Genomic DNA, 114540 nt, shown 5'->3' on the forward strand with positions numbered 1-114540 from the left:
AGCACGTTCGCATCACCAGCCGCGCGGAAGCCGAGGATGAAACGCTGGCCGCGCGCATGGCGCAGGCGCGCGGCATCTTCATGACCGGCGGCGACCAGAAACGCCTGATGGCCTTCCTCGGCGGCACGCCGGTGGAGCGCGCGATGCGCCAGGCCTGGCGCGAACACGGCGCCTGCGTGGCCGGCACCAGCGCCGGCGCCTCCGGCCTGTGCACCCACATGCTGGCCGAGGGCAAGGCCGAGCTGGCGCCGGAAAAAGGCGCGGTGCGGCTGGGCGCGGGGCTGGGCTTCATCCGCAGCGTCATCATCGACCAGCACTTCTCGCAGCGCCACCGGCTCAACCGCCTGCTCAGCGTGCTGGCGCAAAGCCCGTTCCTGATAGGCGCGGGGATTGACGAGGACACCGCGCTGGTGGTGCGCGACAACGGCGTCGAGGTGGTCGGCGACGGCACCGTCACCGTGGTCGACTGCCGCCACGCCCGCACCAATATCGCCGACGTGCGCGCCGGCGCCGTCCCTGAAATGCTGGACGTGCGCCTGCACCTGCTGCCGTCCGGCTCCCGTTTCGCCAGCCCCGAAGAAGCGGGCGCGCTGGCAGACTTCATTCAATACATCACCAACAGGAATCAAGAGCATGATCATCGTTAAACAACACGTGTTACGTGGTCCGAATCTGTATTCGCAGCAGCCTTGCCTGCTGAGCGTTATCGATCTGGAAGACCTGCGCGACCACACCACCGACCGCATCGCGGGCTTCAACGCACGCCTCCTGGAACTGCTGCCGTCGCTGTACGACCACCGCTGCTCGGTGGGCCAGTACGGCGGTTTCGTGCAGGCGCTGAACAGCGGCGCCAACCTGGCCCACGTGGTCGAACACGTCACCATAGCGCTGCAGTGCCTGGCCGGCACGCCGACCTACACCGGCCGCACGCATGAAGTGGCGGACGCGCCGGGCCAGTACCGCGTGGTGTGCTCGTACGAGTCGGAACACGTCGCCATCGACGCCTGCGACCTGGCGCTGTCGCTGGTGCGCGGCCTGGCCAGCGGCGAGCCAGGACTGGCGCAGCAGCTGGAAAACGGCGTCGCCGCGCTGAAGGACACCGCCGAGCGCCACGCCATCGGCACCAGCACCGGCGCCATCCTGCGCGCCGCCATCCGCCAGGGCATCCCCTACCAGCGCCTCACCGAGGACGCCAATATGTTCCTGCTGGGCTGGGGAGCGCAGCAAAAACGCCTGCAGGCGACCATCACCGGCGACACCGGCCATATCGCCGTCGGCATCGCCTGCGACAAGCAGCTGACCAAGGCGCTGTTGCAGGAAGCCGGCGTGCCGGTGCCGGAAGGCGTCAGCGTGCGCTCGCTGGAACAGGCGCAGCGCGCCGCCCGCGAACTGGGCGGCCTGGTCACGGTCAAGCCGCTGGACGGCAACCATGGCCGAGGCGTCACCACCCGCTGCGGCAACCCGGACGAGGTGCAACTGGCGTTCGAGCGCGCGCGCGAGCATGGCCGCACCATCATCGTCGAACGCTATATTCCCGGCGACGACTACCGCATCCTGGTGGCCGGCGAGCGCGTGGTGGCGGCCGCCCTGCGCCGCCCGGCCGCCGTGGTGGGCGACGGCGCCTCGACCGTGCGCCAGCTGGTGGAACAGGAAAACCGCAACCCGGCGCGCGGCGAGGGCCACACCAACATCCTGACCCGCATTCCGCTCGACGGCCATGCCGAAACCACGCTGGCCGCGCAAGGCCTGGACTTCGACAGCGTGCCGGCAGCGGGCCGCCGGGTGCTGATGCGCGGCAACGCCAACCTCTCCAGCGGCGGCACGGCGGAAGACGTGACCGACCGCCTGCCGGCGGAAACGCTGGCCATGTGCGTGCGCGCCGTGCGCAAGATCGGCCTGGACGTGGCCGGCATCGACCTGGTATGCGAGGACATCGCCGTGCCGCTGGACGGCCGCAATGGCGCGGTTATCGAGATCAACGCCGCGCCGGGCATCCGGATGCATGAATACCCGAGCGCCGGCGTGCCGCGCGACGCCGGCGCGGCCATCGTCGAATCGATGTTCGGCCAGCAGGACGGCCGCATTCCGGTGGTCGCCGTCACCGGCACCAACGGCAAGACCACCACCACGCTGATGATCGAGCACGTGCTGCGCCAGGCCGGCATCGGCACCGGCTGCACCACCAGCGAGGGCGTGTACATCCACGGCCAGCAGGTCAAGCAGGGCGATTGCAGCGGCTACTGGTCGGCGCGCACCGTGCTGTCGGCGCCCGAGGTGGAATTCGCCGTATTGGAGACGGCGCGCGGCGGCATCCTGAAACGCGGCCTGGCGTTCGACCGCTGCGACGTCGCGGTGCTGCTCAACGTCAGCGAGGACCATCTGGGCCTGGACGGCGTGGAGACGCTGGACGACCTGTCGTCGGTCAAGGCGGTGGTGGCGCAAGCGGCCTCGCGCGCGGTGGTGCTGAACGCGGAGGACCCGCGCTGCGTCGCCATCGGCGCTACGCTGGATCAGCAGGTGGAGCGCATTTACTTCAGCTGCGACGCCCGCCATCCGGTGCTGGTGCAGCACCTGCAAGCCGGCGGCCGCGCCGCGTGGCTGGACAATGGCGCGCTGAAGATGACCGGCTTCGACGGCCAGCCGCAACACCTGCTCGACGCCGGCGACATGCCGTCCACGCTGGGCGGCTGCGCGCAGCACAATGTCGCCAACGGCCTGGCCGCCGCCGCCGCGCTGATGGCGGTGGAGCTGGGGCTGCATCCGATCGCGGCCGGACTGCGCAGCTTTGTGTCGGACGCGCGGCACAATCCGATGCGCGCCAACCTGTACGACGTCAACGGCGTGCGGGTGATCGTCGATTTCGCCCACAATCCGGCGGCCTTCCAGGCGCTGGCCGCGACCGCGCGCGCCATGACGCCGGGCCGCACGGTGGCGGTGGTGACGTCGCCGGGCGACCGCCGCGAGCGCGATTTCGAGCAGATCGGGCAGATTTGCGGCGGCGGCTTCGATACGGTGGTGTTTTATGAGTGGGACAGCGAGCATCGCGGCCGTGCGGCCGGCGAGCGTTCGGCCATGATGCAGGCGGCGGCGCTCGGTGCGCGCGGCGGCAAGGCGGGCGTGCTGCTGGAGGCCGATCCGGCGCAGGCGCTGCGTCTCGGCCTGGCGCAATGCCGCGAGGGGATGTGCTGGTGTATGCGTGCGGGTCGTCGGTGTCGGAGCTGGTCGATGCGCTGCGGCCGGTGGACCCGGTCAGCGCCGCCCGCATCGACGCCACCCTGGCCTGATCCGTCGTCGTTCCCGCGCAGGCGGGAATCCATGCTTCGCCTGCGTGCCGACGTCGCATGGGTTCCCGCCTGCGCGGGAACGACGGTCAGGCGGCGGGGGATGCCTGCCGCGCCAGCTTCTCAGCCGCTGGCGCGTCAACCGCCCGAATCGCCTCGATCAGCGTCGCCACCTCGGTGCCGCAGGCGAACACCAGCACATCGCCCGGCTGGCACGCCAGGTACGCCGCCTGCACCGCCTCGGCGTCGCCGCCATACATGCGCACCACCGCGCCGCCCACCGCCCGCGCCCCGGCGCCGATCAACTCCGCCGCCTCGCCATGCTTGCGGCTACGGCTCTGCGACTCATACACAAACAGTTCATCGAAATGCGCCGCGCAGGTAGCGCCGGTGCGCGTCAAATCCTCGTCGCGCCGGTCGCCCGGCGAGGTCACCACTGCCAGCACCCTGCCGGGCGCCTGGCCGGTGGCCTTGCTCTGCCCCTGCCCTTGCGCCAGCCCACGCGCCAGCGTCGCCAGCGCCGCATAGGCGGCCGCGTTATGCGCGTAATCGAGCACGATATGCATCGCCCCCAGCTCGAACACATTCGAGCGCAAGGGATTGGTGGCCGCATCCGACTCAAAGCTGGACAAGCCGGCGCTGATCTGCGCCACGGTAAAGCCGCACGCCATCAAGGCCGCCGTCGCCGCCATGCTGTTGGCGATGTTGTAGCGCGCCAGCCCGCCGCAGGTGGCCGGGATATGCGTGGCCGGCATCAGCCGCTGACGCACCTGGCGCTGGCTCAGCATGATAACGTCGTTGTCCAGCCAGACGGCGTCGCCGCCCTGCGCCAGGTGCGTCTGCAAGACCGGGCTGTCCGCCTTCATCGAGAAATACACCACGCGCGTGTCCGCCGCCAGCCGCGCGCGCGCGGCCACGCAATGGCCGTCGTCCGCGTTCAGCACCGCCACGGCGGCCGCCTGCACCACCAGCGACTTCACGCGCGCCAGCTGCTCCACCGTGTCCACCCCGTCCAGCCCCAGATGATCGTCCGAGACATTCAGCATGACGCCGACGCTGCAACGGTCATACGCCAGCCCGCGCTTGAGCAGGCCGCCGCGCGCCGTCTCCAGCACCGCGAACTCGGTGCGCGGCGACGCCAGCACGCTGCGGTGCGACCAGTAGCCGGTGCAATCGCCTTCGTCGAAATGCACGCCATCGACCACCACGCCCTGGGTGCTGGCGCAGCCGGTGCGGTAGCCGGCCAGCCGCACCGCATGGGCGATCATCAGCGTGGTGGTGGTCTTGCCATTGGTGCCGGTGATGCCGATGACCGGAATCCGCCCCTGCTGCGGCGCCGCGCGCAGTTGCTGCACCAGCATGCGCTGCTCGCCGCTGGGCGCCACCGCCGCCAGCACCGCATCGACGGCGTGGCCGCGCCGGCGCGGCAGCAGGTCGACCTGCGCGTGCGCCAGCCCGAGGGCGACGGCGGCGCGCTCGCACAGGTTGCGCACCTGCGCATCGTCATGCTGCGCCACGCCGTCCAGCACCTGCACGCGCAGGCGCTCGCCCGGCTGCCGCTGCGGGTTGCGGAAATCCTCCTTCGGCACCGGCAGCTGCGCCTCGATCAGCACGGAGCGCATCAGCTGGCGCTCGCGCAGCAAGGTGGCGCTCAGCAGCCGGTTGTCGTCGCCTGCGACGTCCAGGTAGCGCCACTGGCGGGCGCCCCAGCCCAGCCGCAGCAGGCCGCCATGCTCGCTGACGCGCTGCACCGGCATGCCCAGCGACTCGGCCTCGCGCACCACCGCCAGCGCGGCCGGCGACAGCTGCATCGATTCGGCCAGTGCGCGCAGCGCGCGCACGGCCGACGGCACGTCGGGCGCCTCGCCGCGCTCGGTGGCGGCGATCAGCCCGACGGCGGCCGCCAGCGCGGCCTGCCCCAGGTGCTCGACCTGGTACTGCACCACCACGCGCCACTGCGCCGGCGCGCCGGCCACGGTTTCCGCGTGCATGAACTGCACCGGTTCGCCGCAAGCCTGTTGCAGGAAGCGCGCGGTGTAGGCCAGCTGCGGCCCCGCTTCGGCCAGCGACGATTCAATCAACGCCACGATGCATGGCGAAGTGCTGTACAAATTTGCGCCTCTCAGCAGGCGTTGCTGCACAATGCGCATCGTTACACGTCCCTGCTGGCGACCAGCCACACCGCGGCGATCCGCTCGACGCCCGCATAGGCCGGTGTCTCCAGTTCCTCGCCAAAGACATCGGGATCGATTTCCTCGTAGGTCCAGCGCAGCCCCGCCTCGTCCAGCAGCGCGGTGGCCTGGCGCAGGAAGGCGTCGTCGCCGTCGACGATGGCAACGCCGGTGTACAGCCACAGCGCGCCGCCGCCGGCCAGGCGGTTGATGGCCGCCTGCACGATCTGCAGCGACAGGCCGGCGCCCAGCGCGCCGCCGCCGTGGCGGTAGGCGCGCTCGCCCGGGTCCAGCAGGTACGGCGGATTGGCGACGATCAGGTCGAACACGCCGTCGAGCTGGTTCAGCAGGTTGCTGCCGCGGCTGCACGCATTGCCCACGCCGGCCAGCCGGATATTGATGTCGGCCAGCGCCAGCGCGCTGGCGTTGACGTCCACCGCCAGCACCTCGGCCTGCGGGAAGCGGCGCGCCAGCGTGATGGCGCCGATGCCGCTGCCGCAGCCGATATCGACGATGCGCCGCAGCGGATCGCGCGCCGGCGCCGGCGTCTGCTCCATGGCGCGCACGAAGCGCGCCGTGTCCGGGCCGAAGAACACGGCGTCGGCCTCGGTGGTCGGATAGGCCGAGTGGAACAGCCACTCGCCGGCCAGCGTCGACACGCGCACGCTGCTGCGCAGCAGGCCGTCGCGCTCGGCGACGATGCCGGCGGCGTGCATGCAGGCCAGCAGCTCGGCGTCGACCGCGTCGGCGGTGAAGGGACGGCTCCAGCCGAAGATGTCGCGCAAGGTGGCGTTTTGCGGCGCCAGCGGCCGCGCCAGCACGCGGGCTTGCGTGGCCGGCGTGACGGTGGAGAACTGGTATTTGCGCGCGCGCAGGGCGGCGCCCAGCGCCAGCAATGCCTGTTGCTGCACTGGCGCCAGATGGGGAAAGTCGTTGGTGGTCACAAGCGCTCCTGATAAAGACCCATACTGCCGCATCGCCACGAAAAGGTAACGTGCGCTGGCGCACATAGCGCGATAAAAGTAGCCAGCGCCAGCCTGGACGGGCGCGCTCGACCACGCCGGGGATGGCGTCTTAAAGCGTCTTCAGTGTGCGGATCAGTTCGCTCAGGCGGTAGGGCTTGGCGATCAGCTCGAATTGCCCGATGTCCGGCATTTCCTCGCGCAGCGCGGTTTGCACAAAGCCGGACGCCAGCACCACTTTCAGCTGCGGGAATTCGGCGCGCGCCGCCTTGCCCAGGTCGACGCCACTCATGCCCGGCATGACCACGTCGCTGAACAGGATGGCAATGTCGGGATTGCGGCGCAGCGTGTCCAGCGCCTGCGCGCCGTTGTCGGCCGATAGCACCTCGTAGCCGAGGTGGTCGAACAGGCTGACGGCGGTTTCCAGCACGTCCGGCTGGTCGTCCACCAGCAACACCTTCTCGGCGCGCGCAATGGCGCCCTCCTCGCCCGCGCCGTCGCCGGCCACGGCCGGGAAGTAGAGCGACACGGTGCTGCCCTCGCCCACGCGCGATTCCAGCGTCAGCGTGCCGCCGCATTGCTGCATCAGGCCGTACACCTGGCTCAGTCCGAGGCCGGTGCCCTTGCCGATTTCCTTGGTGGTGAAGAACGGCTCGACCGCGCGCGCCATGGTCTCGGGCGTCATGCCCGTGCCGCTGTCGCGCACCAGCACCCGCAGGTAGCGGCCGGCGGCCAGGCGCTCGACCTCGCCGTCGGCCAGCGTGACGGCGGCCAGGTCGAGCAGCACTTCGCCGCGGCCATCCATGGCGTCGCGCGCGTTGACCACCAGGTTGAGCAGCGCCGACTCGAACTGGGTCGGATCGAGCATGGCCTGCGGCAGGTCCGCCTGCAGTTGCAACAGCAAACGCATATCGTCCGGCAGCGCCCGGCGCAGCACGGCCTCGAACGAGCGGATCACGCGGCCGGCGTCGTGCGGCTCCTGGCGCAGCGGCTGCTGGCGGGCGAAGGCCAGCAGTTGCTGCGTCAGCGAGGCGCCGCGCTGGGCCGCGCGCGACATGGTGTCGATGGCTTTGCTGACGGTGGCCGGATCGCGCGACAGGCGCATCAGCTCCAGGCCGTTCGTGATGACGTTGAGCAGGTTGTTGAAGTCGTGCGCGATGCCGCCGGTCAGCTTGCCGATGGCTTCCAGCTTTTGCGACTGGAACAGCTGCTCGCGCGCCTTTTCCAGCTGTTCGGCGGCGACGCGGCGCTCGGTGATGTCACGCGTGATCTTGGCGAACCCCAGCAGCTCGCCTTCCGGATTGAGGATCGGGTCGATCACCACGCTGGCCCAGAAGCGGCTGCCGTCCTTGCGCACGCGCCAGCCCTCGTCCTCGAACTTGCCGGTGCTGCGCGCCACGTCCAGCGCGTAGGCCGGACGGCCGCCGGCGCGGTCCTCTTCGGTGTAGAACATGGAAAAGTGCTGGCCGATGATCTCGTCCGGATGATAGCCCTTGAAGTGCTGGGCGCCGGCGTTCCAGGTGACCACCACGCCCTGCGGCGACAGCATGTAGATCGCGTAGTCGGTCACGCCCATGATGAACTGGCGGAACCGTTCTGCTTCAATCGCGTCTACACTTGGCTGCATGGTAATCCTTTTGGCTCTTTGGCATTAATTTTACTTGAGAGAAAAGGAAAACTGGTGAACCGTGCGCGCCTCGCATTTGTCCAGGACATATGCGCCGTCATTCCCGCGTACGCGGGAATCCATAGACCGCTGGCATTTCAGATTCAGCATGGATTCCCGCCTGCGCGGGAATGACGTGGAGGTTACTTGCCGATGACCTTGACCGCGGCCGAGCCGCCGCCGCTGAGCTTGCCAGCCGCGTCGTCCCATTTCAGCACGGTGACGGTCGACTTGCCCTTCTCGTAGTCGTAGCTGACGCCATCATCGTCGTACAGGCGGAACTCGCCGCTCTTGCCCGGATACACGTTGATGCTGGCGATGGCCTGCCTGGTCGCCGTCGACTGGATCTCCGCGCCGACCGGCACGATCGATCCGGCCCTGACAAACAGCGGCATCTGCTCGATCGGCGCAGCCACCTTGACCCATTGGCCGCCAGCCAGCTTCTCATTGGTCCAGAAGTTGTACCAGTCGGCGCCAGCCGGCAGGTAGACATCCTTCGTGGTCTGGCCCTGCTCGGTCACCGGCGCCACCAGGAAGGCTGGGCCGAACATGTATTGGGTGCCGATGTTGGCCACGTTCGGGTCGCTGGCGAAGTCCATCCACAGCGGACGCATGAACGGCGCGCCGGTGTCGTGGGTGTACTTGGCCTGCGAGTAGATGTACGGGATCAGCTCGTAGCGCAGCTTGTTGAAGCGCGCCATGACCGCCTCCGCCTGCTTGCCGAAGGACCAGATCTCGCCCTCCTTGCGGTCGCCGTGCAGGCGCAAGGTCGGCAGGAAGGTGCCGTACTGGAACCAGCGCGTCATCAGCTCCGGATAGTCGCGGTAGTTGCCGACCACGTTGACGGCGTCCGACGGGTCCAGCAGCGGGTTCTGCACGTCCGACTGCACCTGCGTCAGCTTCTGCCAGCCGCCGATGTCGTTGCCCCAGTAGGCGATGCCGGAGGCTGTCATGTTCAGGCCGGACGGCACCTGGCGCGCCAGCGCTTCCCAGGTCGGCTTGATGTCCGACGACCAGAACAGCGCGCCGCTGCGCTGCGACCCCAGGTAGGCGGCGCGCGACAGGATCAGCACGCGCTTGTTCGGCTTCCAGGCGCGCAGGTTCTCGGCCACGCCTTCGACGTGCAGCAGCGGGAACAGGTTGTGATAGCGGTCGCCCGAACCGATCGAGTAGAAGAAGCCGCTCGGCACCAGGTCCGGCTCGGTCTCGTCCAGCCACGGGTAGTCGAAGCCCTGCGACAGGATGTTGTCGCGCGCCTTTTCCCAGAACCACTTGCGGGCGGCCGGGTTGGTGGCGTCGATCAGGCCGCCGGTGCGGTCGGAGCGGAACGGCAGGCCGTCGACGGTCTTGCCGTCCTTGTCCTTGAGCAGATAGCCCTTGCTGTCGAGTTCATTGAAGTAACGGCCCGAAGTTTCGTAGCGCGGCCAGATCGAGATGATCGACTCCATGCCCATGTCGTGCAGCTGCTTGTTCATGCCTTTCGGGTCGGGGAACTGCGCCGGGTCGATGTCCATCTGGCCCATGCGGGTCCAGTAGAACCAGTCCAGCACCATGATATCCAGCGGATACTTCTTCTCGCGGTAGGTCCTGGCCACGCGCATCAGCTCCTGCTGGCTGTCGTAGCGGGCTTTCGACTGAATCAGGCCGAAGGCGGATTTCGGCGGAATCGGCGTCTTGCCGGTCACGCGCGCGTAGCCGGAGTAGATTTCTTCCGGCGTCGAACCGGTGATGATGAAGAAGCTGACACGCTCGCCCACATTCGACTGGAAACCGGTGCGGCCATTGATGCCGGCGACGAAGCGCGTGGCCGACGGGTTGTCCCAGACGATGCCATAGCCCTTGGACGACACCATGAACGGCACGCAGACGCTTTCGCCTGCCGGCGCGTCGTACCAGTGCTTGCAATCGAGCGTGCGGCCGCGCAGGTCCAGCGCGCCCAGCGACTCCTGGTTCTGGCCCATGCCGTAGTAGTGCTCGTCGCGCGCGACGGAGAACGAGGCGCCGACCTGGAAAGTCTTCTCGGTGTTGACGGTTTGCGGCGACATCTCCCAGCCGGTCATGCTGACCAGCTGCTCGCCCCTGGCGTTCAGCACCTGCAGGCCAACCGGCGCCAGCGACGGCGCGAAGTACTTCTGTCCCTGCGTCGGCACCGACGGCGGCGGCGCCGGGTTGACGCGCACGGTCATCGCGGACGAGGTGAACACGTCGCCGTCCTTGCCGGCGCTGTGGCGGAATGGCTTGTTGTCGGCGTTTTTCGGCAGGATGCCGTAGCCGGGGCCTTTCAGCACCTCTTCCTTGTCGACGGCGATGGTGACGTGGACCACGTTCGGGCCATAGGCCTCGACCGAGACGAAGGCGCCGTCGCGATCGAGCGTGGCGATCGGCGCGGCGAAGGCGGAAGCGGAAAGCGTGAAAATCGATGCGAGCGCGGTGAATACCGGCGTGTGTGCGAGCTGTCTCATAAGCCTCTCTTGAAATGGAGATGTGGCAGCATTTTGCGTCGTCATTTTCAACAAAGCAATTACGAAAATCACCAAATCGGACTACGTTTATGAGTTTTGCAACTCCTTGCGCGCCTGCCCGATCACCTGCCGCGCGGCGCTGACGGCCAGCGCGCCCATCACCAGCGCCACGGCCAGGTCGGGCCAGGCGCTGCCCGCGCCGAACACGCCCAGCGCCGCCAGCATCACCGCCACGTTGCCGATGGCGTCATTGCGGCTGCACAGCCACACCGAGCGCATATTGGCGTCGCCATCGCGGTAGGCGTACAGCAGCAGCGCCACGCCGCCGTTGACCAGCAGGGCCAGCAAGCCGATGGCGCCCATCACCAGCGGCTGCGGCGCGCTGCCGCTGGCCACGTCTCACGCCACCTTGGCCAGCACGAAGGCGCCGTAGATGGCCATGGTCCAGCCCTTGACCAGCGCCACGCGGGCGCGCGCCGCCGCGCCGGCGGCCAGCACCATCAGCGACAGGCCGTAGTTGCCGGCGTCGCCGAGGAAGTCGACGGCGTCTGCCAGCAGCGCGGCCGAGTCGCCGCCCACGCCGCCGGCCAGTTCGACGCAGAACATCAGCGCATTGAGAACCAGTGCGATCCACAATATGCGCCGGTAGCGGCGATCAACGGCCGGCTTGGGCGCGGCGCAGCAGCATCCAGACATGGCTTCTCCTTTCAGGTATAGTCGCCATTACAAACCCTGAAGTAACTACAAGGTCAAGCGATGAGAATCGGAGAACTGGCCGGCCGCACCGGCTACACCGTCGAGGCGATCCGCCATTACGAGCGCGCCGGCCTGCTGCCCAAGCCGGCGCGCACGGCCAGCAATTACCGGCACTACGGCCAGCCGCAGCTGGAGCGGCTGCAATTCATCCGCCGTTGCCGCTCGCTGGACATGGCGCTCGACGAAATCCGCGCCCTGCTCGCGGTACGCGACGCGCCGGACCAGCGCTGCGGCGCCGTCAACGCCATGCTGGACCAGCACATCACGCAGGTAGGCCGGCGCATCGCCGAACTGCGCGCGCTGGAACGGCAACTGAAAGACATCCGCGGCCTGTGCGGCCAGGACCGGGCGGCGCGCGACTGCGCCATCCTGCACTGCCTTGCGGGAATTTCCGACCAGAAAGCGTAATCCGGTAGCGGCGTGATGCACCGAACAGAGGGCGACGGCGCGGCGGCCTAGCATGGGGCACTCTCGGCATATTGAATAGGAGCCCGGTTTGCTTATCCAACGTTTTCTCGCGCAGTTCAACCAAGTGGATTTCGACGAGCTGCTGATCGCCGGCGCTGTCGCCGCCATCACTTTTCTCGCCATCTTCGGCTTGCTGCGGCTGCTGGGCAAGCGCCTGCACCGCGCCGACGCCGCCGGCCAGACCGAACGCCCGGTCGCGCAGCTGCTGAAGGAAACCCTGAACCGCACCAGCGTGCTGGCGATCGCCGCCGTCGCGCTGCTGGTCGGCCTGAAGACGCTGGAACTGCCGCCGCTGTGGGAGGAGCGCCTGGGCCACCTGTGGTTCATCGTGCTCGGTTTCCAGCTGGTGCTGTACTTCGACCGCGCGGCCACGCTGGGCGCGCGGCGTTATTTCCGCAATCACGCGGAGCATCCCGACTCGCCCACCACGGTCGCCAACACGCTGATGGAGTGGGCGCTGAAGACCACCATTTGGGTTATCTTCCTGCTGGCGGCGCTGTCCAATCTTGGCATCAACGTCACCGCGCTGGTGGCCAGCCTGGGCATCGGCGGTATCGCGGTGGCGCTGGCGGTGCAGAATGTACTGGGCGACCTGTTTGCCTCGCTGTCGATCGCGGTCGACAAGCCGTTCGAGGTGGGCGACGCGATCGCCATCACCAACGCTTCCGGCACGGTGGAGCATGTGGGGCTGAAGACCACCCGCATCCGCTCGGACAGCGGCGAGCAAATCATCATCGGCAATGCCGAGCTGCTGAAGAATACCGTCCGCAATTACAAGCGCATGCAGACGCGGCGTGTGCAGCTCTCGCTGAAGATCAATCCCGCCACGCCGGCGGCGCTGGCGGCCAGGGTGCCGGACGCGCTGATAGCCGTGATCGGGCGCCAGCCGGACGTGCGCGCGGACCGCGTGCATCTCAAATCGGTGACACAGGATGCGCTGGAGTTCGAGCTGGTGTTTTATGTGCTGGATTCGGCCTACCTTAAATACATGAATATCCAGCAGGCGGTGTTGCTGGGGGCTCTTGAGGTGTTCGCGGAACTGGGTGTGGACGCCAGCGCCCCTACCCGTCGCCTGCTGTTCGAGCAAGGCGCGGAAGCGGCCAATGAAGCGGCGCCACCCGCGCAACCACTCCCCCGTCATTCCCGCGCAGGCGGGAATCCATAGAACGCGTGCACCGGATACTCAGTATGAGTTCCCGCCTGCGCGGGAACGACGGGGTTAGGGTTTAAGCTTCTCGTCCTCGGCCTGCGCCTCCTGCATGGCTTCCGGCTCCAGTTCCTCGGCTGACCGGTTAAGATGAACGAAGACGCCCCAAGCCGCCAGCAGCACCCCAACGCTGGTAACCAGCGCCGCGACATACAGCAACTCGCTCAAATCATCGTGCACGGCATGGAAAGTAGCAACCAGGCCCTCGATCCCCAAGGCCACCACCACCACCACGAAAAAGCGCGACAAGAACCGGCGCACCCGCGTCGGCGCGCTGATATCGGCATCGCGCACCACCTCTTCCTCGACGATAGTTTCGGCGATCTGCAGCGCCACCACGGCGGCGGCCAGGATGCCGATGGCCTCAATCACCTCCTGCGCGGCGCCCAGGCCCGTGTCCGCATGGATCGCCTCCCAGCCCAGTTGCGCACCCAGGATAATCAGGAAGATCGCACCGGCCGTAAATAACAGGGCGATCGTCGCGTGCACCACGCCGAACGCCAGCATCACTTTTTTCATTATTGACTCCCTCTCATTGATGACGGCTGATTGTAGGACGCTCGCCAAAGGCTGATTGTGCGCTAGCGAACAATGCAGCGGCAACCGAGGGAATCGGCCTTAATCAACCCGGCTTGCCGTCGACCCGCGCGCTTGACAGATACGGCACGTAGACGACGGCATAGGCGATGAAGGCCGCCGTCCACAAGCCGGCGCTGGCCATCAGCACCGCACCCTGCGTCGTATCGAAGCCCAGCGCCGAGGCCACGCGGGTGAAGGCGCTCAACTGGATCAGGATGAACATCGCTCGCTCGGCCGGACCGGCCTTCAACGGCCGGCCGGTGTGGCCCAGAGTGGTGCGGGTAATCATGCCGAGTATCAGGCCGGCCATCGAGCCTACCGTCAGCGCGTGGAAGCCGGCGCTGGCGCTCACCAGGTTCCAGCGCAACAGCACCAGCAACACCAGGCCGGCGGCGATCCACGCGTACGACAGGTGCATGATCCACAGCAGCGGCACCGACAGCGTGCGCAAGGCCTGCCAGCGATACAGCCGCACCAGCACCAACGCCGCGGCGGCCAGCGCCACCGGCGCGAACAGCCAGCTGGGCGCCTGCGCCACCCAGCACAGCGCCGACAGCGCCAGCAGGCCGAGCGAGGCCTTGTCCACCTTGGGCTGCACCAGCGGCGTCGTGCCCGGCGCGCCGTTCCGCGTGAACATCGGGATGATGCGCGTGCCGATGGCCGCTTCCATCATCACAATCGCCAGGATCGCGGCCTGCACCGGCGCCGTTGGCGCCACCGCCAGCCAGCCCAGCGCGATCGCGTGGAACAGCGCATTGGCGATCGCCATCAGGCCAAGCAGGCCAACCAGGAAGTAGTTACGCTTATTGTTCGCCTTCTGCATCACACGGAACAGCGGCCAGGCGGCGCACGGCAGGAACAGCCAGTCGATGACGGCGGCCGCCAGCGGCGGCGCCACCAGCATCGCCACGCGCCCGGCCAGCCACAGCGCCACCAGCGCGGCCAGATGGCCGCGCACCGGCGTCCAGAATCCGGTCCAGTTGTAGCCTGCGGTGTACAGGAAGCCCACCACCACGGCCGCCGCCATGCCGAACACCATTTCGTGGATGTGCCACATGTAGCCGACGTTCAGGCCATGCGGCAGCCAGCCGTGGTACTGCGCCATCCACAACGGAATCGCCAGCGCGGCGAAGATGGCCGCCACCATGTAGAACGGACGGAAGCCCAGGCGCCACAAGGGATGGCCGGCTTTCGCGGCCGCTGGTTCGTCAATGCGTAGCAGTGTCATGATTCGTTTCCTCTCAATGTGCACCTTCATTTTGTGCGCTGTTCGCGCGCGGGTGAAGAGGCAGGCCCGATATTCATAACCTGGATCAAGAAACTCGCAATTAGCTGTCGTGGCGGCGCGCGTGCTGCGCTAGGCTAGCGCTGTTACGACACTATTTTGAAAGGACTGTCATGCAAACCGCTGTACTGAATATCGATGGCATGAACGGCGAAGCCTGCGCCGATAAAATCACTGAACTGCTGCGCAGCATGGACGGCGTCAGCGACGTCCGCGTCTCGCTGCTCGATGGCCTGGCCAGCGTGCAGCTGGACGAATCGCGCGTATCGCCGCGCATGCTGACCATGGGCCTGGCCGCCGCCGGCTACCCTGCCGCGCCGCGCGCGGAACAGGCGGGCGGCTGCTGCGGTGGCTGCTGCGGCGGCGCCAGCTAAACCCTGGGCGGCGGCGCTCAGCCGCCGTTTTGCCTGCGGTGTTCCACCGCATAGACAGCCGCTTGCACACGGCTGCTCAACTTCAGCTTTTTCAACACACTCTGCACGTGGATTTTCACCGTGCTTTCCGCCAGATCCAGAATGCGCGCGATGCCCTTGTTGCTCTCGCCGCGCGCCAGGCAGTCGAGGATTTCGCGCTCGCGCGGCGTCAGCTTGTCCAGCTCCGACGCCGCCGGCGGCGCCGAGCCGCTTTGCAGCTGCGCCACCAGCTTGGCCGTCATCGCCTCCGCCACCACGGTTTCGCCGGCGGCGGCGCGGCGGATGGCGCGCGTCAGGTAATCGGTGTCGATATTCTTCAGCAGGTAGCCGCTGGCGCCGGCCTTCAGCGCGGTGCTCAGGTCTTCCGCATCCTCGGACACGGTCAGCATCACGATGGCGCTTTCCGGGCTGTCCTGGCGCATCAGTTGCAGCGTCTCGACACCGGACATGCCCGGCATGTTCAGGTCCAGCAGGATCACCTGCGGTTTCAGTTGCTGCGCGCGTTTCACGCCTTCGAAGCCGTCGGCCGCCTCGCCCACCACGGAAAACTCCGGATTACGCTGCAACAGCGAGCGTATGCCGCTGCGGAACAGCGTGTGATCGTCGACCAGCAGGACGGTGATAGTGTCTTCCATGTCTTTCCTTTTCTAAGCGGCGCGGCGTTGCGCGCGCGGCAGGTGCAGCACCACTTCGGTGCCCTCGCCCGGCTGCGACTTCAGCTCCAGCTGCGCCTCGATGCGTTGCGCGCGCTCGCGCATGATGTTGATGCCGACGTGGGCTTCGCCCAGTGTTTGCAGCTTCTCCACGTCGAAGCCGTGGCCATTGTCCTTGATACTGAGCGTGAAATCCTGCTCGTCCGCCAGGCGTATCCGCACTTGCGACGCCGACGCGTGCTTGCGCACGTTCGACAGCGCCTCCTGCACGATGAACAGCAGTTGCAGCTGATGCTCGCGCGGGAACGGCGCGCCATCGCCATCGGCGTCGAAATCCACCGCGATGCCGCTCTGGCGGCGGAACTTGTCGACCACCGTTTCCAGCGACGACACCAGCGTGCCCTCCTGCAGGCGGGTGCGGAAATTGTGCAGCAGCTCGCGCACATCCTGATAGCTCTCGTCGACGCCGGCGCGCAGCATCGGAACGATACTCTCCACTTCGTCGATGCGCTGCTGCTTGAGCGACTGTTCCAGCATCTGCACTTGCAGGTTGAGGAAGTTGAGGCCCTGGGCAATGCTGTCGTGCAGGCCTTGCGCCACCAGGTTGCGTTCTTCCGAGATGGCCAGTTCGCGCTCGCGCACTTGCAGGCGCTGGTTCTCGATGGCGGTGCCGAGCAGTTGGCCCAGCGTTTCCAGCAACGCGGTCTGCGTTGGCGTGAACACCGTCGTCTGGCGGAAGTGCAGGTTGAAGAAGCCAAGGTATTGCCGCTGCGCGAAGATATGGAAGATCGAGATCGTCGAAAAGCCTTCGCGGTGGCATTTCAGGTTATGCGTATCGGCGCGGCGGCGCAGGTCGTGGATCACCGCCAGCTTGCTGACCACCGCCTCGCCGCACAGGCAATCGCCCACTTTCAGGCAGCGCTCGGACTCCACCAGTTCTTCCGATATGCCGCGATGCACCAGCATGTGGATGTTGTTGCGGTTCGGGTCCAGCACCCGCACCGAGCCGCCGTCGGCGCCGAAGTAGTCGCTGATTCGTTGCAGGAAGCCGTCGCACATCGCTTCCGCCGACTGTGGCTGTTGCAGGAAGGCGGCGCTGTCGTACAACAGCGCCAGTTCCCTGTTCTGCTGTTCCAGTTCCGAGGTCTTGGTCTGAACCCGCTGTTCGAGATTGGTATAGGAGTCCTGAAGCTTGTCGGCCATCTGATTGTAGCCGCGCGCCAGCATGCCGAATTCGTCGTTGCTGTTGACCGGCAGGCGCACGCTGAAGTCCTTTTCGCGCATGCGGTCCAGGCCATTTTGCAGCCGTGTCACCGGCACCACGATCATGTCGAACAGCAGGTAGATGATGCTGACCGTGCCCACCAGCGCAAGCCCGGACAAGGTCAGTTGCGAGGCGCGCAACCAGAAGGTGCGGTTCTCGCTGTCGCGCTCTATGCGCTGCACCAGATGGTCGACGCCCAGCACGAAGCGTTCGGCCAGCCGCTGCACGGTGTAGGACGCCGACACCGGCGTGTTGGCCGGCGTTTCCGGCGCCAGCAAGGCCTCGACCTGCGGCGCCAGCTGCACGCGCCATTCGCGCTGCACGTCCAGGAAAACATTGCGGATGGAGGAAGTGGGCGGCAAAAACAGCGGCCGTTGCGGATCGCCCTGTTGCAGCAGCCGCAGTGTGCCGTCGATGCGCTGCACCTGCGCGCGCACGCCCGCCACGGCCCCGGCCCGGTCCGAGCCGTCGGACAGGCGGCCGGCCAGCATCGCCAGCTTGTAACTCTCCATGCGCAGGCTGCCGGCCACGTTGATGGCGGCCGCACTGCCTTCCAGCTGCCATGACAGCAGCAGCGTCGAGCCGATGACCAGCAGCGCGATCGCCAGGAAGCCAAGCAGCAGCCCGACGATGCGGGTCGATAGCTTTTGCCAGCTCGCGAACAGGGTGGGCTTCAAAGACTCTCTCCGTGTGGGTACGTCACTAGTATACACGCAGGCTCACCCACCCGTTTGCGACATGAAGCGGATGATCTTCTCCGGCTGGCGGTTGAAATCGTGCTCCTGCGGCTTGAGTTCTATCGCCTCGCGGATCGCCTGCTCCAGCTCCGCATCGGTGGCGCCGCCGCGCAGCAATGGACGCAACGGATACTGCTGTTCCTGGCCGAGGCACAGGTAAAGCGTGCCGTCCACCGACAGGCGCACGCGATTGCAGGTGGCGCAGAAGTGCTGCGACAGCGGCGTGATATAGCCGATGCTGGCCGTGCCGTCCGCCGTCGACCAGTAGCGCGCCGGCCCGCCCCCCAGCTCCAGCGCCTGCGGCTTGAGCTTGAATTTCTCGGCCAGGCGCGCCTGTACCGGCGCCAGGTTCAGGTAGGACGTATTCTGGCCCGTCTCGCCCATCGGCATGACTTCGATCAGCCGCAGCATGAACTGCTGCTCGATGCAGAAGGCGGCCATGGCGTCGATCTCGGCGTCGTTCACGCCGCGCATCGCCACCATGTTGATCTTGACCGGCGCCAGGCCGGCTTGCTTGGCCGCCTGCAGTCCTTGCAGCACCACCGGCAGGCAGTCGCGCCCCGTGATGTTGGCCATGCAGTCGCGGTCCAGCGTATCCAGGCTGACGTTGACGCGGGTGACACCGGCCGCCTTCAGCGCCTCGGCATGGCGCGCCAGCCGCGTGCCGTTGGTCGACAGCGACAGGTCGCGGATGCCCGGCAGCGACGACAGGCGCGAGGCCAGTTGCGGCAGATTGCGGCGGGTCAGCGGCTCGCCGCCGGTAAGCCGCACGCGCGAGGTGCCCATGCGGGCGAAGGCGGCCACCACGCGTTCGATTTCGGCAAAGGTCAGCCAGTCCGGCGGGTCTTCGTAGCCCTTGAAGTCCTTGGGCATGCAGTAGGTGCAGCGCAGATCGCAGCGATCCGTCACTGACACCCTGAGATAGTCGATCGATCGACCAAAGCGGTCGCTTAACATCGTCGCTCTCCAGTCTTGAATGGTGTGCCACCATGTAAAGGCCGGCGCCTCGTCTGCCACTTGGCATGACGGAGGGGCCGGCCTAGTTCTTTATGACTATTGCGTTTATTGCACCAGCGGCGTGTCCGCGCCCTCCAGCTCCACGCCCTCGATGTCGGCGCGGCCGACCAGGATGTGCAGGTACTGGTGCAGTGCGCGCTGCCATGACTGGCGCTGCAATTCATCCGCGATCTGCGCGCGCACGGTGGCGAACGGGATCACCTCCCCCGCCACGCGGCGCTGCGCCTGGACGATGTGCAGGCCGAAGCGCGTCTCCAGCAGGCGGCCGGACAGTTCTCCCGGCTGGAGCCGGAACAGCAGCTCATCGAACTCCGGCACGCATTGGCCGCGCGCCAGTTGTCCCAGGCTGCCGCCGACAGCGCCGGAGGGGCAGTTGGAATACTGCGCCGCCAGCTCCGCGAAGCGTTGCGGATTGGCCTGGAGTTCGGCCAGGATCGCCTCCGCCGTTTGCCGCAGCAGGTCCAGCGGCGCAGATGGCGTCACCTGGAACAGGATGTGGCGCGCCTCCACCAGATCGCCGCTGCGGAAGCGGTCGGCCTGGCTCAGGTAGTAGCGCAGGCAGGCCTCTTCGTCCGCCTCCGGCACCGTCACCTCACGGGCAAACAGTGCTTCGATGCGGTCGTCGTCAGTCTCGCCTTCAACGCCCAGCCGCGCCGCCTCGTCCAGCAGCACGCGGCGCAGCACCACTTCATGCACCGCCTCGCGCAGCGGATTTTTAGCCTGCTGGTGATGCGCGATTTCCGCATCGATGGCGCTATCGTTGATATCCACGCCGTTGACTGCTATGCCCATGATGTTCTCCTTAGCGCGAACGCACCAGTTGATAAGCGCGGGCCAGGTAGGTCACCGCACCGAAGCCGCTCCAGATGTGCACCAGCCGGGTGAACGGGAAGATCACGAACAGCGACATGCCCATGAACAGGTGCAGCTTGAAGATCAGCGGCGCGGTTTCGATAAAGCCGGCGGCGTCGCCACGGAAGGTGACGATATGCTGGGCCCAGGTCATCAGCAACACCATCATGTGACCGTCCATGTGGCCGGCCGAGACGAAGATCGACGACAGGCCAAGCAGCAGCGTCGCCAGTATCCACAGCAGCACGATCTTGTCCTTGAAGGTGGTGCGGGCACGCACACGGTCATTGCTGAAGCGGCGCGCCAGCAGCATCAGGAGGCCCAGCAGGCACATGGAACCCATGATGCCGCCGGCAGTCATCGCCACCAGCTGCTTGACGGTGTGGCTGACGCCCAGCGTGTCCCATACCCACACTGGGGTCAGCAGGCCGGCCGCATGACCAAAGAACAGGCCCAGGATACCGACGTGGAACAGCGGGCTGCCGAGGCGCAGCATGCCGGTGTTGAGGGTCTGGCTGGACTCCGACTTCCAGGTGTACTGCTCGCGGTCGAAGCGGATCAGGCTACCGAGGAAGAAAATCGCCAGCGCGAGGTACGGGTAGATCCCGAACAGGAATTGATTCAGGTAGTTCATGGCTTCTCCTTCAGTGATGCTGCGGCGCTGCCGCCTTAGGGTAGAAATTGATTGGGTGCGCGCCGCCGGCCAGCGGGCCGGCGCCTGGCTTGAGCAGCGGCTCGATGCCGTCGGCGCCGGGGCCGAAGGTTTCCAGCGCTTCGTCCATGTCGCGCACCGGCGGACCGCTCAATTCCTCGGCCTGCACGGCGGTCCGCGTTTGCAGCAGCTCGAAGATGCAGGCGTACGGGCTGCCGCTGGTGCGCAGCTTGCGGCCGATGTGCGCCAGCACGTGGATGGCGTCGCCCAGCAGGCGTTCGGCTTGCTCCTCTTCCTGTTGCGACAGGAACTCCAGGAACAGCGGCACGTAGTCCGGCAGGTCGTCGCCGACCATTTGCAGGCCGTGACGGCGGTATTCCTCCATCAGGTCGACCATGGCCTGGCCGCGGTCGCGCGACTCGCCATGGATATGCTCGAACAGATGCAGCGAGTGACCGGGATTGCGGTCGAAGGTCGCCACATACTCCTGCTGCAAATCGATCAGCGGCGTGCTGCCGATATGGGCGAACAGCCCTTGCAACGGGGCGTGCCACACCGGCAGGTGTTCCAGCAGCAGCTGGTTCAGCTCCGCCTGCGCGGCCACCAGTTCGGGCTCGGGATATTGCAGCAATGCGGAGAGCACTGCGTAGCCTTGGTTAGACATCTGCGTTCTCCTCGCTGTTAGCCTTTTTCTTGCGCGACTTCGGCATCATCATGAAGATTTCCGAGCCGTGTTTGCGCTTGCCGAACAGGCTTGCGTCGCTGACGCCGTCCGAGCATCCGTTGCCGAAGCTGAAGCCGCAGCTGCCCTTCTCGTTGAAGCTGTCCTCGGCCATTTCCTTATGGCTGCTCGGGATGACGAAGCGGTCCTCGTAGTTGGCGATGGCCATGATGTGATACATGTCCTCCACCGTCTCCGCGTCCAGGCCGACCTGCTTGAGCACTTCCAGATCCGGCATGCCTTCCACGCTCTTGCTGCGCATGTAGGCGCGCATCGCCAGCATGCGGTCCAGCGCCCTGATGACGGGCGGCTGGTCGCCGGCGGTCAGCAGGTTGGCCAGGTACTGCACCGGGATGCGCAGGCTTTGCGTGTCCGGCAGGATGCCGTTCTTGCCCATCAGGCCCGACTCGGCGGCAGCCTGGATCGGCGACAGCGGCGGGATATACCACACCATAGGCAGCGTGCGATATTCAGGGTGCAGCGGGAAGGCTACCTTCCACTCGACCGCCATCTTGTACACCGGCGAGCGCTTGGCCGATTCCAGCCAGCTGTCAGGGATGCCCTGGCGGCGCGCTTCCTCGATCACTTTCGGATCGTGTGGATCGAGGAACAGGCCCAGTTGCGACGGATAGAGGTCGCGCGGATCGGCCACCGAAGCCGCCGCTTCGATCTTGTCGGCGTCGTACAGCAGCACGCCGAGATAGCGGATGCGGCCCACGCAAGTCTCCGAGCAAACGGTAGGCTGGCCGGCTTCGATGCGCGGGTAGCAGAAGGTGCACTTCTCCGCCTTGCCCGAAGACCAATTGTAGTAAATCTTCTTGTACGGGCAACCGGAGATGCACATGCGCCAACCGCGGCACTTGTCCTGGTCGATCAGCACAATGCCGTCGTCTTCGCGCTTGTACACCGAGCCGGATGGGCAGGAGGCGACGCAAGCGGGATTGAGGCAATGCTCGCAAAGGCGCGGCAGGTACATCATGAAGGTGTTCTCGAAAGTGCCGTACATTTCCTTCTGCACGTTCTCGAACAGCGTATCCTTGCTGCGCTGGGCGAATTCGCCGCCCAGGTCATCCTCCCAATTCGGGCCCCACTCGATCTTCTCCATCTTTTTACCGGTAAGGACCGAGATCGGGCGCGCGGTCGGCGGGGTTTCCACCAGCGGCGCGTTTTGCAGGCGCTCGTAATCGTAGGTGAACGGCTCGTAGTACTCGTCGATGTTCGGCAGGTTCGGGTTGGCGAAGATCTGCGACAGGATCTTCAGGCGGCTGCCCTGGCGCGGCTCGATCTTGCCGCTGTCGGTGCGGCGCCAGCCGCCGTTCCACTTGGCCTGATCTTCCCAGTGCTTCGGATAACCGATGCCCGGCTTGGTTTCGACGTTATTGAACCAGGCGTATTCGACGCCGTCACGGCTGGTCCAGACGTTTTTGCAGGTGACCGAGCAGGTGTGGCAACCGATACATTTGTCCAGGTTCAGCACCATGCCGATTTGCGCTCTGATCTTCATTCATTTACTCCTTGCAGTGGGCCTTCCAGCCAGTCGATCTTGTTCATTTTCCGCACCAGCACGAATTCATCGCGGTTCGAGCCTACGGTGCCGTAGTAGTTGAAGCCCCACGACAGCTGCGCATAACCGCCGATCATGTGGGTCGGCTTGGTGACGGCGCGCGTTACCGAGTTGTGGATGCCACCACGCTTGCCCGACTGCTCGGAACCCGGAACGTTGACGATCTTCTCCTGTGCGTGGTACATCAAGGTCATCCCTTCCGGCACGCGCTGGCTGACGATGGCGCGGGCGGTCAGCGTACCGTTGACGTTGAAGACTTCGATCCAGTCGTTGTCGACGATGCCGGCAGCCTTGGCGTCGATCTCCGACAGCCACACGTGGGGACCGCCACGCGACAGCGTCAGCATCCGCAGGTTGTCCGAGTAGGTGGAGTGGATACCCCACTTCTGGTGCGGCGTGATGAAGTTCAGCGCAATTTCCTTGTTGCCGTTCGGTTTAGCGCCCAGCATCGCGGTCGTCGTCTTGGTGTTGATCGCCGGCTTGTAGACGCAGAAGCCTTCACCGAAATCGCGCATCCAGCGGTGGTCCTGGTAGAACTGCTGGCGGCCGGTGATGGTGCGCCATGGGATCAGTTCATGCACGTTGGTGTAGCAGGCGTTGTAGCTGACTTCTTCCGACTCCAGGCCCGACCACGTAGGCGACGAGATAATCTTGCGCGGCTGCGCCTGCACGTCGCGGAAGCGGATGCTGTCATGCTCGCGCGGCAGCGCCAGGTGGGTGTGGTCGCGGCCCGTGATCTTGGACAGCGCATCCCAGGCCTTGACCGCCACGTGGCCGTTGGTTTCCGGCGCCAGCGACAGGATCATCTCGGCGGCGTCAATCGCGGTATCGAGGCGCGGCTGGCCTTTGGCGACGCCTTCTGCCGTCACGGTGCGGTTGATGCCGCGCAGGATGTCGACTTCATGGCCGGTCTTCCAGCTGATGCCTTTGCCGCCGTTGCCGATGGTTTCAAGCAGTGGGCCTATCGACGTGAACTTCTGGTGGATCTTGGTGTAATCGCGTTCGATGACCGTGAAATTCGGCATGGTCTTGCCCGGAATCGGCTCGCACTCGCCGGCACGCCAGTCTTTCGGGTCGAACGGCTGGCCCAGTTCTCCGGGGGTGTCGTGCATCAGCGGCGTCAGGACGATGTCCTGCTGCGTGCCGAGGTAGGCGCCGCCGATTTCCTCGAATTTCCTGGCGATGCCCTTGTAGATCTCCCAATCCGAACGCGATTGCCACAGCGGGTTCACGGCTTCCGACAGCGGATGGATGAACGGGTGCATGTCCGAGGTATTCAGGTCGTCCTTCTCGTACCAGGTGGCGGTCGGCAGCACGATGTCGCCATACAGGCAGGTGGTGGACATGCGGAAGTCCAGCACCACCAGCAGATCGAGCTTGCCCTCTGCGGCCGGACGCACCTTGACGTCGCGCGGCTTGATGCAGTTCGACTCATCGCTCATCAAGGCGTTCTGGGTGCCCAGCAGGTACTTCAGGAAGTACTCATGGCCCTTGCCCGAGCTGCCCAGGATATTCGAGCGCCAGACGAACATATTGCGCGGGAAGTTGGCTGGATTGTCCGGATCGTCGCAGGAGAATTCCAGCTTGCCCTGTTTGATCTGATCGACCGCATAATCGACTGGCTTGAGGCCTGCGGCAGCGGCGGCGCGCGTCACTTCCAGCGGATTGGTTTGCAGCTGCGGCGCCGATGGCAGCCAGCCGAGACGCTCGGCCTTGGCGTTGTAGTCCAGCAGCGTCATGGGGGCGACATCGTCGCCGGCCAGCGGCGAGGCGATTTCCTCGGTGTGCAGCTTCTCGTGGCGCCATTGGCTGGTGTGGTTGTAGAAGAACGAGGTGCCGTTCATCTGGCGCATCGGACGGTTCCAGTCCTGCGCGAAGGCCAGCGGCGTCCAGCCGGTTTGCGGACGCAGCTTCTCCTGGCCCACATAGTGCGCCCAGCCGCCGCCGGACTGGCCGATACAGCCGCACATCATCAGCATGTTGATGATGCCGCGGTAGGTCATGTCCATGTGATACCAGTGGTTCAGCGCCGCGCCGACGATGACCATGCTCTTGCCGCGAGTCTTGTCGGCGTTTTCCGCAAACTGGCGCGCCACGGTGATGACGTCGGCGGCCTTGACGCCGGTATGTTTCTCCTGCCATGCCGGGGTGTATGGAATGTCGTCCTCGTAGCGGGTGGCGACATTGCCGCCGCCGAGGCCACGGTCTACGCCGTAGTTGGCCATGGTCAGATCGAACACGGTGGCGACCAGCGCGGTGCTGCCGTCGGCCAGCGTCAGGCGTTTGACCGGCACGTTACGCATCAGCATATCGCTGGCGTCCTTGCCGCCGAAGTAAGGGAAGCCAACCGGCAGTACGTCGTCGCCGCTGCCCAGCAGCGACAATTGCGGGTCGACCGGAGCGCCATTGCCGCCCTCTTTCATCTCCAGGTTCCACTTGCCTGATTCGCCCCAGCGGAAGCCGATCGAACCGGCCGGCGCGACGATGCGGCCGGTGGCTTCATCGATGACCAGCGTTTTCCATTCCGGATTGTTGGTTTCGTCCAGATTGTTATCCAGGTGCGAAGCGCGCAGGAAGTAGTCCGGCGCCAGCACGCCGTTCTGCTCTTTCAGCAGCACCAGCATCGGGAAGTCGGTGTACTGCTTGGCGTACTCCTTGAAGTATTGCGACTGCTGCGCGCTGTGGTACTCCTTCAGGATGACGTGGCCCATGGCCATCGCCAGCGCGGCGTCGGTGCCTTGTTTCGGCGCCAGCCAGATATCGCCGAACTTGGCCATCTCGCCGAAGTCGGACGACACGGCGACCGTCTTGGTGCCTTTGTAGCGCACTTCGGTGTAGAAGTGGGCGTCCGGGGTGCGCGTCATCGGCACGTTGGAACCCCACACCATCAGGTAGGTGGAGTTGTACCAGTCGGCCGATTCCGGCACGTCGGTCTGTTCGCCCCATACTTGCGGGCTGGCTGGCGGCAAATCGCAGTACCAGTCGTAGAAGCTCAGCGCCACGCCGCCGATCAGCGACAGGTAGCGCGTGCCGGCGGCATAGCTGACCATCGACATCGCGGGAATCGGCGAGAAGCCGACGATGCGGTCAGGGCCATACTTCTTGATCGTCAGCGCGTTGGCGGCGGCGATCATCTCGTTGGTTTCGTCCCAGGTGGCGCGCACAAAGCCGCCCAGGCCGCGCACGGATTTGTACTTGGCGGCGCGCTCAGGGTCCTGGCTCACATACTCCCAGGCGGTCACAGGGTCCATGGTCTTGCGCGCCTCACGCCACATGTCCATCAGACGGCCGCGCACCATCGGGTACTTCACGCGCTGCGCCGAATACACGTACCAGGAGTAGCTGGCGCCACGCGGGCAGCCGCGCGGCTCGTGGTTCGGCAGGTCCGGGCGGGTGCGCGGATAGTCCGTTTGCTGGGTTTCCCAGGTAATCAGGCCGTTCTTCACATACACCTTCCAGCTGCAGGAACCGGTGCAATTGACGCCGTGCGTCGAACGCACGATCTTGTCATGCTGCCAGCGCTGGCGGTAGGCGTTTTCCCAGGTGCGGTCTTCATTGACGACGGCGCCGTGGCCGTCGGAGAAAGTCGACGTGGTTTTGTTGAAGAACTTCAGGCGATCCAGAAAATGACTCATGCTACCTCCTCACTCTACGATGATTCCAGTCTACGGAGCGCGGCGCCTTGTGTGAATCGGCAAGAAGGCCGCGCGGCGTAGTGAGAAGGAGTAGTCGGCCTAGTTCTAAATGACTAGTTGCAGGCCGCACGGGCGCATGTTTTCAGCATTTGCCGGTAATTGGGCAGATGACGGGCGTCGGACCAGCGGCCGTCCGCATCCAGCACCAGGGCGGCACGCACCATGCCGGGCTGCTCCTGCGCGCCCAGCTGCGCGAACATGGCGCTCACGCTGCAATAGACCAGCGTACGGCCGTTGTCGTAACGGATTTGCGCGCGTACGCCCTCTTCGCCGCAGCGCTGTTCCTGCGGCGGCACGGCGCGCGCCGGGGTGTAGCCCTCGTAGAGCAGCACCCACAGTGTGGCGGCGGCCAGGCCCCAGGCCAGGCGCCGCATGCTGATTTTTTTTGACATAACAATATCCTTTCATAGCCCCCCGTCATTCCCGCGCCCTCTCCGTCATTCCCGCGCAGGCGGGAATCCATAGAACGCTGGCCTGGCCAATTCAGCATGGATTCCCGCCTGCGCGGGAATGACGGGGGTGATTGTGCTAGGCCTTGGCGCCCGAGTTCCTTGATGCAGGTCAGGTTTTACCCAAGCAAATCACGGCAAAAGAACTAGTCCATCTAGTCCTTCATGACCATAGGCAGCAGCCGCACGGCGCGATATACATACGCTTGGGCCGCCACGTCGCGCGGCCAACGAGCAAGGAGCCTGAAATGAACATCGCCACTTTCGAAGAACTGCTGATCGCCGCCGCCGTCCAGCCGGAGCAACAGCGCCTGTTGCTAACGTTCGCCGTCGCCGAACCGGAGCCGGACGCCAGGCCGGGCGTACGCCCACGTACCACGCTGGTGCCGGTAATGTGCGTCGACAAGCAGGTGGCGGAGCTGGACACCTTCAGCAATCTGGCCGAAGAGGCAAGACAAATGGGCCAGGACTGGGACGTGCTGCTGGTGACCACACTGTCCGGCACCAGCAGCCAGCTGCCGGACAACGATCAAACCGAAGCCGCTCTGCGCAAGATGATCAAGGCGATCCGCCATGGCCAGATGGAACGCCTGCTGGCCTTCGACCGCAGCGGCGACCTGCTGCAATACGCCTGAGGGGGCGAGCATGGCCAAGAACTTCCCCATACGCCCGGCACGCCCGGAGCTGATCTGCTGGGGGTGCGATAAATACTGCGCCCATGACGCCATGATCTGCGGCAATGGCGCCGACCGCACCCAGCACCCGATCGAAACCTTCGGCGAAGGCTGGGAGACCTTCGGCCTTAACGCGCCGAAGTCAGAGGGCACACCAGCGGAAGGAACTGCTGCTGACGCGCCGAATACGCCATCAGCGCCCCACTCTCCAGATCGAAATACCAGCCGTGAATCTTGAGTTTCCCTTCGTCGACGCGGCGCTTCAGCCACGGATAGGTCAGCAGATTATCCAGTGATTGCAGGATGCTGGCCAGTTCGCAGGCGTGGTGCTGCTCGGCCACGTCGCGGTGCGCCAGCTCGCGCCTGACGCGCGCCGCCACCGGTTCCGCAATGCGCATCCAGCGGCCGACAAAGTCGGTTTCGCGCGGCACGGCGCGCGGCGCCGGCGACATCAGCGCGCGGATGCCGCCACAGCGCGCATGCCCCAGCACGATAACGCGGTCCACTTCCAGATCGCAGACGGCGAATTCGATGGCCGAGCTGACGCCCGGCGGCGCGTCCGGCGTGCAAGGCGGCACCAGGTTGGCGATATTCCGTACGATGAAAATATCACCCGGATTACTGCCGGTAAGCAGAAGAGGATCAACGCGCGAGTCGCAGCAGCCGATCAGCAGCGTGTGCGGATGCTGGCCGGTGCGCAGGCTGCTATACAGCTCCGCGTTATCGTTGAAGTATTGTTGCTGGAAGCGGCTAAAGCCGCTGATGAATTTTTCAATATCCTGCATGATTGCGCAAAGCCTCCGGGTTGGTGATATTGATCTTGCGACCCTTGAAGGTAATCAGGTTCTGGGCACTCAGCTCCGCCAGGATGCGCGAGAAATGCTCCGGCGTCAGGTTCAGGCGCGACGCCAGCACCGCCTTGGTGACCGGCAGCGTCACTTGCGTGGACTGTGCATCCGGTAGCTCCTTCAGCAGGTAGCCGACTACGCGCTGGGTACCGGTGCGCAGCGCGTACGACTCCATGTCGCACATCAGCGAGTGCATGCGCTGGCTCAGGCCCGCCAGCATCTTGCAGGCGAATTCCGGGTCATGGTGGATTTCGCGGTAAATCACCGGCTTGGACACGTGCAGCAGCAGCGTATCCTCGGTGGCGGTGGCGGTGACGATGTACGGGCTGCCCATGAACATCAGCGCTTCGCCGAAGCTGTGACCGGGGCCGATCAGTTCAATCACTTTCTCGACGCCGCTGACCGACGTGAAGGACAGCTTGACCTGCCCGTACAGCACCTGATGGAAGCCTACGCACGGATCGCCGCGCTGGAAAATCTGCTCGCCGCGTTCCGCCCGCACCTCGGTGGTGCCAAGCGCGATGCGATTCAGTTCCTCTGCGCCCATCGAGTTAAACAGCGGCACCCTGGCCAGGAAGTCTTGTACTTTGATCTTGGTCTTATCCATAACCGCCTCAAATGGTTCGCGAGTACCGCACCGGCTGCGGTCCTTCCTGTTTCGGCGCGTTCAGGTAATTGTCGAACGCCATGCAGATGTTCCGTATCATCAGGCGTCCGCGCATTTTCACTTCGATGCCGCTGCCATCCCGCGATAGCAGCCCTTCGTCTTCCAGCGGCTGCAAGCGCGCCAGGTCGGCGGCGAAGTATTCCCCGGGCGTCACGCCCGGCGGCAGCGGCAGGTCCTTGTACGCAAGGACGAAGTCGCACATCAGGCGGCCGATCACTGTGCGGCGCAGTACATCGTCTTCGTTCAGCGTGATGCCGCGCGCGATGGGAAGCTGGCCGGCGTCCAGCCGCTCGTAATAGGCGCTCAACACCTTCTCGTTCTGGCTGTAGCTGTTGCCGACCGCGCTAATGGCCGAGACGCCCAGCGCCACCATCGGCGCATCGGCGTGGGTGGAATAGCCCTGGAAGTTACGTTGCAGCTTGCCTTCGCGCTGGCTGCGCGCCAGATCGTCGTCCGGCAGCGCGAAATGGTCCATGCCGATGTAGACATAGCCGGCGGCCGTCAGGCGCTCGATACACAGGCCGAGCATGGCCAGCTTGGCTTCCGGGTCCGGCAGCTCTTCCGCCTTGATCAGGCGCTGCGCCTTGAACAGCTGCGGCATGTGCGCATAGTTGTAGACGGCGATGCGGTCCGGGCGCGCGGCTACCACCTTGTCCAGCGTCGGACCGAAGCTTTCCACGCTTTGCAGCGGCAGGCCGTAGATCAGGTCCACGCTGATCGAACGGAAGCCGCAGGTACGGGCGGCGCGCAACACGTCCATGGTTTGCTCGTAGGACTGGATGCGGTTGACGGCCTTTGCACCGCCGGGTCGAAGTCCTGGATTCCCAGGCTGATGCGGTTGAAACCCTGGCGGCGCAAGGTGGCGATGCGCTCCGGCGTGACGGTGCGCGGATCGACTTCAATCGAAAACTCGCCCTCCTCGTCCGGCGCAAAGTCGAAATAGGCGCGCAACTGGCCGAGCAAGCCGTCCATCTGCGCGTCGCTCAGATAGGTCGGGGTGCCGCCGCCGAAGTGCAGTTGGTCGACCTTGCGCCGTTCGCCCAGCGCCTCCGCCTGCAGCGCCATCTCGCGCGACAGATAGCCCAGGTACTCGGTGGACTTGGTCTTGTCCTGCGTGATGATCTTGTTGCAGCCGCAGTAGTAGCACAGCGATTCGCAGAACGGAATGTGGACATACAGCGAGAACGGCGCCCGCTCGCCGATGGCGTCCAGCCGGGCGACGGCGGCGCGGTACTGCTCCGCGCCGAAGTCGCCGGCGAAACGGTCGGCGGTCGGGTACGAGGTGTAACGTGGCCCCATCTGGTTCAACTTGCGTACCAGGGCTGCGTCAAATTCGACAGATGGGATCAGCGGAATCATGATATTTCTCCGGTTAGCAAGGCATGGCGGCGTTTTTGCGGGAATAGCACCACCACGTGATGGCGATGCAGCTGGCATAGAAAGCGATGAAGCCCCACAGCGCCGCGTCCACGCTGCCGGTCAGCGCGATCGAGGTGCCGTAGCTTTTCGGGATGAAGAAGGCGCCGTACGCCGCCACCGCCGAAGTAAAGCCCAGCACCGCCGCGCTTTCCTTGTTGGCGTCGATGATGGCTTGTTGTTGCACGGCTTCCGGCTGACCGGCGGCCGCGCGTTGGCGCTCGGTCATGAAGATGATCGGGATCATGCGGAAGGTCGAGGCATTGCCGATGCCGGTGCCGGCAAACAGCGCCATGAACATCCAGAAGAAGCCACTGAAGCTGCCTGCCGCTTCGCCATGCGGCAGGAAGGCAATCACACCATAGACGGCGGCGATCATGCCGACAAAGGTCCAGAAGGTGACGCGCGCGCCGCCCAGTCTATCGGCGATGACGCCGCCCGCAACGCGGAACAAGGCGCCCACCAGTGGGCCGAGGAAGGCGTACTTCAGCGCGTTCACATCCGGGAACTGGGTCTTGATCAGCAACGGGAAGGCCGCGGAATAGCCGATGAAGGAGCCGAAGGTGCCGGTGTAGAGCCAGCACATGAGCCAATTGTGCTTGCGCTTGAAGATCACCGCCTGCTCGGCGAAGGAAGCCTTGGCCGAGGCCAGGTCGTTCATGCCGAACCAGGCCAGCAGGCTGCTGACGATAATGAACGGCACCCAGATAAAGCCGGCGTTTTGCAGCCACAAGGTGGTTTCCGTGCCAAATTTGACGGCGCTTTGCGGCTCCCCGCCCACGGCGCCAAACACGCCGGCGGTAATCACCAGCGGCACCACGAACTGCACCGCCGATACGCCCAGGTTGCCCAGGCCGGCGTTCATGCCCAGCGCGTAGCCCTTCTGCGCTTTCGGGAAGAAGAAGCTGATGTTGGCCATCGACGAGGCGAAGTTACCGCCGCCGAAGCCGCACAGCAGCGCCAGTATCAGCATGGTCGGATAGCCGGTGTTGATGTCCTGTACCGCGAAGCCGATGCCGATTGCCGGAATCAGCAGCGAGGCGGTGGAAATCGTCGTCCATTTGCGGCCGCCGAAGATCGGCACCATGAACGAATAAAAGATGCGCAGCGTGGCGCCGGACAGGCCGGGCAAGGCGGTCAGCCAGAATAGCTGGTTGGTGCTGTATTTGAAGCCGATGGCCGGCAGGTTCACCACCACCACGCTCCACACCATCCAGATGGCGAAGGCCAGCGCCAGCGCGGGAATCGAGATCCACAGGTTGCGGTTGGCGGTGGCCTTGCCCCCGCTGCCCCAGAACGCGGAGCTTTCCGGCTCCCACGTGTTGATCATGTACTTGCTCATGAGGTTCTCCTTATTTAATCGATTGTGGGCGGAACGAGAAGTGCATCCACACCAGCGATACGCACACGGTGCCGTACAACAGCATGAAGGCGCTGGAACGAATGCCTGTCAGGTCCAGCAAGGCGCCGAACATGATCGGCAGCACAAAACCACCGAGGCCGCCGGCAAGACCAACCACGCCCGATACGGCGCCGATGTTGTCGCTGAAATCGTCCGCGATGAATTTGAAGACCGAGGCTTTGCCGACCGCCATCGCGGTGCCGACGATGAACAACAAGCCGGTGAAGACCCATGGCGACAGCGCCAGGTCCAGATGCAGCGGGCCTTTGGTGGTCTGGATGATCATCGCGGTCTGCGGGTAGGACAGCAGGAAGAAGCACACCCAGCACACCCACATCACCCACCACGTCACCTTGTAGGCGCCGTGGCGGTCCGAGATCCAGCCGCCAACCGCGCGCAGCACGCCGCCCGGCAGCGAGAAGCAGGCTGCCAGCAAGGCGGCCAGGCCGAGGTCAAAGCCGTATTCGCCCACGTAGTATTTGGTCATCCACAGCGCCAGGCCGACGTAGCCGCCGAACACCACCGAGTAGTACTGGCAGTAGCGCCATACGCGGCGGTCCTTCAGCACCTTCAGCTGCTCGCCGAACGACACGGCGGAACTGGTTTTGTGCGAAGGATCGCTGGCCGAAAAGAGCCAGAACAGAATCGCCGTCACCAGCATGGCGATGGCATACACGGTGGGCAGCGATTGCCAGCCCCACGCGGCGATGATGGCCGGCGCGACGAATTTGGTGAGCGCGGAACCGGAGTTGCCGGCGCCGAAAATGCCCATGGCCAGGCCACGGCGCTCCTTGGCGAACCAGCGCGCCACATACGGCGTGCCGACCGAGAACGAGCCGCCGGCAAGGCCAACGAACAGGCCAAGCACCAGGAACTGCCAGTATTCGGTGGCGTGGCCGATCAGCAGGATGGCCGGCACGGTGGCCAGCATCAGCAGGAAGAAAACGATGCGGCCGCCGTATTTGTCGCACCAGATGCCCAGCGGGACACGCACCAGCGATCCGCTCAACACCGGCATCGCGGCCAGCAGGCCGAATTCGGTTTCGTTCAATCCCAGCATCTTCTTGATCGGAATGCCCAGCACCGCGAACATCATCCAGATCGCGAAGCAGATCGTGAACGCGAAGGTACTACTCACCAGCACTGAAATTGCCTTGTTATTGTTTGACACTTTGCCTCTCCTGATTACACATAGGGATGGCGTCAGGGTACGCTGCAGCGCACCAATCGACTATCGGCATGACGTATGCCCCATCTAGGTCGAAAGGACTAGGTCCGCCAGCGTCACAGCGTCCAGCGTGGCCAAAAAGGCATCGGTGGCCTTGCACAGCACTTTCTGCACATGGCAGCGGCCCGCCAAGTGGCAGCTGCCGTTCTCGATGTCGAAGCAGTCGGCCATGTGGAAATCCGGCTCGCTGTCGCGCACGATCTGGCCGACGCTGATCTGCTCCGCCGGGCGGGCCAGCATGATGCCGCCATTGCGGCCGCGTATCGTGCGTATCACGCCGGTCACGCCCAGGTGGTGTACCACCTTGGTCAGGTGGTGCTGCGACATGCCGTGCAGGCTGGCGATTTCGGCCACGGTGGACAGGCGCGCGTGCTGCTTCGCCAGGTGGATCAGCGTGCGCAAGGTGTAGTCGGTGAAGGTGGTTAGTCGCATGGCGCCCATTATTCCCGCCGGCGCGGACAGCATGCATAACCCAGATCAAGAAATAACAAACATTTTGTATGCTTGTTTAAAACGCAGGCCTAGAATCCGGCTGTCGATCCTGACAAGCTCAAATAAAAAGGAACCATGCCATGCACGCTACACGCAAGCTCTGGACCTGGCTCGCCGTCATCTGCGTTCTCTCCTTCGCCGTACTGGGTTGGGTGGGTGCGCAAATCTACCAGACCGCGCCACCCATCCCCAAACAAGTCATCAGCGCCGACAACGAGGTGCTCTTCAGCGAAGGCCAGGTCGATCGCGGCCAGCAGGCCTGGCTCTCGGCCGGCGGCCAGCAGCTGGGTTCCGTCTGGGGCCATGGCAGCTACCTGGCGCCCGACTGGTCGGCCGACTGGCTGCACCGCGAGGCGCTGGAACTGCGCCAGATCTGGGCGCAGCGCGAATACAGCGCCAACTTCGATGACCTGAACAAGTCGCAGCAGGCCGCGCTGAACGCGCGCCTGAAAGAAGAAATGCGCCGCAATACCTATGACGCCAACACCGGCGCCATCATCCTCTCGGCCGACCGCGCCGCCGCCGTGCGCGCCGTCGCCAGGCACTATACTGATTTGTTCGGCGACGCCCGCAGCCTCGATCAGCTGCGCGAACAATATGCGATGAACGCCAACTCGGTGCCGAACCAGGAAGACCTGCGCGCGCTGCCGGCCTTTATCTTCTGGTCGTCGTGGGCCGCAGCGGCCGACCGTCCGGGCGAAACGGACCTGAGTTACACCAGCAACTGGCCGCATGAACCGCTGATCGACAACCGGCCGACCGCCGAAGCGGGCATCTGGTCCATCGCCAGCGTGATCCTGATGATCGGCGCCATCGCCGCCATGGTGATGGCCCACTCGGCTGCCAAGGAAGAGGAAGATCCCGAACCACCGAAGGACGACCCGCTGTTCAACCTCAAAGCCACGCCGTCGATGAAGGCGACGAAGAAGTACTTCTTCGTGGTGATCGGCTTGATCCTGGCGCAGGTGGGCATGGGCGTCATCACCGCACACTACGCGGTCGAAGGCACGAGCTTCTTTGGTTACCCGCTGGCGGAAATCCTGCCGTTCGTGGTAAGCCGCACCATCCACACGCAGTTCGCCGTGTTGTGGATCGCCACCGCCTGGCTGGCCACCGGCCTGTATATCGCGCCGGCCATCTCCGGCCACGAGCCGCGCTTCCAGAAGCTTGGCGTGAATGTGCTGTTTTACGCGCTGCTGTTCATCGTGGTCGGTTCGACCGCCATGGGCTGGATCGGCACCCTGCAACACAAGGGCACCGAGTTCGCCTTCTGGCTGGGTAATCAAGGACTGGAATTCACCAGCATGGGCCGCATCTGGCAAATCCTGCTGTTCGTCGGCCTGCTGTTCTGGGTGACGCTGCTGGGCCGCGCACTGTGGCCTGCGCTGAAAAATCCATCGTCCAGCCGCGGCCTGATCGTCATGGTGTTCCTGTCGGCGCTGTGCATCGGCGGCTTCTACGCCACTTCGCTGACCTGGGGCCGTCATAGCCACTACTCGATGATCGAATACTGGCGCTGGTGGCTGGTCCACCTGTGGGTAGAAGGCTTCTTCGAGGTGTTTGCCACCGCCGTCATCGCCCTGCTGTTCACCCGCCTTGGCTTGATCCGCGCAGCCACCGCCAACAACGCCATCGTGCTGGAAACCATCGTGTTCCTGTTCGGCGGCATCCTGGGCACGCTGCACCACTTGTATTTCACCGGCACGCCAACCTTCGTCATCGCGATTGGCGCCATGTTCTCGGCGCTGGAAGTGGTGCCGCTGTCGCTGATCGGTATCGAGGCATGGCGCAACTACCAGCGATCGAAAGCCGCGCCATGGGTCAGCAGCTATCGCTGGTCGATCCTGTGCTTCATCGCGGTCGGTTTCTGGAACACGATAGGCGCCGGCCTGCTGGGCTTCTCGATCAATACGCCGATCGCGCTGTACTACATGCAGGGCCTGAACATGACAGCGGCCCACGGCCATGCCGCGCTGTTTGGCGTGTACGGCATGCTGGGCATCGGCCTGCTGCTGTTCTGCCTGCGCGGCCTGTCCAGCCGTCTGGCCTGGTCGGATGCGCTGCTGCGCCCGATGTTCTGGTGCCTGAACATCGGCCTGGCGATGATGGTGTTCATCTCGCTGGTCCCGGCCGGCATCTACCAGGCCTGGGGCAGCATCACGCACGGCATGTGGTTTGCCCGCTCGCCTGAACTGATCCACTCGAAATTCATGGAAACGCTGGTGTGGCTGCGCGTTCCGGGCGACGTGGTGTTCGCCGTCGGCACGCTGTTCCTGGCCTTGTTTGCCTGGCGCCTGATGGTGGCGCGCAAGGAAAGCAGCCCTGCCGCCGTCGCCGATCACGCCTGAAACCCCCGTCATTCCGGCGTAGGCCGGAATGACGACAACACGGAGTCTTAACATGCCCCACGATTGTCCCACCCCAACCGCCGACACCGGCGTCTATCCATTCGACGCGCGTGGCGTCGCCAAGCGCTTCCGCCATGCCGCCATCTTCGGCGCGCTGGAAGCGCTGCATCCCGGCGAGACCATGCGCTTCTGTAACGACCATGATCCGCTGCCTTTACTGGCACAGATCCAGCATCGCTATGGCCCGTACTTCCGCGCCACCTATGTCTCGCGCACGGAAGGACAGGTCATTATCGATTTCCTCGCAGTTGAGGAAGCAACACCGCAGTAAAACACCAACAACAACCAGAAGGTGATTGAGATGAAAACGCAATTCAAGCTTGCCGCCGCCAGCGTTGCCGCTGCGCTGCTCGTCGTGTCCCAAAGTTTCGCCGCTCCAGAACTCCCCGTCATCACGCAGGAACTGGTCGCTCCGCCGTTAATGCCGCCTCAGATAACCCGCAAGACCCCCGCCAAGGTGGTGGTCAATTTGACTGTCGAGGAGGTCGAGCGCGAGATCGCGCCCGGGACGAAATACACTTTCTGGACCTTCGGCGGCACGGTGCCCGGCAAGATGATCCGCGTGCGCGAGGGCGACACGGTGGAGCTGAATCTGCAAAACCTCCCGGACAACAAGCTGCCGCACGATATCGACCTGCATGCGGTAACCGGTCCTGGCGGCGGCGCGGCACAGACGCTGATCGCGCCAGGCAATGAGGCCAGCTTTACGTTCAAGGCCTTGAATCCGGGCCTGTACGTGTACCACTGCGCCACCGCGCCGGTTGGCATGCACGTGGCGAACGGCATGTACGGCATGATCCTGGTGGAGCCGAAGGAAGGCATGTCCAAGGTGGACAAGGAATACTATGTGATGCAGGGTGACTTCTACACCACCGGCGCCTACCGCGCGCCCGGCCTGCAATCATTCGACCAGCAGAAAGCCATCGATGAGAAGCCTACCTATGTGCTGTTCAACGGCGCCGACGGCGCCCTGACCGGCGCCAATGCGCTGACCGCAAAGACCAATGAGAAGGTCCGCATGTTCTTCGGCGTCGGCGGCCCTAACATCACGTCGAGCTTCCACGTCATCGGCGCGATCTTCGATAAGGTGTATATCGAGGGCGGCACCAAGTTCCAGGAGCAGGTGCAGACCACCATGGTGCCGGCCGGCGGCGCCACCATCGTCGAGTTCACGCCCAAGGTGCCGGGCAACCTGACGCTGGTGGATCATTCGCTGACGCGCGCTTTCAACAAGGGCGCTATCGGCCTGTTGTCGGTCAGCGGCCCTGAGAATCCGAGCATTTATGGCAAGGGCGTCAAGAAGCCGCTGCCTGCCGCCAAGGGTGCTGCGGCGCCGGTGCCGGTCAAGGCTGCGCCTCCTGTGGCGGCGGTGCCGGGACAGCAGGTGCGCGGCAAGTCGGTGTATGACGCTACGTGCGCGGTGTGCCATCAGGACAAGGGCCAGGGCGTGCCGGGCGTGTTCCCGCCGCTGGCTAATTCGGACTTCTTTAAGGAGCGTCCATATGAGATGGCGCACATTGTGCTGCATGGACGTACCGGCGAACTTGTCGTCAACGGTGAGCATTACAACGGTGTGATGCCGCCGCAGGAGCTCAATGACGAGGATGTGGCGGCAGTGATCAACTATGTCAGCGTTGCGATGAACGATGGCAAACCGGTGATCACGCCGACGCAAGTGGCGGAAATGCGCAAGGCGAGGTAATCATGAAAGCGCCGATACTTGTGCTGTCTATCGCAGTTGCGTGCAGCGTGACTGCCATTGGGGCCGCCAGCAACGGCGGTCCTGTCCAGCAGCCCGATGTCGGCGCCCGCCTCGACGCCGCCCTCGCCGATGTTTGCGTCGCTCCCCAGCCAGCCGCCGGGGCCGACGCAGGTGGAGGCGGCGATCACCGCGATGCTCATCGCGCTGGCGGCATCGGCGCCGGCTCCGGCGCGGGCGCTGGTACCAAAGCCGAAGCCGATGCCGCCGCCGCGGCGTATCGCGCCATCGCCGGCGGTCCGTTGCGCAGCGTGCTGCCGGCGGACGGCGTGGCGGCAGACGCGCAGGTCAAACCATACCAACTGCGCAGCCGCCTCGTTACCAACCGTGAGTTCAAGGCCTTTCTGCAAGCGTCGCCGATGTGGCGTCGCGAACAGGCGCCGGCCTTGTTCACCACGCCGACGTACTTGTCCGCCATCGACGGCGCCGACGACGAAGCCCCGGTCATCCAGGTCAGCTGGTATGCCGCGCAAGCCTACTGCGCGTCAGAACAGGCCAGACTCCCCCGCTGGTATGAATGGGAATTCGCCGCCAAAGCCGACGCCACGCAAGCCGATGCGCGTGATGATGACGCCTGGCTTTCCAACATCCTGCGCTGGTATGCCGACGCAGGAAAAACCCTTCCCGGCCGCGTAGCCGCCACCCCTGCCAACTACTATGGCGTACACGATACGCATGGTCTGGTGTGGGAATGGGTGGAGGACTACAGCGGCCTTTTCGTCAATGCCGACAGCCGCTCCAGCGGCGAAAAGAAACAGCTCGATTTCTGCGGCGGCGCGGCCGTCTCGCTGCAAGACCGCCGTAATTACGCAGTCCTGATGCGCCTCGCCCTGCTCTCCGCGATGGAAGCGCGCCAGGGCGGCGCCAACCTCGGATTCCGCTGCGCGCGCGACTCCAACGATCAAGGAGCTACACCATGAGAACCACCGTCATCACCGGCGTGACACTCGCCATCGCCGCTGTGCTACTGCCGCTCAGCTCCGCCAGTGCGCAGCAACACGACCATGCGGGGCACGCATCGCACGCGCAGGCCGTGCCGCCGGCTGCCGATTCCGGCGCGTGGCGCCCCGCCGCCGCCAGCATCAACATCCCGGCCAACTCGGTCTACCAGGTGCCAACGCCGCTGACCGACTCCGCCGGCCGGCGCTTCGTGCTGAAAGAAGCCGCCGGCGCGCCAATGCTGGTCACGATGTTCTACGGCGACTGCCACTCCGCCTGCCCGGTGGTGATCGAAACGCTGAAGCGCACCGTCACCGCCCTCGGCCCCGATGGCAAGCGCCTGCGCATCCTGCTCATCAGCCTCGATCCCAAGCGCGACACACCCAAGTCCCTCGCCATGATGGCCGACATGCAGAAACTCGACCCCGCACTATACCGCCTGGCCGTCGCCGGCAGCGACACCGACACCCGCATGCTCGCCTCCGCGCTGGACATCCGCTATCGCCCACTGGACAACGGCGAAATCAGCCACACCACCCGCATCGCCCTGCTCAATCCGGACGGCAGCGTGCGCGCGGACAGCACCAGGCTAACCGTCGATCCAGACCCCGAATTCGTCAAGCAAATCGTCACAGCGCTAAAAAGATAAGCCAGATCAAGAAAACTACAGATAGGGCTAACCGTCACCAAAAACACCATATATAGTTAAAGCACGATCAAATCAACTAGATATGGGGCCAGTATGGAAGGACTATTTCACACCAAGATCATCAAGCGCGACGGCAGCGAGCAGCCATTCAACCTGGTGAAGATTGAAAGCGCCCTGCTGCGCGCCGGCCGCGCCACCGGCGAATTCGACACCCCGCAAGCGGACCAGCTCACCGAGGCCGTACTACTGCAACTCTCCACGCTGCCGCAAACCGACCGGCTGACGGTGGAACTGGTCCAGGACACCGTAGAAAAAATCCTTTACGACGCCGGCTACCGCCACACGCTGCGCGCTTACGTCATCTACCGTGAACAACACGCCACGCTGCGCCAGGACAAGCACTCATTGGTGGACGTGGCCTCTTCGATCAACGAATACCTCGAACGCCAGGACTGGCGCGTCAACGCCAACGCCAACCAGGGCTACTCGCTGGGCGGACTGATACTCAACGTCTCCGGCAAAGTCATCGCCAACTACTGGCTCAATCACGTCTACCCGCCGGAAGTTGGCCGCGCTCACCGCGACGCCGACATTCACATCCACGATCTGGACATGCTGGCCGGCTATTGCGCCGGCTGGTCGCTGCGCACGCTGCTCAACGAAGGCCTCAACGGCGTGCCGGGCAAGGTTGAATCCAGCCCGCCGCGCCACATGTCCAGCGCCATCGGCCAGATCGTCAACTTCCTCGGCACGCTGCAAAATGAGTGGGCCGGCGCCCAGGCCTTCAGCTCCTTCGACACCTACATGGCGCCCTTCATCCGCAAGGACAAGCTGCGCTACGATGAAGTCAAACAGTACATGCAGGAGCTGATCTACAACCTCAACGTGCCATCGCGCTGGGGCACGCAAACGCCGTTCACCAACCTGACGTTCGATTGGGTATGCCCGGAAGACCTGCGCGAACAGATTCCATACATCGCCGGCGAAGAAATGCCCTTCTCTTACGGCGATCTACAGGAAGAGATGGACATGATCAACCGCGCCTACATCGAGATCATGATGACCGGCGACGCCAAGGGCCGCGCCTTCACCTTCCCCATCCCGACCTACAATATCACCGAGGACTTCGCGTGGGAGAGTCCCAACGCCGAGCTGCTGTTCGAGATGACGGCCCGCTACGGCCTGCCCTACTTCCAGAACTTCATCAACTCCGAGCTGAAGCCGAACATGATCCGCTCCATGTGCTGCCGCTTGCAGCTGGACCTGCGCGAGCTGCTCAAGCGCGGCAACGGCCTGTTTGGCTCGGCCGAACAAACCGGCTCGCTGGGCGTGGTCACAGTCAACTGCGCGCGCCTCGGCTACCTGCATCGCGGCGACGAAGCTGGCCTGATCGCCGCGCTGGACCGCCTGCTGGAACTGGGTCGCGACAGCCTGGAAATCAAGCGCAAGGTCATCCAGCGCCACATGGACAATGGCCTGTTCCCGTACACCAAGCGCTATCTGGGCACCCTGCGCAACCACTTCTCCACGCTGGGCGTCAACGGCGTCAATGAAATGATCCGCAACTTCGACCCGGACGGCAAGCACGATATCACCACACCCTGGGGCCGCGCCTTCGCCCTGCGCCTGCTGGATCACGTGCGCGCGCGCATGGTCGAATTCCAGGAAGCCACCGGCCATATGTACAACCTGGAGGCCACGCCGGCGGAAGGCACGACCTACCGCTTCGCCAAGGAGGACAAGAAGCGCTACCCGAATATCCTGCAAGCCGGCACGCCGCAGCAGCCCTACTACACCAACTCCTCGCAACTGCCGGTCGGCTTTACCGAAGACCCGTTCGAGGCGCTGGAACAGCAGGACGAACTGCAACGCAAATACACCGGCGGCACCGTGCTGCACTTGTACCTGACTGAAGCGCTGTCCAGCGCCGCCGCTTGCCGCACGCTGGTGCGCCGCGCGTTGGGACGTTTTGGCCTGCCCTACATCACCGTCACGCCGACGTTCTCGATCTGCCCGAAACACGGCTACCTGAATGGCAGCCATGAGTTCTGCCCGAAATGCGATGCCGAGATCATCGCCCGCAAACAAGCCACTCTTCAACAACCAGCAAAGGAAACGCCATGCAAAGTGTGAACCAGCAAACCATTCAGCTCGACGACTCGGAACGCCAGCGTTGCGAAATCTGGACCCGCGTGATGGGCTACCATCGTCCTGTATCGTCCTTCAACATCGGCAAGCAAGGCGAATTCCATGAACGTAAATTCTTCCGCGAGCCGCATGCGCAGCTGGAATCTTAAAGAGGATGGCCGCCAGCTGCGGGTTGGCGGCTATACGCCGTTCAGCGCCAGCGAATATCCCGGCCTGCTGTCGGCCGTGATATTCGTGCAGGGTTGTCCATGGCGTTGCGGCTACTGCCAGAATACCCATCTGCAGGAACGCACGCGCGAAAGCCCGATCGCATGGAAGGATATCGCGACCACGCTGGAACGGCGCGCCGGCATGCTGGACGCCGTGGTGTTCTGCGGCGGCGAGGCCACCATGGACCCGGCGCTGCACAGCGCCATGGCGCAGGTGCGCGCCATGGGCTTCAGGATTGGACTTGAAACGGCTTGCATTTATCCAGAACGCTTGAAAAGCGTGCTGCCGATGGTGGATTGGGTCGGCTTTGACGTGAAGACGACGTTTGACCGCTACGCCGAAGTGACCGGCATCGCCGGCAGCGGCGCGCCAGTCAGGGATGGCGTGGCCGCCATCCTGGCCAGCGGCGTCGATTACGAATGCCGCACCACCGTGCATCCGGCGCAGCTATCGCCCGCCATACTGGCGGAGCTTGCGCATGACCTGGCAAAAATGGGCGTAGAGAATTACGTGTTACAGGAGTTCCGCGCCACCGGCTGCGCGGACGAAGCCCTGGTGGCAAGTGCGCAGACGGGCTATCCGGGCGAGGCGCTGCTGACCGGGATAGCGCCGCTGTTCGCCAATTTCAGCGTGCGCCGCGCCGGCCAGGCAGCGCGTTAAACAGCCGTGTCAGGGCCCGCCGGCCCAGTTCCGTCACCGGCAGCTCGATCGCGTCCAGCGTATTCTTCACCAGCAGGCCCAGTTCCGTATCCCCTTCCATCGACAGCCGACGCGAGAAGAACAGCGTGTCCGGGTCCTGCTCGCGCTTGGCCAGCGCAATGAAGTCGCGCGTGCAGGCGCCGATTTCCAGGTCCGGCACACCGCTGCGCGGCAGCGCGGCAAAGCTGTCGCCGCGCCAGGTGAAGTCGAACCCCACACCGGCGTCGCTGACGCGCACACGCAGATGGCGGCCGGCCAGGCCGGCGCGCACGTCGTCCGGCAGGTGCGGCTTGAGTACCAGGTTAAGCGCCGTCACGCACAGCAGCGAGCCGGGATACGCTGGCAGGCGGCGGCCCAGCGTGGCCAACAAGGCTGGCAATGGTTGCGCAGGGCCGTAATTGTTTTGTGCTACCGGATTCATGCTGCGTTCTCCATGCGATATTCGAGGCCAGGCTTGCCGTACCAGTAGCCGTTGCAGGCCTCGGACGGCAGCAGCGGCGAAATTGCGTCGGCGGCGGCGCGCGGCGCCAACGTGCCGGTGCGCGCGGCGTCGAAGGCAGCGATAATCTCTTTCATGTTGGTGGACTGGGGACTGATGCGCGCCACATCGACGCCCAGTTCCGCCATCTGCGCCATCTCCGCCACCAGGTTGTACACCAGCGCGGACTGGCTCTGGATGCCATTCAGGATCAGGAACTCCTGCTTCTCCTTGGTCTGCATCAGCATACCGTCCGGGTGGTCGATGCAGCTGAAGCGGCAGTCATCCTTCGGCAGGTTGCGGTTGCGCGCGGTGAAGCAGCGCGCGGAGAACGCCAGCGGCATGCGGCCAAAGGCAAATATCTCGGTCTGCATGCCTTGCGGCCGTTCGCGCTGCATGTGGCGCAAACCGTCGCGGCTCATTTCCAGCGGCATCACCCAACGTTGCGCGCCCAATTCGTGCATCAGCGCCAGCGTCGGCGGGTTGTAGACGTTGAGGTGCGGGCCGGCGACAAAGCCCGACTGGCCACTCAGCATGTGCACCGCGCCGATGTCGTTCGCCTCCACCAGGAAGCGGCCGTTCGCCACGATTTTGCGCTGCGCGCCGAGGTCCGCGCTGGATTCGATCAGCGCCAGCGTCGACACCACCACCTCCTTGCCGCGCTCCCGCAGCAATTCGGCGACTGCCAGCCAGTCGGCTGTGCGCAGCTCATGGCGACGCGAGCACACGGTTTCGCCGAGATAGACGATATCCACCGGGCTGTCCGCGATTTCTTCATAAAATTCCATGACCTTGGCGCGCGGCCAGTAATACAGCAGCGGCCCGAGGGCGAGTTTCAACATGACTTCTCCGTTCTTATTTCCACGAGCGGTGATACGCGCCCAGTGTGTGCTGCTGGCCTTCGGCCAGCGTGTTCAGTTCCGACATCCAGCCCGGCTTGACCGAGTAGCGCGCCGCATTGCGCAGGCAATCGTCGAGCGCCGCGCGCCACACCCGCGTCACTTGCGAAACGTAGGCCGGGCTGCGCTGGCGTCCCTCGATCTTCACCGCGCGCACGCCCATTTCCAGAAGCTGTGGCAGCAGTTCCAGCGTATTCAGGCTGGTTGGCTCCTCGATGGCGTAATAGGTTTCGTCCTCCACCTCGAAGCGGCCCTTGCACAGCGTCGGATAGCTGGCGTTTTCCTGCGGCGTGTAGCGGTCGATCATCACGCCGTTCAGGCGCGATTCGAGGCCGCCCGGATTCTGCTGCCAGCGCACCGCCTTGGCCGGCGAACAAACGCCGTGGGTGTTCGGCGATTCGCCGGTGACGTAGGACGACAGCTGGCAGCGGCCCTCCACCATCACGCACAGGCTGCCGAAGCCGAAAACTTCGATTTCCACGTTGGTGTTCTTCACCACGTGCTCCACCTGCGCCAGCGACAGCACACGCGGCAGCACCGCGCGCTGCACGCCGAACTGCTTCTGATAGAAGTTGATCGCTTCCGCATTGGTGGCCGAGCCTTGCACCGACAGGTGCAGGCGCAGGTTCGGATAGCGGTCGGCGGCGTAGCGCATCAAACCCGGGTCGGCCAGGATGACGGCGTCCACTCCGGCCCTTGCGGCGCGGTCGATGGCGGCCTGCCATAGCGCCGTGTTGTCCGGCTGCGGATAGGTGTTCAGCGCCAGCAGCACCTTGCGGCCGTGGTCATGGGCATAGGCGATGCCGGTGGCGATGGCGGCATCGTCGAAATTCAGGCCGGCGAAATTGCGGGCGTTGGTGGCGTCGCGAAAACCGAGATAGACGCAGTCGGCGCCCAGGTCGATGGCGGCCTTCAGGGCCGGCAAACTACCCGCCGGGCATACCAGCTCGATCGGGGGGATACAGGTGATTTCATGTCATTACTTGAGAGCTAGTGGGGCGAACGAACTGTATCGCCCCATGAACCCGGAAATCCTTGATGTGAATCAAAGAAATTGAGCTTTATCGGATGGGACAATGCACACAGATTTAATCAAGGACAAAGAAAATGCAGACGATCGCCACTTATCTCGATCAGGATCACCGCCGCTGCGACGAGCAATATGCCATGGCCGAATCGGAAGTTATCCTGCGCCACTGGGACGACGCCAGCGGCCATTTCGACACCTTCCTGCACATGTTCGAGCGTCACCTGGACAAGGAGGAGCGCGTGCTGTTCCCGCGCCTCGACCACGCGCTGGGCAACGGCTACGGCCCGACGGTGGTGATGCGCGCCGAACACCGCCAGATGCGCGAGATGCTGGCCGGGATGAAAGCCGCCATCGCAAGCCGCGACAGCGACGACTTCTTCGACCACGCCGACACGCTGCGCATCATGATGCGGCAGCATAACCTGAAGGAAGAAGGCATCCTCTATCCGCAAGCGGACTTCGTGCTGGCAAAGCAGGCCGGCGCCGTCATCGCCAGCATGGACAATATCGACCAGACCGAAGGGAGTGCGGCATGAACGTCCTGCTGGATCGCGGCGAGAGCGTCCGCCTGCTGGATGTCGGCGGCCTGGAACCGCCGGAGCCGATGGTGCGCATCATGGAAGCGCTGGACACGCTGGGCGCCGACGAGCGCCTGCGCGTGCTGATCGACCGGGAGCCGGTGCCGCTGTACCGCATCCTGCTGCGCAACGGTTACCAGTACCGCACCACGGTGCGGGACAACCACCGCTACGAAGTCCTTATCTGGCTCGCCCCCATCGCATGAAACCCCTCGACGCACCGCAGCGCGTACTTTCCTTCGGCGGCAATCCGCCGCTGTCGCTGCCGCTGCGGTACTTCCTTAGCGCGCCGCTGTTTGCGGCGCTGGCCGCCGCCTTGCTTGCCTGGCAGGGCGAGGCGGCCCTGCTGACGCGCTGGTCGCCGCTGACGCTGGCCATCACGCACCTGATGGTGCTGGGCTGCCTGAGCATGACGATGATCGGCGCGCTGCTGCAAATGCTGCCGGTGGTCGCCGGCATCGAAGTGCCGCGCGCCCATCCGGTCGGCGCCGTGGTCCACGTCTGCCTGTGCGCCGGCACGCTGGCCCTGGCCGCCGCCTTCTGGCAGGGCAGCCCGCCGCTGTTCCGCATCGCCATGGCCCTGCTGCTGGCGGGGCTGATGCTGTTCGTCGGCGCCTGCACCGTGGCCATGTGGCAGTACCATTTGCCCGGTTCCGGCGCGGTGGTGGCGGGCATCCGCCTGGCGCTGGCGTCGCTGGTGCTGACCATGATACTGGGCGGCATGCTGGCCAGCGCCTTCGCCTGGCCCGGCATGGTGCGGCTGGCGGCGCAGCGCCTGACCGACCTGCACGCGATGTGGGGCATGCTGGGCTGGGTGGGTCTGCTGGTGATCGCCATCGCTTTCCAGGTGGTGCCGATGTTCATGCTGACCGAACCCTATCCGAAATTCCTGACCGGCGCCTACGCCACGTGGATGTTCGTTCTGCTGGTTGCAGCCTCGCTGTCGAGCGCCTGGACCGGGCCCGGCGCCACGCTGCACATGGCCTGCCTGGTGCTGCTGGCCGTCGGCTACGCGCTGTTCGGCGCCGTCACGCTGTACCTGCTGGCGCGCCGCAAGCGCCCGCGCGCCGATCCGACCACGCTGCACTGGCGCACCGCCATGGCCAGCCTGCTGGCGGCGCTGGTGGTATGGCTATGGCCCGCCGCCACGCCTTCCAATGCCATGCCGCTGGCGGTGGGCGTGCTGCTGATCGCCGGCTTCGGGTTGTCCGCCATCTGCGGCATGCTGTACAAGATCATCCCCTTCCTGACTTGGTATCACCTGCAGGAGGCGCGTGGCGTCAGCGGCCGCAAGCCGCCCAATATCAACCAGATCATCCCCGAGCGCCATGCACAGTGGCAGTACGGCGCGCATCTCGCCGGCCTGCTGCTGTTGCTGGGCGCTTGCTATCAGCCGGCGCTGGTGCGTCCGGGCGCGGTGTTGCTGTGCACCGCCTGCATCGGACTGTGGCTCAACCTGGGCCGCGCCGTGTCCCAACATATTATTTTTGTACCCGCACAATCATGAATAGCGAATTCTATATCGATGCCGTACTGCGCCAGGCCAAGCCCCGCCTGAGCACCCTGTTGAAACTGATGTTCAGCGAAGCCCAGGCCTTCGGCCAGAAGACGCAATGGCTGGGCAGCGTCATCGCGCTGCTGGAGCCGCTGGGCTTCCAGGAGCGCACCGTGCGCACAGCGCTGTTCCGCCTGGCCGAGCACCAGGTCATCAAGATCGAGCGCCACGGCCGCCGCAGCCTGTGCATGCTGACGCCCGCGGCGGCGACGCTGATCCATTCGACCCGCCAGCGCCTTAACATTCCCGCCGCGCGCAGCTTCGCCGAGGACTGGAGCATGCTGGTCAACTCCGGCGGCATCAGCGCCACCAGCTACGCGGCCGCGCGCAAGCTGCTGCTGGACTTGGACTACTGCGTGCTGGCGCCGAACGTGATGGCGCGTCCCGCCTCCTACACGCGCGGCATCCAGGCCGGCGAAGACCACGGCCTGGCGCTGTTTGAAGTCAGCGGCACGCAGCTGGCGGCCGCCGTGCGCCAGCCGCTGTTCGGCAAGATGGATTGGGACCTGGAGACGCCGGCCGCGATGTACGAACAATTCCAGCAACGCTTTGCGCCGCTGCGCCAGATGCTGGGCAAGCGCGGCGCCTTCACCGACGAACAGGCCTACATGCTGCGCCTTCTGGTCAGCCACGGCTACCAGCACTGCCGTCGTGCCGATCCGCTGCTGCCGCAGGAACTGCTGCCGCAGGACTGGCCGGCGATGGAAGCGTATCAGACTTACGCGGCCCTGTACGGCGGCTGCGCGGCGCAGGCACGGCGCCACATCCTGAAGATTACCGAGGCGCCTGCGCAAGAGCAGCCGGCCGGTCTTTCTACCACGCCGGTACGTCGCCATATCGCGCGCCGCACCAGCGTCTACATGACTGCTTGAACCTCACCGAAAGAGAATCATGAAACAACTGGCTAATGACTACTACGACGGACCAACCCTGAGCGTCACCATCAACCGTGAAGGCGCGCGCGTGCACCGCCTGATCGACGACACGATCTATCCTACCCGCGCCAAGAAGATGAATATCCGCCGCGACCCGATGGTGGAAGCGCTGTTCGGCGCCGCCGCCGAACACCCGCCGCGCGCCACGCCAACGCGCAAGATCAAGGCCGCCCGGCGCTGACCTGTTCCTCATAGGCCTTGACAGAGGCCTGCCGCACCGGCGCCGCAAGCTTGCGGCGCGCACTGATCGCCACCACATTCGACGATGGGCCACTGCCCGCCACCAGTTTGAACTGCGCGATCAGGCCAGCCAGTTGCATCGCCTGCTGCCGCATGCGGCGGGCTGCAACCGCCGCCTCCTCCACCGCTGCCGCGTTCTGCTGGTTGATCGTATCGATATGCGCCACCGCGCTGTTGATCTGCTCTATGCCACCGCGTTGCTCCTTGCTGGCGTGGCTGATCTCTCCCATATGCCGCTCCACGCGTGCCACCGATTCCACGATGCCCGCCATGATGCGGCCGGCGTCGGCGGCCTGACGGCTGCCACTCTCGATCTTATCGACCGAGCTGGTAATCAGGTGCTTGATCTCGTGCGCGGCGGTGGCCGAGCGCTGGGCGAGGTTGCGTACTTCCGTGGCCACAACGGCAAAGCCGCGTCCCTGCTCGCCGGCCCGCGCCGCCTCCACCGCGGCGTTCAACGCCAGGATGTTGGTCTGGAAAGCGATGCTGTCGATGACGGTAATGATGTCGGCTATGCGCGTGGAGCTGGCGTGGATGGCGTCCATGGTTGCGACCACGGCGCTGACGGCGGCGCCGCCCTCGCCCGCCACTTTGGCGGCGGCCAGCGCCAGCGCGTTGGCATCGTGCGCGTTTTCGGCATTCTGACGCACGGTGCCGGTCATCTGCTTCATGGACGCAGCGGTCTGTTCGAGCGCGCTGGACTGGCCTTCGGTACGCGCCGACAGATCGGCGTTGCCGAGGGCGATTTCCTCGGCGCCGCTGTTGACCACGGCGCTGGCCTCCTTGATCTGGCCGACCAGCGATTGCAGGTTGATTTGCAGGATACGCAGCGATTGCAGCATCTCCTGCGCCTCGCTGCAGCCGCTGGCCTCGATACGGCCGGTCAGATCCCCGCCGCCCATGCGGTCGAGGTGGCGACGCATGGTATTCAGCGGGGTCAGCGCCGTCCGGCGCAATATCAGCCAACCGCCGGCAGCCACCAGCATGTTTAATATAATGACCGATGGAAACATCCATGAAACTGCCATCAAGCCGATTATCAAAAAGAATAACGCATTAAACTGGCTGGCCAGCGATATATTGTGCTTTTCGCGGAATTGCAGGTTTTCGGTATTGTAAAGAAGCTCGGCCGCCGCGATTTTCTCGCGCGAAGGTTTGACCCGTATCGAGGTATACCCGGCAATTTCGCCGTTCTCGCGATACGGTGCGACGTTCGCCTCGACCCAGTAGAAATCGCCGTTCTTGCAGCGATTCTTCACCAGACCGGTCCAGGCGCGGCCCGCCTTCAGCGCCCGCCACAGGTCGGCGAAGGCCGCCGCAGGCATATACGGATGCCGCACGATATTCTGCGGCGCGCCAATTAACTCGGCTTCGGAGAAACCGCTGATCTTGATAAAATCTCTATTTACATAGTGAATGTTTCCGTAGAGATCAGTTTTGGAAACAATGGTTTCTGTTTCCTCCAGGATATATTCAGTATTGGTGATGGGTAAATTCGACCGCATAATCTCATCCGATAATAAAATCAGTCGGAAATTATATAGTCGCCACAACAACTATATTATCCAAAATAAAATATAAATTTATTCTAGATTAATTTTGATGTGGATCATTGCGGGCCGGTTCGAAGGCTCCTCATCCAGCGCTTGACCTCGCAGATTTAAACATGTATTGTGTTTACATGTTTAAAGGAGAGAGAAAATGAAAGCATCGAACACCCCTGCCGTCGTACTGGACAAACATCACGAGGTTCGCAACCTCTCGGACCGCATTGCGCTCGGTATCACACTGGCGCTGCGCTTCTTCGCCGACACCTTTTTCGCCAAGCGTTACGGCAACCGCGCCATTGTGCTCGAAACCGTGGCCGCCGTGCCGGGCATGGTCGGTGGCATGCTGGTCCACCTGCGCTGCCTGCGCTGGATGACGCCGGACCACGGCTGGATCCGCACCCTGCTGGAAGAAGCCGACAACGAACGCATGCACCTGATGACCTTTATCGAAATCGCCAAGCCAAGCTGGTTCGAGCGCATGGTGATCCTGGTGGTGCAGGCGCTGTTCTTCATCTTCTTCTTCCTGCTGTACCTGACCACGCCGCGCACCGCGCACCGCCTGGTCGGCTACTTCGAGGAGCAAGCAGTCATCAGCTACACGCTGTACCTGGCCGAGATTGATGCCGGCCGCGTGGAAAACATCGCTGCGCCGCAGATCGCCATCGACTACTGGGCGCTGCCGGCCGCCGCCACGCTGCGCGATGTGGTGCTGGCCGTGCGCGCCGATGAAGTCGGCCACCGCGACGTCAACCACCACTACGCCAACGCGCTGAACCTGGCCACGCTGGAACAGGAAGCCTGAGTCAGAAACTGTGCCGCAAGCCGAGGTTGAACGCGCTGTCGCCGCTGCCAACCTCGCCGTTATTGCCGACCGTGTAGCCGGCGCCGTTCCTGTTGTCGATGTGGGCGTAGGCCGTGTACACATTGGTGCGCGGACTCAGCGGGTAGACGTAGCCGATGGCGTTCTGCCGCGCATCCTGGTTAAAGCTGCTGCGGTCGTCCTTGTGGATGTGCGAAGCGATCAGGCTGCCCTTCCCCAGCGGCATGGTGAAACCGACGATCAGCTCGCGCGAATTGTCGGATGGCGTCGGCGGTACGCCGCCATACGGGTGGGATGTGTTCGGCAAGGTGCCGACGTTGTAGCCCTTGTCCGCCTCATACGCACCGTACAGCTTGATGCTGCCGAAGTCGTAGTTGGCGGCCAGGATGGTGTTGCTGCCGCTGTCGTGGTCGGCGCCGCCGGAGATGTCGCTGTTGCGCTCCAGGCGGCCGACGCGCACGTTCAGCGCGCTCTTGTGATAGGTCAGCGCATAGCTGGTCTGGCGGCCCGCCGTGAGCGAGCCGGCCTGCTCGCCCAGCGCCACCTGCACATCGGCGCTAAAGCCGTTGAACTCCGGCGACGCGTACAGCACCGAGTTGCTGACGCGCGTGGTGGCGCCGCTGACCGGGAACAGGTTGCGCGCGGTGCCGGCGTAGTTGGTGCCGAACGGGTCGGCATAGTTCGAGAACGTGGTGTAGAACGGCGTGTACTGCCGGCCCAGCGTCAGCGTGCCCCAGGTCTTGCTGCGCAAGCCCATCCACGACTGCCGCTGGAACAGCACGCCGGCGTTGTCCTGTTCGCCAGTGTCGGCCTTGACGCCGGACTCCAGCGTGAAGATGGCCGACAGGCCGCCGCCCAGGTCTTCCGTGCCGCGCAGGCCAAAGCGCGAAACCGAACCGGCGCCGCTGCTGATCTTGTTCAGGGCGCCGTTGACGCCGCCGCGCTCGGCCACCAGGCCGAGGTCGACGATGCCATACAGCGTGACATTGGATTGGGCAGCGGCGCTGCCGAAGGAGGCCGCCAGCGCGGCAGCCATCAAGTGATGCTGAATCTTCATAATCTGCTTCTTACTTCTGCTGGATCACCAGCCGTTGGAACGGACCCGCCAGCACGCCGTAGGCAAGAATGGCCAGCACGCCATGCGCGCCGACGAACCACAGTGCATCGTTGAACGAGCCGGTGGTGGCTACGACATAACCGATGACAATTGGCGTGACGATACCGGCGACGTTGCCCAGCCCGTTGAATACGCCGCCGCACAGGCCGGTCATTTCACGCGGTGCGGTGTCGGATACGACCGCCCAGCCTACCGCGCCCAGCCCCTTGCCGAAGAACGCCAGAGCCATGATGGCCACGACGGCGCTATTGGTGTCGACGAAATTGGCCGCCACCACGCAGCTCGACAAACCCATGCCTGCCATGAAGGGAATCTTGCGGGCGGTGGAGGCCGACATGCCGCGCCGGATCAGGTAATCCGACAGCGCGCCGCCTATGATACCACCGGCGAAGCCGCAGATCGCCGGCAGCACCGCCACCAGGCCAACCGTCATGACGGTCATGCCGCGTCCCTTGATGAGGTAGATCGGGAACCAGGTGATGAAGAAGTAGGTCAGCGCGGTGATGCAATATTGGCCGATGTACACGCCCCACATCATGCGGCTGGTGAACAGTTGCTTCGCTTCGGCCCATTTCTGCTTGGGCTTGGCGCTGTCGATGCCGTTGTCCAGCGAGGTCAGCGCGCCGTTGGCTTCGATGTAGGCCAGTTCCTGCCTGGACATGTGGCGGTGGGTTTTGGGCTCGCCCATCAGCCAGTACCAGCAGACTGCCAGCGCTAGGCCGAGGCAGCCCATGAAGACGAATACATGCTGCCAGCCGAACACGTGGGTCAGCCATGCCATCAGCGGCGTGAACAACACCACCGCCAGGTATTGCGCCGAGTTGAACAGCGCGGTGGCAAGGCCGCGCTCGCCGGTCGGGAACCAGGTCGACACCACGCGGGCGTTGCCGGGAAAGGCCGGCGATTCGACCAGGCCGAGGATGAAGCGCAGCAGGAACAGCGAGGCCACCGCCATCGCCACGCCGGCGCTGAAGTGGACGAAGCCCTGCGCCAGCGTGCAGAGCGACCACAGCACGATGCTGGCGCCGTAGACGCGCCGCGCGCCGTAGCGATCCAGCAGCCAGCCGCCCGGAATCTGGCCGATCACGTAGGCCCAGGCAAAGGCGGAGAAGACGATGCCCAACTGGCTGGGACTCATGCCGAGGTCGGCCGAGACGGCGGTGCCGGCAATGGACAGCGTGGCGCGGTCGGCATAGTTGATGACGGTGGCGACGAAGATCAGCGCCAGAATGACATAGCGGAAGCGGCCGGCGTTCGGGACAGCTGCCGCCGCTGCGCCTGCACCTGCGCGGGCCAGGCCGCGGCCCAAGGGGGCGGCGTTGGTGGCATTGGCGGCATTGGCGGCCTTAGCGGCGTTGGCAGCATTAGCGGCAATCGCTGCGTTGGCGGCCTGCGCGACCGCGCCCGCTTCCGGCGGGGTGAATTTGCTCATAGGTGTCTCCTCTGTTCAAAGTTCCCGCCGCCTGTTGTTGTTATGGGTCGCCGGGCTGGTGGTATTCCGCTACGCGGTCACGCTGGTCGGCGGCCGCTCTCCGGCAAAGTAAGCGGCCAGGTTATCGAGAATGATCTGGCCCATGTCGCGCCGTGTTTCCTCGGTGGCGCTGGCGCGGTGCGGTTGCAGCACCACGTTCTCCATCGTCCACAAGGCCTCCGGCACATGCGGCTCGTCGACAAACACGTCGAGGCCGGCCCCGGCGATGCGCCCCTGCTGCAAGGCCTGCACCAGCGCGTCCTCATCAACCAGCTTGCCGCGCGCGATGTTAATCAGCACGCCCTTCGGCCCCAGCGCATCGAGCATGGCGGCATCGACGATGGCCTTGCCGTCGTCGGCCGACGCGGCCAGCACCAGCACCTCGCTGCCGCGCGCCAGTTGCAGCAAATCGCTCACGTATTGATATGGCAGGTCCGTGTGCTCGCGGCGGTCGATATAGCTGACCGGGCAATCGAAGGCTGCCGCGCGCCTGGCGATCGCCTTGCCGACACGCCCAAGGCCAACGATGCCGACCCGCTTGCCGGAAAACTTGTTGGCCAGCGCCAGCGGCTTGCGGCCCCAGTCGCCGCCGCGCACGTAGCGGTCACCGGTGCACAGGCCGCGCAGCGTGGCGATCGCCAGGCCGATGGCCAGATCGGCGACGTCGGCGGTCAGCACGTCCGGCGTGGTGGTCACATGGATGCCCCGGCGCCGGGCGTAGGCCAGATCAACCGCATCGGTGCCGATGCCGTTGATGGTGACGATCTTCAGCGCGGGCAGCTGCTCCATCATCGCCGTGCTGATGCCCAGCGCGCCGCCGGTAACCACGCCGGCGATGCCGTGGCCATGCTCGCGCAGATAGCCATCCCTGTCGGGATGCTGGTACAGGCGGTGGACGGTGTAGCGCTCGGCAAGCTGGCGGTCCAGCTCGGGAAGGACGGGGGAAATCAATAAGATAGCTGGCGACATGACGACTCTTTCAGTTGTACGACGAGTCGATTATAGGCAGGCTATCGTTATATTTCTAAGCTATAATGACTATCAATCAATTCAAAAATCGGAATGAATATCGAATTCAACCAGCTGCGCTGCTTCGTCACCGTGGCCGAGGAATTGCATTTTGGCCGCGCCGCCGAGCGCCTGCACATGACGCAGCCTCCCCTCACCCGCCATATCCAGTTGCTCGAACACGCGCTGGGCGTGCAGCTGTTCGAGCGCACCAGCCGCAGCGTGCGGCTGACGGCCGCCGGCCGCGTGTTCCTGATCGACGCCCGCCGGTTGCTGGATTTTGCCGAGCAGGCCGCGCTGTCGGCGCGCCAGTTCGGCGCCGGCGAGGCGGGCAAGGTCACGCTGGGATTTACCGCCGTCTCCGGCTATGAGCTGATTCCGTCGCTGATCGCCGCCGCCAGCGCGCAACTGCCCGGCATCACGCTGCTGCTGAAGGAAATGGTCTCGGTCGGGCAGTTTGCCGCGCTCGACGCCGGCACCATCGACCTCGGCTTCGTGCGGCCGCTGAACACGCCGAGCGCGCTGCACTTCCAGCTAATCGCCAGCGAGCCGTTGCTGCTGGCCATGCCGGAGCAGCATCCGCTGGCGGCGCTGGAACAAGTGCCGCTGACGGCCTTGCACCGCCAGCGCTTCATCATGTACTCGCCCGACGAGGGCAAATACTTCCACGACCTGATCCACGCCCTGCTGCACGGCCCGCGCGTGTTGCCGGACTATGTACAGCACATCAGCCAGACGCACAGCATCGTCGGCCTGGTGCGCGCCGGCCTCGGCATCGCCATCGTGCCGGCCTCGGCGCAGCACTTCAATGTGCGCGGCGTGGCCTTCCGCGCGCTGGCCGACGCCACCGCCTTCGCCGACCTGTACATGGCGTGGCGGCCGGATCACCGCAACCCGGCGCTACAGGCGCTGCTCGGCTTCGCCTCCAGCCACTTCAGCTCAGTGCAGCAGCCACATCCAGCCGCTGAGGGTGAAGAAGGACGCGACCATACAAATCAGTAAGGCGGTGGCGCTGCGGTCGGCCTCGCCGTAGGCCTGGCCGAGGATCGGATAAATGCTCAGCATCGGCATGGCCGCCATCAGCAAGGCGGCGGCGCGCAATTGCGGCGTCATCGGCGTGACGCCGAGCAGCGGCACCAGCGTGGCGACCAGCAGCACCGCCAGCGGATGGCCGATCAGCTTGCCCATCACCAGCGGCACCACGCGCTGCCAGCCAGCGCTCAGCGATAGGCCGACCAGCATGCCGCCGACGGCAAACAGCGACAGGCCGCCGCTGGCATTCGCAAACAGGTTGACGGTGCGCACCACCGGCTGCGGCAGCGTCAGCCCGGACAGGCTGACCGCCAGGCCAACCGTCACCGCAATTACCAGCGGGTTCTTCATCAAGCGCTGTGCCGACTGGCGCAGCACCTGGTGCCAGGCGCCGGCGCTGCCGTCGCGGCCATGCTCGGCCATCGCCAGCAGCAGCGGCAGCATCACCAGGTTCTCGATGATGACGTTCAGGCCCAGCGCCACGCCAGCCACCGGCGCCACCATCAGCATCAGGATCGGGAAACCGATGAAGCTACTGTTGGAGCAGGACACGCCCATCGCCATGAAGGTGCTGCGCAGCATGGTCAGCTTGAGCACGCGGCGGCCGGTCATATACGCCAGCACCAGCATCAACAGCGAGCCGAACAGGTAAGACAGCAGATAAGCCGGGTGCAGGATATCGCCGATGTGCCGCTGCGCCAGCGCGTTAAAGATCAGCGCCGGCAGCGCCAGGTTGAAGACAAACTTGCCGAACACCTGCATGTCGGCGCGGGCAAACAGGCCGCTGCGGGTGGCCACATACCCGGCCAGCACAACAAGATAAATCGGACAGGTAATGGCGAGGATTTCAAGCATGCCTGGGGGGCGGGCCTACGGAGCGGCGTCGGGGAAAACGGTTATCTTACCACGCGCTCCGCGCCCGGAACTCAGCCCGCGCGGTCGACGATGACGTAGTGCTTCCTGACCGGCTCGACGACTTCAAAGACGCCCTTGAAGTTGGCGGGAATGACGAGCGCGTCGCCGGGACCGGCTTCGGCGGCGTGGCCGTCTTCGTCGATGACGCGGCAGCGCCCTTCGATCACGTAGAAATATTCATCCTTGTGCGGGCCAAAGGCGATGCGCCAGCTACCCTTTTCGCAAGCCCAGACGCCGGCGCTGACTTCGCCGCTGGCGTTGCTGAAATGGTTCCAGGTGGTGCGCCGCGGATTCCCATCCAGCCGCCGCTCCGGGCGCGGATGGTCATACTTGGGTGCTGGCGATTGTTTGCTGAACTCGGTAATGCTGCTCATGATCCTGATGATCCTCCGGAATGGGTGGCGCGCTCGGGCGCCATCTCGCGCAAGGCCAGCGCCAGCGCCTGGCGCAGCGCGCCCAGGTGCGGCGCGATGGCGTCCATCTGGCCGGCGTCGGCCAGTTTTTCAATGTGCGCGCAGCAGGCGTGCAGCTGGTCGGCGCCGAGGAAGGCGGCGGCGCCCATCATGCTGTGCGCGGCCAGCGCCACCGCCGTGGCGTCACCCTGGTCGACGCCGCGCTGCGCCACTTCCAGCAGGCGCGGCCCTTCGACCACGAAGGCGGCGCGCATGGCGTAGTAGAGCTTGTCACCGATTTCAGCCACCGGCATCGGCGTTGGCAATGGCTCGGTGGTGACGCCGAACATCGCGTCCAGCACCGCCGGTGCCGGCGCATGCCGTTCGCCGAACAGCGGCTTGCCTTGCGCCAGCAGCAGGTCCAGTTGCCGTGCGATTTCGTTGTGCAGTTCGTGCTCGTCGATCGGCTTGGCCAGGAAGGCGCTGGCGCCGGCTTCCAGGAAACGCTGGCGTTCCTCGGCGCTGACGTTGGCGGTCAGCGCGATCACCGGCAAGGCGGCGTCGCGCACGCCGTCCAGCCCGGCGCGCAGGCGCTGCACGGCGGCGATGCCGTCCATGCGCGGCATGCGGCCGTCCATGATTACCAGGTCGTAATCGCGCGCGGCCAGCGCTTCCAGCGCCAGCAAGCCGTCCTCGACAATGGTAACGGCATGGCCCATGTGCGTCAGCAGCTCGCGCAGGATCAGCTGGTTGGTGCTGCCATCTTCCGCGCACAGCACGGACAGGCGGCCGGCATGCGGCCGGCGCTGCTCTTCCTGCACGATGGCGGCCGGCTCGCCGCGCTCCAGCGGCAGGTGGACACGGAACACGCTGCCCACGCCCGGCTGGCTGCTGGCCTCGATCCGCCCGCCCATGGCGACGACGATGTGCTTGCAGATGGCCAGGCCCAGCCCGGCGCCGCCATACTTGCGCGACGTGGCCGCGTCCGCCTGCTCGAATTTCTGGAACAGCCGCGCCAGCGCCGCCGGCTCGATGCCGATGCCGGAGTCGCGCACGGTGATGACGACGCCGCCATCCTGCCCGGCCACCGTCAGGCGCACCTCGCCGCGCTCGGTGAACTTGATGCCGTTGCCGGCCAGATTGACCACCACCTGCCGCAGCCGCGTCGGGTCGCCGCGCCACCAGGCCGACAACGCCGGGTCGACTTCAGCCACCAGCGATACGCCCTTGGCCTCGGCCCGCCCGGCCAGCAGGCTGACCACGTCATGCACCAGCGCGGGCAGGTCGAAGTCGAGGCGCTCCAGCGGCATCTTGCCGGCTTCCAGGCGCGAAAAGTCGAGGATGTCGTTGATGATCTGGAGCAGCACCTCGGCGTTGCTCAGGCTGAGGCGCAGGCGGTCGCGCGTGTGCGCCGTCAGCGCGGAATCTTTCAGCGCCGAGCGCAGCATGCCGATCACGCCGCCCAGCGGCGTGCGCACCTCGTGGCTGATCATGGCCAGGAAGTCGCTCTTGAGCTGGTTGGAGACTTCGGCCGCGCGCCGCGCCGCCAGCGACTCGGCATTGCGCGCGTGAATCACGCGCTCACGCACCAGCGAACCGCCCAGTCCGTGCAGCAGGTAGGCGCACGACACGCTCAGCACGGCCGACACCAGCAGGAAATTCAGGGAGACAACAATCCAGTGCACCAGCGGCGTGACGGCGATCACCGCCATGCCCGGTTCCAGCCCGCCAAAGTGACCGGCAAGAAACAGCGTGGCGCTGCACCACAGCAGCGCCAGCAAGGCCGCCTTGGTGCCGATCAGCACGGTGAACAGCACCGGCACCGCCAGCAGATAGATCTGCGACAGCGGCCCCAGCGAAAACAGCAGCCCGACCGACAGCAGGTAGGCGATGCCCAGCAGCCCGAAGGCGCGCCAGCGGTAGGCGATGTCGTGGCGGTAGTTCAGCACCGCCATGCCGGCCAGCGAGAACACATCCACCGCCAGCAGCAGCCAGTGCCCCTGCCGCGCGCCGGCCCACATGCTGGGCAGCGCCGCCAGCAGGCCGAGCCAGAACGCCACCGCGCACAGGCCGTTCAACAGCCGGTTGCGCCAGCCCTGCAGGTCCTGGTCGCCCTCGTCCAGCGTGCGCATACGCTTGGACAAGGCGGCGCGCAGCGCGCGTACCGGTGGGCTGTTGGTCAAGAAATCACTCGCTGGAATTATGGTTAATAGCGCGTGATTTTACTCTACCTTTATGCAGAGTCGGGCAGCATTACGATCTTGCCTGCAAAGCTACGGTCTTCCAGCCGCCGGTGCGCGTCGGCGCCGCGCGACAGCGGGAACGTCTCCACCGCCGGCAGGCGGATGGCGCCGCTGCCCAGCGCGTCGAACAGGCGCCCGGCCCTGTGCCGGCGCGCCGCCGCGCTGTCGAGGTAATCCCACAGGTCGCCGCCAACCAGCGTTTTCGACGCCTCCATCAGCCGGCGCACGTCCAGCGGCGGCGGCATGCCGCCCGCCATGCCATAGCTGACCAGCGTGCCGCGCTGGCGCACCGCCCGCAGGCTGTCGGCCAGCGTCACGCCAACCGCGTCGTAAGCGACGTGGACGCCGCCGCCGCTCCACGTGCGCGCCTGTTCCACCCAATCGCCGTCGTAGCCCAGCGTGTGCGCCGCGCCCAGCCGCGCGGCGATAGCGCGCTTGGCCGGCGTGGACGCCAGCGCGATCGCCCGCGCCCCGCGCGCCACCGCGAACTGCAGCAGATACTGGCCGACGCCGCCGGCCGCCGCGTGGATCAGCACATGGTCGCCGGCCCGCAGCGCGTAGCTGTCTTCGACCAGGTATTGCGCGGTCAGCCCTTGCAGCAGCACGGCCGCCGCGTCCACATAGCTGACAGCCGGCGGCAGCGGCAGCGCGTGCGCGACCGGTACGTTGACCCGCGTGGCATTGGCGAACGGCACGTCGGCAAAACCGATGCGGTCGCCCAGCGCGTAGCCGCTGACGCCCTCGCCGATGGCCACCACCTCGCCCGCGCCTTCGTAGCCGGAGATGTGCGGCGCGGCGCCGGCCAGGTGATACTCGCCGCGGCGGCGGTAAATGTCGGCAAAGTTGAGGCCGATGGCGCGCATGGCCAGCTGGATATGACCCGCCGGCACCGGCGGGTCGTCGAGCTGGCACAGTTGCAGCACCTCGGGGCCGCCGAAGGTGTCAAACGTCAATGCTTGCATGGGGTCGCTCCGTAGTCTGTGTGCCGGCATTGTAGGGAGCCGGCGTCGGCGCAACCATGGATGATTTTTCCGGTAACATGTGAATCAATTTCATATGTCGACACCATGCCGCCACTGCCCCCTTTCACCGCCCTGCGCGCCTTCGCCTCGGCCGCGCGCCATCTCAGCATCAGCCGCGCGGCGGACGAGCTGCACCTGACGCACGGCGCGGTCAGCCATCAGATCAAAAACCTGGAGCAGCAACTGGCGGTGCGGCTGATCGCCCGCAAGGGACGCGGCATCGTGCTCACGCCGGCCGGCGCCGCCTTCGCCGTCAAGCTGAACGCGGCGCTGGCGCAGTTGGAGGACGTGGTGGCCGAGGTGCGCGCCGATGCCATGCATGGACCGCTGCGGATCAGCGCCCTGCCCTCGTTCGCGGCGCGCTGGCTGCTGCCGCGCCTGCCGGACTTCCGCGCCCGGCATCCGCACATCGATTTGCACCTGCACACGACGACCGAGCTGGCGGACTTCGGCCGCGATGGGCTGGACCTGGCGATCCGCTATGGCCGGGGCGCATGGCCGGGCACGGCAGCAGAAAAGCTGATGGATGAGGAATTGATCCCGGTATGCAGCCCACGCTTCAACGGCGGCCGCCTGCCCGCCGGGCCGGAGGACATGCGGGACATGCCGCTGCTACGCGACACGCATGTGCAGTGGGCAAGCTGGTTTGCAGCGATGGGATTGACGCTGCCGGAACCGAAGAATACCTTCGTCTACACCGACTCCGGCCTGCTGGTGCAGGCGGCGGTGGCGGGCCAGGGCGTGGCGCTGGCGCGCGCCGTGCTGGCTGGCGACGATCTGGCGGCCGGCCATCTGGTCAGGCTGCCCGGCGCGGCTTTGCCGGCCGGGTCCGCCTATTACATTGTCCATCCGGCGCAGCCGCCACTGTCGGCCAATGGCCGGGCCTTCGTGGCGTGGCTGCGCCAGCGGACGTCTGACGCCTAGTTCAGCGCCGAGCGGTGGCGCGCGTAGGTGAAGTAGACCACCAGGCCAATCGCCAGCCAGATCAGGAAGGCGATCCAGGTCACCGCGCTGAGGAAGGCCATCAGCGCGCCGCAGAACAGGATGGCCAGCACCGGCACCACCGGCACGCCAGGGCAGCGGAACGCGCGCGGCAGGTCGGGACGCTTCTTGCGCAGCACCAGCACCGCCACCGACACCAGGCAGAACGCCGTCAGCGTGCCGATGTTGGCCAGCTCGCCCAGCACTTGCAGCGGAACCAGCGCGCCCAGCAGGCCAAAGACGATGCCGACCAGCCAGGTCGAGACGATCGGCGTGCCAGCCTTGTTCAGCGACGACAGGCTTTTCGGCAGCAGGCCGTCGCGCGACATCGCGTACAGCACGCGGGTCTGGCCGAAGGCCATCACCAGGATCACCGTGCTCATGCCCAGGATCGCGCCCAGGTCGACAAAGCCGGCAAACCAGTTTTCACCGGCGAATTGCAGCGCCAGCGAAACCGGGTGGTCGATGCCCTTGAACTGGGCGAACGGCACGATGCCGGTCATGATCAGCGACACCACCACGTACAGGATGGTGCAGCCGGCCAGCGAGCCGATGATGCCGATCGGCAGGTCACGCTTGGGATTCTTGACCTCTTCGGCGGCCGTGGTCACCGCGTCGAAGCCGATGAAGGCGAAGAACACCAGCGCCGCCGCGCTCATCACGCCGGTCACGCCGAACGGCATGAACGGCTGCCAGTTGGCCGGCGCCACATGGCGCGCGCCAACCAGGATGAACATCAGCACCACGCCGATCTTGACCACCACCATGATGTTGTTGACGCGCACCGATTCACGCACGCCCAGCGACAGCATGACGGTTAGCAGCATCATGATGCAGAAGGCCGGCAGGTTGAAGAACGTGGTCACGCCCGGAATCGCGCCCGGCGCGGCCGACAGCGCCACCGGGATATGCAGGCCGAAGCCGCTCAGCAGCGACTGGAAGTAGCCGGACCAGCCGACCGACACCGCCGACGTCACCAACCCGTATTCCAGTATCAGGTCCCAGCCGATCATCCAGGCGATGATTTCGCCGAGGATGGCGTAGCTATAGGTGTAAATGCCGCCGGCGACCGGCAGGATGGAGGCGAACTCGGCATAGCACAGCGCGGCGAAGCCGCAGGCCAGCGCGGCCACCACGAACGACAGCGCCAGCGCCGGGCCGGCCGTGGTGGCGCCGCTGCCGGTCAGGACAAAGATGCCGGTGCCGACGATGGCGCCGATGCCCAGCAGGATCAAATCGACAGGACCCAGCACCTTGCGCAGGCCGCCCGGTTGGGTGGTGGCCGCGCGCATGGCATCGAAATCCTTGGTTCTGAAAATACTCACTCTCACTGCCTCCTTTTTGTTGGGGTCGCCTCCCGGCGGTCCGGCATTATACTGGAGCAGCGCTGACCCTCTGCTGGCCGTGGCGCGCCAGATACAGTGTTTGCGTCGGATGGGCAAAGCTGATACCGAGTTCGGCGAAACGCTCGAACAGCATCAGGTTGATGTTCTGCTGGATGTCCATGTAGACCCGGTACTCGGCGCTTTGCACGATGTACACCGTCTCGAACTCCAGCGCCGACGGCCCGCAGGCCTTGAAGTGGGCGCGGTCGAACTGCGCCAGCGGCTGCGCTTCGACCGCCTCCTGCAACAGCTGCGGGATGCGCCGCACATTGTCTTTGCTGGTCTGGTAGGTCACGGCGATCGGGAACACGATGCGGCGCGTCTCCATGCGCTTGAGGTTGCGGATGCGGCTCTTCAGCATGTCGCTGTTGGAGAAGACGATCTGCTCGCCGCTGAGGCTGCGGATACGGGTGGTCTTCAGGCCGATGTGCTCGACCGTGCCGGCGATGTCGTCGATGATGATGAAGTCGCCCACGACAAACGGCTTGTCGAGCACGATCGACAGCGACGACAGCAGGTCGCCAAGGATATTCTGCAAGGCCAGCGCCACCGCGATACCGCCGATCCCGAGACTGGCCACCAGCGTGGTGATGTTGACGCCGAAGTTATCCAGTATCATCAGCAGGATCACCACCCATAGCGCCAGGCGCAGCAGGAAGCCCAGCACGGCGGTCGAGGTGGTGCTGGCGATGTCCTCGGCGATGCGCTGGCGGCGGTAGTGCTCCAGCCACTCGCGCACGGCGACGTCGCCCCAGCGCGCCACTTGCAGCAGCCCGGCCGCCAGCGCCACGCGCGTCAGCCGCAGCGTGGCCAGCTCGGACATTTCCAGCCACTGCGAGCCGGCCAGCAGGCCCATCATGATGATGAACAGCGGATGGGTGGCGCTCAGGACCTTGACGGCGGCGTCATCGACATAGGTGGTGGTGGTTTGCGCGTAGCGGTCCAGCCGGCAGACGGCGACGCGGCGAATCGAGTACAGCAGCAGTGATACAGCGAAGGTGATGGCGAGGGCGATGGCCCAGGTGGTGAGGTCGTTTTTAAACAGAACGTAATTCATCGGTCTCCCGTGCGCCCGGCGCTGGCGCGCCGGCCTGGTGATAAACACAAGCGCAGGCGCCGGAGGCGCCGCGTTGGCAGGATGGGTGGGCGCCAGCGGCTGCTGCCGTGACGCGCTTGAGAGCGGTGATTGTAACATCCAGGGCATGAGCCCGCATGCACCTGGATTCAGGCGTGCGCGGGTTTCTGCCCGCCCACGCCGCGCTTAGCGCGCCCTGGCGCGGGCCGCGTGCAGTTTCTTGTAGCTGTCGATCAGGCGCGCGTGGCGCTCCAGGCCTTCGAGCCGCATGCTGGTCGGCGTCAGGCCGTAGAAGCGCACGCTGCCGTCCACCGAACCCAGCACCGCGTCCATGCGCTCGTTGCCGAACATGCGGCGGAAGTTGACTTCGTACTCGTCCATTTCCATGTCATCGTCCAGCACCACTTCCAGCACCGCGCTCAGCGCCTGATAGAACAGGCCGCGCTCGACGGTATTGTCGTTGTATTGCAGGAAGGCGCCGACCAGCTCCTGCGCCTCCTCGAACTGCTGCAAGGCCAGGTTGATCAGCAAACGCAATTCCAGCACGGTCAGCTGGCCCCACACGGTGTTCTCGTCGAACTCGATGCCGATCAGCGTGGCGATGTCGCCGTACTCGTCCAGCTCGTTGTTCTCCAGGCGCTCCAGCAGCGCTTCCAGCTGGTCGTCGTCGAGGCGGTGCAGGTTCAGCACATCTTCGCGGAACAGCAGCGACTTGTTGGTGTTGTCCCAGACCAGGTCTTCCACCGGATACACTTCCGAATAGCCCGGCACCAGGATGCGGCAGGCGGTCGCGCCCAGCTGGTCGTAGACGGCGGTGTAGACTTCCTTGCCCATCTGTTCCAGGATGGCCAGCAACGTGGCCGCCTCGTCGGCGTTGGAGTTGGCGCCATGGCCGGAGAAGTCCCACTCGACGAAGTCGTAATCGGCCTTGGCGCTGAAGAAGCGCCACGACACCACGCCGCTGGAATCGATGAAGTGCTCGACGAAGTTGTACGGCTCGGTCACCGCCTCGCTGGCGAAGGTCGGGCGCGGCAGGTCGTTCAGGCCCTCGAAACTGCGGCCCTGCATCAACTCGGTCAGGCTGCGTTCCAGCGCCACTTCCAGGCTCGGGTGCGCGCCGAACGAGGCGAACACGCCGCCGGTGCGCGGATTCATCAGCGTCACGCACATCACCGGGTAGACGCCGCCCAGCGACGCTGTCCTTCACCAGCACCGGGAAGCCCTGCTCCTCCAGTCCCTGGATGCCGGCCACGATGCCGGGATACTTCGCCAGCACGGCTGGCGGCACGTCCGGCAAGGCGATTTCGCCTTCGAGGATTTCGCGCTTGACGGCGCGCTCGAAAATCTCCGACAGGCACTGCACCTGCGCCTCGGCCAGCGTGTTACCGGCGCTCATGCCGTTGCTGGCGTACAGGTTCTCGATCAGGTTGGACGGGAAATACACCGTCTCGCCGTCGGACTGGCGCACGAACGGCAGCGAGCAGATGCCGCGCGCGGTGTTGCCGGAGTTGGTGTCGATCAGGTGCGAGCCGCGCAGCTCGCCGTCCGGGTTGTAGATCTCCAGCGTGTACTCGTCGAGTATCTCCGGCGGCAGCGCGTCCTTGCGGCCCGGCTTGAACCAGCGCTCGTCCGGATAGTGGACGAACTCGGCGTTGGCGATGTCCTCGCCCCAGAAGGCGCCGGCGTAGAAATGGTTATTGCTCAGGCGCTCGATATACTCGCCCAGCGCCGAGGCCAGCGCGCTTTCCTTGGTCGCGCCCTTGCCGTTGGTGAAGCACATCGGCGAATGCGCGTCGCGGATATGCAGCGACCACACATTGGGCACGATGTTGCGCCACGAGGCGATCTCGATCTTGATGCCGAGCTTAGCCATCACCGCCGACATATTGGCGATGGTCTGCTCCAGCGGCAAGTCCTTGCCGGGGATGAAGGTGCTGGCGCCGGCGTCGGCCTTGACGGTCAGCAGCGCTTGCGCGTCCTCGTCCAGGTTGGCCACTTCCTCGATGACGAAGTCCGGCCCCTCCTGCACCACTTTTTTCACCGTGCAGCGGTCGATCGATCGCAGGATGCCCTGGCGGTCTTTCTCGGAAATATCCTCCGGCAGCTCGACCTGGATCTTGAAGATCTGCTTGTAGCGGTTTTCCGGGTCGACGATATTGTTCTGCGACAGGCGGATGTTCTCGGTCGGGATGTTGCGCGTGTTGCAGTACAGCTTGACGAAGTAGGCGGCGCACAGGGCCGACGAGGCCAGGAAGTAGTCGAACGGACCCGGCGCCGAGCCGTCGCCCTTGTAGCGGATCGGCTGGTCGGCGATCACGGTGAAGTCGTCGAACTTGGCTTCGAGACGCAGCTTGTCTAGAAAGTTAACCTTGATTTCCATGGGGATTCCGAAAAAAGCAAAAGGGCAGCCACCCTGGCTGCCCTTTCAAATCAATAGCTTGGGAGTATAACACAGTTTATGTCAGTTCCCCCGCATGCGCCACCCGGGTGGCTTACAGCGCGATGTCCGGCACTTTTTTCACCACGCCCGGCTGCTCGGCCGGCGCGGTGGACGGCGCGAAGTTTTCCAGGCTCGGCGAGGCGATCGCCAGTTGCAGCGTTTCGGCGGTGGCGGCCCACTCGGCCGCCAGCAGGTCCGGATGCTCGTTGAGCTTTTTGCCATACGACGGCACGATCTCGCGGATCTTGTCGTGCCAGGCCGGCGTCTTCATGCGGTCCGGGAACACCTTCTCCAGCAGCGACAGCATGATGGCCGGCGAGGTCGAGCCGCCTGGCGACGCGCCCAGCAGCGCCGACACCGAACGGTCTGCCGACACCACCACTTCCGTGCCCAGCTTGAGCACGCCGCCCTGGCCCGGAATGTTCTTGATGATCTGCACACGCTGGCCGGCCTGCCACAGGCGCCAGTCCGCGTCTTTCGCTTCCGGCATGTACTGGCGCAGCGCGGCCATTTTCTCTTCCTTCGACAGCTCCAGCTGCTGCGCCAGGTATTTGACCAGCGCGAATTCGTTCATGCCCACTTGCAGCTGCGGAATGATGTTCGACGGCGTGGTCGCCTTGGCGATATCGAAGTAGGAACCGTTCTTGAGGAACTTGCTCGACCAGGTGGCGAACGGGCCGAACAGCAGTACGGTCTTGCCGTCCAGCACGCGGGTATCGAGGTGCGGCACCGACATCGGCGGCGAGCCGGTATCGGCCAGGCCGTACACCTTGGCCAGGTGGCGCGAGGTGATGGCCGGGTTCTCGGTCACCAGGAACTCGCCGCCGACCGGGAACCCGCCGTACTGCTTGGCTTCAGGAATGCCCGACAGTTGCAGCAGCGGCAGCGCCGCGCCGCCGGCGCCGATGAAGATGCGCTTGGCATCCACGGTCTGAATCCTGGACTTGTCCTTGATGTCGAAGGCCGACACGCGCCACGAACCGTCGTCGTTGCGGGTGATCGAGCGTACTTCGTAGCCGGTCGAAATCTTCACCTTGGCGCGCTCGGTCAGGTGGGCGTAGAACTGGCGGGTGATGGCGCCGAGGTTGACGTCGGTGCCCAGCGGCGAGCGGGTGGCGGTGACCACCTCGTCGGCCTTGCGGCCTTCCATCATGATCGGAATCCACTCTTTGATCTTGACCGGGTCGGTGGTCATTTCCATGCCGGCAAACAGCGGCGACGCCTTCAGCGCCTCGACGCGTTTGCGGATGAACTCGCGGTTGGCCTCGCCGAAGACCAGGTTCATGTGCGGCGTCGAATTGATGAATTCGCGCGGGCTACCCAGGATGCCCTTGCGCACCTGGTGCGACCAGAACTGGCGGGAGATCTGGAAGCTTTCGTTGATTTCGATCGCCTTGGAAATCTGCACCTTGCCCTTGTCGTCCATTGGCGTGTAGTTCAGTTCGCACAGCGCCGAGTGGCCGGTGCCGGCGTTGTTCCAGCCGTTGGAGCTTTCTTCAGCCACCTTGTCCAGACGCTCGAACACTTCGTACGTCCAGGTCGGCTCCAGCTCGGCCAGGTAGACGCCCAGCGTCGCGCTCATGATGCCGCCGCCGATCAGCAGCACATCGACGCTGCGGTCCGCCTTGTCCGCGCGGAACTGGCCGCCGAAGAACGCCGAATAGCCGCCCCAGACCGCTGCGGCGCCAACCGCTGCGCCGATAAACTTGCGGCGGGAGAAGCGGCTGCCCTTGGCGTCCGTGCTCGTATTCTTGTTGTTCGTTTCACTCATGGATTTACCTCTTAAGAAATATTGAAACAATGGCCAAGCCTGATCAGGAGCGTGGTCGCGCGATCAGCCTCGATGCTGTTTCGGATCTGGTTGCCTAGGCGGTGGCCTTGCAGAGTGCGCACATGCGCATGGGTGGCAGAAACGTTTTTGCTACAGGAAGCCGGGTCGCGCATGGGCGCGGACGTCGGCACGCAGCTATCTTGGATATTAGTCCACGTAAACTGGTTTAACCATTGTGGTTAACCGAAATTTTGCAAATTTCCAAAATAGTGAATAGCTTGATTGATATCCCTCCCGAATGGATGGGCTCTACTCTTGATAGGGGCGCGGCGTCCGCGTGACTGGCAGACTTCATTGCCAGACGCTTTAAGGATGCCCATGAAGAACAAATGGTTTTTAATAGCCGCTGCGGTTTGTGTCGGCTGCGCCGTATTTGCAACGATAGCCTTCAAACCCGGCATCGACCCGATCCCCACGCCAGGCGCCGACACATTCGACGCCGCAAGCGTCGGCAGAGGCGCGCGGGTGGTGGCGCAAGGCGATTGCATGGTGTGCCATACCGCCGCCGGTGGAGCGCCGTTTGCCGGCGGCCTGCCGCTGAAGACACCGTTCGGCACCATCTACACCACCAACATCACGCCTGATCCGGCCACCGGGATCGGTCGCTGGTCGCTGGCCGCGTTCACGCGCGCGCTGCGGCAGGGCGTGGCGCGCGACGGCCACCTGCTGTATCCGGCCTTCCCCTACATCCACTACACGAAGATGTCGACCGCAGACATCAATGACGCCTACGCTTACCTGATGACGCGCACGCCGGTGGCGTACAAGGCCCCGGACAACGACCTGCTGCCGCCGCTGCGCTTGCGCCCCTTGCTGGCCGGCTGGAACCTGCTGTACCTGCGCCCTGGCCCGGTGGCGGACGACAGGTCGCAGTCCGCCGAATGGAACCGCGGCCGCTATCTGGTCGACGGCGCCGGCCACTGCGCATCCTGCCACAGCGCGCTCGGACCGATAGGCGGCGAGCGCAGCCCGGCCTTCGGCGGCGGCCATATCGACGGCTGGGACGCGCCCTCCCTGACCACGCTGCTGCAGGCGCCGAAACCCTGGACGCGCGAACAGCTGGCGCTCTATCTGCGCCACGGCTGGTCTTCCGAACACGGCGCCGCCGCCGGGCCGATGGGGCCTGTGGCGCACAGCCTGTCGCAGGTGCCGCAACAGGACACCGACGCCATCGCCACCTACATCATGTCGCTGCAACAGCCGGCCGCAAAAGCCACCGCGCCGGCCGCCGCCACCGACACGGCGCGCATCGCTGCGGGCGCCCGGCTGTTCGCCGGCGCCTGCGCCGGCTGCCACGGCAGCGCCGCGCCGATGATGACAGCGGGCGGCCGCCCCTCCCTGGCACTGAGCAGCGCCGTCGCCAGCGACCGTCCCGACAACCTGATCCAGATCATGCTGAACGGCGTGCCCTGGAGCCACGCACAGCAAACCACGTTTATGCCGCCGTTCGCCGCATCGCTGACCGATGCGCAGATCGCCAGCATCGCAGCCTATGTGCGCGCCGACATCGGCAAGCGCGCCGCCTGGACCGGCGTTGAACCACGCGCCGCCGACATCCGCAAGGAGAACCAACAATGAGCACCCTCACCGTCAACGGCGTCCGCCACACGCTGGATATCGATCCCTCGACGCCACTGCTGTACGCCCTGCGCAACCAGCTGGAACTCAACGGCGCCAAGTTCGGCTGCGGCATGGGCCAGTGCGGCGCATGCACCGTGCTGCTCGACGGCCAGCCGGTATTCGGCTGCCTGACGCCGGTGGCCGCATGCGAAGGACGCCAGGTCCGCACCATCGAAAGCCTGGGCAGCGCCGACAAGCCGGGCAAGTTGCAGGCCTCCTTCATCAAGCACCAGGCCGCGCAATGCGGCTATTGCATAGCCGGCATGGTGATGCGCGCGCAGGCGCTGCTGGAACAGCATCCGCATCCAAGCGAAGCGCAGATCCGCACGCATATGGAACCCAATCTGTGCCGCTGCGGCACGCATATGCGCATCATCGCCGCCATCAAGGAAGTGGCGGAAGGGAGCCGGGCATGAGCGAGCAGACGATCGATTTGCGCCGCCGGGCGGTGCTGAGCGCAGGCGCGCTGGTGCTGGGCTTCACGCTGCTGCCGCGCCGCGCGCTAGCGGAATTCAACGGCATGGGCGTGCCGCCGATCGCCAACAAGGACCTGGCGGGGAGCCTGCAGCGCACGCCGATGCTGGACGCCTGGATCAAGATCGCGGCGGACGGCAAAGTGACGGTCTTCACCGGCAAGGTGGAACTGGGCACGGGCGTACGCACCGCGCTGCTGCAGGTGGCCGCCGAACAGCTGGACGTGGCGCCGGCCGCCATCCACTTCATCACCGGCGACACCAGCCTGACGCCGAACGAAGGCTTCACCGCCGGCAGCCACACCATGGCAGACAGCGGGACCGCGTTGCTGAACGCGGCGGCGCAAGTCCGCGCACTCGTGGTGCAAGGCGCGGCGGCCCAGTTCAAGGTGGATGCGGCCATGCTCAAAACCCGCAACGGCGTCGTCATCGCACCTGATGGCCGCAAGATGCATTACGGCGAAGCCGTGCGCGCGGTCGACCTGCACCGCGCCGCGCAAGTCAGGTCGCCGTTGAAGAACGCGCGCGATTACACCGTCATCGGCCAATCGCTGCCGCGCGTCGACATTCCCGCCAAGCTCACCGGCGGCGCTGCCTATGTGCAGGACATGCGCCTGCCCGGCATGGTCCACGCCCGCGTGGTACGTCCACCCGCATACGGCGCGCGGTTGCTGTCCGCCGACGTCGACGCGGTGAAACGCATGCCCGGCGTAATCAGGGTCCATGTCGACGGCAACTACCTCGCCGTCATCGCCAGCGATGAATGGCAGGCGATCCAGGCGATGCGGACGCTGTCTTCCAGCGCCCGCTGGCAGCGCGGCCCCGCCCTGCCCTCGCCGGCCAACATCCACGCCACCTTGCGCGCCCTGCCGTCGCAGGACATCGTCGTCAAAGACAAGCGCGCGGCCGCCGGCAAAGCGATACTCACGCTCAAGCGGCGCTACACCAAGCAGTATGTGCTGCATGGCTCGATCGGTCCATCGTGCTCGGTAGCGCTGCTGGAGCAAGGCCGCATGACGGTCTGGACGCATACCCAGGGCGTCTACCCGCTGCGCGCCGCGCTGGCCGAAATGCTGTCGATGCCAATGGACGACGTCCGCTGCATCCACACCGAAAGCGCGGGCTGCTACGGCCAGAATGGCGCCGACGACGTGGCGGCCGATGCCGCCCTGCTGGCGCGCGCCATGCCGGGCCGCCCGGTGCGCGTGCAGCTGATGCGCGACCAGGAAAACCAATGGGAACCGTATGCGCCGGCCATGAGCACGCAACTGGCGGCATCGCTCGACGCGGACGGCAAAATCTGCGACTGGCAATATGAATTGTGGAGCGGCTCGCACAACGAACGGCCCGGCAACGCCGGCAAGCTGATACCGGCGCAACTGCTGGCGCAGGCCTTCGTGCCCAGCCCTTCACAGCCGATGCCCATGCCCGAAGGCGGCGGCGACCGCAACGCCGTTCCGCTGTACACGCTGCCGCGGGCGAAGATCATCAATCACTTCCTGCCGGTGACGCCGCTGCGTTCCTCGGCCATGCGCTCGCTGGGTGCGCACATCAACCTGTTCGCCATTGAAGGAATGATGGACGAACTGGCGGCGGCGGCGCATGCCGACCCGGTGCAGTTCCGCCTGCGCCACATGAACGACCGTCGCGCACGCGACGTGATCGAACGCGCAGCCAGGCAGTTTGGCTGGGCGCAGCGCAAGCGCCGCCGCGACCACGGCTTCGGATTCGCCTTCGGCCAGTACAAAAATATCATGGCCTATGTGGCGCTGGCGGTGGAAGTGCGGGTCGAGCGCAGCACCGGTGCGGTGCACATCGTGCGCGTGACGGCGGCGGTCGATTGCGGCCAGGGCGTCAATCCGGACGGCATCCGCAACCAGGTGGAAGGCGGCATCCTGCAGTCCGCCAGCTGGACGCTGTACGAAAAGCTTCAATTCACGCCCGAAGCAATCACCAGCACAGACTGGGCCAGCTACCCGATCATGCGTTACTCGAATGTGCCGCAGAAGGTGGAGGTGATACTGATTGACCGTCCGGGGGCGCCATTCCTCGGCGTGGCGGAAGCCGCGCAAGGGCCGATGGCCGGCGCTCTGGGCAACGCGCTGGCCGATGCGACCGGCAAGCGCTTGCTGGACATGCCGCTGGCCGGCCCCCACTTGATGGCCTGATTCAAGACGGATGCGTGGATGCTGCGCCGCGATGGCATTGCCGCCGCCGGCGTGGCTAGCGTGATGTCAGGATCAGGCCTGACGAATCGCGCCCTGCATCGGCACTCACGGCGATCCCACTTGCGGAATCGGCCGTGAAGAGTCATGGCACGGATTGGGAAGGCGAAACGGAAGCAGGCGCGTTGCGCGACGCTTCGGTGTTTGCCGCTGCGCTTGTCTCCGCCGACGACGATGCCGGACCGCCAGCATCGGGCGCCGTCCTGGCAGCGGACAGCAAAGGCGCCAGCGCTTCGGCATCGAGCGCCACCTGGAACTGTCGCGTGCTGGCCTGGATCTCGGGGTAGGCCAGGCGGAGGCCGGCATGCTCGAAGCGCGCATAGATTTGCAGCAGCAGCTCTTCGCGGATGATGACGCTTTCATCGAAGTCGCTCACGTCGATATACGAGAACACCTCGATGTCGATCGACCGTTCGGCCAGCCGCGCCAGCCGCGCGCGGGCGCCTTCGGCAATCTTTTCATGGTCGCGCAGGATTTGCTGGACGATGTCGATTGCTTCCAGCAGCTTGGCATAACTGATGCCATGGGCCACCGCAATGACGGGATTGAACAGGAAGCGGTCGCGTGTGGCGAAGTTCTCGATCTGGCGCGCCGACAAGTCGCCATTGGGGATGGTGATGACGGTGCGTTCTCCCGTGCGGATGCGGGTCGAGCGGATGCCGACGTCCTCGATGGTGCCGGTAACGTCGCCCACGCGCACGAAATCGCCGATCTGCGCGGGGCGGTCGGCAATAAAGGTGACGCTGCCGACAAGGTTCTCCACGGTTTTCTGTGCGCCGAGCGCGAGCGCGATACCGCCGATACCGAGCGCGGCAATACCAGTGGTCACGTCGATGCCGAAGGTGTCGAGCACGGCCACGCCGGAGAAGGCCAGCAACAGGAATTTGACCGTACGCTTGAGCAGCGTGACGACCGAAATCACCTGGCGCGCCTGGCGCCGCTGCATGCGGGCAATGGCCAGCTCGGCAATTGCATCGATCAGGCGCAGCGCCAGCCAGACCAGCGCCACCACGGCAAACACGCCGATGTAACGCAGCAGGATTTGCCGCGCAACGATGGAAACCGGCAGGCGGTCGGCCCAGGTGTAGAAGATTGCCACCGCCGCCAGCAGGCTCAGTGGCGGCAGCGCGGCCTGAACGAACTTGAGCACGCTGTTGGTTCCCGGCTCGGCCACGCGCCGCTGCAGTCCAGACACGATCAGCGCGGCAGCAATCCACAGCCCCCCAAAGCTGGCTGCGGCCAGCCCCAGCAGCTTGAGCCAGTCCTCGATCGGCGCGCCGCCGATCAGCACCGCATCATCGTCCTTGGGGTCGCCGGCCGGGGTGGAGGCGGCCATCAGCTGGCTGATGGTTTCGCGCGAAATGCGCCACACCTGGTGCGGCTCGTCCATGCCGCGTGCCAGCAGCACCGGAACCTTTTTCTTGGCAATGGTGATGGTGCCGACCTGTTCGCGGTCGATCGGCAGGTCGTCATTGATCTCGCCTTCTTCGTCATTGGACAGCGAAGCGAACGGTTTCAGGGAGCCACCGTTGTCGAGCAGCACCAGCAGCCGGCGCGCCTGCTCGGGGCCGTTGCGCTGCTGGCGACTGCCGGTGGTGGGCACGTCGAAGTACAAGGCTGCGCGCTCGTAGTCCTGATCGGCCAGCGCCTGCAACAAATTGGAGATGGCCGAACGGGGAGTTTCACGAGCAAGCGGGTCGGGTTCGGCAGCGGCGGAAGTGGCGGACGCAGCAGCCGGTTCAACTGCCCAGGCCGGCGCTGCCGGCGCTAGCAGGGTCGCCAGCGACGCGGTGACGCACAAAAACAGGGAGAGTAAATATCGGATGATCAATGCTACCTCGGCGTTGTAAGCGCCCCGCGAGGGTCCCTCGGGAACCGCAAGGCAGGACGCGGTGGATTTGCCGCAGTGTAGCAGAGAGCTAAGAATGTATTTTGGGCAACAGTGTCAGTACTGCGGAGGCCGTTGCCGATCCGGCTGAGGCCGGTGAATAGTGTCGATATCTGATATCAAAGTTAAATAAGCGCAGGCGGCCTACTGCGCGGTTTCCAACGCTTCCACCGTATCGAAAATATGCGCCAGCGAACTTTCCATCGCGCCGGCGGTATCGTCGCCACTCTGGTTAGTGATGATGAAAACCCCAAGCTGATATTTTGGAACAATGTAGGCGTAGCTTTGCGCCCGTGGCACGCCACCGTGGTGTACGTAATGCGTTCCTAACTGTCGATTGCTCCCAATGTTCCAAAAATAGCCGATACTGAAATCGTCCTTAAAGCGTACCAACGGCTTATGCGATTCGACCACCGCTTGATTGGCGCTCAGTTGGAGGCGTAGGTATTTCGCCATATCGGGCATGGTCGACTTCAGGTTGCCTGCTGCGCCCCAGGGCAGTTGCGGCATCGGTGTTGTGATGACGGGATTATCGCTGTGGTAGCCGGGCGCCAGGCGGCTGGCATCTTTGGCGGACAGTCGCAACCAGGTATCCCGCATGCCGGCTTCGCGCGCGATGAATCGCGTGAGCAGCGCTTCATAGGACATACCGTAGATTTTCTCAAGCGTATGCGCAATGAGCTCGGTGCCGGCGCTTGAATAGGCATAGTCCTTGCCAAGCGGGCCGTGGATGCTCACGGTATGCAGTTCCTGCCAGAACTGTGGCTGTCCGTAGGTGGCGTAGGCTGCGTTAAGCTGTGCCGGCGTGGTATGCGCGGTAAAATCCTTCAGCACAGTGTTCACTTGCAACGGCATCATGCCCGGCATATTGCTGGTATGCGTGATCAAATGACGCAGGCGGATTGGCTGGCCTTCCGACTGCAGGTTGGGATAGGCGGCCGGCAGGTACTTCTGTATCGGATCGTCGAGCGCCGCTTTCCTATCGAGCACGGCGGCCGCCAGCAGCAGGCCGGCAAAGGTCTTGCTGACCGAGCCGATTTCATAAAGCGTTGCGTCGTTCGGCGGATTTGCCTTACCGGCCTCCAGCTCGCCTTGATGTAAAACGAATTCCTTGCCCCGATAAACTACAGCGATGGAGGCCGAGTGTAAGAATTTGGACTGCAACAAGGTGGTCGCGGTCTGGCTCATTGCCGCAGGAATGTCATGTGAAGGTGTTGTAGCAGCGGGCCTGCAAGCGGCTAGCACCAATGTCATTGCAGCCATTGCGGTGAGTTTGGTCATTTGCACACCATTCACAAAGGAAGGGCATTCTCGCACAATCGTTTGGGCGGTGACAAAAAACAAATTCCTTGGCGCTTCTTCCCTTGTCCCGTTATCGCTATTTCAAGAACCAGCGCGTGCGCATAATGGCGGCGGTGACAAACGTCACGACATAAAGTGACGTTTGTCGGATGTTCAGTGCGCTCAGGCTACGTAGAATGTCTCTCATCGGCAGTACACAAGCAGTGACGCAGTACCTAAAACCTGAACCCCGTTTTAGTTGATGTAGTAACCCACTCAACCAACTTTTACGAGGCTCATCATGAACGCAATCACCAACTTCATCCGCAACGAAGACGGCATTACCGCTATCGAATACGCCCTGATGGCCGCCGCCATCGCCGCAGCGATCACCGCCGGCCTGGCCATCCTGGGCCCGAAAATCACCGCTTCGCTGACTTACATCTCGGGTCTGATCAAATCGTCGTGATCGCCGTCAGCAGCAAGCAAAAGCCGGAACTGCTGTTCCGGCTTTTTTATTTTCCAAAACCACACACGATTTCCGCTTTTTGCGGCAACCGTTACGTTGCGGTCCTTGCAGATGAACGGGAAGTTCGAAGTGATTGCAGCATTCATATAACGCTCATTTCCCAAAGCGGGATACCAAACTTGTCGTAGACAGTTAAAGTTCGTCCATTGACTTGGAGGTTCTTGAACCTATGCGCATAAACAATCTCATCCGGCAAAGTTCTCAGAATCTCCTCTGAAAAAATACCCTCTCCGTCGCGTTCAATCACAAGCGTCAGGCGAAACCAAGAAAGATCGAGTTCACAGTTCAAATTACATTTCCCGCCAATAGAAGGAAATTTCTTCGTCGCATGCGTCCATCTGTTCATGTACCCTTCGGCCCGGAATATTTCAAAGACATCACCAAAGAAATGTATCGGCAAACTTTGATTTCTGATGGCCTTCTCAAAGCCGACTTTAAGCAAGCCAATGAAATACTCGGGAACGTCGTCTCTCGAAAGCTTGTTATACTCTTCAATATCGAGTGGCACTTCAACTACCAGGACCTTCGAAGAATTAATTCGACCGGATTCTGATGCCTGACTTTTGCCAATCACGCATATCCTGTTGAACCCAACAGTTTTGATTTTCAACGAAGCCAGATATCGCTGCACATAATGACAAAGAAATCGCGTTTGATTTCTAAACGCAAACGCAGCGTCAGTCTGAAACTCTACTAGGTCAGGATAAAGGTAAAACTTGAGTCAATATCATCGGATATTTCTTCGTCAGCGAAACGCGGAGCCAATGCCAGCTATTATCCGCTTACAGTAAGTGGACGTCATATTCACCTTGAGACAAGGCTGCAAGGCGTGACAGTCCTTGATCAATTATAGGCATCCAAGGCATCGGCGTAATAGTGATCTTATCAACCCCAAGTTTCTGAATCCCGCGCTCCGTCAACTCGATCTCTATACGCTGATCAATACGTCTTATTGCTTGAACTCCGATATAGCAGCCGTGCTTTTGGTCATCGCGTTCAATGTATAGGCCATCTAGACCCAGCTGAATGTCCAACTCCCGAGGAGATAGCGAATGCTGTAGCATAAGATATCGAACAACGCCATGCTCATCATCCCCAAACGCAAACACTAAATTTCCCTCGTCCTCAGAAAACGAAATAGACTTTGCGGAAAGTTCAAAATTCATTCTTCTCTTTCTTCATAACGAAGATATCTGCTCATGGCCGAAGCCGGTCCTGCTCAGAATAGCATGTTGCATGGGCTTAAAATACACTCATTATCACAATAGTACGCCTAAGAGATTTATCGCCTTTTCACCGCGAATCTTTAAAAGGACCGCCAATGTCGACCTACCAGGACTATCAAAAACAAATCGCCGAACTTCATGCCAAGCTGAGGCTGCGCGGCGTACAGAGGTGTCGGATGCGAAAGCCAAGATCCAGCCAGTAGAAGTCAAATGAACCGGCCGTGGACGCGCGCCTAAATGGCTTGAGGGCAAAGATAAAAACCAGTACCAGATTCGATGATCGAGCCGGTGGGAGTCCACGTGGCTACCGTAACGGTGAGGTGAATTGGGAAGAAAGCGCACAGGTCGCTCTTCCCTGAGCGGCAGCTAACTCCGTGGAACTTACACCGGTGCTGTGTTGACCTCCGCTCCCAATTTCCTCGCCTAATATGACAACGCGACAAGGCTGGTGCTCATCCACGATCACCTACCGCAGGAAATCGCCCTTCTAACGCCCGACCAAGGCCAAATGAATTACGAGGACGCGGAGTGCTGACCATACGATATCCCGTACATGGCGCCGCGATGAACAACAAGCCGCCGCAGGACTTGACTGAGGTTCCCAAACGCTGGCGTCACGCAGCCCAGAAAGCAAAAAGGGCAGCCACACTGGCTGCCCTTTTACATTCTGGAGCGGGAGAAGAGTCTCGAACTCTCGACCTCAACCTTGGCAAGGTTGCGCTCTACCAACTGAGCTACTCCCGCTTGGAGTCGTTTGGAGGCGAGGATCGGAGTCGAACCGACCTAGACGGCTTTGCAGGCCGCTGCATAACCGCTTTGCTACCTCGCCAGAGGAAACATTTACTACAAGATAACAGCTGGTTATGCGCTGCCACCCGAAATTCTGGAGCGGGAGAAGAGTCTCGAACTCTCGACCTCAACCTTGGCAAGGTTGCGCTCTACCAACTGAGCTACTCCCGCTTGGAGTTTTACTACCGTTACTACATTTTTACTGCGCTCGCGTTTCCGGGGAAACTGGAGCGGGAGAAGAGTCTCGAACTCTCGACCTCAACCTTGGCAAGGTTGCGCTCTACCAACTGAGCTACTCCCGCATTTCGAGTCCAGCATCATAACAGGTGACTGTTGTTTTTGCTAGTACTACTTGTTACTGACTTCGTCGCATTGTGGAGCGGGAGAAGAGTCTCGAACTCTCGACCTCAACCTTGGCAAGGTTGCGCTCTACCAACTGAGCTACTCCCGCTTCGCTGCGTCGTCATCAACAACAGGCCAGCATTATAGAGGTTCTGTGGCGGCTGTCAATGCTGAATATAAATATTGTTTATACGGTTACAGCTGGCCCGATTTTTCCTTGATCAGCGGCCACGCCAACCGTAGATAGTAGAACATCGACCAGACGGTAAGCACCGCCGCCACTTCCAGCAGGCGCGCGCCCCAGAACTGGGTGTCGATGGCGCCCCACAGCACGTCATGGAACAGCAGCGCCGGAATCGCCATCATTTGCGCGGTGGTCTTGATTTTGCCCAGCGAGCTGACCGCCACCGATTTCGAGGCGCCGATTTGCGCCATCCACTCGCGCAGCGCCGAAATGGCGATCTCGCGGCCGATGATGATGAAGGACATGACGGCGTTGGCGCGGTCCAGCTGCACCAGCACCAGCAAGGCGCCGGCCACCATCAGCTTGTCCGCCACCGGGTCGAGGAAGGCGCCGAAGGCCGAGGTCTGGTTCCAGCGGCGGGCCAGGAAACCGTCGAACCAGTCGGTAACGGCCGCAACAATGAACACCATGGTCGCCGCCAGATTCTGATCCGCCACCGGCAGCACCGTGGTGGGAAGATAGTAGACGCCCACCACTAGCGGAATCAGCGCAACGCGCAACCAGGTCAACAGTATCGGAATATTGAAGGGCATAGCAAGTTATTAAGGGCGTGTCTTGAAATTTTATAATGCGCCGCTAGTCTACCTTGCCAACGCCCCGAAGACCAGCCCGTACCGGACGCGTGTGCGGCCGCCCTGCCCGCGCCGTCAGGAGCCGCCCAGCGCCAGGATCAGCGTGACGTCGTTGCGCACCTGGTCACGCAGCACCTGGGCCAGCGCCAGCTCCGAGCTGCGCAACGTTTGCTGGGCGTCGAGCCAGGTGCGCAGCGCCACATCGCCATTGCGATAGCGGACCTCGTACATGCGCGCGACCTCCTGCGCCGCCTGATAGGAACGCTGGCGCGCCGCCGTCTGCTCCTGCAGCCGGGTGCGCGCCGACAGCGCGTTGTCGACATCCTGCAATGCGCTGTACAAGGTGCTGCGGAAGCTGCTGGCGGCCTCCAGGTAGCTGGCGCCCGCGTAGTCGGTGTTGAGGCGCGCCTGTGTCACGTTCAGGAACGGCAGCGTCAGGCCGGCGCCCAGCGTCGCCACCGGGTTGCGCAGCACATCGCCAAGCGCCGTGCCGCCGCCGCCCACGCCCCCGGTCAGCGTCAGCGCCGGGTAGTAGGAGCGCGCGGTGGCGTCGATGCTGGCCAGCGCGGCACGCAGCCGGCGTTCGGCCGCGCGCAGGTCCGGGCGACGCGCGAGGAGTTCGGCCGGCATGCCGGCGCGGACCGGCAGCGCCGCAGCCTGCGTCACCGACTGCGGTTCTTCCGCCAGCGCCAGCGGCCGGCCATCGAGCAGCAGCGCCAGCGCGTTGCGGCTTTCCACGCGCTGTTGCAGCAGCGCGCTTTGTGCCGCGCGCTGCGCCTCCAGGCTTTGCTGCGCTTCGCGCAGTTCCAGCAGCGAGACTTCGCCCTCGGCGTGCTGCACCTGCACCAGCTTGAGCGTGCGCTCCAGCGAGGCCAGGTCTTGCTCGCCGGCGGCGATCGACTGGTTCAGATAGGCCAGCGTCCAGTAGTTGCGGCAGACGTCACCCACCAGTGACAGCGCGGTCGCTTGCAGGTCGTCGGCCGAAGCCAGCGCCTGCCAGGACTTGACGTCACGCTGGCTGCGCAGCCGGCCCCACAGGTCGACTTCCCAGCTCAGGCCCACATTGCTGCTGGTGCTGCGCGTGCTGGCCGCGCCCTGGTCGACGCGGCGACTGGCGCTGGCCGCAAGCTGGCCGCTGGCTTGCGGATACAGGTCGCTGTCGGCCAGCCCCGCCTGCAGGCGCGCCTGCCGCAGCGCGAAGCCGGCGGCGGCCAGGTTGCTGTTGACGTCCAGCGCCTGCTCCACCAGGCGGTTGAGGCGCGCGTCGCCAAAGCCCTGCCACCACGGGTCCTGGCGCACCGCGCTGGTTCGGGCGGCGTCCAGTACCGGCAAGGCCTGCTGGCCGCCGCTGGCAGGAGCGCTGCCCCAGCCATAGGCCTCGGGCAGCAGCGGCGCCGGCGTAAGCGCCGCGTAATCGCCGGAAGTGGCGCAGCCGGCCAAGGCCGCGGCTGCGGCCAGCGCAATTGTCGAAAGACGGAGGATATTACTCATTCGCGTACCAATGCCTCTACAGGATCAAGTTGTGCGGCACTACGTGCCGGCAAATAGCCAAAGACGATGCCGATCAGGCTCGAACACCCGAAGGCCACCACGATCGATGTCAGCGAGAACACCAGCGTGAACACGCCGGTCGACTCCAGCACCCAGCCCAGGCCCAGCGCCAGCAGCACGCCGAGCGTGCCGCCGAGCAGGCAGACCAGCACCGACTCGATCAGGAACTGCTGCATGATGTCGCTGCGCCGTGCCCCCACCGCCATGCGCACGCCGATCTCGCGGGTGCGCTCGGTGACCGACACCAGCATGATGTTCATCACGCCGATGCCGCCCACCACCAGCGCGATGGCGGCGATGGAGCCGATCATCAGCGTCATGGTGCGCGTGGTCTGTTCGATGGTTTCGCGGATCTGCGCGCTGTTATTCAGGTAAAAGTCCTGCACGCCATGGCGCAGTTTCAGCAGCCGTGTCAGCGCCTGTTCGGCGGCGCTCATCGGCGTGGCGTCCGCCACCCGCACGGTAATGCTGGATACATAGCTTTGGCCCAGCATGCGCGCCATCGCCGTGGTGTACGGCACCCACACGTTCAACGACGAATTGTCGCCAAAGCCGTTGGTCTGCTTTTTGGTGACCGCCACCACGCGCGCCGGCACATTCCCCAGCAGGATGATCTGCCCCAGCGGGTCGGCGCGTTCGCCGAAGAACTGCTTGCGGGTGTTTTCATCGATGACCACCACCTGCTGCAAGCCTGTCACCGCCGACTGGTCGTAAAACCGGCCGGCGGCCAGCTTCAGTCCCTTGACGCGGAAGTATTGATCGCCGACGCCGGATACCTGCGCGGTCGCCATCTTGTTGCGGTACATCGCTGTCACGGAGGTGGAGACGCTGGGCGTGGCGCTGTCGACGTAGCTCTGGCTGGCCAGCGCCGCGGCGTCGGTGGCCTTCAGCGTCTGCACCCGCGCCGAGCGCAAGTCGCCGAAGCCGGCGCCGGGATAAATCTCGATGGTGTTGGTGCCCAGCGAGGCGATGTCGCTGAGGATTTTCCGCTGCGCGCCGGCGCCCAGCGCCACCACCGACACCACCGAGGCGATGCCGATAATAATCCCCAGCATGGTCAGGAAGGTGCGCAGCCGGTGCGCGTTCATCGCCAGCAGCGCCATGCGGAACGCCTCGCTGAAGCGATCGCGCAGCGCCAGCAAGCTGTTGCCCCTGGCCGCCACGCCCTGCTGCCCCAGCGCCGACGGCTGCTGCGTTTCGCCGTTGGTGCGGCGGTCGGCGACGATGCGGCCGTCGTGGATTTCGATCACGCGCTGGGCGTGACCGGCCACCGCCATATCGTGCGTCACCAGTACGATGGTGTGGCCTTCCGCGTGCAGTTCGCCGAGGATCTTCATCACCTCTTCGCCGGAACGGCTATCCAGCGCGCCGGTCGGTTCGTCGGCGAGGATGACGGCGCCGCCGTTCATCAGCGCGCGCGCAATCGAGACGCGTTGCTGCTGGCCGCCGGATAGTTGGCCCGGCCGGTGGCCGGTGCGCTCGGCCAGGCCGAGGCGCGCCAGCAGTTCACGGGCGCGCGAGCGCCGCGCGGCGCCCGGCACGCCGGCGTACACCGCCGGCACCTCGACATTGCCGGTGGCGGTCAGATCGCCCAGCAGGTGATAGCGCTGGAAGATGAAGCCAAAGTGTTCGCGCCGCAGCGCCGCCAGTTCGTCCGGCGCCAGCTGGCCGGTTTCGCGGCCGGACACGCGGTAGCTGCCGGAGGAAGGCCGGTCGAGGCAGCCGAGGATATTCATCAGCGTCGATTTGCCGGAGCCGGACTGGCCGACAATCGCCACCATCTCGCCAGCCTCGATATCGAGGTTGACGTCATCCAGCACCACCACGGTGCCTTCGCCGGCCGGGAACTCGCGCCGTAGGCCGCGCAAGCGCAGCAAGGGTTGGTTCATGCTGGCCTCCCCTTACATCGGCGGCGGGCCGCCAGGACCGGGCATGCGCTGCTGGCTGGCGCCGGCCTTGGCATCGGCCTCGCCCACCACGACCTTCTCGCCCTCGCGCAGGCCGGCCTTGACTTCGGCCATGGCCTGGTTGTCCAGCCCTACCTGAATCTGGCGCGGCTGCGGGCGGCGATCGGGCCCCGCCACCTGCACCGTGTAGCTGCCGTCGCGCGCGCGGTCGCCCAGCGCTGTCGACGGCACCAGCAGCACGCCATTGGCGCGGCCCAGCACAATGCTGACCTGCGCCGTCATGTAGGTGCGCAGCACGCCGTCGGTGTTGTCGACGTCGAACAGGCCGTTATAGTACATCGCCGTCTTGGTGGAGGTGGTGGTCGAGGTGCTCGCGGTGGAACTGCTACTGTCCTCATTTGTGACGGATTCCGGCGCCGGCGCGATGTCGCGCAGCTTGCTGGTGTAGCGCCGCTCATGGTTGCCGAGAATGGTGAAGTAGACTTCCTGGCCCACCTTGGCGCGCACCACGTCCGCTTCGGAAATTTGCGCGTACACCGTCATCGTCGCCTGGTTGCCCAGCATGACGATGGTCGGCGCGCTTTGCACGGCGTTGACGTTCTGTCCCTGCTTGGCGACCACCGCCAGCACCGTGCCGTCGATCGGCGCGGTGATGCGGGTATATTCCAGATTGGTCTGCGCGGTGGCCACTTCGGTTTCGCGCTGAACGATTTCCGCGTCCAGCGCAGCGATCTGTTCGCGTGTGGCTTCGACGTTGGCCTTGGCCGATTCGTAGTCCGAGCGCGAAGTCGCCTCGGCCGCCAGCATGCGCTCCTGGCGCTGCAAGGTCAGTTCGTAGCGGCGCTGGGTGGCGACTTGCGCGTCGCGGCTGGCGCGGGCGCTGCGCAAGGTGGCGCGCGCGCTTTGCAGCGCGTTGACCTGGGTACGGGAATCGATTTCGGCAATCAGGTCGCCTTTTTTGACCTTGTCGCCGAGCTTCACGTGCAGCACTTCGATGCGGCCTGATACCTGTGCGCCGACGCTGACCAGCCGTGAGGGTTTGAGTATGCCGGTGGCTTCGACGGTTTGCTCGATGTCGCCGCGTGCGACGCTGGATAGCACCAACTGCGGCGGCGGGGCCGGTTTGAACCACTGGTACAGAATGAAGGCAATAACAAGAATTGCTGCGATAGCGGCAAACACCATGCGGCGCCGCTTCCATGCACTGTTGAACATAACGGGTTTGATCCTGAAGAAAGGGATACCGCATTTTCCCCTGCCAGGATTGGTCTAACATTAAGCTGAATGTAAAACCAGGTAAGAATTTGGTCTTGTTATTGCTGCGGTGCTCCCCGTCATTCCCGCGAAGGCGGGAATCCATGCCAGGCACGCGTTCCATGGGTCCCCGCCTTCGCGGGGACGACGGGTTAGTGTAGTTGTTTGTAGATTTCTTCGGCTAGCGCGCTGGATATGCCTTCCACCTGCTTCAGGTCTTCTATACTGGCGTTGACCACGCCGCGCAAACCGCCAAAGCGGGCCAGCAGGCGCTGGCGGCGCTTGGCGCCAATACCTTCAATCTCCTCCAGGCGCGAAGTCTGGCGCGTCTTGGCCCGCTTGGCGCGCATGCCGGTAATGGCGAAGCGGTGCGCCTCGTCGCGAATCTGCGCCACCAGCATCAGCGCCGCCGATTCCTTGCCCAGCTCCTGCGACGGGCGGCCATCGACAAACATCAGCGTCTCAAGCCCGACCCGCCGTCCCTCCCCTTTCGCCACGCCGACGATCAGGCTGATGTCCAGCCCCAGTTCGGCGAACACCTGGCGCGCCATCTCAATCTGGCCCTTTCCGCCGTCGATCAGCACCACGTCCGGCATCACGCCGTCGCCATTGGCGACTTTCTCGTAGCGGCGGAACAGCACCTGGCGCATGGCGGCGTAATCGTCGCCCGGCGTGATGTCGTTGATGTTGTAGCGGCGGTATTCGCCGTTCTGCATCTGGTGGTGGTGGAACACCACGCACGAAGCCTGCGTCGCCTCACCCTGCGTGTGCGAGATGTCGAAGCATTCGATGCGCAGGGTGTCGATGTCTTCAGGCTCCAGTTGCAAAGCCTCGACCAGCGCGCGCGTGCGCGATTGCTGCGAGCCCTGCTCCGACAGCAGCCGCGCCAGCGAAATCTCGGCGCCTTTCTGCGCCAGTTCCAGCCACTTGCGGCGCTGGTCCTGCGGCTGGAAGATCAAATTGATGCGGTGGCCGCATTGCTCCTGCAAGGCCTGGATCAGCGCCGGGTGATCGAACTCGATATTCAGGATCAGCGTGCCGGGGATGAATTTGTCGGCGTAGTGCTGCGCCAGGAAGGCGGCCAGCACTTCGACTTCTATCGATTCCTCGGCAATCGCCTCGGCGTCGCTGACGTGGGTTGGGAAGTAGGCGCGGTCGCCCAGGTGGCGGCCGCCGCGCACCATGGCCAGGTTGACGCAGGCGCGCCCGCCCTGTACCAGCACGGCGATGATGTCGACGTCGGCATCGCCGGTGGTTTCCATGCTTTGCTGGTGCAGCACGCGCGACAGCGACTGGATCTGGTTGCGCACCGATGCGGCCTGCTCGAATTTGAGCTCAGCGGCGTAGGCGTGCATTTTTTGCTCAAGGTCGGCCAGCACTTCGGACTGGCGACCGCGCAGGAAGCGTGCGGCGTTTTCCACATCGAGCTTGTAGTCTTCCCTGGAGATCAGGTCCACGCACGGCGCCGAGCAGCGGCCGATCTGGTGCAGCAGGCATGGGCGTGTGCGGTTGGCGTAGACGCTTTCCTCGCAGGTGCGGATCTGGAATACCTTCTGCAAGATCTGCATCGATTCCTTGACGGCCCACGAGCTGGGGAAAGGCCCGAAGTACTGGTTTTTCTTGTCGACCGCGCCGCGGTAGTAGACCATGCGCGGGGCGTCGCCGCCGGTGATCTTCAGGTACGGGTAGGATTTGTCGTCGCGGAACAGGATGTTGTAGCGCGGGCTTAGAGCCTTGATCAGGTTATTTTCAAGGATCAGCGCTTCGGCTTCGCTGTGCGTGACGGTGGTTTCGAGACGGGCGATGCGCTCGACCATCATGGCGATGCGCGGACTGGCCAGGTTTTTCTGGAAGTAGCTCGATACGCGCTTTTTCAGGTCGCGCGCCTTGCCGACGTAGAGGACTTTGTCCTCGGCGTCGAAGTACCGGTACACGCCCGGCAGATTGGGCAGCTTGGCGACGGTGGCTAGTACTTTTTCGCGCGGATCGCTTACTTCTTCAGTCAATTTTTCACCTCTGGCGCGCCGTCGTCCCCGCGCAGGCGGGGACCCATGCTGAGCGCGCGTTGTATGGGTTCCCGCCTGCGCGGGAACGACGTCTATTTATTGTGCCTGTTCGACGATGACGAAGGCGACCGCGTAGTCCTCTTCGTCGCTGACGGTCACCTGGGCCGACAGCCGGTTCTTTTCCATGAATTCCTTCAGCACGCCGCTGCACACGATCATCGGCTTGCCGCTGGGATGATTCAGCATCTGCGCGGCGGGCCAGGTCATCGGCATGCGCATGCCCAGGCCGATCGCCTTGGAGAACGCCTCCTTGGCGGCGAAGCGGGTCGCCACGAAGCGGATGCCGCGCACCGGGTGCTTGGCCTTGCGCGCCAAATACTTCTCGAATTCCTGCGGCCCGAGGATCTTCTTCGCAAAGCGGTCGCCATGGCGCGCCAGCGCGGCTTCGATGCGCGGGATCTTGCAGATGTCGGTGCCGATCCCGTAGATCATTTTTTTGCGCCCAGGCGAGTGGAAACCATGATGGCCTTCATTTCACGCACGGCGTTTTCCCAGCCTACGAAGACCGAGTGCGCGACGATGGCGTGACCGATATTCAGTTCCGCGATTTCCGCAATCGCGGCAATCGCCTGCACATTGGTGTAGTGCAGGCCGTGGCCGGCGTTGACCTTCAGGCCCTTGCCGACGCCATACAGCACGCCGCGATGGATACGTTCCAGTTCGGCCGCCTGCTCGGCGCCTTCGGTGTCGGCATAGCGGCCGGTGTGCAGTTCGATCACCGGCGCGCCGATGGCGGCGGTGGCGTCCATCTGCGCCTGCTCGGCGTCGATGAACAGCGAGACGCGGATGCCTTCGGCCTGCAATTGCTTCACCGCGCGCTCGACGGCGTTGTAGTTGCCGACGACATCGAGGCCGCCTTCGGTAGTGACTTCGGTGCGTTTTTCCGGCACCAGGCAAACGTCGGCCGGCTTGATCTTGCAGGCGAAGTCGATCATCTCCTGGGTGACGGCGGCTTCCAGGTTCATGCGGGTGATCAGCTGCGGCGCCATGGCGATGACGTCGGCGTCCTTGATGTGGCGGCGGTCTTCGCGCAGGTGCAGCGTGATGCAGTCGGCGCCGGCCTGCTCGGCCAGCAGCGCGGCGCGGATCGGGTCCGGGTACCGGGTGCCACGCGCATTGCGCAAGGTGGCAACGTGGTCGATATTCACGCCCAGGTCGATGATGGTGCCGGATGGTTGCAGGAAGCTCATTCTTCTTTCTCTTATAACTGTGACAGGTCGATCAGGATCTGCCGGGTGTTCAACGGCGCGCCATTCAGGTGATGCGCCACCAGGAAGCGCATCAGCTGCTTGCTTTGGGCTTGCGTGGCGACGTCTTCGTAATTTTCACATTCCATGTCGAGCAGGGTTTTGCCGGCCACGCGCGGCCACGGGTCGCCGGCGCGGCCGGGACGCGGGCCGCGCTCCGGATCGACCACGTAGACCACGTCCGGACGCACGGCGCTGCGCGTTTCAACGCAGCGCGTGAGGTCGGCCGCCACACCCGTCTCTCTAAGTAAGGCCCGTTCGAATTTTCTCAAGACGATGGGCGCTGGCTCGTTGTGCGCCAGCTGGTTGAGCGTGGAGACGTAATGGTCGAACAGCGCCGGATGGGCGTCGTCGCGCGCCAGCAGCTTGACCAGCAGTTCGTTCAGGTAGAAGCCGCACAGCAGCGCGGTTTTCTCCAGCGGCAGCATGCCGCCCACCCATTCGGCGTCGGTCAGCGTGCGCAGTTCAGATTTGCCGACCCAGCTGCTCGACAGCGGCTGGAAGGTTTGCAGCACGCCGCGCAGCTGCGAGTGCGGCCGCTTGGCGCCCTTGGCGATCAAGGCCACGCGGCCGAAGTCGCGCGTGAACAGGTCGATAATCAGGCTGGTTTCTTTGTAGGGATAGCTGTGCAGGACGAAGGCCGGCTGGCCGGCGACCTTGGTGCCGACGGTGCGCTCGCGCGGCGCGGCGCGCGGGCGCTTGGGCGCGGCGGCGGCCGGAGGCGGCGCCGAACTGGCGTCCTGTGCGGCAGGCACGCCAGCGCCCTGCGGCGCCGCTGCTTGCGGCGCGTCCAGGGTGGCGTCTGGCGTGGTGGACATGCTGGACGGAGCGTTACTCGTAACCGTAAGCGCGCAGGCCCGCTTCGTTATCGGCCCAGCCGGATTTCACCTTGACCCAGATTTCCAGGTACACCGGCCCGCCGAACAGCTTTTCCATGTCCTGGCGCGCCTGGGTCGACACCTCTTTCAGGCGCGCGCCCTTGTTACCGATAATCATGGACTTGTGCGTATCGCGCTCGACCAGGATGGCGGCGAAGATGCGGCGCAGATTGCCCTCCTGCTCGAATTTTTCGATCAGCACGGTACTGGTGTACGGCAGCTCGTCGCCAACGAAGCGGAACAGCTTTTCGCGCACGATCTCGGAGGCCATGAACTTCTCGCTGCGGTCGGTGATGTCGTCTGGGCCGAAGATGGCGTCGTTCTCGGGCAGGAACTTCTTCAGCTCCTTCTCCAGGCCGTCGAGCTGGAAGCGCAGCTTGGCCGACACCGGCACGATGGCAGCGAAGTTGAACTTGGCCGCCACCTGCTGGGCGAACGGCATCAGCGCCGCCTTGTCCTTGACGCGGTCGGCCTTGTTGATGACCAGGATCACCGGCACCTCGGCCGGCAGCAGGTCCAGCACCTGCTGGTCGGCCGGGCCGAAGGTGCCGGCCTCGATGACGAACAGGATCAGGTCCGACGAGATCAGCGTGTTGGTGACGGTTTTGTTCAGGTTCTTGTTCAGCGCATTGGCGTGGCGCGTCTGGAAGCCCGGCGTGTCGACGTAGATGAACTGGGCGTCGTCGTAGGTCTGGATGCCGGTGATGCGGTGGCGCGTGGTCTGCGCCTTGCGCGAGGTGATGCTGACCTTGGCGCCAATCAGCGTGTTCATCAGCGTGGACTTGCCCACGTTCGGGCGGCCCACAATAGCGATGTAGCCGCAACGGAAGTTATCGGCGGAAGTCGTTTCAGTGGTCATGGTGTTCTCTTTTATTGTTTGGCGGCCTTGGCCGACGGCGCCGGCTGGTCCTGCACGGTGGCGATGCCGGCCAGTTTCAGCTGCGCGGCGCGCGGCTTGGACTTGCGGGCGGCCGACGGCGCCTTCTGCACCGCCAGCTCGGCGGCGGCCAGCGCCAGCTTGGCGGCAGCCTGTTCGCCGGCGCGGCGGCTGCCGCCACGGCCGAACACCTGGATGCCGAGTTTCGGCACCAGGCATTCGATTTCAAATTCCTGGCTGTGTGCGGCGCCATGGGTGGCGATCACGTTGTACAGCGGCAGCGAGATTTTTTCGATTGCAGGAATTCCTGCAACAGCGTCTTGGCGTCCTTGCCCAGCGTCTGCGGGTCGACCGAATCGAGGATCGGAATGTAGAACGAGCGGATCGCCGCGCGCGCCGGCTCGAAGCCGCCGTCCAGGAAGATCGCGCCCAGCAGCGCCTCCAGCGTGTCGGCCAGGATCGACGGCCGGCGGAAGCCGCCCGATTTCAGCTCGCCCTCGCCCAGGCGCAGGAAGTGCGACAGTTCCAGCTTTTGCGCGATCTCGAACAGCGACTGCTGCTTGACCAGGTTGGCGCGCAGGCGCGACAGGTCGCCCTCGTCGATTTCCAGATAGCGGTCGTACAGGATCGACGCCACCACGCAGTTGAGGATGGAGTCGCCCAGGAATTCCAGCCGTTCGTTATGCACACTGCTATGGCTACGGTGCGTCAAGGCTTGCTGCAAGAGGCCAGCATCCTGGAACGTATAGCCTAAACGAGTTTGCAATAACTGGAGATTCATTGTGGTTCTTTATTCGGTGGGTTTGACACCACCTTGGCGGTGGTGCCCTCATATTCAAGCAACAAACTGGCCGGTCCGACCAGCGGGATTTTCTTTTCGTAGGCGAAGCTGACTTCGGTTTCGCCGTTCACCTTGTCAATCATCAGGTCGCGGCCGCTGATGGCGGTGATGTAACTGGCGGACGCGGCGGCATCGAACGCGCGCTGGATCTCGGCCGCCGAGCCGCCGCCGGCCTTGGCCGTGGCGATGGCGTTGCGGATGGCGCGGTACTCGGTGTAGGCCGGCACGATCTTCAGGCCCAGCACCAGCACCATGCCCGCCAGGGCCAGCACGACGATCAGACCGACCAGGGAAATACCGTTCTGCCGTTGTTGCATCTTAGTCCCTTTCGAGCCGCAACGCTGTCCGCTTAGTGGATACCGCCGATCCGACGCAGGCTACTGAAGTTCATCCACACAAAGAAGGCTTTTCCTACAATATTCTTGTCCGGCACAAAGCCCCAGTAGCGGCTGTCCGCGCTGTTGTCGCGGTTGTCGCCCATCATGAAGTAGTTGCCTGCTGGAACGGTGCAGGTAAAGCCTTCATAGCGGTAGCTGCAGTTTTCATCGCGGCCCGGGAACGCCTCGACCGCGTCGCGGCCGTAGGTCGGCTTGCTGTCGTCGTTCAGGATGCGATGGCTGACGCCGCTGAGGTTTTCCTCGAATTGCTTGTTATAAACAAGCCGCTCGTCGTTCAGGTAATCGTCCAGCGGGCTGTACTTCACTTCCACGCCGTTGACGGTTAAGCGCTTGTTTTCATACGTGATTTTATCACCGGGCACGCCAATCACGCGCTTGATGTAATCCTGGCTCATATCCTTCGGATATTTGAACACCATCACGTCGCCGCGCTGCGGGTCGTTGATCTGGATGATTTTCTTGTTGATCACCGGCAGGCGGATGCCGTAGGTGAACTTGTTCACCAAAATCAGGTCGCCCACCAGCAGCGTCGGCACCATCGACGACGACGGAATCTTGAACGGCTCGTACAGGAAGGAGCGCAGGAAGAACACCAGCGCGATCACCGGGAAGAAGCTGCCCGAGTATTCCACCCAGGTCGGCTGGCGCAGGATGTCGGCCTCGATCTGCGCGCGCTTGCCCTGGTTGTCGAGCTTGATGCCGTCGGCGGTCGCACGGGCGTTGCGGGCGTCGTACTCGGCCAGCGCGCGGTCGGCCGCGGCGCGGCGCTGCCTGGCCAGGTAGAACACGTCCAGGCACCAGATTACGCCCGTGACCACCATCAGCACGAACAGAATTAATGCAAAGTTACCCAAGATGACTTGCAGGTTCATTTCTCGTCCACTTGTAGGATTGCCAGGAACGCTTCTTGTGGAATCTCGACCGAGCCCACCTGCTTCATGCGTTTTTTACCTGCTTTTTGCTTCTCCAGCAGTTTCTTCTTACGGCTGACGTCACCGCCGTAGCACTTGGCCAGCACGTTCTTGCGCAGCGCCTTGACGTTTTCACGCGAGATGACGTTGACGCCGATGGCGGCCTGAATCGCCACGTCGAACATCTGGCGCGGGATCAGCTCGCGCATCTTGGCCGCCACCTGGCGGCCGCGGTAGGCCGAGTTCGAGCGGTGGACGATGATGGCCAGCGCGTCGACCTTGTCGCCGTTGATCAGCATGTCGACCTTGACCACGTCCGAGGCGCGGTATTCCTTGAACTCGTAGTCCATCGAGGCGTAGCCGCGCGAGGTGGACTTCAGCTTGTCGAAGAAGTCCAGCACGATCTCGCCCATCGGCATTTCGTAGATCAGCTTGACCTGGCGGCCGTGGTAGCTCATGTCCATCTGCACGCCGCGCTTGGCGATGCACAGCGTGATCACCGAGCCGACATACTCTTGCGGCATGTAGAGGTTGACCGTGACGATAGGCTCGCGGATCTCGTTGATCTTGGTGGTTTCCGGCATGCGCGACGGATTGTCGACCTTGACCACCGAGCCATCGCGCATTTCCACTTCGTACACCACGGTCGGCGCGGTGGTGATCAGGTCCTGGTCGAACTCGCGCTCCAGGCGCTCCTGCACGATTTCCATGTGCAGCAGGCCGAGGAAGCCGCAGCGGAAGCCGAAGCCCAGCGCCTGCGACACTTCCGGCTCGTACATCAGCGCGGCGTCGTTCAGCTTCAGCTTTTCCAGCGCGTCGCGCAGCGCGTCGTACTGGTTGGCCTCGACCGGGAACAGGCCGGCAAACACCTGCGGCTGCACTTCCTTGAAGCCCGGCAGCGGCGCGCTGGCGCCGTTGGTGGCGTGGGTGATGGTGTCGCCGACGCGCGCGGCCTTCAGTTCCTTGATGCCGGCGATGACGAAGCCCACCTGGCCGGCCGACAGCTGCGGCAGCGACACCGAGCGCGGCGAGAAGATGCCGATGTCTTCCACCAGCTGCACCGAGTCGGTGGCCATCAGCTTGATTTTTCTTTCGGTTTCAGCGTACCGTTGACCACGCGCACCAGCATCACCACGCCCACATAGGCGTCGTACCAGGAGTCGATAATCAGCGCCTGCAACGGACCGGCGGCGTCGCCCTTCGGCGCCGGCACCTTGGCGATGATCGATTCCAGCACGTCTTCCACGCCGAGGCCGGTTTTGGCCGAGCATTGCACGGCGTCGCCGGCCTCGATGCCGATCACGTCCTCGATTTCCTTGATCGCGCTGGGCGGATCGGCGTTCGGCAGGTCGATCTTGTTCAGCACCGGCACCACTTCCACGCCGAGGTCGAGCGCGGTGTAGCAGTTGGCCACGGTCTGCGCTTCCACGCCTTGCGAGGCGTCGACCACCAGCAACGCGCCTTCGCACGCCGACAGCGAGCGCGACACTTCATACGAGAAGTCGACGTGGCCGGGGGTATCGATCAGGTTCAGGTTGTAGACCACGCCATCACGGGCCTTGTATTGCAGGGCGGCGGTTTGCGCTTTGATCGTGATGCCGCGCTCGCGCTCCAGATCCATCGAATCGAGCACTTGCGCCTCCATCTCGCGGTCGGACAGGCCGCCGCACAGCTGGATGATGCGGTCTGCCAGCGTCGATTTGCCGTGGTCGATGTGGGCGATGATGGAGAAATTGCGTATGTTATTCATTAACAAATATTCAAAAACGGGTTTGACACGACGGGCGCACAATACAAAAAAGCGCTCAGGACGGGGCGAAGCCCTGGCGAGCGCCTTGTGGAAATATGCTTTGCCCCGGCATTTTACCGGATTTCAGAGTGGAAAGCCCGGATTTATGCCACGAGAAATGCAATTTTGCCTAGTTTTTCAGCACTTCGCGCACTTTGGCTTCATCGAGGAAGTAGTGGCACAGCTCGGGCTGCGACAGATCGGCGAACAGCACGGGCACCAGTTCGTCGTACCGGGCCAGCAAGACCGGGTCGCCGGCCTCGTCGATGTCGATGACGTCGACGGTAATCGGCTGCTGCGGCGTTTGCAGGCGCAGCAGCGCGTCCAGCATGTCCTGGCATAAATGGCAATAACTGCGGGAATACAGAGTAAAGTGCATAAGCTATCCGTCGTTCCCGCGCAGGCGGCAACCCATGCATCGCTCGATAAAGACGCGCAGCATGGATTCCCGCCCGCGCGGCAAGGACGCCGGGTTATTTCTCGGCTTTGGCGGTCGGCCGCAGCGAGATGAAGCGGGTATTCCCATCACGCAGCACCAGCAGCACCGACGCCTTCTTCGGATCCAGCTTGGCCACGGCCGCATTGAACTGCTTGGCGTCCCTCACCTCGATGTTGTTCAGCTGCAGCAGCACATCGCCCTCGTCCAGGCCGGCGCGCTCCGCCACACCCTCGACATCGACCACCACCACGCCGCCATTCACGCCCAGCTCCTTCTTCTGCTCGGCGCTCAGGTCGTCCACCTTCAGTCCGAGCGCATTGGCCTTGGCCGGCTCGGCCTTGTCGGCGCCCTTGCCTTTCGCGCCCTTGGCGTTCTTGTCGCCATCGAGCTCGGCCACGGTCACCGGCAGCGTCAGCTCGGCGCCCTTGCGCCACACGGTCACGGTCGCCTTGCTTTCCAGCGCCGTCTCGCCGACTAGGCGCGGCAGGTCGCTGGAACGGTTGACGGTCTTGCCGTTGAACTTCAGGATGATGTCGCCCGCCTTGATGCCGGCCTTGTCGGCCGGACCGCCCGGCTCCACCAGCGACACCTCGGCGCCCTGCGCCGACTTCAGGCCCAGCGACTCGGCCACTTCCTTGTTGACTTCGCCGATCTGCACGCCGATGCGGCCGCGCGTGACCTTGCCGGATTTCTTCAGCTGGTCGGACACGCGGATCGCCTCGTTGATCGGCACCGCGAACGAAATGCCGTTCGAGCCGCCCGACAGCGTGGCGATCTGCGAGTTGATGCCGATCACCTCGCCGCGCATATTGATCAGCGGGCCGCCCGAGTTGCCGGGGTTGACCGCCACGTCCGACTGGATCAGCGGCAGGTATTCGCCGGTGTCGCGCGCCTTGGCCGAGATAATGCCGGCGGTGACGGTGTTCTCCAGGTTGAACGGCGAGCCGATGGCGATCACCCATTCGCCGGCGCGGATCTTGTCCGAGTCGCCCAGCGTCAGGAATGGCAGCTTGTCGCCTTCGATCTTCAGCACGGCGACGTCGGTGCGGGTATCGGCGCCCAGCACCTTGGCCTTGAACTCGCGCTTGTCGGTCAGCGTGACGAACACCTCGTCGGCGCCGTCGACCACGTGGGCATTGGTCATCACATAGCCGTCGGCCGACAGGATGAAGCCTGAGCCGACGCCGCGGTTGACCGGCTCGTCGGACGGCGCGCCACGGCGCTGGCCGCGCGGCGACGCGCCCGGCGGCAACTGGCCACCGAAGAAGCGGCGCAGGAATTCCTGCATGTCCTCGTCGCCCTGCAGGCCGGGCGCGCCGCGCTGCAACTGCTTCGGCCGCTCGGTGGTGCGGATATTCACCACCGCGGGGCCGACGCGGTCGACCAGGTCGGCAAAGTCGGGCAGGCCGATCACGGCGCCGGTCACCGGCGACGCCGCAGTCGCGGGCGACATGCCCAGGGACATCCACAAGCTTGCGCCGAGGACCAGCGCGGACAGAGTTTTACTACCAGCAGAGAAATTATTTTTCATGGAGTATCGATCTCTTCTTTAAAGTTCAGGCGGCCCTACACGTGGCGTCGCGCGACGTGAGGCTAGCACATGGTAAGCGAAAATCGCCGTTCCGTATGTGCAATATGATGATAAAGCTATGCGCTTAAGGGAAAATGATGGCGGCCGGCTGAACTTCAAGACCGGCGTCGTCGGCCTCGTAGGCCGGCTCGGCCGCCAGCCGCGCCGCCAGGCGGGCGCTGAAACTATCGCTGAGATCGCCGCCTGGCGTGCTGCGCAGCACGTCGCCGGCCAGGTGGTAGGCGCGCCAGGCGGCCTGGCCGGCGCCCGTGTCGAGCGCGGCGAAGGCCAGTTCGCGCTCGCTGTCCGGCAATTCGCCGTCGGCCAGGGCCGAGATATGTTCACGCAGTTTTTTGTCGGTGTCCATTGCTATCCCGCCATCTCAAGTTGCCGAATGTCATCATCATTCCCGCCTTACCAGCGCTTGTCAACCGGCATGTCCAGCAAGGGCTTCAGTTTCTCTGCGATGACTTCGCGGGCGCGAAAGATACGGCTGCGCACCGTGCCGATCGGACAGGCCATGATGTCGGAAATTTCCTCATAGCTCAGCCCCTCGATCTCGCGCAGGGCGATTGCGGTGCGCAGGTCCACGGGCAAGGCGTCCATCGCCGCGTTGACGGTCTGGGCGATCTGCTTGCTGGCCAACATGGACTCGGGCGTATTGATGTCGCGCAAATGCTCGCCATCATTGAATCCTTCGGCTTGTTCGGTGTCGGCATCGGTCGAGGTGGGCGTGCGCCGCCCCTGCGTCGCCAGGTAATTCTTGGCGGTGTTGATGCCGATGCGGTACAGCCAGGTGTAGAAGGCCGAATCGCCGCGGAAATGCCGCAACGCCCGGTATGCCTTGATAAAGGTCTCCTGCACCACGTCCTCCGCTTCGGTAGGGTCGTGCACGATGCGCGACAGCAGGCGCATCAGCCGGCGTTGGTACTTCGCCACCAGCAAATCAAACGCCTGCTTATCGCCCTCGCGTACCCGCTCGACCAGCAACTGGTCGCACTCGCGTTCTGTCGTCACTCCTGCATTCCTTGGTGGCCTGCAGCGCGGCCGATCCCTGTAGCCATATGCTATAGAGTTAGCCCGCTGCAAGAAGTTCAACCTGCCGGCGTGTTTATTTCGGTGCGCGCCACGGCGCGGCATGCCAGCGCCAGCGCCCGCCATTCGGCAGCCGCCACGCTATCGGGCAGCACCACCACCGCCCTCGCCTTGCCGGCCGCGTCGCACAGGCGCAGCAACAGCAAGCGCGGCCACAAAGTCGAGCCGCCCAGCAGGCGCAGCGCACCGTCGTTGTGCTGGTATACCGCCAGCCGCATATGGCCGACACCGGATATATCAAGCTGGTGCGCGATAGCCGGCGGACGGCCATACCGCCACGCCAGCGCGCCGGCCAGCCAGCACAACAAGGGCGCCACCACGCCGGGGCAGGCGGCGGCGGAAGCCATCACGCAACAGCACAGGCAGGCGTGCGCAAGGCGCAAGCAACGCGAGGGGCGAACGATGACAGACACCGCGATCGACATGACGGCAGCACCACAAACACATGAATAAAAACGAATTTACGGGGATTACTGCGTGGAAGCGCCGGCCGGAAGGCCGGGCAATTCAGGCGCCAGCGAATGCCGGCGCCGAATTCTCGCTCACCCTGATAAGACAGGGCGAGACGAGAATAAGTTCATACTATTTCAGACTTTGCCGAAGACCAGGCTGCCGTTGGTGCCACCGAAGCCGAACGAGTTTTTCACTGCGTAATCGATCTTCATGTCGCGCGCCGTATTGGCAACGAAGTCCAGGTCGCAGGCCGGGTCCTGGTTGAAGATGTTGATGGTCGGCGGCGACACCTGATGGTGGATCGCCAGGACCGTAAACACCGCTTCCAGGCCGCCGGCGCCGCCCAGCAGGTGGCCGGTCATCGACTTGGTCGAGTTGACCACCAGCTTTTGGGCGTGGTCGCCAAAGGTGCGCTTGATGCCCTGCACTTCGGCGACGTCGCCTTGCGGCGTCGAGGTGCCGTGCGCGTTCACGTACTGCACCTGATCCGGGTTGATGCCGGCGTTGCGCAGCGCGGCTTGCGCCGACTTGCTGCCACCGCTGCCATCTTCCAGAGGCGAGGTCATGTGATAGGCGTCGGCGCTCATGCCGAAACCAACCACTTCAGCGTAGATCTTGGCGCCGCGCGCCTTGGCGTGTTCGTACTCTTCAAGCACCATCACGCCGGCGCCCTCGCCCAGCACGAAGCCGTCGCGGTCCTGGTCCCATGGGCGCGACGCGGTCGCCGGATCGTCGTTGCGCGACGACAGCGCCTTGGCCGAGGCGAAACCGCCCAGGCCCAGTGGCGACACGGTCGATTCGGCGCCGCCGGCCACCATCACGTCGGCATCGCCATACTCGATCAGACGAGCGGCGGCGCCGATGCAATGCAGGCCGGTGGTGCAAGCCGTCACGATCGACAGGTTAGGACCACGCATGCCGTACTTGATCGACAGGTTGCCCGAGATCATATTAATGATCGACGCCGGCACGAAGAACGGCGAGATACGGCGCGGACCGCGCTTGTCGTAATCTTCCTTCTGCTCTTCGATCATCGGCAGGCCGCCGATGCCGGAACCGACGATCACGCCGATGCGGTCGGCATTCTCTTCGGTGACAACCACGCCCGAGTCCTGCACGGCCTGGATGCCGGCCGCCATGCCGTAATGGATGAAGGTATCCATGTGGCGGGCTTCTTTCGCGGAGATATAGTCCTCGATATTGAAGCCTTTGACTTCGCCGGCAAAACGGGTGCTGAAAGCTGTTGCGTCAAACTTGGTGATGGTGGCAATACCGGACTTGCCCTCGACGGCCGCAGCCCACGATTCGGCAATGTTGTTGCCGATCGGGGTGACGGCGCCCAGGCCGGTAATGACAACACGACGGTTTTTAGAACCTCTCAAGCGAATCTCCTAGAGTCGATCGGGCGCGGCGATCAGGCCTTGACGTGCGCGGTAGCGTAGTCGATCGCTTGCTGCACGGTGGTGATTTTCTCGGCTTGTTCGTCAGGGATTTCCATTTCGAACTCGTCTTCCAGGGCCATCACCAGTTCCACGGTGTCCAGCGAGTCAGCACCCAGATCATCGACGAACGACGATTCGGTTTTGATGTCTGCTTCGGCGACGCCCAGTTGCTCAGCGACGATTTTCTTAACGCGTTGTTCGATATCCGACATGTTATGGCTCCATTTTGTGTGTTACGGAAAGCGCGCATTTTATCAGGTTTGCGCGCTGAAAAACTAATTTCAGTGTCTGCTGCTAAATATACCGAAATTACTACTAAAAGAATTGAATGGGCTATTATTTTGTGCCCACACGCATCAGTTCATATACATACCGCCGTTCACGTGGAGGGTGGTGCCGGTAATATAAGCGGCTTGCGGCGACGCCAGGAAGGCGACCGCTGCGGCGATATCCTCTGGCTTGCCGAGGCGCGCCAATGGAATCTGGGTCAGCAAGGCGGCGTGCTGTTCTTCGCCCAGCGCCTTGGTCATGTCGGTGTCGATGAAGCCCGGCGCCACGCTGTTGACGGTGATGTTGCGGCTGCCGATCTCGCGCGCCAGCGCGCGCGTCATGCCTTCCACGCCGGCCTTGGCGGCGGCGTAGTTCATCTGGCCCGGATTGCCCGACGAGGCCACCACCGAGGTGATGTTGATGATGCGGCCGGCCTTGGCCTTCATCATGCCGCGCAGCACCGCGCGCGACAGGCGGCCGACCGCATTCAGGTTGGTGGCGATGACGTTATCCCACTCCTCGTCCTTCATGCGCATGGCCAGCTGGTCCTGCGTGATGCCGGCGTTGTTGACCAGGATGCCGACCGCGCCGAAGGTCTTGCCGATGTCGTCGATGATGGCGGCGCAGGCTTCGGCGTTGGTGACGTTCAGCACCATGCCCTTGCCGGCCTCGGCGCCGATCTCGGCCAGGTAAGCGGAGATCGCGTCGGCGCCCGCCTCGGTGGTGGCGGTGCCGATCACTTTCGCGCCCTGGCGCGCCAGTTCCTGGGCGACGGCCTTGCCGATGCCGCGCGATGCGCCCGTTACCAGGGCGACTTGATTTGCTAAAGTCATGTAAGTCCTTCTACAGTAAATTCGGAGTGTGCCTGAAACCGCAAACGGATTATTTGAGCTTGCTCAATACGCTGCCCAGCGAGGCCTGGTCGAAGATGGCGTCGCCGGCCAGGTTGCCGTCGATGCGCTTGGTCAGGCCCATCAGCACCTTGCCCGGACCGCATTCGACCACATCGACGATGCCGTCGGCGGCGATCTGCTGCACGGTTTCGACCCAGCGCACCGGCGCCGCGGCCTGGCGCACCAGCGCGTCCTTGATCGCGGCCGGATCGGTCAGCACGGCCACGTCGACGTTGTTGATCAGCGGGATTTGCGGCGCCGAGAACGTGATGTTGGCCAGGTAGTCGCGCAGGCGGTCCGACGCCGGCTTCAGCAGCGACGAGTGGAACGGCGCCGACACCGGCAGCTTCATGGCGCGCTTGGCGCCCTTGCCCTTGGCGATTTCGCAGGCGCGCTCGACGGCGGCGGTGTCGCCGGCGATGACCACTTGCGCCGGCGCGTTGAAGTTGACCGCCTCGACCACGCCGCCAGCGGCGGCCGCTTCGGCGCACGTGGCGCGGACGTCGTCATCGGACAGGCCCAGCACCACGGCCATCGTGCCCTGGCCGACCGGCACGGCTTCCTGCATCGCTTGCGCGCGGAAACGCACCAGCGGCACGGCGTCCTTGAACCCGATCACGCCGGCAGCCACCAGCGCCGAGTATTCGCCCAGGCTGTGGCCGGCCACGACCGACGGCAACGGGCCGCCGGCGGCGATCCAGGCGCGGTAGGCGGCAACGGCGGCGGTCAGCATCACCGGCTGGGTGTTGGTGGTCAGGTCCAGCTCTTCTTTCGGGCCTTCGGCGATCAGCTTGCCGAGGTCGAAGCCGAGCGCTGCCGATGCTTCGGCAACCGTCTGCGCCACCACCGGGTTATCGGCGAAGCCATTCAGCATGCCGATCGCTTGCGAACCTTGGCCCGGGAATACAAAAGCAAATTTAGTCATGGGTTGATCTCTTTTTTATGGGGCGCCGCTTGCGGCCGCGCCCGTTAGAACTCTAATTCTAATTCACTTAAAACTTGGCCAGCACGGCGCCCCAGGTGAAGCCGCCGCCGACGCCTTCCATCATGATGTTCTGGCCGCGCTGGATACGGCCGTCGCGCACGGCGACGTCCAGCGCCAGCGGGATCGAGGCGGCCGAGGTATTGCCGTGCTGGTCGACGGTGACCACCATTTTTTCCATCGGCAGGCCGAGCTTCTTGGCGGTGCCGCTCATGATGCGCAGGTTGGCCTGGTGCGGGATCAGCCAGTCGATCTGGTCCTGCCCCATGCCGGCCTTGGCCAGCGTTTCGTTGGCCACTTTTTCCAGCACCGACACCGCCATCTTGAACACCGCCGGGCCGTCCATGTACAGGAAGGCCTCGCCGGCGGTGGCGCCGCTGAAGGTGTTCGGCATGCACAGGATGTTCGAATGGCGGCCGTCGGCGTGCAGCGCGCTGGCCAGGATGCCCGGCTCTTCCGAGGCGGACAGCACCACGGCGCCGGCGCCGTCGCCGAACAGCACGCAGGTGCTGCGGTCGCTGAAGTCGAGGATGCGCGAGAACACTTCGGCGCCGATCACCAGCACGTTCTTGTGCGCGCCGGCGCGGATGAAGGCGTCGGCGGTGGCCAGCGCGTAGGCGAAGCCGCTGCACACGGCCTGCACGTCGAAGGCGGCGGCGTTGTTGGTGACGCCCAGCTTTTGCTGCACGATGCAGGCGGTGCTGGGGAAGCTGCCGAAGAAGTCCGGCGTCGAGCTGGCCACGATGATCAGGTCGATATCGTTGGCCTGCATGCCGGCCATCTGCAGCGCGTTGCGGGCGGCGTGCACCGCCAGGTCGGACGATTTCTGGTCGGGCGCGGCGAAGTGGCGCGCCGCGATGCCGCTGCGGGTGCTGATCCACTCGTCCGAAGTCTCGATGCCTTTGGCCGCGAGTTGATCAGTCAGTTCCTGATTGGTCACACGCTTTTCCGGCAGATAGCTGCCGGTGCCAATAATTTTGCTATACAGGGTCATGACGTTCTACCGTCCACTAAAGAGTTGAGCTGGGTACTTCCGGGGTTTCGGTGTTGCGCGGCATCAACTCTGCAATCAGGGTCGAAATATGCGGCAACACGTCATTTTTTGCAGCATCATACGCCCGCTTGATCGCCCACTCAAAGGAATATGCGTCGGCGCCGCCATGGCTCTTGAACACCAGGCCGCGCAGCCCCAGCAGGCTGGCGCCGTTGTAGCGCGACGGCGACAGGCGTTTCTTGATGTTGCCCAGCGCGCCGCGGCCGATCAGGGCGCTCAACATGGTCAGCGGATTGCGGGTGAATTCGGATTTGACGGTGTCGGCGAAGAAGCGCGCCACACCCTCCACCGCCTTCAGCGTGACGTTGCCGGTGAAGCCGTCGCACACCACGATGTCGGTGGTGCCCTTGAAGATGTCGTTGCCTTCCACATTGCCGTGGAAGTTCAGGGCGCCGCGCTCGTGGTCGGTTTGCAGCAGCTTGCTGGTGGCCTTGACCACGTCGTTGCCCTTGATGTCCTCGGTGCCGACGTTGAGCAGGCCGATGGTCGGGCGCTCGATGTTTTCCATGGCCGACACCAGCACCGAGCCCATGATGGCGAACTGGTGCAGGTGGTGCGGCTCGCAGTCGACGTTGGCGCCCAGGTCCAGCATATAGGTCGGGCCGCCCTTCTGGTTGGGCATGATGCTGCAGATGGCCGGGCGGTCGACGCCGCTCATGGTCTTGAGCACATAGCGGGCCACCGCCATCAGCGCGCCGGTGTTGCCGGCCGAGACGGAGGCCTGGGCCTTGCCGTCCTTGACCTGCTCGATGGCCACGCGCATCGACGAATCCTTCTTGCGGCGCAAGGCCACTTCAAGCGGATCGTCCATCGTGACTTGTTCGGAAGCGTGGATGACGCTCAGGCGCGGATGGGCGTCGGCGTGGTGTTTCTTCAGTTCGGCGCGGATGACGTCTTCGAGGCCAACCAGGATCAGCTCGGCATCAGGTTCGCGCTTGACGAAGGAAACAGCTGCGGGAATGGTGACCGACGGGCCGTGATCGCCACCCATGCAGTCGATAGAAATTTTGATTGTCATTGTTATGGCAAGCGGCAGAGCCGGTGGGGCCGGAATCCGCGTTGGAACATGACGGTGTGCAAAATCAGATTGCAGCCGCTTAAAAAGAAAAAGCGATGCTACACAAGTCAGCACCGCCTGTTTCCGGGTCCAGCAAAAGCGATCGATTACTCGTCGTTTTTGGTTTTCAGGACTTTACGACCACGGTAGAAGCCGTTAGGGCTGATGTGGTGACGCAGGTGGGTTTCACCGGTGGTTGGCTCGATGCCCAGTTGTGGAGCAACCAGGAAATCGTGCGAACGGTGCATACCGCGCTTCGATGGGGATTTTTTGTTCTGTTGAACTGCCATGTTAATGACTCCTAATACATAAGTTCTAAAATTCTAACACAATCGACCGGCATACAACATGCGAATCGAGCCCTACTACATTGCACTGCTAACTTGCCAAGACTCGATTGATACGCCGCGTATTGACACGTTCTTTACTACTACTTATTCGGATTTGAGGCTCTTCAGAGCGTCGAAGGGCGAGATTTTCTCGCTTTTCGCCTTGTCCAGCAGGCTGGAATCCGGGCAGACATCGTGACGCGGCGACTGCGGCAGGGCCAGCAGCGCTTCGTCTTCCACCAGGTACATCAGCTCCATGCTGCGACTTCCAACGATGACGTCGATCGATTCGTCGTCTATCGTCTCTTCAATTTCGTCCGCCTCTTCATCGTCCTTACCCAGCATCAGCACGGTCGACGAATCGAGGTGGTGAGCGTAAGGCTGCAGGCAGCGCTGGCAGACCAGTTGCACGCTGCCGTCGACCGACAGCGTCATCTGCGGGAAGCCCAGTTTGTGGGTGCTTCCGACTGCTTTCCAGGCGATCTCGCCGGAGGCGTCCGCGCACTCCTTGGCCAGACGGGTCAATTCAGCGACAGGCGTTGTGCCTTCCTGGCTGCTGTTGGTCCGACAGAATTCAAAGGTGTCGATCACAAAAGCATTCATTACAGAGTTTCCCCGGAAAACCTGCGATAATAGCAGGGTTTTCGTATTCAAGTCAAAGCCTGCGCGTTTTTTGCGACATTTCAGCGCAGAAATCGCCGGCGACAGAGCATATAACATTCCCCTCATGACATCAAGTTTACTCGTACTGGCGTCCAGCTCCGCCTACCGCAAGGAGTTATTATCCCGCTTGCAACTGCCGTTCGACGTCGCCGTGCCAGCCATCGACGAGACGCCGCTGGCCGGCGAAACGCCGGGCGCCACCGCGCTGCGGCTGGCGCGCGACAAGGCCGCCGCCGTGGCCGCCAAGATGCCGGGCGCCATCGTCATCGGCTCCGACCAGGTGGCCACGCTGGACGATGAGCAAATCGGCAAGCCCGGCAACCACGCCAACGCCCTGGCGCAGCTGCAAAAATGCGCGGCCGCGAAGTCATCTTCCACACCGCGCTGTGCGTCTGGGATGGCCGCGACAACACGCACCAGCTGGAAGACATCCGGACGGTGGTCAAGTTCCGCGACCTGCCCGATGCCGAGCTGGACGCCTACCTGCGCCTGGAGCGGCCCTACGACTGCGCCGGCAGCGCCAAGAACGAAGCGCTCGGCATCGCCATCCTGGAGCGCATCGACAGCAGCGATCCGACCGCCCTCACCGGGCTGCCATTAATCGCCCTGACGGGCATGCTGCGCAACATCGGCATCACTTTCTTCCAACAATAATATGACTGGCACCCTGTACTTAATCCCGAACACCCTGGGCGAGACCGAAGCGCTGGCCAACGTGCTGCCCGAGCAGGTGCAGCGCATCACCGCCCAGCTCGACTACTTCGTGGCGGAAAACGCCAAGACGGCGCGCGCCTTCCTCAAGCTGGTCGGCGCCCAGCATCCGCTGTGCAAGCCGATGCAGGAAATCAAGATCGCCGAGCTGAACGTGAACACGCCGCCCGCCGCGCTGAGCGAGCTGCTGGCGCCGCTGCTGGCGGGCCGCGACGGCGGCCTGGTGTCGGAAGCCGGCGTGCCGGCGGTGGCCGATCCCGGCGCCGACTTGGTGCGGCTGGCGCACCAGCACAAGATTGCGGTGCGGCCGCTGGTCGGGCCGTCGTCGCTGCTGCTGGCGGTCATGGCGAGCGGCCTGAACGGCCAGAGCTTCGCCTTCAACGGCTACCTGCCGACCGACGCCGCGCAGCGCGACAAGCGCCTCAAGGAGCTGGAGCAGCGTTCGCGCAAGGAAAAGCAAACGCAGCTGTTCATCGAAACGCCGTACCGCAACGCCGCCATGCTGGAAGCGATGGCGGCGGCCTGCGCGCCGGGCACGCTGATCTGCGTCGCCACCGACCTCAGCCTGCCAACCGAAACCATCCGCACGATGACGGCGGCGCAATGGAAAACCGCCGCCGCGCCGGACTTCCACAAAAAGCCCACCGTCTTCCTGTTGCTGGCCCAATAAGCCCGGCCCGGCGCTCTAGATGTTGCGGGTGTAGTCGGTGACCCATTCGATGGCGGCCAGCTGGATGGCGTAGAGCTCGGCCGGGCGCAGTTGCAGCTGATGCAGCATCTGCGCCAGCACCTCGCCGTCGCGGCCGCGCTCGATGTGTTCGATCAGGCTGAGCATGCTGCCGTAGTCGCCGGCGCGGTGCAGCAGCGCCGCGCGCACCTCGTCCAGCACGTTGACGCTGTCGAGCACGTCGCGCATGTGGATCGAGAACAAGGTGTCCATCAGCGACATGACCCCGACCGTGAAGCCGATGTCGGCGCTGACCCGCTGCCCCGGCCGGCGCTGCTCGACCATCAGCTCCATCGTCTTGCCGCGCGTGGTCGCCAGTTGCAGCAGCGGCGAGGTGAATTCCTGGGTGCCGCCGTTTTTGACGTAGAGCAGGATCTGCAGCCAGCGCTTCAGTTGGCGCCGGCCCAGCACCATCAGCGCGTGCCCCACCGAATTGATGCGCTGCCGCGCGCCCACCGCCGGCGTGTTGACCAGCCGCAGCAGATTGAGCGAGATCAGCGCGTCGTGCTTGATGCTGCTTTCGATTTCCTGGTTGCTGGCGTCGCGGTCGAGCAGCTCCAGCAGGTGCAGCACGCTCATCTGCGATGGCGAGATTTTCTTGCCGCTCAGGATGACCGGCCGGGCGAAGTAATAGCCCTGGAAGTATTCGAAACCGAGGTCCATGCATTCCTGGAATTCCTCGACCGTCTCGACCTTTTCGGCCAGCAGCTTCTGTTTCGGGTTCTTCAGCACCCGCGCCAGCGCCGGCAAGGTGCCGGGGCGCATGTCCTTGATGTCGACCTTGATGACGTCGCACAGCGGCGTCAGCTTCTGCACGTCGTCCGACTGGCCGATGACGTCGTCCAGCGCGAACTTGAAGCCGGCCTGCTTGAGCTCGCGCACACGCGCCAGGATTTCCGGCGTGGCCTCGACCGTTTCGAGGATTTCGAGGATGACCTTGTCGTTGGGCAGGAAGTGGATGAAGTCGCTCATCAGCCCGACCGCGTCGACGTTGACAAAGGCCATCTGGTCGCCCACCACCTGCTCCATGCCCAGCTCGGACGCATGGGCGATGACGGTGGCGGTGGCTGCGGTGTGGTCGGTGATGCGGGCGCCGTCGTGGCTGCCGGCGCCGCGAAACAGCAGTTCGTACCCCACCAGCCGCTGTCCGCGGTTGAGGATGGGCTGGCGCGCGAGGAAAAAGTTGTCAGCGATTCTGGCGGTGCTCGGTGGCGCGGCTAACATCATGGGCAGCTCCCCTGGTCGATCTGCTTGCCACCAGCCTATACCTAATCATGCACCCTTGACAATGTTTTTCTGCCGAATCGGCGGCCGGCGCTCGGCGCTGTTGCGCATACCCGTCGTCTGCGTGCCGCTTTCCAGCGTGAAGCGGGCGCCGGCGTCCTCGCCCAGCGCCTTCACCAGCCACGGCATCACCTGCTTGAGCATCGGCTCCAGCGTGTACGGCGGATTGAGGATGAACATGCCGCTGCTGTGCAGGCCGCCGATACCGTCCGGCATCGGCTTCTTGATGGTCAGCACGACGTTGAGCCAGTTGGCGGCCGGCAGCTGCTTGAGCTTGTCGGCGAACTGGCGCGACTCCATCCGTTGCAGCAGCGGATACCAGACCGCGTAGGTGCCGGTCGGGAAGCGGCCCAGCGCCTCGGCCAGCGCGTCCTTGGTCTTTTTGTAGTCCTGCTTGTCCTCATAGGGCGGGTCGATCAGCACCAGCGCGCGGCGCGACGGCGGCGGCAACAGCGCCTTCAGCGAGGCGAAGCCGTCGCTGCGGGTGACCAGCACGCGCTGGCCGCGCACGGTCGGGCGGATGCCTTGCGCCGCCGCGTGCTCTTCGCGCTTGCGGAAGTTATCGGCCAGCAGCTTGGCGTCGGCCGGGTGCATTTCGAACAGGCGCAGGCGGTCGTGCTCGCGCGCCACCTGGTCGGCGATGTATGGCGAGCCCGGATAGAAGCGCATCTTGCCGCTTGGATTCATCGCGCGGATCAGGTCGACATATTCGCCGACCTGCTCCGGCATCTCGTCCAGCTTCCACAGGCGGCCGATGCCGGTATCGTACTCGGCGTTCTTGGACGCGAACGCACTGTCCAGCTCGTAGACGCCGGCGCCCGAGTGGGTGTCGATGTAGGTATAGGCCACCTCCTTTTGATTGAGGTAGCGCAGCAGCTGGATGGTGATGAAGTGCTTCAGCACGTCGGCGTGGTTACCCGCATGGAAAGCGTGGCGGTAAGAGAACATAAGCTGGTGATCCTGAATGATTCAATCCGACATTATCCCTCAGAACGCCGCCGCCGCCAAAAAAGCACGCAGCTTCGCCTGCATCAAAGTCCGTGCGGACCGGCTGGCTAAGATGGAAGTGCCGCGCCGGCATCCGCTGGCGCGGCCTACTTTGATGGAGGAGATTATGGCTTTTAACAACGTCGGGCCGCTGACCTTCCTGGCGCCCGGGCAGACCGCTTTCTGGAGTTACACCTACGGCGGCGACCGCGGCACGCAGTTCGCCTCGGCCGATGTCAAAACCCCCAACCAGGGCGCGGTCCACCTGGCCGACCAGCAGCGCAAGCGCAAGGATAACAACGGCAACGCCACCTACTTCGTCGCCATCCACAACCAGGGTGTCGGCGGCTGTTTCCACAACCTGCAAGGCGGAGGCATGTCATGAAGATGACCATTGTTACGGACGTGCACGGCAACGTGCTGGGCGCCGTCCAGGGGCATGACCTGAGCGAGAAAAAGGATGGCGTCGAGGCCACCGTATCGTTCTCGCCGGGCCACGCCACCCATATGATCGAAGTCGACGACGACCTGACCACGGTCGACGATGTCGATGAGTTCCAGCAGCGCCTGCGCCGTCACCTGCAGCAGCACCAGCAGAAACCTTGACGCCGCCAAGCCGCGGCCCGCGCCGCGGCTTCCTTCTCAGGCCAGCCTTTGCTGCGCCACCAGCACGCCGTCCGCATCGGCGTAAATCCAGTCGCCGGGATTGACCGGCACGCCGGCGATGTGCACCCGCAGGTTGCGCTCGCCGACGCCTTTCTTGTTCGGCTTTTGCGGATGGGCGCCCAGCGCGCGCACGCCGATGTCGCAGGCGTTGATTTCGTCCGTGTCGCGGATGCAGCCATCGACGATGATGCCGGCCCAACCATTGTCCTGCGCCAGCAGGCCCAGTTGGCCGCCGACCAGCGCGCGGCGCAGGCTGCCGCCGCCGTCGACCACCAGCACATTGCCGTCGCCGGGCGTCTCCAGCGCGGCGCGCACCAGCGCGTTGTCCTCGTGCACCTTCAGCGTCACCACGCGGCCGGCAAAGCGCAGCCGCTGGCCGTAATGGCGGAACACCGGCGGCAGCACGGCCAGGCGGCCGTCCTCGAGCAGATTGGCGTGGTCGTCGCAAAGATCGGTGGTGGCAAAACTCATGGCAGTCCTCCGGCGTCGCTATAGATGGGCAAATACTACGCGGTTTCCGGCGCCGCGGTCACGCGGGTGTTGCTGCCCACGCCCACCGCCGTCAGGATCACCAGCGCCTGGAACAGGCCGACGCACACGAACACGCCGGCCGGATGGTTGGCGTCCATCAGCGCGCCGAACAGCAGCGGGCCCAGCGCCAGGCCGCTGTCCAGGCCGGAATAGACGACGCCGAACACGCGGCCGGTGGCGTTGGCCGGCGCCGCCGCGCGTATCATCAGGTCGCGCGACGGACCGGAAATGCCGGTCACCAGGCCGATCAGTCCCATCAGCGCCACCGCCATCCAGGCCGGCACCACGGCCGCCGCCAGCACCAGCGACAGCAAGGCCGCCGAGCCGAAGGCGATCATGATGATGCGGTCGTGGTTGCGGCTGCCGGCGCCGAGAAAGCCGCCGTACGCCATGCCCACCGCCGAGGCCAGCATGAAACAGGTGTAGGCGGAGGTGGCGGTCGCCAGCGACATGCCGTACAGGCTGACCAGGCTGGTGGCGGCAAAGGTCTGGATGCCGGCCAGCGCCACGGCGGAAATCAGGAAAAAGGCAAAGCACAGCCACACCACCTTCAGCCTGAGGAAGCCAAGCGCGCCGCCGCCGGCCGCCGCGCCCTTGGCGGCGGTGGCGCCGGCGTGCGGCATCGCCGCCGGTTCCGGTCGCAGCGCGTGGCGGTTCCAGGCCAGCAGCGCCAGCACCGTCAGCGGCAGCAGGGCCGCGCACAGCAGCGCGGTGCGCCAGTCGGTCCGGCCCGCAACAAAGGTCAGGAACAGCGGCGACATGGCCCAGCCGATATTGCCGCTGATGCCGTGCACCGAGAAGCCATGCGCCAGCCGCGCTCTGGACACGCGCTGGTTCAGCAAGGTGTAGTCGGCCGGGTGGAACACGCTGTTGCCGCAGCCGGCCAGCAAGGCGCCCAGCATCAGCTGCGCGTAGCTGTGCGCGCTTGACAGCATCAGCGCCGACAAGCCCAGCAGCGCGATGCCGCTGAACAGCACGGTGCGCGCGCCGAGCCGGTCGACGACGAAGCCGGCCAGCGCCTGGCCGACGCCGGAGACCACGAAGAACACCGTCATCAGCAGGCCCAGCTGAGAATAACTGAGGCCGAATTCGGGCTTCAGCCACGGAATCAGCGCCGCCAGGATCACGTGATAAAAATGGGAAGTGCCATGGGCCAGCCCGACCAGCGTAATCACGCGGGCATCCTGGCGCCATAAAGTATTGTCGCGCATGCTGCTATCTCCTTGATCGATGCCAAAGTGTAAGCAATTTGCGCCAGTCTGATTTAAGATAGCAGGACAATATTTGTCGAGTTTCCGCCATGCCCATCGAGATCGTCGACCACACGCGGTTTGACCTGCAGCACGAGCCGCCCACGGCCGCGCGGCCGATCACCATGTCCGGGCGCGACCTGAAGGCCGCCGCCGTGCTGGCGCCGCACGTCCACAGCTGGGGCCAGTTCACCTACGCGCTGCGCGGCGTGATGCGCGCCGACGCCAACCACAGCAGCTGGATCGTGCCGTGGCAGCGCGCCATCTGGATACCGGCCGGCGTCGTGCACAGCGTGACGGTGCTGGAAAACACCCATCTGCGGCCGATGCGCGTGTACGCCGGCCGCGCGCCCTTCGCCGGCAACGAATGCAAGATTCTGGAACTGTCGCCGCTGCTGCGCGAACTGCTGACCGCGCTGGAGCAGCACGAGCGCGACGCCGCGCCGCAGCGCGAGCACCTGCTGATGGAAATGATCCTCGACGAGATTCCGCGTTGCGCCGTGCGCCCGGTGCGCGTGCCGCTGCCGGCCGACAAGCGCCTGAAGGCGCTGTGCGACGCCCTGATCGCCGAGCCGGGCGCCGGGCTGACCTTGGCCGGCTGGGCCGGACAGGTCGGCGCTTCCGAGCGCACCCTGGCGCGCCTGTTCGAGCGTGAACTGGGCATGGGCTTCACGCAGTGGCGCCAGCAGGTGCGGCTGGCGCACGCGGCGCCGCTGATCGCGCGCGGCATGCCGCTGTCGCAGGTTGCTGCCGAGCTGGGCTACGCCAGCCAGGCGGCCTTCTCGGCCATGTTCAAGAAAACTTTTGGCTGTTCGCCAACTTCCTTTTTCGGATTGCAACAATAATGACCGTTAGTCAAGTTTTCCAAAAGCCTGCCGTTAACGCAAGCTTGGACGACAATCTACGGTACATTAGTGAAAACTAATCATTTAGAACAGGCGCTGCGCATGGCCGACGACAGCCGCTTTTCGGATGGGCAAATCAGCGCCCTGCTGTCGGCGCTGCCCGACCCGGCATTCATCCTCACGCGCAGCGGCTGCTACGCCGCCAAGTTCGGCGGCACGGACAGCCGTTATTACCACGATGGCAGCAGCCTGATCGGCAAAAAGCTGGCCGATGTGCTCAGCGATGAAAAGTCGGCCTGGTTCCAGGCGCAGATCGCCATCGCGCTAGCGTCGCGCGGCCTGCACGTGGTCGAGTACGCGCTGGCGGCAGCCGATGTCAAGGGCATCGGCAGCGATGGACCCGTCGAAACCATCTGGTTCGAGGGCCGCGTGCAGCAGCTGCCGTACCAGGTGATGGGCGAGGACGCGGTGCTGTGGGTGGCCAGCAATATCACCGCCAGCAAAAAACTGGAGGCGCTGCTGCGCATGCAAAGCGAGACCGATGCGCTGACCGGCCTGGCCAACCGCCGCAAACTGATGAACAGCCTGACCGAGCATTTCGAGCTGTTCGTGCGCTACAAGGCGCCGACCTCGGTGCTGATCTTCGATATCGACAATTTCAAGACCATCAATGATGAGCATGGCCATCTGGCCGGCGACGAGGCCATCATCGGCACGGCCGAGGTGTGCAGGCGCGAGTTGCGCAGCACTGATTTTCCGGCGCGGCTGGGCGGGGATGAGTTTGTGGTGCTGATGCCGCACACCGGCAGCGAGCAGGCGCTGCCGATCGCCCAACGGCTGCGCCAGCGCATCGCCGAGCGCGCCGGCGCCACCATCAGCGGCGGATTGAGCGAAATCAGGCCGGGCGACCTGTCCTATGCGGACGTGCTGAAACGGGCGGATGAGGCGCTGTACCGCGCCAAGCGCGACGGCCGCAACCGTATCGTGCGCTGAGAGACACGGTCGTTCCCGCGCAGGCGGGAACCCATGGAACGCACGCTCGGCATGGGTCCCCGCCTGCGCGGGGACGACAGGGTTTAGCCGAAGGTCAGCTCGCCATCGCGGGCATCGACCACGATCGTCTCCTTCGGCCCGAACCGCCCTTGCAGGATCAGCTTGGACAGCGGATTCTCGATCTGCTGCTGAATCGCCCGTTTCAGCGGCCGCGCGCCGTACACCGGATCGTAGCCGGCCTCGGCGATCTTGTGCAGCGCCGCGTCGCTCACCGACAAGGTCATCTCCATCTTCGCCAGGCGCCGCTCCAGGATCGCCAGCTGAATCCGCGCAATCGCGCCGATGTTCTTCTCGTCGAGGCCGTGGAACACCACAATCTCGTCGATCCGGTTGATGAACTCCGGACGGAAGTGCGACCGCACCTCGGCCATCACCGACAGCTTGACCAGCGCCGGGTCGGAATCCTCCATCGACTGAATCTTGTGCGAACCCAGATTCGAGGTCATGATGATGACGGTATTCTTGAAATCCACCGTGCGGCCCTGGCCGTCGGTCATGCGGCCATCGTCCAGCGCCTGCAACAGCACGTTGAACACATCCGGGTGCGCCTTTTCCACCTCATCGAGCAGGATCACGCTGTACGGCTTGCGGCGCACGGCCTCGGTCAGGTAGCCGCCCTCGTCGTAGCCGACATAGCCGGGCGGCGCGCCGATCAGGCGGGCCACCGAATGCTTCTCCATGAACTCGCTCATGTCGATGCGGATCAGCGACTCCTCGGTATCGAACAGGAAGCCGGCCAGCGCCTTGGTCAGCTCGGTCTTGCCAACGCCGGTCGGGCCGAGGAACATGAACGAGCCATACGGGCGGTTCGGGTCGGCCAGCCCGGCGCGCGAGCGGCGGATGGCGTCGGCCACGGCGGAAATCGCCTCGTCCTGCCCGACCACGCGCTCGTGCAGCTTCTCCTCGATATGCAGCAGCTTGTCGCGCTCGCCCTGCATCATGCGCGACACCGGAATGCCGGTCGCGCGCGACACCACCTCGGCGATCTCCTCGGCGCCGACTTCGGTGCGCAGCAGGCGCTGCTTGGCCGGCGTGTTCTTCTCGATCGACACGCCGCGCGCCGACGCCGCCTCGGCCTGCTTCAACTCGGCTTCCAGCTGCGGCAGGCGGCCGTATTGCAGCTCGGAGACGCGCTGCCAGTTGCTGTCGCGCGTGGCCTGCTCCATTTCCTGCCTGATGCGGTCGATCTCTTCCTTGATGTGGGTACTGCCCTGCACCACGGCTTTTTCGGCCTTGAGGATTTCCTCGAAGTCGTTCAGCTCGCGCGTCAGGCGCGCGATTTCCTCCTCGATCAGGTCGAGGCGCTTGCGCGACCCCTCGTCCTTCTCTTTCTTGACGGCTTCCTTCTCGATCTTCAGCTGGATCAGGCGGCGCTCCAGCTTGTCCATGACCTCCGGCTTGGAATCGATCTCGATCTTGATCTTGGCCGCGGCCTCGTCGATCAGGTCGATGGCCTTGTCGGGCAGGAAGCGGTCGGTAATGTAGCGATGCGACAGTTCCGCCGCCGCGATGATGGCGGCGTCCGAAATGGCCACCTTGTGATGCAGCTCGTACTTGTCCTGCAAGCCGCGCAGGATGGCGATGGTGGCCTCGACGGTCGGCTCGTCCACCAGGATCTTCTGGAAGCGGCGTTCCAGCGCGGCATCCTTCTCGATGTACTTGCGGTACTCGTCCAGCGTGGTGGCGCCGACGCAGTGCAGCTCGCCGCGCGCCAGCGCTGGCTTCAGCATATTGCCGGCGTCCATGGCGCCATCGGCCTTGCCGGCGCCGACCATGGTGTGCATCTCGTCGATGAAGACGATGGTCTGGCCCTCGTCCATGGCCAGCTCTTTCAGCACGGATTTCAGGCGTTCCTCGAACTCGCCGCGGTATTTCGCGCCGGCGATCAGCGCGGCCATGTCCAGCGCCAGCACGCGCTTGCCCTTGAGCGAATCCGGCACCTCGTTGTTGACGATGCGCTGCGCCAGCCCCTCGACGATCGCGGTTTTGCCGACGCCAGGCTCGCCGATCAGCACCGGGTTGTTCTTGGAACGGCGTTGCAGCACCTGGATGGCGCGGCGGATTTCATCATCGCGGCCGATCACCGGGTCGAGCTTGCCCTGGCGGGCGCGCTCGGTCAGGTCCAGCGTGTATTTTTTCAGCGCCTCGCGCTGCCCTTCGGCGTCGGCGTTGTCCACCTTGGCGCCGCCGCGCACGGCGTCGATCGCGGCTTCCAGCGACTTGCGGCTCAGGCCGTTTTCGCGCGCCAGCGTGCCGGCGTCCGACTTGTCGTCGGTCAGCGCCAGCAGCACCATCTCGCTGGAAATGAACTGGTCCACGCGCTTCTGCGATTCCCTGTCGGCCAGGTTCAGCACGGCGACCAGGTCGCGGCTGGCTTGCACGTTGCCACCGGCGCCCGAAACCTTCGGCAGGCGCTCCAGCGCGGCGGTCAGCGCCTTGCTCAGGCCGCCAACGTTGACGCCGGCGCGTTGCAGCAGCGAACGGGCGCTGCCGTCGTCCTGGTTCAGCAGCGCGGTCAGCAGGTGGACCGGTTCGATGTACTGGTTGTCATTGCCCACGGCCAGACTCTGCGAGTCCGACAGGGCTTCCTGGAGTTTGGTGGTGAGTTTGTCTTGACGCATGGTGATGCTCCGATATATTTAACTATCGCTAACATAGGGGCCACCAATAACATTTCAAGGAGTCACTGCCACTTATTCAGCGCCTGGTCGTCGCTGACGCGGGCGTCGACCCAGCGCGCGCCGTCCGGCGTCTGCTCCTTTTTCCAGAACGGCGCCTCGGTCTTCAGGTAGTCGATGATGAACTCGCTGGCGGCGAACGCCTCGCCCCGGTGCGCCGACGTCACCGCCACCAGCACGATCTGGTCCTTCGGCTTGAGCGGGCCGACGCGGTGGATCACCAGCGCGCTGAAGATCGGCCAGCGCTGCCTTGCCTTATCGATAATAGCGCTGATCGATTGCTCGGTCATGCCCGGATAGTGCTCCAGCTCCATTTCCGACACGGCGGCGCCTTCGTTCAGGTCGCGCACGGTGCCGACAAAGCTGACCACGCCCCCTACGCCGGGATGGTCGGCGCGCAGCCGGGCGATTTCCGTGCTCAGGTCGAAATCCCCGGTCTGGATGCGGACTTCATTCAGGCTCATGCGCGGTCTCCGCCACCGATGCGACGGAACAGCTGCTCGATGCGGCTGGCGGTGCGCGCGTCCGCCAGCGCTGGCAACGTGCACAGCTGCAGATAGGCGGCGCTGGCCGACTGCGGCTTCTGGCCGGACTTGAGCGACGATTGCAGCACTTCCACCTGCATTTTCAGGCGTTCGCGGGCGAACTCGGCGCCGCTGTCGACGCCGGCAACGATTTCCAGCCGCAGGATTTCATCGAGCAGCCTGGCGCGGTTGCGTTCCAGCTCGGCGGCGTACTCGCTGCGCTTGCCGTCGGCCGCCAGCGCGGTGTTGAAGCGGCCCTGCAAGGCGCGCTCGTAGTCATTGCCCAGCGACGGCAGCGCCGCCCACCTAGCCTGCCAGGCGGCGACGTCGATGGCGCCGTCCGACACCAGTTCGCTTTCCAGCGCCTGCGTCAGGCGCAGCTTGTCGCGCAGCGCGTTAGCCTGGGCGGCGCCGGCGCGGCGCTTGATCGCGTCCGCCTGCGCCTGCACCTTGCCGACTGCGTTGTGGTAGCGCTGGTTGATGCGCGCCTCGGCCGCGCGCGGCACGGTGCCGGTGGCGTTCCAGGCGCTGGCGGCGTCCTTCAGCGCCTGCGCGATGGCGGCCAGCTGGGCCTTGTCGTCGCTGCTGAAGGTGGCTTCTTCGAGTTGCTTGCAGATATCTTCGCGCGCGTGCAGCTGGGACTTGCGCTCGTGGTCGGCCGCGTGGGCGGTTTCCTTGCGCTTGGCGAAGATGGCGTCGCAGGCGGCGCGGAAACGCTGCCACAGCGCCTGTTCGGTCT

At 64.3% G+C, this 114540-nt stretch carries 100 protein-coding genes, 5 tRNA genes and 7 pseudogenes (2 of these 112 only partly in view); 33 read left to right on the forward strand and 79 right to left on the reverse strand.

The window, feature by feature from the left end; all coding sequences use genetic code 11:
• Together ACRQ5J_RS19105 and cphA are read left to right on the forward strand one after the other, a co-directional pair.
• Positions 1–647, forward strand: the 3' portion of a protein-coding gene (locus tag ACRQ5J_RS19105; protein ID WP_432378917.1) for a cyanophycinase. It extends 199 nt beyond the left edge of the window; only the last 647 of its 846 coding nucleotides appear in the window; its start codon lies beyond the left edge, outside the window; it ends in the stop codon at positions 645–647.
• Positions 634–3123, forward strand: a pseudogene (cphA, locus tag ACRQ5J_RS19110) (cyanophycin synthetase); the annotation flags it as partial. The gene ACRQ5J_RS19105 and the pseudogene cphA, both read left to right, overlap by 14 nt.
• Positions 3124–3370: 247 nt before the next feature.
• Here the strand turns inward: cphA and ACRQ5J_RS19115 are convergent.
• The 5 genes and pseudogenes from ACRQ5J_RS19115 to ACRQ5J_RS19135 all read right to left on the reverse strand — a co-directional run bounded on the left by ACRQ5J_RS19115 (position 3371) and on the right by ACRQ5J_RS19135 (position 11238).
• Positions 3371–5392, reverse strand: a complete 2022-nt coding sequence (locus ACRQ5J_RS19115; protein ID WP_432378919.1) for a Mur ligase family protein — start codon at positions 5390–5392, stop codon at positions 3371–3373.
• Positions 5393–5433: 41 nt separating this feature from the next.
• Positions 5434–6396, reverse strand: coding sequence for a methyltransferase (locus ACRQ5J_RS19120; protein WP_432378921.1), 963 nt, complete (start codon positions 6394–6396; stop codon positions 5434–5436).
• Positions 6397–6526: 130 nt separating this feature from the next.
• On the reverse strand, positions 6527–8041 hold the full coding sequence (locus tag ACRQ5J_RS19125; RefSeq protein ID WP_432378922.1) for an ATP-binding protein: 1515 nt from the start codon (positions 8039–8041) through the stop codon (positions 6527–6529).
• Between the two features lie 182 nt (positions 8042–8223).
• Positions 8224–10542: a TIM-barrel domain-containing protein gene (locus tag ACRQ5J_RS19130; RefSeq protein ID WP_432378924.1), complete on the reverse strand. Its 2319-nt coding sequence runs from the start codon at positions 10540–10542 to the stop codon at positions 8224–8226.
• An 87-nt stretch (positions 10543–10629) separates the two neighbouring features.
• A pseudogene (locus ACRQ5J_RS19135) lies at positions 10630–11238 on the reverse strand (cation transporter).
• 60 nt (positions 11239–11298) lie between these two features.
• Here ACRQ5J_RS19135 and cadR point away from each other — a divergent pair.
• Positions 11299–11706, forward strand: a complete 408-nt coding sequence (gene cadR / locus ACRQ5J_RS19140) for a Cd(II)/Pb(II)-responsive transcriptional regulator (protein ID WP_432378926.1) — start codon at positions 11299–11301, stop codon at positions 11704–11706.
• Positions 11707–11794: 88 nt separating this feature from the next.
• Positions 11795–12931 carry a mechanosensitive ion channel family protein gene (locus ACRQ5J_RS19145; RefSeq protein WP_432378927.1) on the forward strand — a complete coding sequence of 379 codons (1137 nt, stop codon included), beginning with the start codon at positions 11795–11797 and terminating at the stop codon, positions 12929–12931.
• A 54-nt stretch (positions 12932–12985) separates the two neighbouring features.
• On the opposite strand, the gene ACRQ5J_RS19150 is transcribed toward ACRQ5J_RS19145, so the two are convergent.
• Together ACRQ5J_RS19150 and ACRQ5J_RS19155 are read right to left on the reverse strand one after the other, a co-directional pair.
• On the reverse strand, positions 12986–13492 hold the full coding sequence (locus ACRQ5J_RS19150; RefSeq protein ID WP_432378929.1) for a hypothetical protein: 507 nt from the start codon (positions 13490–13492) through the stop codon (positions 12986–12988).
• A 103-nt stretch (positions 13493–13595) separates the two neighbouring features.
• Positions 13596–14780: an NnrS family protein gene (locus ACRQ5J_RS19155; protein WP_432378931.1), complete on the reverse strand. Its 1185-nt coding sequence runs from the start codon at positions 14778–14780 to the stop codon at positions 13596–13598.
• 170 nt (positions 14781–14950) lie between these two features.
• Between ACRQ5J_RS19155 and ACRQ5J_RS19160 the strand changes: the two genes are divergently transcribed.
• On the forward strand, positions 14951–15211 hold the full coding sequence (locus ACRQ5J_RS19160) for a heavy-metal-associated domain-containing protein (RefSeq protein WP_432378932.1): 261 nt from the start codon (positions 14951–14953) through the stop codon (positions 15209–15211).
• A 17-nt stretch (positions 15212–15228) separates the two neighbouring features.
• On the opposite strand, the gene narL is transcribed toward ACRQ5J_RS19160, so the two are convergent.
• From narL to ACRQ5J_RS19205, 9 genes are all read right to left on the reverse strand, one after another.
• On the reverse strand, positions 15229–15885 hold the full coding sequence (gene narL / locus ACRQ5J_RS19165; protein ID WP_432378934.1) for a two-component system response regulator NarL: 657 nt from the start codon (positions 15883–15885) through the stop codon (positions 15229–15231).
• A 12-nt stretch (positions 15886–15897) separates the two neighbouring features.
• Positions 15898–17844 carry a type IV pili methyl-accepting chemotaxis transducer N-terminal domain-containing protein gene (locus ACRQ5J_RS19170; RefSeq protein ID WP_432378936.1) on the reverse strand — a complete coding sequence of 649 codons (1947 nt, stop codon included), beginning with the start codon at positions 17842–17844 and terminating at the stop codon, positions 15898–15900.
• A 42-nt stretch (positions 17845–17886) separates the two neighbouring features.
• Positions 17887–18861, reverse strand: a complete 975-nt coding sequence (gene moaA, locus ACRQ5J_RS19175) for a GTP 3',8-cyclase MoaA (RefSeq protein WP_432378938.1) — start codon at positions 18859–18861, stop codon at positions 17887–17889.
• Between the two features lie 105 nt (positions 18862–18966).
• Positions 18967–19713, reverse strand: coding sequence for a peptidylprolyl isomerase (locus ACRQ5J_RS19180; RefSeq protein WP_432378940.1), 747 nt, complete (start codon positions 19711–19713; stop codon positions 18967–18969).
• A 10-nt stretch (positions 19714–19723) separates the two neighbouring features.
• On the reverse strand, positions 19724–20407 hold the full coding sequence (narI, locus tag ACRQ5J_RS19185; RefSeq protein ID WP_432378942.1) for a respiratory nitrate reductase subunit gamma: 684 nt from the start codon (positions 20405–20407) through the stop codon (positions 19724–19726).
• 10 nt (positions 20408–20417) lie between these two features.
• Positions 20418–21089 carry a nitrate reductase molybdenum cofactor assembly chaperone gene (narJ, locus tag ACRQ5J_RS19190; protein ID WP_432378944.1) on the reverse strand — a complete coding sequence of 224 codons (672 nt, stop codon included), beginning with the start codon at positions 21087–21089 and terminating at the stop codon, positions 20418–20420.
• The gene (gene narH / locus ACRQ5J_RS19195) at positions 21082–22650 is read right to left on the reverse strand and encodes a nitrate reductase subunit beta (RefSeq protein ID WP_432378946.1); all 1569 of its coding nucleotides are present in this window, start codon (positions 22648–22650) and stop codon (positions 21082–21084) included. The genes narJ and narH overlap by 8 nt, the downstream gene beginning before the upstream one ends.
• Entirely contained in the window at positions 22647–26345 is a 3699-nt protein-coding gene (locus ACRQ5J_RS19200; RefSeq protein ID WP_432378948.1) for a nitrate reductase subunit alpha, read from the reverse strand. Before ACRQ5J_RS19200 ends, narH begins: the two co-directional genes overlap by 4 nt.
• A 113-nt stretch (positions 26346–26458) precedes the next feature.
• A complete protein-coding gene (locus tag ACRQ5J_RS19205; RefSeq protein WP_432378950.1) occupies positions 26459–26797 on the reverse strand; it encodes a hypothetical protein in 339 nt (112 codons plus the stop codon).
• 305 nt (positions 26798–27102) lie between these two features.
• Here ACRQ5J_RS19205 and ACRQ5J_RS19210 point away from each other — a divergent pair, with 305 nt between their 5' ends.
• A complete protein-coding gene (locus tag ACRQ5J_RS19210; protein WP_432378952.1) occupies positions 27103–27489 on the forward strand; it encodes a hypothetical protein in 387 nt (128 codons plus the stop codon).
• A gap of 10 nt (positions 27490–27499) precedes the next feature.
• Positions 27500–27766, forward strand: coding sequence for a DUF3079 domain-containing protein (locus ACRQ5J_RS19215; protein ID WP_432378954.1), 267 nt, complete (start codon positions 27500–27502; stop codon positions 27764–27766).
• On the opposite strand, the gene ACRQ5J_RS19220 is transcribed toward ACRQ5J_RS19215, so the two are convergent.
• From ACRQ5J_RS19220 to ACRQ5J_RS19245, 6 genes and pseudogenes are all read right to left on the reverse strand, one after another.
• Positions 27657–28313 (reverse strand): carbonic anhydrase, encoded by a 657-nt coding sequence (locus ACRQ5J_RS19220; protein ID WP_432378956.1) that lies wholly within the window; start codon positions 28311–28313, stop codon positions 27657–27659. The genes ACRQ5J_RS19215 and ACRQ5J_RS19220 overlap by 110 nt on opposite strands.
• On the reverse strand, positions 28300–28983 hold the full coding sequence (locus tag ACRQ5J_RS19225; RefSeq protein WP_432378958.1) for a Crp/Fnr family transcriptional regulator: 684 nt from the start codon (positions 28981–28983) through the stop codon (positions 28300–28302). Before ACRQ5J_RS19225 ends, ACRQ5J_RS19220 begins: the two co-directional genes overlap by 14 nt.
• Positions 28984–28990: 7 nt before the next feature.
• A pseudogene (gene hemN / locus ACRQ5J_RS19230) lies at positions 28991–30402 on the reverse strand (oxygen-independent coproporphyrinogen III oxidase).
• 13 nt (positions 30403–30415) lie between these two features.
• A complete protein-coding gene (locus ACRQ5J_RS19235; RefSeq protein ID WP_432378960.1) occupies positions 30416–31801 on the reverse strand; it encodes a NarK family nitrate/nitrite MFS transporter in 1386 nt (461 codons plus the stop codon).
• 10 nt (positions 31802–31811) lie between these two features.
• Positions 31812–32957, reverse strand: a complete 1146-nt coding sequence (locus ACRQ5J_RS19240; RefSeq protein WP_432383689.1) for an MFS transporter — start codon at positions 32955–32957, stop codon at positions 31812–31814.
• A gap of 159 nt (positions 32958–33116) precedes the next feature.
• Complete coding sequence (locus tag ACRQ5J_RS19245; protein ID WP_432378962.1) at positions 33117–33521, reverse strand: RrF2 family transcriptional regulator; 405 nt, start codon at positions 33519–33521, stop codon at positions 33117–33119.
• Positions 33522–33661: 140 nt separating this feature from the next.
• Here ACRQ5J_RS19245 and ACRQ5J_RS19250 point away from each other — a divergent pair, with 140 nt between their 5' ends.
• The 8 genes from ACRQ5J_RS19250 (at position 33662) to ACRQ5J_RS19285 (ending at position 42354) form a co-directional block, all read left to right on the forward strand.
• A complete protein-coding gene (locus ACRQ5J_RS19250) occupies positions 33662–35929 on the forward strand; it encodes a nitric-oxide reductase large subunit (protein WP_432378963.1) in 2268 nt (755 codons plus the stop codon).
• A 52-nt stretch (positions 35930–35981) separates the two neighbouring features.
• Positions 35982–36260, forward strand: coding sequence for a DUF2249 domain-containing protein (locus ACRQ5J_RS19255; protein WP_432378965.1), 279 nt, complete (start codon positions 35982–35984; stop codon positions 36258–36260).
• 30 nt (positions 36261–36290) lie between these two features.
• Positions 36291–37691: a copper-containing nitrite reductase gene (gene nirK / locus ACRQ5J_RS19260; protein WP_432378967.1), complete on the forward strand. Its 1401-nt coding sequence runs from the start codon at positions 36291–36293 to the stop codon at positions 37689–37691.
• A gap of 47 nt (positions 37692–37738) precedes the next feature.
• Positions 37739–38668 (forward strand): formylglycine-generating enzyme family protein, encoded by a 930-nt coding sequence (locus tag ACRQ5J_RS19265; protein ID WP_432378969.1) that lies wholly within the window; start codon positions 37739–37741, stop codon positions 38666–38668.
• Positions 38665–39336, forward strand: a complete 672-nt coding sequence (locus ACRQ5J_RS19270) for an SCO family protein (protein WP_432378971.1) — start codon at positions 38665–38667, stop codon at positions 39334–39336. The genes ACRQ5J_RS19265 and ACRQ5J_RS19270 overlap by 4 nt, the downstream gene beginning before the upstream one ends.
• A 93-nt stretch (positions 39337–39429) precedes the next feature.
• Positions 39430–41469: a ribonucleoside triphosphate reductase gene (locus ACRQ5J_RS19275; RefSeq protein WP_432378973.1), complete on the forward strand. Its 2040-nt coding sequence runs from the start codon at positions 39430–39432 to the stop codon at positions 41467–41469.
• The gene (gene nrdD, locus ACRQ5J_RS19280) at positions 41457–41633 is read left to right on the forward strand and encodes an anaerobic ribonucleoside-triphosphate reductase (protein ID WP_160988830.1); all 177 of its coding nucleotides are present in this window, start codon (positions 41457–41459) and stop codon (positions 41631–41633) included. The genes ACRQ5J_RS19275 and nrdD overlap by 13 nt, the downstream gene beginning before the upstream one ends.
• On the forward strand, positions 41614–42354 hold the full coding sequence (locus tag ACRQ5J_RS19285) for an anaerobic ribonucleoside-triphosphate reductase activating protein (RefSeq protein WP_432383690.1): 741 nt from the start codon (positions 41614–41616) through the stop codon (positions 42352–42354). The genes nrdD and ACRQ5J_RS19285 overlap by 20 nt, the downstream gene beginning before the upstream one ends.
• Here ACRQ5J_RS19285 and ubiT read toward each other — a convergent pair.
• Genes ubiT through ubiU form a run of 3 tightly spaced genes read right to left on the reverse strand, consistent with a single transcriptional unit; the run spans position 42320 to position 44740 of the window.
• Positions 42320–42814 (reverse strand): ubiquinone anaerobic biosynthesis accessory factor UbiT, encoded by a 495-nt coding sequence (gene ubiT / locus ACRQ5J_RS19290; protein WP_432378975.1) that lies wholly within the window; start codon positions 42812–42814, stop codon positions 42320–42322. The two genes, ACRQ5J_RS19285 and ubiT, sit on opposite strands and share 35 nt — an antisense overlap.
• Positions 42811–43713, reverse strand: coding sequence for a ubiquinone anaerobic biosynthesis protein UbiV (gene ubiV, locus ACRQ5J_RS19295; RefSeq protein ID WP_432378977.1), 903 nt, complete (start codon positions 43711–43713; stop codon positions 42811–42813). Before ubiV ends, ubiT begins: the two co-directional genes overlap by 4 nt.
• Before the next feature lie 13 nt (positions 43714–43726).
• Complete coding sequence (ubiU, locus tag ACRQ5J_RS19300; RefSeq protein ID WP_432383691.1) at positions 43727–44740, reverse strand: ubiquinone anaerobic biosynthesis protein UbiU; 1014 nt, start codon at positions 44738–44740, stop codon at positions 43727–43729.
• A gap of 137 nt (positions 44741–44877) precedes the next feature.
• On the opposite strand from ubiU, the gene ACRQ5J_RS19305 reads away from it, so the two are divergent.
• The 5 genes from ACRQ5J_RS19305 to ACRQ5J_RS19325 are packed head-to-tail and all read left to right on the forward strand — an operon-like array spanning position 44878 to position 48049.
• Positions 44878–45336, forward strand: a complete 459-nt coding sequence (locus ACRQ5J_RS19305) for a hemerythrin domain-containing protein (RefSeq protein WP_432378979.1) — start codon at positions 44878–44880, stop codon at positions 45334–45336.
• Positions 45333–45584: a DUF2249 domain-containing protein gene (locus tag ACRQ5J_RS19310; RefSeq protein ID WP_432378981.1), complete on the forward strand. Its 252-nt coding sequence runs from the start codon at positions 45333–45335 to the stop codon at positions 45582–45584. The genes ACRQ5J_RS19305 and ACRQ5J_RS19310 overlap by 4 nt, the downstream gene beginning before the upstream one ends.
• A complete protein-coding gene (locus tag ACRQ5J_RS19315) occupies positions 45581–46885 on the forward strand; it encodes a permease (RefSeq protein ID WP_432378983.1) in 1305 nt (434 codons plus the stop codon). Before ACRQ5J_RS19310 ends, ACRQ5J_RS19315 begins: the two co-directional genes overlap by 4 nt.
• Positions 46882–47805, forward strand: a complete 924-nt coding sequence (locus tag ACRQ5J_RS19320) for a PaaX family transcriptional regulator C-terminal domain-containing protein (RefSeq protein ID WP_432378985.1) — start codon at positions 46882–46884, stop codon at positions 47803–47805. Before ACRQ5J_RS19315 ends, ACRQ5J_RS19320 begins: the two co-directional genes overlap by 4 nt.
• Positions 47806–47824: 19 nt before the next feature.
• Positions 47825–48049, forward strand: coding sequence for a hypothetical protein (locus ACRQ5J_RS19325; protein WP_432378987.1), 225 nt, complete (start codon positions 47825–47827; stop codon positions 48047–48049).
• Here the strand turns inward: ACRQ5J_RS19325 and ACRQ5J_RS19330 are convergent.
• Positions 48030–49613 (reverse strand): methyl-accepting chemotaxis protein, encoded by a 1584-nt coding sequence (locus tag ACRQ5J_RS19330; protein WP_432378989.1) that lies wholly within the window; start codon positions 49611–49613, stop codon positions 48030–48032. The genes ACRQ5J_RS19325 and ACRQ5J_RS19330 overlap by 20 nt on opposite strands.
• Positions 49614–49809: 196 nt before the next feature.
• On the opposite strand from ACRQ5J_RS19330, the gene ACRQ5J_RS19335 reads away from it, so the two are divergent.
• Positions 49810–50460, forward strand: coding sequence for an alternative oxidase (locus ACRQ5J_RS19335; RefSeq protein ID WP_432378991.1), 651 nt, complete (start codon positions 49810–49812; stop codon positions 50458–50460).
• A gap of 1 nt (position 50461) precedes the next feature.
• Here the strand turns inward: ACRQ5J_RS19335 and ACRQ5J_RS19340 are convergent, their stop codons facing one another.
• From ACRQ5J_RS19340 to ACRQ5J_RS19350, 3 genes are all read right to left on the reverse strand, one after another.
• Entirely contained in the window at positions 50462–51535 is a 1074-nt protein-coding gene (locus tag ACRQ5J_RS19340) for a porin (RefSeq protein ID WP_432378993.1), read from the reverse strand.
• A 10-nt stretch (positions 51536–51545) separates the two neighbouring features.
• On the reverse strand, positions 51546–52892 hold the full coding sequence (locus ACRQ5J_RS19345; protein WP_432383692.1) for an MFS transporter: 1347 nt from the start codon (positions 52890–52892) through the stop codon (positions 51546–51548).
• A 204-nt stretch (positions 52893–53096) separates the two neighbouring features.
• Positions 53097–54035 (reverse strand): 2-hydroxyacid dehydrogenase, encoded by a 939-nt coding sequence (locus ACRQ5J_RS19350; protein WP_432378995.1) that lies wholly within the window; start codon positions 54033–54035, stop codon positions 53097–53099.
• 93 nt (positions 54036–54128) lie between these two features.
• Here ACRQ5J_RS19350 and ACRQ5J_RS19355 point away from each other — a divergent pair, with 93 nt between their 5' ends.
• Complete coding sequence (locus tag ACRQ5J_RS19355) at positions 54129–55076, forward strand: LysR family transcriptional regulator (protein WP_432378996.1); 948 nt, start codon at positions 54129–54131, stop codon at positions 55074–55076.
• Here the strand turns inward: ACRQ5J_RS19355 and ACRQ5J_RS19360 are convergent.
• The 4 genes from ACRQ5J_RS19360 to ACRQ5J_RS19375 form a co-directional block, all read right to left on the reverse strand.
• The gene (locus tag ACRQ5J_RS19360) at positions 55014–55961 is read right to left on the reverse strand and encodes an AEC family transporter (RefSeq protein ID WP_432378997.1); all 948 of its coding nucleotides are present in this window, start codon (positions 55959–55961) and stop codon (positions 55014–55016) included. The two genes, ACRQ5J_RS19355 and ACRQ5J_RS19360, sit on opposite strands and share 63 nt — an antisense overlap.
• A gap of 71 nt (positions 55962–56032) precedes the next feature.
• Complete coding sequence (locus ACRQ5J_RS19365; RefSeq protein ID WP_432378998.1) at positions 56033–56395, reverse strand: cupin domain-containing protein; 363 nt, start codon at positions 56393–56395, stop codon at positions 56033–56035.
• The gene (locus ACRQ5J_RS19370; RefSeq protein ID WP_432378999.1) at positions 56392–58596 is read right to left on the reverse strand and encodes an ATP-binding protein; all 2205 of its coding nucleotides are present in this window, start codon (positions 58594–58596) and stop codon (positions 56392–56394) included. Before ACRQ5J_RS19370 ends, ACRQ5J_RS19365 begins: the two co-directional genes overlap by 4 nt.
• 50 nt (positions 58597–58646) lie before the next feature.
• Positions 58647–59618, reverse strand: coding sequence for a quinone oxidoreductase family protein (locus ACRQ5J_RS19375; protein ID WP_432379001.1), 972 nt, complete (start codon positions 59616–59618; stop codon positions 58647–58649).
• A 105-nt stretch (positions 59619–59723) separates the two neighbouring features.
• On the opposite strand from ACRQ5J_RS19375, the gene gcvA reads away from it, so the two are divergent.
• A complete protein-coding gene (gene gcvA, locus ACRQ5J_RS19380) occupies positions 59724–60602 on the forward strand; it encodes a transcriptional regulator GcvA (protein WP_432379002.1) in 879 nt (292 codons plus the stop codon).
• Here the strand turns inward: gcvA and ACRQ5J_RS19385 are convergent.
• The 4 genes and pseudogenes from ACRQ5J_RS19385 to mqo form a co-directional block, all read right to left on the reverse strand.
• Positions 60599–61984 (reverse strand): amino acid permease, encoded by a 1386-nt coding sequence (locus ACRQ5J_RS19385; RefSeq protein WP_432379004.1) that lies wholly within the window; start codon positions 61982–61984, stop codon positions 60599–60601. The genes gcvA and ACRQ5J_RS19385 overlap by 4 nt on opposite strands.
• Before the next feature lie 46 nt (positions 61985–62030).
• A complete protein-coding gene (locus tag ACRQ5J_RS19390; RefSeq protein WP_432379006.1) occupies positions 62031–63101 on the reverse strand; it encodes a mechanosensitive ion channel family protein in 1071 nt (356 codons plus the stop codon).
• A gap of 204 nt (positions 63102–63305) precedes the next feature.
• Positions 63306–65499: pseudogene (locus tag ACRQ5J_RS19395) on the reverse strand (OsmC domain/YcaO domain-containing protein).
• A 112-nt stretch (positions 65500–65611) separates the two neighbouring features.
• On the reverse strand, positions 65612–67330 hold the full coding sequence (gene mqo / locus ACRQ5J_RS19400) for a malate dehydrogenase (quinone) (protein WP_432379008.1): 1719 nt from the start codon (positions 67328–67330) through the stop codon (positions 65612–65614).
• 372 nt (positions 67331–67702) lie between these two features.
• Here mqo and ACRQ5J_RS19405 point away from each other — a divergent pair, with 372 nt between their 5' ends.
• Genes ACRQ5J_RS19405 through ACRQ5J_RS19415 form a run of 3 tightly spaced genes read left to right on the forward strand, consistent with a single transcriptional unit; the run spans position 67703 to position 71651 of the window.
• The gene (locus tag ACRQ5J_RS19405) at positions 67703–68968 is read left to right on the forward strand and encodes a c-type cytochrome (RefSeq protein WP_432379010.1); all 1266 of its coding nucleotides are present in this window, start codon (positions 67703–67705) and stop codon (positions 68966–68968) included.
• Complete coding sequence (locus tag ACRQ5J_RS19410) at positions 68965–69426, forward strand: (2Fe-2S)-binding protein (protein ID WP_432379011.1); 462 nt, start codon at positions 68965–68967, stop codon at positions 69424–69426. The genes ACRQ5J_RS19405 and ACRQ5J_RS19410 overlap by 4 nt, the downstream gene beginning before the upstream one ends.
• Positions 69423–71651 (forward strand): molybdopterin cofactor-binding domain-containing protein, encoded by a 2229-nt coding sequence (locus ACRQ5J_RS19415; protein ID WP_432379013.1) that lies wholly within the window; start codon positions 69423–69425, stop codon positions 71649–71651. Before ACRQ5J_RS19410 ends, ACRQ5J_RS19415 begins: the two co-directional genes overlap by 4 nt.
• Before the next feature lie 142 nt (positions 71652–71793).
• Here ACRQ5J_RS19415 and ACRQ5J_RS19420 read toward each other — a convergent pair whose 3' ends face one another.
• Positions 71794–73539 carry a mechanosensitive ion channel family protein gene (locus ACRQ5J_RS19420; RefSeq protein ID WP_432379015.1) on the reverse strand — a complete coding sequence of 582 codons (1746 nt, stop codon included), beginning with the start codon at positions 73537–73539 and terminating at the stop codon, positions 71794–71796.
• A gap of 201 nt (positions 73540–73740) precedes the next feature.
• Complete coding sequence (locus ACRQ5J_RS19425; RefSeq protein ID WP_432379017.1) at positions 73741–74877, reverse strand: serine hydrolase domain-containing protein; 1137 nt, start codon at positions 74875–74877, stop codon at positions 73741–73743.
• A 301-nt stretch (positions 74878–75178) separates the two neighbouring features.
• Between ACRQ5J_RS19425 and ACRQ5J_RS19430 the strand changes: the two genes are divergently transcribed.
• Positions 75179–75346 (forward strand): Flp family type IVb pilin, encoded by a 168-nt coding sequence (locus tag ACRQ5J_RS19430; RefSeq protein ID WP_154360730.1) that lies wholly within the window; start codon positions 75179–75181, stop codon positions 75344–75346.
• A 142-nt stretch (positions 75347–75488) separates the two neighbouring features.
• Here ACRQ5J_RS19430 and ACRQ5J_RS19435 read toward each other — a convergent pair whose 3' ends face one another.
• From ACRQ5J_RS19435 to ACRQ5J_RS19595, 33 genes and pseudogenes are all read right to left on the reverse strand, one after another.
• Positions 75489–76016 (reverse strand): hypothetical protein, encoded by a 528-nt coding sequence (locus ACRQ5J_RS19435; RefSeq protein ID WP_432379019.1) that lies wholly within the window; start codon positions 76014–76016, stop codon positions 75489–75491.
• A 172-nt stretch (positions 76017–76188) separates the two neighbouring features.
• Positions 76189–76572 (reverse strand): Imm10 family immunity protein, encoded by a 384-nt coding sequence (locus ACRQ5J_RS19440; protein ID WP_432379021.1) that lies wholly within the window; start codon positions 76570–76572, stop codon positions 76189–76191.
• A gap of 728 nt (positions 76573–77300) precedes the next feature.
• Positions 77301–77376: transfer RNA gene (locus tag ACRQ5J_RS19445), tRNA-Gly, on the reverse strand.
• An 11-nt stretch (positions 77377–77387) separates the two neighbouring features.
• Positions 77388–77461, reverse strand: a tRNA-Cys gene (locus ACRQ5J_RS19450).
• A gap of 55 nt (positions 77462–77516) precedes the next feature.
• Positions 77517–77592: transfer RNA gene (locus tag ACRQ5J_RS19455), tRNA-Gly, on the reverse strand.
• A 55-nt stretch (positions 77593–77647) separates the two neighbouring features.
• A tRNA-Gly gene (locus ACRQ5J_RS19460) sits at positions 77648–77723 on the reverse strand.
• Between the two features lie 73 nt (positions 77724–77796).
• Positions 77797–77872, reverse strand: a tRNA-Gly gene (locus tag ACRQ5J_RS19465).
• 86 nt (positions 77873–77958) lie between these two features.
• Entirely contained in the window at positions 77959–78540 is a 582-nt protein-coding gene (pgsA, locus tag ACRQ5J_RS19470) for a CDP-diacylglycerol--glycerol-3-phosphate 3-phosphatidyltransferase (protein WP_432379023.1), read from the reverse strand.
• Positions 78541–78654: 114 nt separating this feature from the next.
• Positions 78655–80070, reverse strand: coding sequence for an efflux transporter outer membrane subunit (locus ACRQ5J_RS19475; RefSeq protein WP_432379025.1), 1416 nt, complete (start codon positions 80068–80070; stop codon positions 78655–78657).
• Positions 80067–82019, reverse strand: coding sequence for a MacB family efflux pump subunit (locus ACRQ5J_RS19480; RefSeq protein ID WP_432379027.1), 1953 nt, complete (start codon positions 82017–82019; stop codon positions 80067–80069). Before ACRQ5J_RS19480 ends, ACRQ5J_RS19475 begins: the two co-directional genes overlap by 4 nt.
• Positions 82020–82031: 12 nt before the next feature.
• Positions 82032–83252 carry an efflux RND transporter periplasmic adaptor subunit gene (locus tag ACRQ5J_RS19485; protein ID WP_432379028.1) on the reverse strand — a complete coding sequence of 407 codons (1221 nt, stop codon included), beginning with the start codon at positions 83250–83252 and terminating at the stop codon, positions 82032–82034.
• Positions 83253–83443: 191 nt separating this feature from the next.
• Positions 83444–85297, reverse strand: a complete 1854-nt coding sequence (gene uvrC / locus ACRQ5J_RS19490; protein ID WP_432379029.1) for an excinuclease ABC subunit UvrC — start codon at positions 85295–85297, stop codon at positions 83444–83446.
• A 96-nt stretch (positions 85298–85393) separates the two neighbouring features.
• On the reverse strand, positions 85394–85789 hold the full coding sequence (acpS, locus tag ACRQ5J_RS19495; protein WP_432379031.1) for a holo-ACP synthase: 396 nt from the start codon (positions 85787–85789) through the stop codon (positions 85394–85396).
• Positions 85786–86547 carry a pyridoxine 5'-phosphate synthase gene (gene pdxJ, locus ACRQ5J_RS19500; RefSeq protein WP_432379033.1) on the reverse strand — a complete coding sequence of 254 codons (762 nt, stop codon included), beginning with the start codon at positions 86545–86547 and terminating at the stop codon, positions 85786–85788. Before pdxJ ends, acpS begins: the two co-directional genes overlap by 4 nt.
• A gap of 11 nt (positions 86548–86558) precedes the next feature.
• A complete protein-coding gene (gene recO / locus ACRQ5J_RS19505; RefSeq protein WP_432379035.1) occupies positions 86559–87422 on the reverse strand; it encodes a DNA repair protein RecO in 864 nt (287 codons plus the stop codon).
• A 13-nt stretch (positions 87423–87435) separates the two neighbouring features.
• Positions 87436–88341 (reverse strand): GTPase Era, encoded by a 906-nt coding sequence (gene era / locus ACRQ5J_RS19510; RefSeq protein WP_432379036.1) that lies wholly within the window; start codon positions 88339–88341, stop codon positions 87436–87438.
• A gap of 11 nt (positions 88342–88352) precedes the next feature.
• Positions 88353–89140 (reverse strand): annotated as a pseudogene (gene rnc / locus ACRQ5J_RS19515) (ribonuclease III).
• Positions 89137–89517: a DUF4845 domain-containing protein gene (locus tag ACRQ5J_RS19520; protein WP_432379038.1), complete on the reverse strand. Its 381-nt coding sequence runs from the start codon at positions 89515–89517 to the stop codon at positions 89137–89139. The pseudogene rnc and the gene ACRQ5J_RS19520 overlap by 4 nt, the downstream one beginning before the upstream one ends.
• Before the next feature lie 32 nt (positions 89518–89549).
• Positions 89550–90470: a signal peptidase I gene (gene lepB, locus ACRQ5J_RS19525; protein WP_432379040.1), complete on the reverse strand. Its 921-nt coding sequence runs from the start codon at positions 90468–90470 to the stop codon at positions 89550–89552.
• A pseudogene (lepA, locus tag ACRQ5J_RS19530) lies at positions 90467–92259 on the reverse strand (translation elongation factor 4). Before lepA ends, lepB begins: the two are co-directional and overlap by 4 nt.
• Positions 92260–92428: 169 nt before the next feature.
• Positions 92429–92677: a glutaredoxin family protein gene (locus ACRQ5J_RS19535; protein WP_432379042.1), complete on the reverse strand. Its 249-nt coding sequence runs from the start codon at positions 92675–92677 to the stop codon at positions 92429–92431.
• Between the two features lie 94 nt (positions 92678–92771).
• Positions 92772–94190 carry a DegQ family serine endoprotease gene (locus ACRQ5J_RS19540; protein ID WP_432379044.1) on the reverse strand — a complete coding sequence of 473 codons (1419 nt, stop codon included), beginning with the start codon at positions 94188–94190 and terminating at the stop codon, positions 92772–92774.
• Between the two features lie 202 nt (positions 94191–94392).
• On the reverse strand, positions 94393–94674 hold the full coding sequence (locus ACRQ5J_RS19545) for an RseA family anti-sigma factor (protein WP_432379046.1): 282 nt from the start codon (positions 94672–94674) through the stop codon (positions 94393–94395).
• A 47-nt stretch (positions 94675–94721) separates the two neighbouring features.
• The gene (gene rpoE, locus ACRQ5J_RS19550) at positions 94722–95324 is read right to left on the reverse strand and encodes an RNA polymerase sigma factor RpoE (protein WP_432379048.1); all 603 of its coding nucleotides are present in this window, start codon (positions 95322–95324) and stop codon (positions 94722–94724) included.
• A 77-nt stretch (positions 95325–95401) separates the two neighbouring features.
• A complete protein-coding gene (locus tag ACRQ5J_RS19555; protein ID WP_432383693.1) occupies positions 95402–95749 on the reverse strand; it encodes a protein YgfX in 348 nt (115 codons plus the stop codon).
• Between the two features lie 240 nt (positions 95750–95989).
• The gene (gene fabF, locus ACRQ5J_RS19560; protein ID WP_432379050.1) at positions 95990–97237 is read right to left on the reverse strand and encodes a beta-ketoacyl-ACP synthase II; all 1248 of its coding nucleotides are present in this window, start codon (positions 97235–97237) and stop codon (positions 95990–95992) included.
• A gap of 32 nt (positions 97238–97269) precedes the next feature.
• A complete protein-coding gene (acpP, locus tag ACRQ5J_RS19565; RefSeq protein WP_055936274.1) occupies positions 97270–97509 on the reverse strand; it encodes an acyl carrier protein in 240 nt (79 codons plus the stop codon).
• Positions 97510–97653: 144 nt separating this feature from the next.
• Complete coding sequence (fabG, locus tag ACRQ5J_RS19570; protein ID WP_432379053.1) at positions 97654–98400, reverse strand: 3-oxoacyl-ACP reductase FabG; 747 nt, start codon at positions 98398–98400, stop codon at positions 97654–97656.
• 49 nt (positions 98401–98449) lie between these two features.
• Entirely contained in the window at positions 98450–99385 is a 936-nt protein-coding gene (fabD, locus tag ACRQ5J_RS19575) for an ACP S-malonyltransferase (protein WP_432379055.1), read from the reverse strand.
• 67 nt (positions 99386–99452) lie between these two features.
• Positions 99453–100436, reverse strand: a complete 984-nt coding sequence (locus tag ACRQ5J_RS19580; protein ID WP_432379057.1) for a beta-ketoacyl-ACP synthase III — start codon at positions 100434–100436, stop codon at positions 99453–99455.
• Between the two features lie 16 nt (positions 100437–100452).
• A complete protein-coding gene (plsX, locus tag ACRQ5J_RS19585; RefSeq protein ID WP_432379059.1) occupies positions 100453–101514 on the reverse strand; it encodes a phosphate acyltransferase PlsX in 1062 nt (353 codons plus the stop codon).
• A 146-nt stretch (positions 101515–101660) separates the two neighbouring features.
• Positions 101661–101843, reverse strand: coding sequence for a 50S ribosomal protein L32 (gene rpmF / locus ACRQ5J_RS19590; protein ID WP_008449924.1), 183 nt, complete (start codon positions 101841–101843; stop codon positions 101661–101663).
• A 144-nt stretch (positions 101844–101987) separates the two neighbouring features.
• Positions 101988–102485 carry a YceD family protein gene (locus tag ACRQ5J_RS19595; RefSeq protein WP_432379062.1) on the reverse strand — a complete coding sequence of 166 codons (498 nt, stop codon included), beginning with the start codon at positions 102483–102485 and terminating at the stop codon, positions 101988–101990.
• A gap of 124 nt (positions 102486–102609) precedes the next feature.
• Between ACRQ5J_RS19595 and ACRQ5J_RS19600 the strand changes: the two are divergent.
• Together ACRQ5J_RS19600 and ACRQ5J_RS19605 are read left to right on the forward strand one after the other, a co-directional pair.
• Positions 102610–103199 (forward strand): annotated as a pseudogene (locus ACRQ5J_RS19600) (Maf-like protein).
• 1 nt (position 103200) lies between these two features.
• Positions 103201–103926, forward strand: coding sequence for an SAM-dependent methyltransferase (locus ACRQ5J_RS19605; RefSeq protein ID WP_432379063.1), 726 nt, complete (start codon positions 103201–103203; stop codon positions 103924–103926).
• Positions 103927–103941: 15 nt separating this feature from the next.
• On the opposite strand, the gene ACRQ5J_RS19610 is transcribed toward ACRQ5J_RS19605, so the two are convergent.
• Together ACRQ5J_RS19610 and ACRQ5J_RS19615 are read right to left on the reverse strand one after the other, a co-directional pair.
• The gene (locus ACRQ5J_RS19610) at positions 103942–105207 is read right to left on the reverse strand and encodes an EAL and HDOD domain-containing protein (RefSeq protein ID WP_432383694.1); all 1266 of its coding nucleotides are present in this window, start codon (positions 105205–105207) and stop codon (positions 103942–103944) included.
• Between the two features lie 48 nt (positions 105208–105255).
• The gene (locus ACRQ5J_RS19615) at positions 105256–106215 is read right to left on the reverse strand and encodes a 23S rRNA (adenine(2030)-N(6))-methyltransferase RlmJ (RefSeq protein ID WP_432379065.1); all 960 of its coding nucleotides are present in this window, start codon (positions 106213–106215) and stop codon (positions 105256–105258) included.
• A gap of 16 nt (positions 106216–106231) precedes the next feature.
• Between ACRQ5J_RS19615 and ACRQ5J_RS19620 the strand changes: the two genes are divergently transcribed.
• Together ACRQ5J_RS19620 and ACRQ5J_RS19625 are read left to right on the forward strand one after the other, a co-directional pair.
• Positions 106232–106639 carry a hypothetical protein gene (locus ACRQ5J_RS19620; protein WP_432379067.1) on the forward strand — a complete coding sequence of 136 codons (408 nt, stop codon included), beginning with the start codon at positions 106232–106234 and terminating at the stop codon, positions 106637–106639.
• Positions 106636–106860, forward strand: coding sequence for a hypothetical protein (locus ACRQ5J_RS19625; protein WP_432379069.1), 225 nt, complete (start codon positions 106636–106638; stop codon positions 106858–106860). Before ACRQ5J_RS19620 ends, ACRQ5J_RS19625 begins: the two co-directional genes overlap by 4 nt.
• A gap of 36 nt (positions 106861–106896) precedes the next feature.
• Here the strand turns inward: ACRQ5J_RS19625 and rraA are convergent, their stop codons facing one another.
• Both rraA and ACRQ5J_RS19635 read right to left on the reverse strand, forming a co-directional pair.
• Positions 106897–107391 (reverse strand): ribonuclease E activity regulator RraA, encoded by a 495-nt coding sequence (gene rraA / locus ACRQ5J_RS19630; RefSeq protein ID WP_432379071.1) that lies wholly within the window; start codon positions 107389–107391, stop codon positions 106897–106899.
• 35 nt (positions 107392–107426) lie between these two features.
• Entirely contained in the window at positions 107427–108662 is a 1236-nt protein-coding gene (locus ACRQ5J_RS19635) for an MFS transporter (RefSeq protein ID WP_432379072.1), read from the reverse strand.
• 89 nt (positions 108663–108751) lie between these two features.
• Between ACRQ5J_RS19635 and ACRQ5J_RS19640 the strand changes: the two genes are divergently transcribed.
• Together ACRQ5J_RS19640 and ACRQ5J_RS19645 are read left to right on the forward strand one after the other, a co-directional pair.
• Complete coding sequence (locus ACRQ5J_RS19640; RefSeq protein ID WP_432379074.1) at positions 108752–109546, forward strand: AraC family transcriptional regulator; 795 nt, start codon at positions 108752–108754, stop codon at positions 109544–109546.
• 69 nt (positions 109547–109615) lie between these two features.
• Positions 109616–110539, forward strand: coding sequence for a GGDEF domain-containing protein (locus tag ACRQ5J_RS19645; RefSeq protein WP_432379076.1), 924 nt, complete (start codon positions 109616–109618; stop codon positions 110537–110539).
• Positions 110540–110622: 83 nt separating this feature from the next.
• Here ACRQ5J_RS19645 and clpB read toward each other — a convergent pair whose 3' ends face one another.
• From clpB to ACRQ5J_RS19660, 3 genes are all read right to left on the reverse strand, one after another.
• Positions 110623–113220 (reverse strand): ATP-dependent chaperone ClpB, encoded by a 2598-nt coding sequence (gene clpB, locus ACRQ5J_RS19650; RefSeq protein WP_432379078.1) that lies wholly within the window; start codon positions 113218–113220, stop codon positions 110623–110625.
• 62 nt (positions 113221–113282) lie between these two features.
• Positions 113283–113741 (reverse strand): molybdopterin synthase catalytic subunit MoaE, encoded by a 459-nt coding sequence (moaE, locus tag ACRQ5J_RS19655; protein WP_432379080.1) that lies wholly within the window; start codon positions 113739–113741, stop codon positions 113283–113285.
• Positions 113738–114540, reverse strand: partial view of a DUF349 domain-containing protein gene (locus ACRQ5J_RS19660; protein ID WP_432379081.1) — the end only. It continues 1822 nt past the right edge of the window; the window shows 803 of its 2625 coding nt (coding positions 1823–2625); its start codon lies off the right edge, out of view; the stop codon is at positions 113738–113740. Before ACRQ5J_RS19660 ends, moaE begins: the two co-directional genes overlap by 4 nt.

Source organism: Duganella sp. P38 (assembly GCF_050859475.1).
Classification (GTDB): domain Bacteria; phylum Pseudomonadota; class Gammaproteobacteria; order Burkholderiales; family Burkholderiaceae_D; genus Rugamonas.

Coding starts and splice junctions, on each gene's coding strand:
- ACRQ5J_RS19310 (WP_432378981.1), top strand. CDS start 45,333: ATGAACGTCCTGCTGGATCGCGGCGAGAGCGTCCGCCTGCTGGATGTC.
- ACRQ5J_RS19330 (WP_432378989.1), bottom strand. CDS start 49,613: ATGCGGTCGAATTTACCCATCACCAATACTGAATATATCCTGGAGGAA.
- ACRQ5J_RS19205 (WP_432378950.1), bottom strand. CDS start 26,797: ATGTCAAAAAAAATCAGCATGCGGCGCCTGGCCTGGGGCCTGGCCGCC.
- rpmF (WP_008449924.1), bottom strand. CDS start 101,843: ATGGCAGTTCAACAGAACAAAAAATCCCCATCGAAGCGCGGTATGCAC.
- narL (WP_432378934.1), bottom strand. CDS start 15,885: ATGGAAGACACTATCACCGTCCTGCTGGTCGACGATCACACGCTGTTC.
- plsX (WP_432379059.1), bottom strand. CDS start 101,514: ATGACAATCAAAATTTCTATCGACTGCATGGGTGGCGATCACGGCCCG.
- ACRQ5J_RS19535 (WP_432379042.1), bottom strand. CDS start 92,677: ATGCACTTTACTCTGTATTCCCGCAGTTATTGCCATTTATGCCAGGAC.
- ACRQ5J_RS19155 (WP_432378931.1), bottom strand. CDS start 14,780: ATGACACTGCTACGCATTGACGAACCAGCGGCCGCGAAAGCCGGCCAT.
- ACRQ5J_RS19320 (WP_432378985.1), top strand. CDS start 46,882: ATGAATAGCGAATTCTATATCGATGCCGTACTGCGCCAGGCCAAGCCC.
- pgsA (WP_432379023.1), bottom strand. CDS start 78,540: ATGCCCTTCAATATTCCGATACTGTTGACCTGGTTGCGCGTTGCGCTG.
- ACRQ5J_RS19595 (WP_432379062.1), bottom strand. CDS start 102,485: ATGAATGCTTTTGTGATCGACACCTTTGAATTCTGTCGGACCAACAGC.
- ACRQ5J_RS19305 (WP_432378979.1), top strand. CDS start 44,878: ATGCAGACGATCGCCACTTATCTCGATCAGGATCACCGCCGCTGCGAC.
- ACRQ5J_RS19610 (WP_432383694.1), bottom strand. CDS start 105,207: ATGTTAGCCGCGCCACCGAGCACCGCCAGAATCGCTGACAACTTTTTC.
- ACRQ5J_RS19415 (WP_432379013.1), top strand. CDS start 69,423: ATGAGCGAGCAGACGATCGATTTGCGCCGCCGGGCGGTGCTGAGCGCA.
- moaE (WP_432379080.1), bottom strand. CDS start 113,741: ATGAGCCTGAATGAAGTCCGCATCCAGACCGGGGATTTCGACCTGAGC.
- cadR (WP_432378926.1), top strand. CDS start 11,299: ATGAGAATCGGAGAACTGGCCGGCCGCACCGGCTACACCGTCGAGGCG.
- ACRQ5J_RS19485 (WP_432379028.1), bottom strand. CDS start 83,252: ATGTTCAACAGTGCATGGAAGCGGCGCCGCATGGTGTTTGCCGCTATC.
- ACRQ5J_RS19640 (WP_432379074.1), top strand. CDS start 108,752: ATGCCCATCGAGATCGTCGACCACACGCGGTTTGACCTGCAGCACGAG.
- nirK (WP_432378967.1), top strand. CDS start 36,291: ATGAAAACGCAATTCAAGCTTGCCGCCGCCAGCGTTGCCGCTGCGCTG.
- gcvA (WP_432379002.1), top strand. CDS start 59,724: ATGCCGCCACTGCCCCCTTTCACCGCCCTGCGCGCCTTCGCCTCGGCC.
- ACRQ5J_RS19540 (WP_432379044.1), bottom strand. CDS start 94,190: ATGTCGCCCGCGACTGCGGCGTCGCCGGTGACCGGCGCCGTGATCGGC.
- clpB (WP_432379078.1), bottom strand. CDS start 113,220: ATGCGTCAAGACAAACTCACCACCAAACTCCAGGAAGCCCTGTCGGAC.
- ACRQ5J_RS19225 (WP_432378958.1), bottom strand. CDS start 28,983: ATGGATAAGACCAAGATCAAAGTACAAGACTTCCTGGCCAGGGTGCCG.
- ACRQ5J_RS19405 (WP_432379010.1), top strand. CDS start 67,703: ATGCCCATGAAGAACAAATGGTTTTTAATAGCCGCTGCGGTTTGTGTC.
- ACRQ5J_RS19580 (WP_432379057.1), bottom strand. CDS start 100,436: ATGACCCTGTATAGCAAAATTATTGGCACCGGCAGCTATCTGCCGGAA.
- ACRQ5J_RS19245 (WP_432378962.1), bottom strand. CDS start 33,521: ATGCGACTAACCACCTTCACCGACTACACCTTGCGCACGCTGATCCAC.
- ACRQ5J_RS19335 (WP_432378991.1), top strand. CDS start 49,810: ATGAAAGCATCGAACACCCCTGCCGTCGTACTGGACAAACATCACGAG.
- ACRQ5J_RS19625 (WP_432379069.1), top strand. CDS start 106,636: ATGAAGATGACCATTGTTACGGACGTGCACGGCAACGTGCTGGGCGCC.
- ACRQ5J_RS19240 (WP_432383689.1), bottom strand. CDS start 32,957: ATGATGTTCGCGGTGCTGGGCATTCCGATCAAGAAGATGCTGGGATTG.
- ACRQ5J_RS19425 (WP_432379017.1), bottom strand. CDS start 74,877: ATGACCAAACTCACCGCAATGGCTGCAATGACATTGGTGCTAGCCGCT.
- ACRQ5J_RS19275 (WP_432378973.1), top strand. CDS start 39,430: ATGGAAGGACTATTTCACACCAAGATCATCAAGCGCGACGGCAGCGAG.
- ubiT (WP_432378975.1), bottom strand. CDS start 42,814: ATGAATCCGGTAGCACAAAACAATTACGGCCCTGCGCAACCATTGCCA.
- ACRQ5J_RS19210 (WP_432378952.1), top strand. CDS start 27,103: ATGAACATCGCCACTTTCGAAGAACTGCTGATCGCCGCCGCCGTCCAG.
- narI (WP_432378942.1), bottom strand. CDS start 20,407: ATGAACTACCTGAATCAATTCCTGTTCGGGATCTACCCGTACCTCGCG.
- pdxJ (WP_432379033.1), bottom strand. CDS start 86,547: ATGAGCTTCCTGCAACCATCCGGCACCATCATCGACCTGGGCGTGAAT.
- recO (WP_432379035.1), bottom strand. CDS start 87,422: ATGTCCACCACGCCAGACGCCACCCTGGACGCGCCGCAAGCAGCGGCG.
- mqo (WP_432379008.1), bottom strand. CDS start 67,330: ATGAGTGAAACGAACAACAAGAATACGAGCACGGACGCCAAGGGCAGC.
- ACRQ5J_RS19250 (WP_432378963.1), top strand. CDS start 33,662: ATGCACGCTACACGCAAGCTCTGGACCTGGCTCGCCGTCATCTGCGTT.
- fabG (WP_432379053.1), bottom strand. CDS start 98,400: ATGACTTTAGCAAATCAAGTCGCCCTGGTAACGGGCGCATCGCGCGGC.
- ACRQ5J_RS19440 (WP_432379021.1), bottom strand. CDS start 76,572: ATGAATTTTGAACTTTCCGCAAAGTCTATTTCGTTTTCTGAGGACGAG.
- ACRQ5J_RS19390 (WP_432379006.1), bottom strand. CDS start 63,101: ATGAATTACGTTCTGTTTAAAAACGACCTCACCACCTGGGCCATCGCC.
- ACRQ5J_RS19480 (WP_432379027.1), bottom strand. CDS start 82,019: ATGAACCAACCCTTGCTGCGCTTGCGCGGCCTACGGCGCGAGTTCCCG.
- ACRQ5J_RS19615 (WP_432379065.1), bottom strand. CDS start 106,215: ATGTTCTCTTACCGCCACGCTTTCCATGCGGGTAACCACGCCGACGTG.
- ACRQ5J_RS19350 (WP_432378995.1), bottom strand. CDS start 54,035: ATGTCGCCAGCTATCTTATTGATTTCCCCCGTCCTTCCCGAGCTGGAC.
- ACRQ5J_RS19180 (WP_432378940.1), bottom strand. CDS start 19,713: ATGGGCATAGCAGTCAACGGCGTGGATATCAACGATAGCGCCATCGAT.
- ACRQ5J_RS19605 (WP_432379063.1), top strand. CDS start 103,201: ATGACTGGCACCCTGTACTTAATCCCGAACACCCTGGGCGAGACCGAA.
- ACRQ5J_RS19365 (WP_432378998.1), bottom strand. CDS start 56,395: ATGAGCAGCATTACCGAGTTCAGCAAACAATCGCCAGCACCCAAGTAT.
- ACRQ5J_RS19255 (WP_432378965.1), top strand. CDS start 35,982: ATGCCCCACGATTGTCCCACCCCAACCGCCGACACCGGCGTCTATCCA.
- ACRQ5J_RS19130 (WP_432378924.1), bottom strand. CDS start 10,542: ATGAGACAGCTCGCACACACGCCGGTATTCACCGCGCTCGCATCGATT.
- acpP (WP_055936274.1), bottom strand. CDS start 97,509: ATGTCGGATATCGAACAACGCGTTAAGAAAATCGTCGCTGAGCAACTG.
- rraA (WP_432379071.1), bottom strand. CDS start 107,391: ATGAGTTTTGCCACCACCGATCTTTGCGACGACCACGCCAATCTGCTC.
- ACRQ5J_RS19545 (WP_432379046.1), bottom strand. CDS start 94,674: ATGGACACCGACAAAAAACTGCGTGAACATATCTCGGCCCTGGCCGAC.
- moaA (WP_432378938.1), bottom strand. CDS start 18,861: ATGTTAAGCGACCGCTTTGGTCGATCGATCGACTATCTCAGGGTGTCA.
- era (WP_432379036.1), bottom strand. CDS start 88,341: ATGACCACTGAAACGACTTCCGCCGATAACTTCCGTTGCGGCTACATC.
- ACRQ5J_RS19555 (WP_432383693.1), bottom strand. CDS start 95,749: ATGGCTTCCGCCGCCGCCTGCCCCGGCGTGGTGGCGCCCTTGTTGTGC.
- acpS (WP_432379031.1), bottom strand. CDS start 85,789: ATGATCTACGGGATCGGCACCGACATCTGCAAGATCCCGCGCATCGAA.
- narH (WP_432378946.1), bottom strand. CDS start 22,650: ATGAAGATCAGAGCGCAAATCGGCATGGTGCTGAACCTGGACAAATGT.
- ubiV (WP_432378977.1), bottom strand. CDS start 43,713: ATGTTGAAACTCGCCCTCGGGCCGCTGCTGTATTACTGGCCGCGCGCC.
- ACRQ5J_RS19410 (WP_432379011.1), top strand. CDS start 68,965: ATGAGCACCCTCACCGTCAACGGCGTCCGCCACACGCTGGATATCGAT.
- ACRQ5J_RS19325 (WP_432378987.1), top strand. CDS start 47,825: ATGAAACAACTGGCTAATGACTACTACGACGGACCAACCCTGAGCGTC.
- ACRQ5J_RS19215 (WP_432378954.1), top strand. CDS start 27,500: ATGGCCAAGAACTTCCCCATACGCCCGGCACGCCCGGAGCTGATCTGC.
- nrdD (WP_160988830.1), top strand. CDS start 41,457: ATGCAAAGTGTGAACCAGCAAACCATTCAGCTCGACGACTCGGAACGC.
- ACRQ5J_RS19430 (WP_154360730.1), top strand. CDS start 75,179: ATGAACGCAATCACCAACTTCATCCGCAACGAAGACGGCATTACCGCT.
- ACRQ5J_RS19235 (WP_432378960.1), bottom strand. CDS start 31,801: ATGAGCAAGTACATGATCAACACGTGGGAGCCGGAAAGCTCCGCGTTC.
- ACRQ5J_RS19620 (WP_432379067.1), top strand. CDS start 106,232: ATGATTCAATCCGACATTATCCCTCAGAACGCCGCCGCCGCCAAAAAA.
- ACRQ5J_RS19160 (WP_432378932.1), top strand. CDS start 14,951: ATGCAAACCGCTGTACTGAATATCGATGGCATGAACGGCGAAGCCTGC.
- ACRQ5J_RS19635 (WP_432379072.1), bottom strand. CDS start 108,662: ATGCGCGACAATACTTTATGGCGCCAGGATGCCCGCGTGATTACGCTG.
- fabD (WP_432379055.1), bottom strand. CDS start 99,385: ATGACTAAATTTGCTTTTGTATTCCCGGGCCAAGGTTCGCAAGCGATC.
- ACRQ5J_RS19475 (WP_432379025.1), bottom strand. CDS start 80,070: ATGAGTAATATCCTCCGTCTTTCGACAATTGCGCTGGCCGCAGCCGCG.
- ACRQ5J_RS19270 (WP_432378971.1), top strand. CDS start 38,665: ATGAGAACCACCGTCATCACCGGCGTGACACTCGCCATCGCCGCTGTG.
- ACRQ5J_RS19520 (WP_432379038.1), bottom strand. CDS start 89,517: ATGCAACAACGGCAGAACGGTATTTCCCTGGTCGGTCTGATCGTCGTG.
- ACRQ5J_RS19125 (WP_432378922.1), bottom strand. CDS start 8,041: ATGCAGCCAAGTGTAGACGCGATTGAAGCAGAACGGTTCCGCCAGTTC.
- ACRQ5J_RS19355 (WP_432378996.1), top strand. CDS start 54,129: ATGAATATCGAATTCAACCAGCTGCGCTGCTTCGTCACCGTGGCCGAG.
- lepB (WP_432379040.1), bottom strand. CDS start 90,470: ATGAACCTGCAAGTCATCTTGGGTAACTTTGCATTAATTCTGTTCGTG.
- ACRQ5J_RS19285 (WP_432383690.1), top strand. CDS start 41,614: ATGCGCAGCTGGAATCTTAAAGAGGATGGCCGCCAGCTGCGGGTTGGC.
- ACRQ5J_RS19360 (WP_432378997.1), bottom strand. CDS start 55,961: ATGCTTGAAATCCTCGCCATTACCTGTCCGATTTATCTTGTTGTGCTG.
- ACRQ5J_RS19340 (WP_432378993.1), bottom strand. CDS start 51,535: ATGAAGATTCAGCATCACTTGATGGCTGCCGCGCTGGCGGCCTCCTTC.
- ACRQ5J_RS19220 (WP_432378956.1), bottom strand. CDS start 28,313: ATGCAGGATATTGAAAAATTCATCAGCGGCTTTAGCCGCTTCCAGCAA.
- ACRQ5J_RS19315 (WP_432378983.1), top strand. CDS start 45,581: ATGAAACCCCTCGACGCACCGCAGCGCGTACTTTCCTTCGGCGGCAAT.
- ACRQ5J_RS19375 (WP_432379001.1), bottom strand. CDS start 59,618: ATGCAAGCATTGACGTTTGACACCTTCGGCGGCCCCGAGGTGCTGCAA.
- ACRQ5J_RS19150 (WP_432378929.1), bottom strand. CDS start 13,492: ATGAAAAAAGTGATGCTGGCGTTCGGCGTGGTGCACGCGACGATCGCC.
- ACRQ5J_RS19200 (WP_432378948.1), bottom strand. CDS start 26,345: ATGAGTCATTTTCTGGATCGCCTGAAGTTCTTCAACAAAACCACGTCG.
- narJ (WP_432378944.1), bottom strand. CDS start 21,089: ATGTCTAACCAAGGCTACGCAGTGCTCTCCGCATTGCTGCAATATCCC.